The sequence below is a fragment of the Curtobacterium sp. TXMA1 genome, assembly GCF_020162095.1.
GTDB lineage: Bacteria > Actinomycetota > Actinomycetes > Actinomycetales > Microbacteriaceae > Curtobacterium.
The window spans coordinates 2,688,717-2,803,212 of sequence record NZ_CP083910.1 but is presented as its reverse complement, the minus strand read 5'-3'; the positions used below and the strand labels follow the sequence as shown (position 1 = coordinate 2,803,212).

The following is a 114,496-nucleotide window of genomic DNA, read 5'->3' as shown; positions in this document are numbered from 1 at the left end:
ACGATCGACCGCCTGAACCAGGGCGGCCGGAACCGCAAGGACTTCATGAGCGAGTTCGCGAGCCTGACCCTCGGTTCGGGTGCCGCGGCCGCCGTGCTCGGCCCGTCCGACGTCCACCCCGAGGGCCACCGCATCATCGGTGGCGTCACCCGTGCGGCGACGCAGTGGTACGACCTGTGCGTCGGCAGCGTGGACGGCATGTTCACGGACGCGAAGATGCTGCTCAAGGGCGGCATGGAGCTCGTCGTCGCCGCCTGGAACGAGGCACGCGCGCACTTCGACTGGGCCGACATGGACCGCTACGTCCTGCACCAGGTCTCCGACGTGCACACGAACGCGTTCGTCGAGGCCATCGGCATCCCGCGAACCAAGGTCCCGACCACCTACCAGCGCTACGGCAACGTCGGTCCGGCGTCGATCCCGATCACCCTGGCCGACGAGGTCGACCGCGGCGGCATCACCCGCGGCGACCGCGTCTTCCTCGGCGGCGTCGGCTCCGGCATCAACACGGCGATGATGGAACTGCGCTGGTGAGGTCCGGCCTCCCGCGCGTCGCCGCGAGCACGGCTCCGGCGACGCTCCCGCCGCCCCTGCCCGGACTCGACCCGGCCTGGTCCCGCCTGGTCACGGTCCCCGCGTCGACGGACGGTCGGCCGGGAGGCGCGGCTCGCCCCGCGCGCACCTGGCACCTCCTCGACACGGCCGGTCAGCTCGAGGACCTCGGCGTCACGCCGGTCGGCACCCTGCTCTGCGTGCACGGCAACCCCACGTGGTCCTACCTCTGGCGGTCCGTCGCCGCGCGGACGCTCGACGCCGCCCGGGCCGGGGGTCCGGCCTGGCGCGTGATCGCGGTCGACCAGCTCGACATGGGCTTCTCGGAGCGGACCGCCGACCAGCACCGTCTGGCCGACCGTGTCCGCGACCTCGGTGCCCTGACCGACGAGCTCGGGCTCACCGGACCCGTCGTCACCCTCGGGCACGACTGGGGCGGTGTCGTCTCGCTCGGCTGGGCGGTCGACCACCCCGACCTCGTGGTGGGCGTGGCGACGTGCAACACGGCCGTGCACCAGCCCGACGACGCCCCGATCCCCGCTCCGCTGCGGCTCGCCCTGCGGCCCGGCGTGCTCGGACGCGGGACGGTGCTGACCCCGGCGTTCCTCGAGACGACGCTCGCCATCGCGCACCCGGCGCTCGACCGGTCCGTCGCCGACGCCTACCGGGCGCCGTACCGCGGCGCTGCCCGTCGTGGCGGGATCGGTGGGTTCGTGGCGGACATCCCCGTCGACGCCACGCACCCGAGCGCCGCCGAGCTCGACCGCATCGCCGCCGGTGTCGCGGCGCTCGAGGTCCCGGCGCTCGTGATGTGGGGGCCGCGCGACCCGGTGTTCCTGGAGCGGTACCTCGACGACCTGGCCGACCGGGTGCCGCACGCCGACGTGCACCGCTTCGAGGGCGCCGGCCACCTGCTGCCGGACGACGCCGACGTCGCGGGGACCGTCCTCGACTGGCTGGGCGACCGCCTGCCGGAGGGCCACGCGCCCGACGGTGGCGAGCCGAGCCTCCAGGCCGGTGCCCCTGCCGACGCAGCCGCGTCTCGCGGTGCCCGACCGGTCTCGGGCGATGCGGCTCGAGACGCGTCGCTCGACCCGGGTCCCGGCCACCGCCCGCTGTGGGCCGCGCTCGACGACCTGCGCGACAGCGACGAGCCCGCGCTCGTCGAGATGGCGACCGCCGGTGGCCCCCGCACGGTCTCGTGGCGGCTGCTCGCCCGTCGGGTCCGCGAGGTCGCCGCCGGACTCGCGGACCTCGGCGTCCGCCCCGGCGACCGGGTTTCCCTGCTCGTCACGCCCGGTGCCGACCTGACGGCCGTCCTGTACGCCTGCGTGCGCATCGGAGCGGTCGTCGTCGTGGCGGATGCCGGGCTCGGTCTCCGCGGCCTGACCCGCGCCGTCCGCGGTGCCCGACCGGACTGGGTGATCGGCGCCCTGCCGGGCCTGGCCGCCGCTCGCGCGCTGGGCTGGCCGGGACGGCGGATCGCGACGGTCACGCTGCCGGCGGCCGCACGGAGGGCCCTCGGGGTGGAGCACACCCTGGTCGAGGTCGCCCGACGGGGTGCCCGTCGACTCGCGGGCGGTGCGGAGCTGCCCGCGGCGCCCTCGTCGGACGCTCCCGCCGCCGTCCTGTTCACCTCGGGCTCCACCGGGCCGGCGAAGGGCGTCGTGTACACGCACGGCCAGCTCGCCGCGGTGCGGGACGTCCTCGCGGCGCAGTACGGCGTCGGTGTCGGTACCGGACTCGTCGCGGGCTTCGCGCCGTTCGCCCTGCTCGGCCCCGCCCTCGGCGCCCGGTCGGTCGCACCGGACATGGACGTCACCGCGCCGCGCACGCTGACGGCACGGGCGGTCGCCGCCGCGGTCGCGGCGGTCGATGCGACCGTGGTGTTCCTCTCGCCCGCGGCGCTCGCGAACGTCGTGGCGACGGCCTCCGCCTTGACGACCACCGACCGGGAGTCGCTCGCGCGGGTGCGCCTGTTCCTGTCCGCGGGCGCGCCGGTGTCCGCGGCGCTCCTCGCGTCGGCGACCGACCTCATGCCGAACGCGGCGGCGCACACCCCCTACGGCATGACCGAGGGGCTGCTCGTGACCGACGTCGACCTGGACGGCGTGCGGTGGGCCGCCGCCGCTCCGGACGACGGCATCTGCGTCGGGCGACCGGCAGCCGGTGTGCGGGTGCGCATCGCGCCGCTCGACGACGACGGCCAGCCGACCGGTGCCTCGACGGACCAGGCGGGGACCACCGGCGAGGTCGTCGTCGCCGCACCGCACGTCCGCGACCGGTACGACCGGCTCTGGCGCACCGACCGGGTGTCCCGGCTCGGGGTCGACGATCCGCGTGGGCACCGCACCGGCGACGTCGGGCACCTCGACGCCGACGGACGACTGTGGATCGAGGGTCGGTTGCAGCACGTCGTGACGACCCCGGACGGCGTCGTCACCCCGGTCGGGCCCGAGCAGCGGATCGAGCGGGTCGACGGGGTCGGTCGGGCGGGCATCGCCGGGATCGGTCCGGCGGGCACCCAGCAGGTCGTCGCCGTCGTCGAGACCGTCCCCGCGGCACGACGTCCGGGGCTCGCGTCTGCCGACCTCGCCACCGCGGTCCGTTCGGCCGCAGGGGTCCCGCTCGCCGCGGTGCTCGTCGTCCCGGTCCTGCCGACGGACATCCGGCACAACTCGAAGGTCGATCGCGCACGGCTGTCGCGGTGGGCGTCGACGGTGCTCGGCGGCGGTCGGATGGTCCGCCCGTGAGGGTCCTGGTCACCGGCGCCAGCGGGTTCCTCGGCCGGGCGACCGCCGCCGCCGTGCGCGACGCCGGGCACGACGTGCGGACGTTCCAACGCCGACCCTCCGGGGTCGGCGGGGCCGAGGACGCCCTCGGCACGATGACCGACACCGCGGCGGTCGCGCGTGCGGTCGACGGCGTGGAGGCCGTGGTGCACCTGGCGGCGAAGGTGTCGCTCGCGGGTGACCCGGTCGACTTCGCCCGCGTCAACGTCGCCGGGACGAGCGCGCTGCTCGACGCCGCGCGTGCTGCCGGGGTCGGCCGCTTCGTCTTCGTGTCGTCGCCGTCCGTGGCACACACCGGGTCGTCGCTGGCGGGTGCCGCCGCCGACCCCGCCGAGCCGACCGCTGCGCGCGGGCACTACGCGCGCACGAAGGCTGCCGCCGAACTGCTGGCGCTCGCGGCGGACGAGCCGGGCTTCGCGGTCGTCGCGGTCCGCCCGCACCTGGTGTGGGGGCCGGGGGACACGCAGTTGGTCGGTCGCATCGTCGACCGCGCACGCACCGGGCGGTTGCCGCTCCTCGACTCGGGCGCGGCGCTCATCGACACCCTCTACGTCGACAATGCCGCGTCGGCGATGGTCGCCGCGCTCGAGCACGCGGCCGACGACGCCGTGCACGGCAACGCCTACGTCGTGACGAACGGCGAACCCCGGCCCGTGGGGGAGCTCCTGGCGGGGATCTGCACGGCGTCCGGGGTCCCGGCACCGCGGCTGCACGTCCCCGCGGCGCTCGCCCGGGCGGCGGGCTCGGTCGTCGAGGCGGTGTGGCGGGTGCGCCCCGGTGCGGACGAGCCGCCGATGACGCGGTTCCTCGCCGAGCAGCTGTCGACGGCGCACTGGTTCGACCAGCGGCGGACACGGGCCGACCTCCGCTGGACCCCGACGGTCTCGATCGACGAGGGGCTCCGGCGACTCCGGACCGGGTCGCGCACCGGACACTGACCAGCGCACGACCGTGTCACCCGCAGAACTCCGGCGGCGGGGTCGCCGAGTCTGCGCTCACCCAGATGTCCCTGACGGGCTCGGTCGACGTCACGGAGAAGCTGACGTGGACACCGTTGATGCTCGTGGTCCAGACACCGTAGGGGTTTCCGTCTGCGGGATCGGGGTCGTCCGTGCCGGAGACGGCGTACCGGAGATCCGGGTAGGCCGCGCGGAGCTCGTCGAGCGAGCTGCCGAGCCCGAGCCCCTCGGCGGTCGTCGGAGCCGCTCGGGAGGACGATCCCGAGATGTCCACGCCGGCGATCCGGCCCGCGTCGTCCTGCACGATGAACAGCGTCGGCTGCTCCCGTGGTGGGACGTCCGATCCGCGGAGCTTCCACACGGCGGAGCACGCGGGGTCGTGGACGAAGGCGGCGGCGAGGTCGTCGGTCTCGGCGGAGTAGTCGCCCTCGACCGCGATCGGCCCGACCTCGGTACCGGAGATCGTCCACGTCCCCGGGTCGTCGAGCGCGAAAGGACGGCGGGTGGAGGTCGGGGTCGGCGTCAGGGTCGGCCGGGGGCTGTCGACGACCGGCGCGCGGTCCGGCGTCTGGCTCGGCGACGGGTCGGCCGTGGGGGAGGTCGTCGGTACGGTCGGCTGCGTGTCCGGGCCGGGGATCAGCCCGAGCGCGACGCTGCCGCCGGCGGCGCCGAGCAGCAGTGCGACGACGACGCCGATCGCGATCCCGACCCGACGACGACGCAGCCTGCGTCGTGGGACGGCGCGGGCGAGGACGTCCTGCTTCATCGTGACCAGCAGACGCTGGAGGTCGTCCCCCCGGGGCGGCTCAGAGTCCATCACGCGTCACCGCCTCCCGCGATCCGCGGCCCGGACGGGTCGCACGGCCGGGGGCCGACGTGAGGAGTCCGAGCTCGTCGGCTGCCTGGGCGTAGGAGCGGCGGTGAACGACGCACCGCTCGCAGAGTGCACGGTCGTCGCTCGAGGCGTCGGCCAGGTCCGCGCGCACGAACCGGAGCGGATCGCCGGGCAGGGCACCGGACGCGCGCCCGGCGCACACGGCGAGCAGCCACGGCAGCAACGACGCCGACGCGAGCCGGACGTCGGCCGCGCGGTCCCAGAGCTGCAGGAAGGCGTCCTGCACGAGCGCCCGCGCGGCGTCCGGCGTCGCCGCCAGCGCCCAGGCGCCGCGGGTCAGCGCAGCAGCGTGGCGGTCGAACGCCGTCGCGAGTGCGGAGCGGTCGCCCCGGGCCATCCGCTCCACGAGCGTCCGATCGTCGTCTCCGTCCACGGTCACCCCCTTCACCACGAGGATGTCGGACGGAGCCCGATCCTGACGAACCGACCCCGTCGTCCGGCCGGCCGGGCGTGTCGGACGTGGTCGTCGCCGGGCGCACGGACGCAGGAGGGACACGACGGACCCGCGTTCGGGTCGCGGGTCCGTCGTGGGACTGTGGTGCTCTGCAGTGTGGGTCAGCCGGTGAAGCGCTGCCAGAGATCGGTGATGATCGGCCAGACGTCACCGGCACGGTCCGCCGAGGCGATGGCGATCGTCACGACGGGGTAGGCGGTGACCGCGAGGCTGACCAGGACGGCGAGGACGATCGCGAGGACCGACGTGACCGTGTGCCGCCGGGTCAGCGCCCAGAGCAGCAGTGCGAGGACGACCACCACGCCGAGCAGCGTGACGAGGGTGATCCGGATGAACGGGAACGGGACGAGTCCGGCGGTGGTGGCGGTCACCCCGCCGAGGAACCCGACCAGCGGGAGGTACGCGCCGAGGGCCACGGCGAGCACCAGCACGATGCCGATGCCCGAGGCGATCCAGACGCCGCGCGGACGGGGACGACGAGCGGTCGAGCCCCGTCGTCCCGCCCACGCGGTGGTCATCGCCGTGCCTCGGCGTCGCCCTCGCCGTCGTCGCTGCGGTGCGTGGCGGTGCCGTCGTGGTGGGCGTCGGCCTCGTCGCGGACGACGTCGGCGGCGTGCTCGATGCGGTCGGCCGCCTCGTCGAGGGCGGCGGCGACGCGCTCGTCCGTGTCGGCGGTGTCGGACGTCCCAGCGGTGTCGGACGTCCCGGCGGCCCCGGACGCGTCAGCGGCGTCGGTCGCCTCGCCGTGTGCCGAGGAGGCCGCGCCGTCCTTCGTCGCCTCCGCAGCCGCGTCGGCCGCGTCCGAGGCCGCGGCACCGGCGTCCGCTGCGGCGTCGGTCGCCGCTGCGGCGGCACTCGATGCACGGTCCCGGATCTCCTGCGAGGCGTCCTCCGCGGCCTCCTTCGCTGCGCTCACCGCTTCCTTCGCCGAGTCTCCGGCATCCGAGGACTTCTCCGCGGCGCGCTCGGCCGCGTCGGATGCGGTCTCCCGCGCTGCGTCGACGGCGTCGGCGGTCTTCTCCCGCGCGGTGTCGACGGCGTCCGCGGTCTTCTCGCGGGCGGTGTCGATCGCGTCGGACGCCCGGTCACCCAGGTCGGCGGCGGTCTCCCGGGCGCGGTCGACGGCGTCACCGGCAGCGTCCCGAGCACGGCCGGCGGCCTCCCGCGAGGCGTCGGCGGCGTCGCGCGCGGCGTCGCGTGCCCGCTCGGCGACATCGGCGGCTCCGTCGCGGACATTCTCAGCGGCGCCGGAGACGGCCTCCTTCGTGCGGTCGACGGCGTCACCGACGGCCTCCCGGGCCTTGTCGACCGGGGTCGGCTCGTCGTCGAAGGGACCGTGCACGTCGAGGACGCGCACGTCGACGGTGGTGGGCTGTCCCGCGCCGAGCTGCGACACCGCCGCGGCCACCTGACGGCGGACCTCGTCAGCGACCTCGAGCACCGGGTGCGGGTAGCTGACGACCACGGAGACGGTCACGTCGAGCGTGCCGTCGTTGTCGTCGACCTGGACGCCGGGGGCCCCGGCGGTGCGACCGAGCTGCGAACGCACGCGGTCGGCGGCTCGGGCGACGAGCCCGCCCAGGTGGTGGACGCCCGGCACGCCGAGCGCCGTCTCCGCCGCGGTGCGGGCGGCGACCACCAGGGGCCCGGCATCCTCGGGGAGCGGAGTGGTCAGCTCGGACGGCAGGTCGACCTCGGTGATCTGCGTCCGGGCGTTCGGATCGTGCTGCATGGCTTCCTCCTCGTGAACAGGACGGCCGTCGCCCCCGTCGGGGGCGACGGCCGTGGTCCGCTACTTCTTGAAGACGTCCTTGACGTCCTCGCCGGTCTGCTTGGCGCTCGCAGCGGCCTGGTCCTTCTTGCCCTCCGCGACCTTCTCGTCGTTGTTCGTCGCGTTGCCGAAGGCCTCCTTGGCCTTGCCGGTCAGGTCCTGGGCAGCGTTCTTGATCTTGTCGTCGAGTCCCATGGTGGGTTCCCTTCTCGCTCGTGGGCTGTCGCCCGGTGGTGTCGGCCGGGAGGCACTGGTCGCCTCGTCCGGCCCGCTTGCGGTGCTGGTGCTGGTGCTGTTTCCTTACTGGACGCGGGTGGTGCGTGCCAGTGCGGTGCGGGTGCCGCCGGTGAGGTGGACCAGGACCGGGATCTGCCGGCCGAGGGTGTGGTCCAGGGTGGTCAGGGCGTGGTCGACGGCGTCGAGGACGGTGACCGCGTCCCCGCCGCGGCGGACGTGGACCTTGATCCGTGCCGCGCGGGTCTTCTTCACCAGGTACGTGTCGACCTTCGAGGCGACGATGTCGTGGACACCGGTGAGTTCGTGGTCGATGACGTCCCGGACGAGGGCGACGTTCACGGTGACCTGGTCGTCGCCGGAGCGTTCCCGGACGGCGACGCTGGTGCCGCCGCCGCCGCGGGTGACGACCACGATCACCGCCAGGACGATGACCACCGCGCAGACGGCGGCGATGATCCACAGGGCGATGTCGGGGACGGTGACCTGCTCCGGCAGGGTCACGACCTGCCCGAGTGCGTCGCGGACGGGTTGCAGGACACCGGCGCCGATGACCGCACCGACGATGATGCTGATCAGGCCGATCAGGAACAGCAGGACCCGGTTGAAGCCGCGGTTGGTGGTGGTCATGCCAGGGTTCCCTTCTGTTCCACGGTGACCTTCACGGACCGGCCGTGCTTGCCGCCGAGCCGACCGAGCCGGTCCTGCACGGCCTGCTCCACCCGGGTGCGGTCGACGGGGATGCCGGACAGGGGCACCACGTGCACCTCGGTGTGGTGGCCGCGGGCGGAGGCACTGGTGTTGGACTCGGGGACGCCCGCTGCCAGGGCGGCGGCGTTCGCTGCTGTGGAGGCCAGGATGCGGGTGTCGATCACGACCGCGCCGCGGTCCCGGTCGATCCCGGACCGGGGCTGCCGGCCGGGCTTCACCGCGAGGACGATCAGGATGATGCCGAGGATCACCAGGACGACGGCGATGATCTCGGCGATGGTCGTGAACGCCGCGTCGGGCTGCAGGGCGGTGTCGGCGACGGTCTGCGGGTCCGCCAGCAGCGGGCGCTGCCCGATGGCCTGCAGGACCGCTTCGGTGCCGATCCACGCCGCGACCACCACGACGATGATCAGGGTGATGGCCAGGGCGGTGGACCGGGACCGGTGGATGCTGCGACGACGCAGCCGCTTCTCGAGCTGTTCAGTGCTCATGATGGCTCCTCCTACCGGACCCGGCCCTCGTGCTCACGCACGATCCCGGTCAGTTCGATGTGGGTCCGACCCACCCGTCGGCCGGAGAGGTCCCCGACGCGGGAGCGGATCGTGTCAGCAGCCGTCGTCGCGGCGGAGACGACGTCCCCGCCGGCGGCGATCGGGCCGGTGACCTCGAGCGCGAGCGCGCCGTCGTGGTCCTCCAACCCGACCCGGAGCCGCTTCGCCGGAGCGCCGAGACGCTCCGCTGCGACGGCCCGGGCCAGCGCCGTCAGCGCCCGGGCGGTGATCTCGACCCGGCCCGGGACCGCGCTCACCGGGAGGCTCCCCGGGCCGGCGCTCACCGGGAGCTCCGGCGTCCGGTCAGCACGTCGGTCAGGGCGCCGCGGTCGATCTTGCCCGTCGTGATCGCGGCCACGAGGGCACCGATCAGACCGAACACGATCACCAGGACGAAGCCCCAGAACCCGAACTGCAGTGCCACGACGGCGAGGATGGCGCCGATCAGTGCGCCGACGAGTGTGTTACTCAACGCGCGACTCCTTCTTGTCCTCGTTGTCGTCGTCGTCGCCCGGGATGTAGACGTCCTGAACGGTCACGTTGACCTCGGCGACCTCCATGCCGACGATCTGCTGCAGGGCGCGGGCCACCGACGAACGGACACCATCGGCGACCTGCTGCAGCGAGACCGGGTACTCCGCGACGATCGTCACGTCAGCAGCGACCTGCTTCTCGCCGACCTCGACCTTGACGCCCTGGCCGTAGTCGCGCTGGCCGATGGCGTCGCGGATCGCGCCGATGGCACGGGCAGCGCCGTTGCCGAGCGAGTGCACGCCGTTGACCTCGCGGGCGGCGATGCCGGCGACCTTCGAGACGACGGTGTCGTCGATCGTGGTCTTGCCCGAGGTCGAGCCGGACGCGTGGGTGCCGGTCGAGCTGGTCGCGGCAGAGGTGAGGTTGGTGGTGTCAGCCATTGATTGCTCCCTTCGAGTGCCCGCCGGGACTCGTTCCCAGCGGTTGCTGTTCACGGATGAGACGGGCTGCCACCGAGGTTCGTCACGCGGGTGCCGCCGGTTTCAGCGCTCTTCCAGGGAAAGCGCCAGAACGGCGGTTCTCCGTGTACCCCGGTGCGTGAAGGGGTCAGCCGACGTCGCCGGTTCCGGCTCCGGTGTTGCGCGACGCAGCGTCCCGCACGGAGCGCACGTACGCCATCGGCGACAGCCCGCACTCCTGCTGGAAGAGCTGCTGCAACCGGCGCGGTCGGATCCCCGCCGCGTCGGCGATGTCGTCGACGGTCAGGTCGCTGCCGGCGTGCTCGACGATGTGCGCGACGGCGCGCCGGACCCGCCAGGAGGTCCGGCCGGACTCCGGTCGTGCAGCGCGCGATCCCCGGAGGGTCGTGGCCGGGTCCTCGCCGAAGCGCTCCCGGTAGGCGGCGGCGAAGCGCCCGGGGTTGGTGAAGCCCCACCGCCGCGCGACGGGGGTCACGCCCTCGTCGCCGACCGCGCGGAGGAGCTCGCGACGGACACAGTCGAGCCGGTGGTCGCGCATGAAGCGGTTCGGCGTGGTGCCGAGCGTCCTCGCGAAGACGTCCTGCAGCCCGCGCTGGCTCAGCCCGCACGCAGCGGCGATGTCGGGGACGGACGGCCGGTCCTGCGCGTGGGTCTCGATGTGGCGGATCGCGTCGCGCAGGCGGTTCGCGACGGGGACGTCCTGGCCGCGGTTGCGGATCGGGAACGTGTCGAGCACGACCACCGCGAGCCGCCGGTTCAGCGCGGTCCGCATCGAGCCCACCACGCGGTCGTCGAGCAGGGCGGGTGCGAGGTCCTGCACCAGGCGACGGAGCGGCTCGCGTCGTGCGATCGCCTCGTCCTGCTGGTCGAACAGCAGCGGTCCCTCGGGCAGGCGGTAGCCGAGCTCCTCGCCGACCGAGCGGAGGAAGGGGTCGGACACGTGCAGGCCGTTGTAGACGGTGTCGGCCGACTCGAAGCGGTAGGCCTCGGACGCCGAGGCGATGTACGGGCTCCCCGGCTCGATCACCCTGGTGCGGTCCGCGAAGTGCATCTCGAGCCGGCCCTTCGTGAGCCAGAAGACCACGTGGTCGTTCCGCGGGCCGATCACCCCGCCGCGGCGTCCGCCCTCGGCCCGCATGGTGCGGAGGGTCACGTCGTCGTCGCCGACGATCGTGTACTCGTAGCGGGTGCCCTCGGTGACGTAGGTCTCGGTCCCGAGGTCCTTGCCGTTGTACTCGGCGGAGAAGATCCGCGCGTAGTCGGTGCCGTCACTCTCGGTGAACCGCAGCCTGCGGTATCCGTTCGTCGACGAGGTGCTCACCCGCGCATCATGCCAGCACTGTCCGGGATGCGCGCTTCTCGCGTCGGTGGTGAGCGGCGTCGGACGGGAGGCGCGTGGCGGCGTCGCCACGGGCCTCCCGTCCGGTGCGTCCCGGCTCGGTCCGCGTCACCGCGGCGATCGGTCGGGTCGCGCGGTCCGCCTCCCGCAGGCGCGAGCGCTCCCACCATGCACTGAAGAATTCTCAGGAAACTCTGCGCCCCGCTCCGCGTCCCAGTGCGCGGAATACCCCAGGGGGGTACCGTGTTGTCGAGGACGGAGGTCCGGATGCCGAACGCACAGCACGCACACGTCGGGTACATCGAGGACAAGGACGACCTGCTCAAGCGGCTGCGCCGCGCAGAGGGACAGGTCCGCGGGATCGCCCGCATGGTCGAGGACGAGACGTACTGCATCGACGTGCTCACCCAGATCTCGGCAGCGAACCGCGCACTCGAACGGGTCGCCCTGTCGCTGCTCGAGGACCACCTGCGCCACTGCGTCGCCGAGGCCGTGTCCGAGGGTGGCGACGCCGCCGACGCGAAGGTGCGCGAGGCGAGCGACGCCATCGCCCGGCTCGTCCGCTCCTGACCCACACCACAACCACTCCCGAGGAGGAACCATGACCACCGAGACCGTCGCCGTGACCGGGATGACCTGCGAGCACTGCGTGACGAGCGTGACCGAGGAGGTCTCGGAGCTCGCCGGGGTGACGGACGTCGCCGTCGACCTGGTGCCGGGCGGATCGTCGTCCGTCACCGTCACGTCGGACAGCCCGATCGACGACCAGGCCCTGCGCGCCGCGATCGCGGAGGCGGGGTACGAGGTCGTGACCCGGTGAGCGACGGCGTCGTCGAGCTCGACATCACGGGGATGACCTGCGCCTCGTGCGCGAACCGCGTCGAGCGGAAGCTCGGCAAGCTGCCGGGTGTCTCCGCGACGGTGAACTACGCCACGGAGCAGGCGCAGGTCACGGTCACCGATCCCGGGACGGTCGACACGGCTGCCCTGGTGGCGGCCGTCGAGGCTGCCGGGTACGGCGCGACCGTGCACGTGCGGCAGCCGGCGCCCGGGTCCGACCTCGACGCGGACGACGACGCTGCCCGGGACGACGCCGCCGCGCCCCTGCGGCAGCGGCTCGTCGTCTCCACGGTGCTCGCCGTGCCCGTGGTGCTGCTCTCGATGGTGCCGGTCCTGCAGTTCCCGAACTGGCAGTGGGCGGCCCTGGCACTGGCCGCGCCCGTCGCCGTCTGGGGCGCGCTCCCGTTCCACCGGGCGGCGTGGGTGAACGCCCGGCACGGCGCCGCGACCATGGACACGCTGGTCAGCGTCGGGGTGCTCGCCGCCTTCGGCTGGTCGCTGTACGCGCTCTTCCTCGGCGACGCCGGTCGCCCCGGGATGCACATGACGTTCTCGTGGTTCGCGTCCGACCCCGAGGCGAGCGACCTGTACCTCGAGGTCGCCGCAGCCGTGACCGTGTTCATCCTCGCCGGCCGGTACATGGAGGCCCGTGCGAAGCAGCGGTCTGGTGCGGCGCTCCGCGCGCTGCTCGAGCTCGGCGCGAAGGACGCGTCGGTCCTCCGCGACGGGCCGTCCGGTCCGGTCGAGACCCGCGTGCCCGCCGCCTCGCTCGTCGTCGGCGACGTGGTCGTGGTCCGACCGGGTGAACGGATCCCGAGCGACGGCATCGTGCGCGAGGGCTCGTCGGCCGTCGACCTCAGCATGCTCACCGGCGAGTCCGTCCCCGTCGAGGTCCGTCCGGGCGACCGTGTCACCGGCGCCACCATCGACGTCGGCGGTCGGCTCGTGGTCGAGGTCACCGCTGTCGGTGCCGACACCGAGCTCGCCCGGATGGGGCGTCTCGTGGAGGAGGCGCAGACCGGCAAGGCCGCCGTGCAGCGGCTCGCCGACCGGGTCTCGGCGGTCTTCGTGCCGGTCGTCATCGGCCTCGCCCTGATCGCCTTCGTCGGCTGGCTCGTCGCCGGCGGTTCCCTGACCGCCGCGTTCACCGCCGCCGTCGCGACGCTCATCATCGCCTGCCCGTGTGCGCTCGGGCTCGCGACGCCCACGGCCCTGCTCGTCGGGACGGGCCGCGGTTCGCAGCTCGGCATCCTGATCGGCGGCCCGCAGGCCCTCGAACGGACCCGTGCCGTCGACACGATCGTGCTCGACAAGACGGGCACGGTGACGACGGGGGAGATGCGCCTGTCGGCGGTCCTGCCGGTCGGTGCCGCGCCCGACGGCGACGCGACACTGCTCGCGCTGGCCGCCGCGGTCGAGGACGGTTCCGAGCACCCCGTGGCCCGCGCGGTCGTCCGGGCCGCCCGGGAGCGCGGTCTCGACGTCCCGGTCGCCGAGCAGTTCACCGCGACACCGGGCGCCGGCGTGCAGGGCGTGGTCGACGGCGAGGTGGTCGTCGTCGGCGCCGCCCGGTGGTTGGCCGAGGCCTGGGCCGTCCGTGTGGACGACGCCCTGTCCACGCAGGTCGGTGCTGCCGAGGCGGACGGCGGGACCGCGGTCCTCGTCGCCCGGGGTGGCGCCCTGCTCGGCGCGGTCGTCGTGGGCGACACCGTGAAGCCCGAGGCACCCGAGGCCGTCCGACGCTTCGTCGCGCTCGGCCTGCGTCCCGTGCTGCTCACCGGTGACAACGAGGGTGCCGCCCGCGCCGCCGCGGGCCGCGTCGGCATCGACGACGTGCGCGCCCGGGCAACCCCGGCGTCCAAGCTCGAGACCGTCCGGCAGCTGCAGGCCGAGGGGCGGACCGTCGCGATGGTCGGCGACGGGGTGAACGACGCTGCGGCACTCGCGGCGGCGGACCTCGGCATCGCCATGGGAGCGGGGACCGACGCGGCGATCGCGGCGAGCGACGTCACGGTCGTCAGCGGTCGGCTCACCGTGGTGGCGGATGCGGTCCGGCTGTCGCGGGCGACGCTCCGGACGATCCGCGGCAACCTCTTCTGGGCCTTCGCGTACAACGTCGCGGCGATCCCGCTCGCGATGGCGGGACTGCTGAACCCCGTGCTGGCGGGTGCGGCGATGGCGTTCTCGTCCGTGTTCGTGGTGACGAACAGCCTGCGGCTGCGACGCTTCACGCCGTCGGACTGACGGACGAGGGTCGGCTCCGGCTCCGGCTCCGGCTCCGCTCCGGCTCCGGCTCCGGGCAGGATGGGCGCATGCGATCCCTCCCGGGTGTCCTCGGTGCCGCGGCACCCGTCCACGTCGCGCCGATGGCGGGCGGGCCGAGCACGCCCGCGCTCGTGTCGGCCGCGGGCCGCGCGGGTCACCTCGCGCAGCTCGCCGGCGGGTACCTGGACGCCGACGCACTCGCCGCACAGGTCGCCGCGGTCCGGTCGAGCGGCACCGGGGCCTTCGGCGTGAACCTGTTCGTGCCGGCACCCGTGCCGATCGACGACGGCGTGTACGAGGCCTACCGCGCCGAGCTCGAGGCGGACGCCGGGCGCCCGCTGCCCCCGAAGCACGAGGACGACGACGCGTGGTCGGACAAGGTCGGACTGCTGCTCGACGACCCGGTGCCGGTCGTGTCGTTCACCTTCGGGCTCCCGGCTGCGTCGGTGGTCGGCGAGTTCCGCCGCCGGGACGTCCTGACGGTGCAGTCCGTGACGAGCGTGCCCGAGGCGCGGGCGGCCGCCGAGCGCGGTGTCGACGTGCTGCTCGTGCAGGGGGAGGCCGCGGGCGGGCACTCGGCGGTCCTGGACGCGGCTGCGACGCCCGCGCCCGAGCCGCTGCAGGACCTGGTCCGCCGGGTCACCGCTGCCGTGCGGCTGCCCGTGGTCGCGGCGGGCGGACTCGGGACGGCCGACGCGGTGCGCGACCAGCTGGACGCCGGTGCGGCCGCCGTCGCCGTCGGCACCGCCGTGCTGCGGACCGACGAGGCCGGCACCTCCGCCACCCACCGAGCCGCGCTCACTGACCGGGCCTTCGACCGGACGGTCGTGACCCGCGCCTTCACCGGACGCCCCGCGCGGAGCCTCGCCAACGCGTTCACGCGTGCGCACCCGGACGCCCCGCTCGGGTACCCGGCCCTGCACCACCTGACGCGGCCGATCCGGAGCGAGGCAGCCGCGGCCGGGGACCCGCACCGGCTCCACCTGTGGGCGGGGCGGGGCTGGCGGGCGGCGACCGACGGTCCGGTGGCCGACGCCCTCGCAGCACTCCTGCCCTAGTCACGCGGCGCGCGGCGCTCGGACGGGTGCGGCGCCGGGTCGGCCGGTGCTCGGCCGATGGGCGGCCGCCGTCGGGCTGTGCGCGGAGACACCCCGACGGCACTACGCTCGGACGTGGTCCGCGACGCAGCGCTGCGGTGACCCGCGGTCCAGTACGTCTTGAAGGTACCCAGGAGGACCGAAGTGACCGAATCCGCTCCCGTCGACCCCACATCGACCGACGGCTGGAAGACGCTCGCCGGCATCGCCGACGGCTTCACCCCGGACCTGCGCGGCTGGTTCGACAGCGACCCCGGTCGTGCCGAGCGCTACACGTTCCAGGCCGCCGACCTGACCGTCGACCTGTCGAAGGGCCTCGTCGACGACGAGATCCTCGGCGCCCTGCTCCAGGTCGCGAAGGACACCGGCGTCGCCGAGCGCTTCGAGGCGATGCTCGCCGGCGAGCACATCAACGTGACCGAGGACCGCGCGGTCCTGCACACCGCGCTCCGACGCCCGAAGGGCATCGAGCCCGCCCTCGTGGTCGACGGCCAGGACGTCGACGCCGACGTCCACGCCACGCTCGACAAGGTCTACGCCTTCGCCGAGCAGGTCCGCGACGGCTCGTGGACCGGTGTCACCGGCAAGCGCATCGAGACGGTCGTGAACATCGGCATCGGTGGCTCGGACCTCGGCCCCGTCATGGTCTACGAGGCCCTCAAGCCGTACGTGCAGGAGGGACTCGAGGCGCGCTTCGTCTCGAACATCGACCCCGCTGACATCTACGAGAAGACCGCGGACCTCGACCCCGAGACCACGCTCTTCATCGTCGCGTCGAAGACCTTCGGCACCCTCGAGACCCTGACCAACGCCCGTCTCGCCCGGCAGTGGCTCTGGGAGCGTCTCGGCCTGACCGACGCGTCCGACGACGAGAAGTCGAACGCCGTCGCGAAGCACTTCGTCGCCGTCTCGACCGCGCTCGACAAGGTCGCCGCGTTCGGCATCGACCCCGAGAACGCGTTCGGCTTCTGGGACTGGGTGGGCGGCCGCTACTCGGTCGACTCCGCGATCGGCACCTCGGTCGTCATCGCGATCGGGAAGGAGAACTGGCAGCAGTTCCTCGCCGGCTTCCACGCCGTCGACGAGCACGTCCGCACCACGCCGCTCGAGCAGAACGTCCCGGTCCTGATGGGTCTGCTCAACGTCTGGTACACGAACTTCCTCGGTGCGCAGAGCCACGCGGTCCTGCCCTACACGCAGTACCTGCACCGCTTCGCCGCGTACCTGCAGCAGCTCACGATGGAGTCGAACGGCAAGCGCGTCCGCTGGGACGGTTCGCCCGTCACGACGGACACCGGCGAGGTCTTCTGGGGTGAGCCGGGCACGAACGGCCAGCACGCGTTCTACCAGCTCATCCACCAGGGCACGCGCCTGATCCCCGCGGACTTCATCACCGTCGCGAAGCCGGCCCGTCCGCTCAAGGACGAGTCCGGCGACGGGAAGGCCGTGCAGCCGGGCCAGGACGTCCACGCGCTGTTCCTCGCCAACTTCTTCGCGCAGACGAAGGCACTCGCGTTCGGCAAGACCACCGACGAGGTCCGCGCCGAGGGCACCACCGACGAGGGCATCGTCGCGGCCCGCACCTTCACGGGCAACAAGCCGTCGACGTCCATCCTCGCGCCGGAGCTCACCCCGAGCGTCCTCGGTCAGCTGATCGCCCTCTACGAGCACATCGTGTTCACCGAGGGCACCATCTGGGGCATCGACTCGTTCGACCAGTGGGGCGTGGAGCTCGGCAAGCAGCTCGCGCTGCAGATCGCCCCGGCGGTCGACGGCGACCAGGACGCGCTCGCGTCGCAGGACTCCTCGACCAAGGCGCTCATCGCGAAGTACCTGGAGCTGCGCGGCGAGTAGCCACGCACGCCCCTGACGGACGGGAGGCGCGGTGCCAGCTGGCACCGCGCCTCCCGTCCGTCGCATGGTCGGCCCGCCCTGGTCCTCCCGTCCGCCGGAAGGTTCCGCCAGAGCGACAGGGTGCCGCGAACCGTCGACGGTGGTCTGTCGCCCTCGCGGAACTGACGGGCCCGCGCCGCGCCGTATGGGCCCGCGCCGCGCCGGCGCCGCGCGCGTCAGCGCGCGAGCGGGTCGAGGTTGAGCGTCGTGCCCTCGTAGAGGTACTGGTCGTCGCCGAACACCTGCACGTCGGCGTTGAGCCAGACGAGCGCCTTGACGCTGATGCCGAAGCGCGCCGCGACGTCACCGATCAGGTCGTCCCGGGCGACCGTGTACGACCGCGGTGCCCCGGAGGCCGTGGTCGCGGTGACCGGGCCGGCGGCGTTCGACCGAGCGCCCCCGTCGACCGGGTGCACGTTCGTCTGCCGCTGGGGCACCGACCAGCGCACAGCTGCGACCGCGAGCACCTTGCCACCCGCGATCTCGATCGGCAGGTCCGTCTGCCCGGCGTCGGCAGCCGAGGACACGACCAGGGTCACGAGCCCGGACGGATCGACGCCCGATCCGTCCAGCGGCACGTCCTCGGACACCGGCGCGGGGGTCGGACCGCCGAGGACCGCGTCGCCCACGCCGGGGTAGGTCAGCCCGTCGCCGACCTGTCGCTCCCGCTCGAAGAACCCCACACCGATCGGCACCGGGAGCGACGAGGTCACGCCGGTGTACTGCGCGGTGAAGGTGTCGTCGCCGTCCGCCACGACCCGGTAGTGGAAGTGGATGCTGCCCTTCGGCGACACGACGTCGCCCTCGGTCAGGACCGTCCCGGCCGGGATCGGAGAGAGTACGGGGTCGGGGACGGCGGCCTCGGTCGCGACCGGTGTGGGTGCGCGCGGGGTCGCCGACGCCTCGATGTGCGCGGCGTCCGTGTCCTCGGTCTCTGTGGCGGTCGGTGCCGGCGTCCGGCTCGGCGTCGGCGGGACCGAGGGCGCCGGGAGCGCTCCGTCGGACCCGCCGAGCAGCGAGCAACCGGACAGCGCGACGGCGACGACCAGAGCGGTGGCGCCGGACGCGACGGTTCGGTTCATGATTCCCCCTCGGGTCCCGATGCTACCGCGGGGTCCGGGACGCCACGGCCGCGCGGACCGGGATGTGTCCGGAGGCACACGGCCGTCGGTGCGAGCGGCTACCGTCGGAGCATGGACCGCCACGAGATCCTCGCCGCCGCAGCCGCCGCCCACGCCGCTCGCATCGCCGAGGCCGGCGGTGACGACACCGCTGCCCGGCAGCGTGCCGCCGCGGTCGAGGGGCGTGACCTCGGGGCGGACGACGCCGCGGCCGATGCCGTCCGCGCGGTCGAGCGTCGGCGTGCGGGCGAGGTCGAACGGGCCGCCGAGCGCACCGAGGGGGCGCTGTCCGACTGGCATCGGATGGGCACCCGCCGCGGGGTCACGCCGGACGAGCAGCTGCGGAGTGCCTGGACGGTGACCGGGGTCCCGGAGCCCGGTGCCGCCCGCGCACTCGCGAACGTCCTGTTGTCGACCGCGGGGCACGCGGGCCGCGTCGCCGACGCCGCGCGGCGCAACCCGGCACTGGGCGGCGCAGCGAGCGCCGCAGCCCGCCGGACCGTGCGTCGGTACACCGACCACGGGGCCGGGATGGCCTCCCTCGGCGACGTCCTCGGCGAGGGTCCGTCCGACACCGACTGAGCAGCACGGCGCTGGCCACGCGCGGTCGGGTCGGCTGTTGGACCGCTCCCTCGCTCATCAGGCGTTTCTTGGATCGGTCCAAACGTCAGGTCGTCAGAATGTCCAATTGACAGGACATGGAATCGGGATACGATCGCAGCACGCAACGCCGCGCGATCACCCGACGAAGGAGTCACGAATGGTCGACATCAAGCCGACAGCACCGAACGTCGCACTTCCACCGGTGGGAGAGGGACCCCACCGTCGCCGTCTCGGCGTCCTGGCGCTCGTCGCCACCTTCGGCGGCCTGCTCTTCGGCTACGACACCGGTGTGATCAACGGTGCGCTGCTCCCCATGAAGGAGGAGCTCGGCCTGACCGACCTGACCGAGGGTGTCGTCACGAGTTCGCTGCTCTTCGGTGCGGCGATCGGCGCGATGCTCGGTGGTCGGATCGCGGACGGCTGGGGGCGCCGGAAGACGATCATCCTGCTCGCGGTCACCTTCTTCGTCGGCACGCTCTCGTGCGTCTTCGCCCCGGCCTTCGGGGTCATGGTCGTCGGCCGTGTCCTGCTCGGTCTGGCCGTGGGCGGTGCATCGACCGTGGTGCCCGTCTTCCTCGCCGAGCTCGCGCCGTACGAGATCCGCGGATCCCTCTCCGGTCGCAACGAGCTCATGATCGTGATCGGCCAGCTCGCCGCGTTCGTCGTCAATGCGATCATCGGCAACCTGTGGGGCGAGGGCAACGGCGTCTGGCGCGTGATGCTCGCCGTCTGCGCCCTGCCCGCGATCGCGCTCTTCGTCGGCATGCTCCGCGTCCCCGAGTCGCCGCGCTGGCTCGCGTCGAAGGGCCGCTACGGCGAAGCGCTGTCGGTGCTGGGACAGATCCGGTCGGAGGAGCGTGCGACGGCCGAGCTCGACGACATCAAGCGCACGAACGAGGCCGAAGCGCGGACCCAGCGCGTCAGCGGCTGGCGGACGCTGCTCGGCAACAAGTGGCTGATCCGCATCGTGCTCATCGGCGCGGGGATCGGTGTCGCGCAGCAGCTCACCGGCATCAACTCGATCATGTACTACGGCCAGACCGTCCTCATCGAGTCCGGCTTCCAGGAGTCCGCGGCCCTGATCGCGAACATCGCTCCCGGTGTGATCGCGGTCGTGGGTGGCGTGATCGCCCTCGCCAACATGGAACGCATCAACCGCCGGACCACGCTCATCATCGGCTACTCGCTGACGACGGTGTGCCACTTCCTGATCGGCATCGCGTCGATGACCCTGGTCGAGGGCAACCCCGCGCGGCCGTGGGTGATCCTGTTCCTGGTCGTCGCGTTCGTCGGCTCGATGCAGACGTTCCTCAACATCGCGACGTGGGTGATCCTGTCCGAGATCTTCCCGACGCAGATCCGGGCGCTCGGCATGGGCATCGCGGTCTTCTGCCTCTGGATCGCGAACGCGTTCCTCGGGCTGTTCTTCCCGACGATCGTGGCGGCGACCGGCATCACGGGGACGTTCTTCGGCTTCGCCGTCGTCGGCGTGCTCGCCCTGCTCTTCATCTGGAGGTTCGTGCCGGAGAGTCGCGGCCGCACCCTCGAGGAGGTCGAGGAGGGCGTGACCACCGGCAACATCTTCACGGTGCCGCAGAAGGCGTCCCGCCGCTAGACCCGGCGGCACGACGGACGGGAGGCCCGCGGCGACACCGCCACGGGCCTCCCGTCGCGTCCCCCGTCCTGCTGGGAGGGAGCGCGCGTCCGAGCCGTAGGCTCAGCCCGTCGTTGTAGCCGTACAAGTACAGGAGGTCGGGCGTGGTCGAACTCGGCGCCGGTTCCTTCCCGGTCGCACTCACCGTCGCGTGCGCAGGACTGCTCGTGGTCGCGGTCGGCTGCGCCGTGTTCGTCGCCGTCGACGTCGTGCGGCACCCTCCGCACATGCGCGTCATGGCGCTCGTGTGGCCGCTCACGATGCTGTTCGGCAGTGTCGTCTGGCTGGTCTTCTACCTCCGGCGGGGCCGGGCCACCGCGCCGGACCACGGGCGGTGGGCCGGGACCGCGATCGACACGAGCCACTGCGGTGCCGGGTGCGCCCTCGGTGACCTCGTCGGGGAGTTCGGGCTGGCGTGGTTCCCCGCGATCGGAGCGCTGGTCGGGCTCGGCTCGCTGTACCAGGACCGCATGGTCGCCGGATGGGCCGTGGACTTCGTGCTCGCCTACCTGCTGGGCATCGGGTTCCAGTACTTCGCGATCGCCCCGATGCGCGGGCTCGGGGTCCGCGCCGGGCTGGTCGCCGCGCTCAAGGCGGACACGCTGAGCATCATCGCGTGGCAGATCGGCATGTACGGACTCATGGCGGTGTGGCAGCTCGCGGTGTTCCCGGCGGTCTTCGGTGGCCGGGCCAGCGTCTTCTCGCCCGAGTTCTGGGTCGCGATGCAGTTCGCCATGGTCGCCGGCTTCGTCTGCGCCTACCCGGTCAACGCCTGGCTCGTGCGCCGCGGCATCAAGGAGGCCATGTGACGGACTGCGAGGATGGTGGGCATGTCCGACATCGACGAGGTGCTCGCGGCGTCCCGGGGGCTGCTCGGTGTCGTCGCGCGGTCCATGACGACGGCGCTCGAGCACGTCACCGTCCCGCAGTTCCGGCTCATCGTGCTCGTCACCACGCTGGGGCCGACCCGCGCCGGTGACCTCGCCGAGCGCCTCGCGGTCGGGCCGTCGACGCTCACGCGGAACGTCGACCGGCTGGTGGCCGGCGGCTGGGTGGAGCGTCGACCTGGATCGCTGAACCGACGCGAGGTGCTCGTCGCCGCCACCGACCGTGGTCGCGCGCTCGTCGACGAGGTGAGTGCCCGTCGGAGCCGCGAGCTCGCCGACGTGCTGGACCGGGTGCCGGAGTCGGACCGACCCACCGTGGTCGCCGGCATGCGAGCGCTCCGGACGGCGATGGACGAGCCACTCCCGGAGGAGGTCTCGGGCTTCGGCGGGTAGCCCTCGACACGCCACAGTTGTACGCGTACAATCGTTGTGCCCGTACAACTGATGGAGGACCGTGTCTGCAACTGCTCCAGCCCGCGCCCACCTGCACACCGCCGGGACCCGTTTCGGTGGTGCCGCGGTCCGGCTGGCGATCCCCGCCCTGGTCGTCGGTGCCGGAGCCGGGGTGGCCGCCGTCGTCTTCCGCTGGCTCATCCAGCACGCGACCCTCGTGTTCAGTGGGCACACGGACTACTCCGCGACCACCGGCCACCCGGCGAACCCGTGGGTGCCGTGGCTCGGCAGCGGGTTCGTCGTCGTCGCGCCGGTCGTCGGCGGACTCCTGTACGGCCCGCTCATCCACCGCTTCGCGCGGGAGGCGCGCGGTCACGGCGTCCCCGAGGTGATGTTCGCGGTCGACCGGAACGGCGGGCGGATCCGGGGCAGTGTCGCGGTCGTGAAGGCGCTCGCCAGTGCGATCTGCATCGGCGCCGGGGGCTCGGTCGGGCGCGAGGGGCCGATCATCCAGATCGGCTCCGCGCTCGGCTCCACGATCGGTCGCTGGGCGCGGATGCCCGAGGTCCGGTTGAAGACCCTCGTCGCGTGCGGTGCCGCCGGTGGGATCTCGGCGACCTTCAACGCGCCGGTCGCCGGCGTCTTCTTCGCCCTCGAGCTGCTCCTCCGCGACTTCACCCCGACGTCGTTCGGCGCCGTCGCGATCGCGAGCGTGACGGCCGCGCTCGTGGGCCGCGCGGTCTTCGGCGACACCGCGTTCCTGCACCTGCCGGCCATCGGGGGCATCACCCCGCCGGAGTACCTGCTCTTCGCGCTCCTCGGGCTGCTCGCGGGTGCGGTCGGGATCGGCTTCACGCGGGTGCTCTACCTCGTCGAGGATGCCTGCGACCTGCTCTGGAGGGCGACGCGCGGCCCCGAGTGGGCTCGGCCGGTCGTCGGCGGGGTGCTCCTCGGGCTGCTGCTGCTCGCCCTGCCGCAGATGTACGGCGTCGGGTACCCCGTGCTCGAGCACGGCGTCGCCGGTCGGTACGCGCTCGGGTTCCTCGCGGTCCTCGTCGTCGGCAAGGTCCTCGCGACGTCCCTGACGCTCGGGATCGGCGGCTCCGGCGGTGTCTTCGCGCCGTCGTTGTTCATCGGGGCGATGACCGGCGCCGCCTTCGGCCAGGTCGCCGCCGCGGTCGACCCGGCCCTGCGCGGGCAGGTCGCGGCCTTCGCGGTCGTCGGGATGGGGGCGGTCTTCGCGGGGTCGACCCGTGCTCCGATCACCGCCGGGATCATGCTGTTCGAACTCACCGGCGACTATGCCCTCGTCCTGCCGGTCGTCGTCGCGGTCGTCGTCGCGACGGCGGTGTCGAAGGCGCTGTCCCGCGACACGGTGTACACGCTCAAGCTCAGTCGGCGTGGCGTGGACCTCACCGATTCCGCGGTCCCCGCCCGTCGGCTCCCGGGCGGGACGGCAGGGGTGGCGGCGCGGGACCTCGGGACGGTGGTCCCGGTGACGGCCACCGCCGCACAGGCGCTCGACGTCCTCGCGTCGTCCGGGGGAGCCGCCGTGGTCGTCGTGGACGCCGAGGGGCGCTTCGCCGGCGTCGTGTCGGCGCGGTCCGCCGGCGAGGCCGTCCTGACGGATGTGGACGTCGCGGACCGGCCGGTGCTCGACGTCGCGTCCGAGGTGCGGGCGGTCCCGGCAGCGTCCGGTCTGGCGTCCGTCGTGCAGGACGTCGTGGACGCGGCGGACTCCGGCGGGCTGCCGGTGGTCGACCGGGACGGCCGACCCGTCGGGTGGCTGGGACAGACGGAGGTGCTGCGGGCACTGGTCCCCGCCACGTGACGGACGGGAGGCACGGTGCCAGCTGGCACCGTGCCTCCCGTCCGTCTGCTGGTCGCGTGTCGCGACCGTGCCTGCGCTACGGGCGCAGGAGCACCTTGCCGACGCGGCCGGCGGTGTCGCTGGCACGCGCCGCGTCACGGGCGTCCTCGAACACGAAGGTCTCGGACACGGGGAGCGTCAGCGAGCCGTCGAGCACGCGGGTGATCAGCTCGCCGAAGAGCTGGCCCTTGGTCTCGGCCGGCATGGTCCTGCTGACGACCGCGCCCCAGAAGCCCTTGACCGTGAGCTGGCCGAAGATGACCTTGCCCGACGGGATCTCGAGCGTCGGCGACGCCATCGCGCCGAAGACCACGAGGGTGCCGTTCTCGCCCAGCACCGAGGCGATGTCGCCGGCGGCCTTCCCGCCGACGGACTCGACGCCCGCGACGATCGGCGCGCCGCCGGTGAGCTCGCGGACCTGGTCCTGCCAGCCCTCGGCGTCGGTGGCGACGATGCGGTCGATGCCCTGCTCGCGCAGCTCGTCGACGCCCTCGGCGCGACGGACCAGTCCGATCACGTTGATGCCGCGCGCCTTGCCGAGCTGCGCGACCATGCGGCCGACGGCGCCGTTGGCGGCGTTCTGGATGATCCAGTCGCCCTCGTGCAGGTCGAGCGAGTGCAGCAGGCTGATCGCGCTGAACGGCATCGACACGAGCTGTGCGGCGGACTCGTCGGGCATGGCGTCCGGCACGGGGACGAGCCCGGCCGCGTCGGCGACGTAGTACTCGGCCCAGACGCCGAAGGTGCCGCCCGCGACGCGCTGGCCGACCTGCAGGCGGTCGACGCCCTCGCCGAGGGCCTCGACGACGCCGAGCGCCTCGGTGCCGCTGGCGGCGGGGAGCTCGGGCTTGAAGCCGTAGGTGCCGCGGATCGTCCACAGGTCGTGGTTGTGGATCGGGGAGAGGACGGTCCGGACGAGCACCTGGCCGGGGCCGGGCTGCGGGACGGGCCGCTCGGCGACGGTCAGGACGTCGGCGGGCTCACCGAAGGTCTCGTGGACGACGGCGCGCATGGTGGTGGGGGTGGTGTCGGTCATGGGTCAGTCCTCCGAGACGACGATGGTGACGTCGATGTTGCCGCGGGTGGCGTTCGAGTACGGGCAGACCTGGTGCGCGGCGTCCGCGAGGGCCTGGGCGACGTCGTGCTCGACGTCGGGGATGACGACCTCGAGCATGACGGCGAGCTGGTACCCGCCCTGGCCGTTGGGGCCGATCGAGACGCGGCCGCCGACGGTCGAGTCGGTGATCTTCACCTTCTGCGCGCGGGCGACACCCTGCAGCGCGGAGTGGAAGCACGCGGCGTAGCCCGCCGCGAAGAGCTGCTCGGGGTTCGCGCCGTTGCCGGAGCCACCCATCTCCTTCGGGATGGCGAGGTCGTGCTCGACGCGACCGTCGCTGGTGGCGACGTGGCCGTTGCGGCCTTCGCCCGTGGCGAGGGCCTCGGCGGTGTAGAGGACGTCCATGGGGGTCCTTCCTTCCTTCGTGGGGTCAGTCGGCCGCGACCGCGGGGTCCGCGGCGGCGGCGTGCATGGTGGCCGTGAGGCGCTGCAGCGTGCTGATGAGCTCGAGTGCGGCGTGCTCGTCGGACAGGCCCATCCCGGCGGCGATGCGGGCCGGGACGTGGGCGAGCTCCGGGCGGATCGAGCGCCCGCGGTCGCCGAGGGTCACCGTGACGACGCGTTCGTCGGTGCTGCGGCGCTCGCGGCGGACCAGGTCGGCCTGCTCCATGCGGCGCAGGAGCGGCGACAGCGTGCCCGAGTCGAGCTGCAGGTGGTCGCCGAGCGTCGAGACGGTCTGGTCGCCCTCGATCCACAGGGTGACGAGGACGAGGTACTGGGGGTACGTGAGTCCCCAGGGCTCGAGCAGTGCGCGGTACGCCTGGGTCGTGGCCCGGGACGCCGCGTACAGCGAGAAGCACACCATCTCGTCGGTCACCGGCATGGCCCCAGTGTGGCACGCAACTCGATTGTGTACAACCATGTTGTCCGCGGCCTGCCGCCGGACGGCGACCTGTCCGGCCGGTTAGGCTGACCTGAGCCCACGATGACCCACCACGACACCGACAGCACCGCGACGCCGAGCGCAGGGAACCCCCTCCGCACCGGCACCGCGTCGTCCCACGGCAAGACGATCCTGATCGGCGAGCACGCCGTGGTGTACGGCGCACCCGCTCTCGTGCTCCCCGTGCTCGACGTCCGCGTCACCGCGACCGTCACCCCGGTGTCGTCCGACGGCGGCAGCCGGCTCGAGTCCACCGTGCACACCGGGCCGCTCGACAGCGCCCCCGCCGCGGTCCTGCCGACCGTGACCGCGGTGACCGCGACGCTCCGCCACCTCGGCGCCGAGGAGCAGCACGTGCACGTCCGGGTCGACAGCGCCGTGCCGACCGCCCGCGGCATGGGGTCGAGTGCCGCGGTGGCCGCCGCGGTCACCGCCGCCGTGGCCGACGTCTTCGGACGGACCCTCGACCCCGAGGAGCACCACGAGCTCGTGCAGGAGTGCGAGCGCGTCGCGCACGGTCGGCCGTCCGGGCTCGACGCCCGGGGGGTCGTCGCCGAGGTCCCCGTCTGGTTCGAGGGCGGTGTCGTCGAGCCCGTCCCGCTCGGCGCGGAGTTCACCTTCGTCGTCGCGGACACCGGCGTCCCCGGCCACACGCGCGAGGCCGTCGCAGCCGTCCGGGAACACCGCGACGCCGACCCCGCCTCGGTCGACGCCGTCGTCGAGGCGATCGGTGCCCTCGCGCGACGCGCACGGGGGACGCTCGAGGATGGCGATGCCCAGGCCCTCGGTGCCACGATGGACGCCGCGCACGAACTGCTCACCGAACTCGACGTGTCGAGCGCGGACCTCGACCGGCTCGTCGACGCCGCACGCCGTGCGGACGCCCTCGGCGCGAAGCTCACCGGCGGTGGGCGCGGCGGATGCGTCCTCGCGCTCGTCGCGGACGGGGAGCACGCCGACCGCGTGTCCGCCGCACTCCGTGCCGCGGGCGCGACGGAGACCTGGACCACCACGATCGGAGCCCGCGCTTGATGACCGCCACCGCCGTCGCGCACCCCAACATCGCGCTCGTGAAGTACTGGGGCAAGGCCGACGCGCAGCTCGCCCTGCCCGCGACCGGCAGCGTGTCGATGGGCCTCGACGTGTTCCCGACCACGACGACCGTCACGCTCGACGGATCGGCGGAGACCGACTCGCTCGTGCTGAACGGCGGTGCTGCGCCCGAGGGTGCCCTGCTCCGCGTGCAGCAGTTCCTCGACCTCGTGCGCGACCTCGCCGGTTCCGCCGACCGTGCCGCCGTCGTCTCGGAGAACACCGTGCCGACCGGCGCGGGGCTCGCGTCGAGCGCGTCCGGGTTCGCGGCGCTCGCGACCGCGGCCGCGGCGGCGTACGGGCTCGACCTGTCCGAGCGCGACCTGTCCCGGCTCGCCCGGCGCGGATCCGGGTCGGCCACGCGGTCGATCCCCGGCGGTGTCGCGGTGTGGCACGCGGGTGACGACCAGGGCTCCTACGCCGAGCGCGTCCCCGCCCCGCCGATGGCCATGGTCGTCGTGACGATCTCGGCCGGCGAGAAGGCGATCGGCTCACGCGAGGCGATGCGCCGAACGATCGCGACCTCGCCGTTCTACCCGGCCTGGGTCACCTCGACGACCGAGACCGTGGGCGAGATGCTCGACGCCTGCGCCGCCGGCGACTTCACCCGCATCGGCGAGCTCACCGAGAGCAACGCGCTCCGCATGCACGCCACGATCGAGGGCGCCTTCCCGCCCATCCGCTACCTGAACGCCCGCAGCGTCGCCGTGTTCGACGCCGTCGCGGAGCTCCGTGCCGCGGGCACCGAGGCGTACGCCACGGCCGACGCCGGGCCGAACGTCGTCGTGCTCACGAAGCCCGAGGACCGGGGCGCCGTCGCGACCGCCCTCGCCGGCCTGGGAGACGTCATCGAGTCGGGCACCGGACCAGGCGCGCGGGTCGTCCGCTCCGAAGGAACGGGTGCACCCGGAGTGGGTGTCGTCCGACCGGAGGAGTCCGCCGAGTGATCGAGTTCCGCGCCCACGGCAAGCTGTTCGTCGCGGGTGAGTACGCCGTCGTCGAGCCCGGGCAGCCGTCCGTGCTCATCGCCCTCGACCGCGCCATCACCGCCCGGGTGAGCGAGGGCCACGGCTCCGGGAGCGTGCACTCCGAGGAGTACGGGCACCTGCCGCTCACGTGGACCCGTGACGAGGACGGGCTGGCGCTCGACCGGGAACACCACCCCTACGACTACGTGATGGCGACGATCGACCTGGTCGAGAAGCTCCGCGCCGAGCGCGGGATCGCGCCCCGCTTCCACGACCTGCGCATCGAGAGCCAGCTCGACGACGCCAGCGGCCGGAAGTTCGGGCTCGGGTCCTCGGCCGCGGTGACCGTCGCGACCGTCGGCGCGCTCGACCGCTTCTACGGCATCGGACTCTCGCAGCGGGACCGCTTCCGCGTCGCCCTGCTCGCCACCGTCCGGGTCAACCCGCGCGCGTCCGGCGGGGACCTCGCCGCGAGCACCTTCGGCGGCTGGCTCCGCTACAGCGCGCCGGACCGCGAGCGCCTCGTGGCGATGCTCGACAGCCACGCCGTGACCGCGATCCTCGACGACACCGATGCCTGGACCGGCTTCGACGTGCAGCGCCTGCCGGCGCCGAAGGACCTGGAGCTGCTCGTCGGCTGGACGGGCTCGCCGGCGTCGACGACGAAGCTGGTCAGCGTGGTCCGGAAGCACCGCAACGGCGGCTACCAGGCGTTCCTCGACGACAGCCGCGCCTGCGTCGACGACCTGACCGCGGGCCTCCAGACCGGCGACGCGGCGACCACGCTCGACGCCCTGCGGCGCGCCCGTGTCCTCATGCAGCGACTCGGCGCGTCCGTGGGATCGCAGATCGAGACCGAGCGCCTCGCGACCCTGTGCGACGTGGTCGAGGCGGCCGGCGGGGCGGCGAAGCCGTCCGGCGCCGGCGGCGGCGACTGCGGCATCGCGCTCGTCCCGGCGGACACCGACCTCGCCGGCATCCACCGCGCCTGGGAGGCGCACGACATCAGACACCTCAGCGTCGCGGTGCAAGCGCCCGAAGGGAGCGTCGAATGACCGACCTGCTGACCCCGATCCCGACGAAGTGGGTCGGGCCGATCCGCGTGAGCGGCAACGCCGTGGAGGGCGAGCACGAGGTACCCCTCGCCACGTACGAGTCGCCGCTGTGGCCGTCCGTCGGCCGCGGTGCCCGCATCTCGCGGATGGTCGAGGGCGGCATCGTCGCGACCGTCGTCGACGAGCGGATGACCCGCTCGGTCGTCGTGAAGGCCGACAGCGCCGCCGCCGCGCACATCGCCGCCGGGCGGATCCTGGCCCGCCAGGACGAGCTCGAGCAGATCGTCGCCGGGCAGAGCCGCTTCGCGAAGCTCATCGAGGTGCACCCCGAGATCGTCGGCGACCTGCTGTTCCTGCGCTTCGCGTTCACCACGGGCGACGCCTCCGGCCACAACATGGTCACGCAGGCGGCGGACAAGCTGCTGCCCGCGATCCTCGGCTGGGAGCCGGGCCTGCGGTACGTCAGCGTCTCGGGCAACTTTTGCACGGACAAGAAGGCCACCGCAGTGAACGGCATCCGCGGACGCGGACGGAACACCATCGCCGAGATCGTGATCCCGGGCGAGATCGTCGAGAAGCGGCTGCGGTCGAGCGCCGAGCGCATCGCCGAGCTCAACGTCGCGAAGAACCTGGTCGGCTCCACCATCGCCGGGGCCCTGCGCTCCGCGAACGCGCACTACGCGAACATGCTCCTCGGCTTCTACCTGGCCACCGGGCAGGACGCCGCGAACATCGTCGAGGGCTCCCAGGGCATCACGTACGCCGAGGCCCGCGGCGACGACCTGTACTTCTCCACCGCGCTGCCGCACCTGATCGTCGGCACGGTCGGCAACGGCAAGGGCGGTGACCTGCCCGTCGTCGAGGACGCCCTCGTGCGCCTCGGCTGCCGTGAGGACCGCGAACCCGGCGCGAACGCCCGACGCCTGGCCGCCCTGTGCGCCGCGACGGTGCTCTGCGGTGAGCTGTCGCTGCTCGCCGCGCAGACCAACCCGGGGGAGCTGATGGCGGCGCACGTCGCCATGGAACGTCGCGGGTCGAAGCCCGCCGGAGGTGCAGCATGACCGCCCAGCAGCAGACCGCCCAGCAGCAGCCCGCACCGCAGCAGACCCTGCGCGTCGGGATCCACGACATCGCGATCGCGACCGGGCACCACGTGCTCGAGCTCGACGACCTGGCCGAACGGCTCGGCGTCGACCCGGCGAAGTACCACGTCGGCATCGGTCAGGACGCCTTCAGCGTGCCCGCCCCCGACGAGGACATCGTCACGATGGGCGCCGCCGCCGCGAAGGAGGTCATCGACCGTCACGGCGTCGAGGGCATCCGCACGGTGCTGTTCGCGACCGAGTCCGGCGTCGACCAGTCCAAGGCCGCCGGGGTCTTCGTGCACGGGCTGCTCGGCCTGCCGCAGAACGTCCGCGTCGTCGAGCTGAAGCAGGCCTGCTACGGCGGGACCGCTGCGGTGCAGCTCGCCCTCGGCATCATCGCGCGGGCGCCCCACGAGCGCGTCCTCGTCATCGCCGCCGACGTGGCCCGCTACGACGTGGACACCGCCGCCGAGCCCACGCAGGGTGCCGGCGCCGCCGCGATCCTGGTGTCGGCGGACCCCGACCTGATCGAGATCGAGCCAGCCGCCGGCGTCTTCACCGCCGACGTCGACGACTTCTGGCGGCCGAACGACCGCTCGACCGCGCTCGTCGACGGCCGACTGTCGGTCAGCGCCTACGTCGACGCGTTCGTCGGGGCGTGGGACGACCTGGCGTCGCAGGGCGGCCCGGCGTACGGGGACATCGCGCGGTTCGTGCACCACCAGCCGTTCACGAAGATGGCGCTCAAGGCGCACCGGAAGCTCACGCAGCACGTCGGCGCGCCCTTCGACGAGTCCGAGCTCGCGATCGGCTTCACCTACAACAAGCAGACCGGCAACACCTACACGGCCTCGCTCTGGATCGCGCTCGCGGCGCTGCTCGACCTCGACGACGACCTGGGTGGTGAGCGGATCGCGATGTTCAGCTACGGCTCGGGCAGCGTCGGCGAGCTGATGACCGGCGTCGTCCGCCCCGACCACCGGGAGCACCGTCGGCAGGGTCGCGTCCGCGCACTGCTCGAGGCGCGCGTACCGCTCACGGTGGACGCGTACCGGGAGCTGCACGCAGCCGGTGCGGCCACGAGCGAGGACGTCGAGCGCCCGCGCGTCACGTCTGCGCCGTACCGCTTCGCGGGCGTGCGCGGTGGTGCGCGGCACTACGAGGCGACCGCGCAGGACTGACGCGACCCCATGACGGACGGGAGGCGCGGTGCCAGCCGGCACCGTGCCTCCCGTCCGTCGTTGCGCGCTCCTGTGCCCCGCGGTCGCTCATGCGTGCCCGTTCCCTCCCAGAGCGCTTGCGATGCGATGCGAGAACGGGCGTACCTGGTCGATCCGATCGACCAGGTACGCCCGGTTCCGCCAGGTACGCCCGGTTCCGCCAGGTACGCCCGGGCCCGCCAGGTACGCCCGGTTCCACCAGGTACGCCCGGTTCCGCCAGGTACGCCCGGGCCCGCCAGGTAACGCGGCTCAGTACACGTCGCGCACGTAGCGCTTCGCGCGCCGCAGGTCCGCCAGGTACGCGTGCGCGTCGTCCTCGTCGCGGCCCCGCCCGGTCCGGATGACCTCCACCAGCGCCTGCTCGACGTCCTTCGCCATCCGCGACGCGTCGCCGCAGACGTACACGTGTGCGCCGTCCTCGAGCCACCGGTACAGCTCCGCCGCCTGCTCCCGCATCCGCGTCTGCACGTAGACCTTCTCGGCCTGGTCGCGCGAGAACGCCAGGTCCAGTCGGTCGAGCACGCCACGCTCCTGCAGCTCCGTCAGCTCGTCCTCGTACACGAAGTCGGTGTCGCGGTGCTGGTCGCCGAAGAACAGCCAGTTGCGCCCGGTCGCCCCCGCGGCGGCCCGCTCGTGCAGGAACCCGCGGAACGGGGCGATGCCCGTGCCCGGGCCGATCATGACCATCGGGGCGTCGCCGTCGGCGGGCACCCCGAACGCCGCGTTCGGCTGCAGGTACACACCCACCTCGCCGTCGGCCTGCACCCGGTCCGCCAGGTACGTCGAGGCGACGCCGGCGTGCGTCCGGTGCGCGTCGCCGTACCGGACGGACGCGACGGTGAGGTGCACGCGGCCCGGGTGCGCGAGCGGACTCGACGAGATCGAGTACTGCCGCGCCTGCAGGCCGCGCAGGGTCGGGAGCAGCTCCTCCATCGTCGGCGCGGCACTGCCGGCGTCGCGGAGCAGGTCGAGGACGTCACGGCCCCACAGCCACCGGTCGAGCTCGTGCTTGTCGCCGTGCGACACGACGGCCGCGAGCTCCGACGCCGGTGCCCGCTGCACCAGGTCGGCCACGAGGTCCTTCGACGGCGTCCGGATCTCCCGGTCGGTGCGGAGGACCTCGGCGAGCGGTCGACCGTCGACGTCCGCCGACCCGTCTGCGCCGAGGTGCGTGAGCAGCTGATCGACCAGCGCGGGGTTGTTGTGCGGCACCACCGCCAGCGCGTCACCGGCTGCGTACTCGATGCCCGAGTCGCCGAGGTCGAACTCGAAGTGCCGGATCTCCTTCGCGCTGCGCGGCGCGGAGAGCAGCCGGTTGACGACGAGCGGCGCGCGGTACGGGGTGCGCTTGGTCCACTGCGACCCCGGCCGGGAGGCACGACCCGCCCCGGTACCGCCGGCTGCGGCGGACGAGGGGGTCGCCCCGGCAGCGGGGCCGGACGCGGCCGGCTGGGCACCGGCCGCTGCGGCGAGCCGGTCGAGCACCGCGGCGCTCCAGAGCGCGGCGGGGTCCTCGAAGTCCACGTCGCAGTCCACGCGGTCGTGGATCCGCGTCGCACCGAGCTGCTCGAACCGGGTGTCGAGGAGCTTGCCGGCCTGGCAGAACTCGTCGTAGCTCGTGTCGCCGAGGCCGAGGACGGCGTACTGCAGGCCCTCGAGCCGGGGCACGGTGCTCGCCTGCAGTGCGTCCCAGAACAGGCCGGCGTTGTCGGGCATCTCGCCCTCGCCGTACGTCGAGGTGACGACGAGCACGTGCGACATCCCGGCGAGCTGCTCGGGCGTCACGGCGTCGAGCGGGGTCGCCCGGCCGCCGAGCCCGCGGGTCTTCGCACCGGCGACGAGCTCGTCGGCCAGGAACTCCGCGTTGCCCGTCTGGGTGCCGAAGAGCACGTCGACCGTCGTGGTCGGGGCACCGCCGGCGGCGCGCTTGCCCGCTGCTGCGATGCCGGCGATGAACCCGGCGAGCCAGGACTCCTGCGCCGCCGAGAACGGTGCGTCGACCGGGATCAGCTGCCCGGTGGGAGGGAGCGTGCTCATGCCGACACCACCTCGACGGGCGCCTGCGGGGCGCGGGCGGCGATGTCCTCGAGCGCCGCGGTCGCGAGCAGCTCGTCGAAGCGGGCCGCGCGGACCCGGCCGGCGTTCTTGGCGTTCTGGTGCATGATCCACCCCGTGGTGCCCGGCATGTCCGCGCTGCGGTTGTTCCGCTGCGCGAGTGCACGCTTCGAGTCGTCGAGCCGCTTGACGGCGATGAGGGTCGCGAGCTCGTCGTCGGCGAACCGGTCGAACGTGCTGCGGAGGTACTTCACGACGCGCTGCTTCACCTGGAAGTCCTCGGTCAGGACGAGGTTCCGCACGGCCTCGGTCACCCGGGGGTCGTTCGGCACGGCCCCCGGTACCCGCTCCTGCGCCACGTCCTGGGCGACCCCGAGCACGGTGTACGACGACAGCAGCGAGAACGTGTCGTCGCCCTGGTCACCGAGCGTCGGGGCACGGCCGTCGAGCACCGTCCGGCGGTCGCGGTAGTCGACCTTGAACGACCGGAGCCGGTCCGTCGCGACGGAGCCCGCGAGCTCGTCGAGCAGTTCGTTCCGGGTCGCGGCGGCGAGGATCTCGTCGGCGTCCTGGCTGAGCAGGAGCGCGCGCGGCATCCCGACGAACACGTGTTCGCGGGTGGTCGACCAGTCCGCGAGCAGCCGCTCGGCCAGGGCGGACCCGGTGGCTTCGAGGTGCCACTCGAGCAGGAGCTTCGCCGCGGCCTCGTGGAACGCGCCGCGCTCGGTCTCGGTCACGGGGAAGACGAGGAGCGAGTCGGTGCTCGCGCGCTCGGTCACCGTGCCCGACGGGTCGTACTGGTAGAGGAAGCCGCCGGACATGCCGTTGCCGAGCCCCTTGCCGAAGCCACCGAGGTTGAGCACGGCGCCGCCGGTCATGTACTCGCAGCCGAAGTCGCCGAGGCCCTCGACCACCGCGGTCGCGCCGGAGTTGCGGACGGCGAACCGGTCGCCGGCCTCGCCCTCGACGAACGTGCGGCCGCCGGTCGCGCCGAACAGGGCGAAGTTGCCGACGAGGACGTTGCCGCCGCGCTCGGTGCTCCCGCCGCCCGGGGCGCGGACGATGATCCGCCCGCCGGACTGGCTCTTGCCGACGCCGTCGTTCGCGGTGCCAGTGTGGTCGAGCGTGGTGCCGTCGTTCGTGAAGACACCGTAGGACTGCCCGGCCGAGCCGCTCGTGCGGATCGTCAGGGCACCGTCGACGAGCCGTCGGCGGCCGCGGTCGTCCGTCGAGATCGCCGGGTGCGCGGACAGGTCGACGCCCCGCAGCTCGTGGTCGAGGATGCGCTCGACGTCGATGCCGAGCTGCCCGCCGACCGACTTGTCGGCGTTGCCCAGCGCGATGCCGTCCACGACCAGCGAGGGGTCGTGCCCGTCGATGAGCGCCGCGCGCACCTGCTCGATGAGGGCGTCGTCGGTGCGGAAGTCCTTCTCGAGGTACTCCGGGTCGGAGACGACCTTCTCGGGGACCTGCGCGAGCAGGTTCCGCACGTCGAGCCGCCCGACGGACGCCGGGTGGTCGAGGAGCTGCAGCAGGTCGGTGCGGCCCCGGGCCTCGCGGAGCGAGTGGAGGCCGAGACGGGCGAGGATCTGCCGGACGTCGTGCGCGATGTTGAGCAGGTACTGCGCGAGCGCACGGGGGTCGCCCTCGAAGGCCTCGGCGTTCGTCGTCAGACCGGCGGGGCACTTCACGTTGCAGTTCTTCGCCATCACGCAGCCGAGCATCATCAGCGCGGTCGTGCCGAACTCGAACGAGTCCCCGCCGAGGAGTGCGCTCGTGACGACGTCCGAACCGGTCTGGTGCGCGCCGGAGCAGCGGAGCGTGACCTTCTGGCGCAGACCGTTCGCGACGAGGGCCTGGTGCACCTCGGCCACGCCGATCTCCGCGGAGCGGCCGGCGTACTTCAGGCTCGTGACGGCCGCGGCGCCGGTGCCACCGGTGTTGCCCGCGACGTTGATGACGTCCGCGCCGGCCTTCGCGACACCGACCGCGATCGTGCCGATGCCCTCGGAGGACACGAGCTTGACGACGACCCGGACCCGCGCGGCCTTGCAGTCGTGGATGAGCTGCGCGAGGTCCTCGATCGAGTACGTGTCGTGGTGCGGCGGTGGCGAGATGAGCTCGACGCCGGGCGTGCCACCACGGGCCGCGGCGATGTCCACCGTGACCTTCGGCGCGGGGAGCTGACCGCCCTCGCCGGGCTTCGCGCCCTGGCCGATCTTGATCTCGAGCTCCTCGAGCATCGGGTCGGCGAGGTAGCCCGCCCAGATGCCGAACCGGCCCGAGGCGAACTGCTTGATGCGGGACCCGCGGATCGTGCCGTAGCGGGAGTGGTGCTCGCCGCCCTCGCCGGAGTTCGACATGCCGCCGACCATGTTCGTGCCGTGTGCGACGGCCTCGTGGGCGGTCGCGACCAGGGCGCCGTGGCTCATCGCACCCGATGCCAGCGTCCGGGTGATCTCGTGCGCGGGCTGGACCGCGGTCACGTCGACGCTCGCCGGTGCCTGCTGCAGCAGACCGAGCAGCTCGGCGGCCGCACCGGAGGCGCGGAGCGTCACGTGGCCGTCGGCGACCTCGTCGACGTCGACCGTGCCGGGGTGCAGCAGGGCGAGCCCGTCCACGAGGGCACGGTGACGCTGTGCACCCGTGGGTCCCGTGGAGGTGAGCTGCAGGGTGAAGCGTGCCGTGCCTCCCGGCAGACCCTCGGCGTCGTCACGTGAGCCGGCGAGACCGCGGACCGTGATGCTGGCGTTGCCGGTCGTCGCGAAGCGACCGAGCTCGCGGGCGAAGTCCTCCGCCTCGTCGATGCCGGTGACGTCCGCGGGCAGCGCGAGCACGTCGCGCAGGGCGGCGGGCCGGCGGGACCGCTCGTCGTGCGTCGTCTGCAGGAACGTGACGTAGCCCGGGGTGATCCGGTGCGCGTCGATCTCGGCGTCGCTGAGCCGGTCGTAGCCGGTGTTCCGGTACGCGGCGTCGGAGATGCCGAAGGAGTCGTCGAGCTGCCGGAGCGTCAGCAGCCGCAGCGCGTCGGAGTCGCCGGAGCGCTCGAAGGCCGGACGCTCCTCCGTCATCCCGCCGAAGCCGCGGACGCTCGCGACGCCGAACGAGTGCCCCGCACCGTCCGAGCGCTCCTTGAAGAGTCCGAGCAGCGGCACCTGGCCCTCGGACGCGACGGTCCGGGCGCGCTCGTGCCAGTCGGTCGCGGCCTGCGCGATCCGAGCGAAGCCGACACCGCCGACCGGGGCGGCCATGTGCGGGAAGACCCGGGCGAACAGGTCGTCGCCGGTGTCGAGGTAGTTCGGCTCGAAGAACTCGCCGCCGATGTAGCTCTCGGCCGTGCACAGGCCGACGCGGCCCATCGTCTTCGCGAGGGCCTTCTCGGCGGCCTTGCGGAAGCGCTTCAGGGCCAGGTCGGTGGCCGTGTACTCGCCGGCCGGGGCGGCCTCGGCGGGGTACTGCTCCTCCGCACGGAGTCGTGCGGACAGGCTGTACACGGCCGATGCACCGAACCCCAGGGCCGTCGCCACGTGGTGCGACGACGGCAGCTGCCCGGACTCGGCGACGATCGAGACGCGGAGCCGCAGCCCGGTCTCGATGAGTCGCTGGTTGACCGCGGCGACCGCGAGGATCACGGGGAGGGGTGCGTGCGTCGAGGACATGCTGCGGTCGGTCAGGACCGCGATGCCGCCGGAGCGCTCGGCGAAGGCCACGACGGCCTCGGCGAGCTGTTCCGTCGCGGAGCGGACCGCGTCGGCGTTCGCCTGCTCGTCGCCGAGCACCGGCACGTAGAGCATGTCGAAGCGCTCGAGCGGCACGATCGTCTGGTCGCGCAGGCGCACCATGTCGAGGTGTCCGAGGACGGGCGAGTCCACGACGATCTGCCGGCTGGGCGCGCCGGTGCCGCTGCCGGTCCCGCTGCCCGTGCCGTCGGGCTTGCTGCCGAGCGCCACGCGCATCGACATGCCGTCGGCCTCGCGGATCGAGTCGAGCGGCGGGTTCGTCACCTGGGCGAAGCGCTGCGAGAAGTACTTCGCCATGCCGCCCTCGGTGTCGCTCAGCGCGTTGATGGCGGTGCCGTAGCCCATCGCCGAGATACGCTCCGAGCCGTTCGCGAGCATCGGGTCGAGCATGAACCGGAAGCTCTCCTGGTTCAGCGAGTACGCCACGTAGCGGCCCGCCAGGGACAGGTCGCCGTCGTAGCCGAGCGTGCTGGTGCCGCGGTCGTAGGCCGGCGCGGGCAGGTCGTCGAGGTGCACGCGTGCGGCGTCGAGGAGCGTGCCGTAGTCGCGCCGGGCGGCGAGCATCCGGAGGACCTCGTCGGTGCGCATCACCGAGCCGGTGCGGTGGTCGACGACGAGCATGCCGCCGGCCTCGATCCGACCGCGGTGCACGACCTCGTCGGCCGGGAAGGCCACCTGCCCGGACTCGGACGCCACCATCAGGTACTCGTCCGTCTGCACGGTGCGCAGGGGACGGAGCCCGAGACGGTCGAGCCGCGCGCCGACGACGTCGCCGTCGCTGAAGATCACCGCGGCGGGCCCGTCGTTCTTCTCCTCGTACAGCGAGAAGTACTCGAGCATGTCCCGGACGTCCGGGGTGAGCGTGCGGTCGTTCTCCCACGCCGGCGGCATGAGCGTGACCACGGCCTCGACGATCTCGAGCCCGTCGTCGAACACCCGGCTCTGCAGGGTCTGGTCGAGCCGGCTCGAGTCGGACTGCCCGGGCGGCCGGACGATGCTGCGCGTGCGGGCGGCGGCGAGGGCCTCGTCCGACAGGCGGTTCTTCCGGTCGGTGTTCAGCTCGCCGTTGTGCGCCATGAGCCGGAACGGCTGCGCCATGGTCGGGTGCGGCTCGGTGTTCGTCGAGAACCGGGTGTGGAAGTAGAGCGTCCGCACCGAGTGCCGCGGGTCCGTCAGGTCGCGGAAGTACGAGATGACCTCGCCCGAGTTCAGGCGGCCCTTGAGGATCTGCGTCCGGGCGCTGAGCGACAGCGGGTACAGGGCGGCGTGCGGGGCGTGCGCCTCGGCGGCCTGCGTGTAGGAGACGCGCTCGACGGCCAGGAGCGCGCGGTTCGCGGCGGCGTCGACCTCCGGGCGCTCCCACGACCCCGGGGAACGGAACACCCACTGCACGATCGGCAGCTGGTACTGCTCGGCCTCGGGGCGGGCCACCGAGTGGTCGACGGGGACGTCGCGGACGAGCAGGAGCTCGAAGCCCTCGTGCTCGATCGCACCCGTCACGGTCTGCACGGCGGCGGCACGCTCGACCGGGTCGGCGGGCACGAAGCAGTTCGCGACGCCGAAGTGCCCGGCGCGCAGGGCCTCGCCGGTGATCGCGCTGAAGAACTCCACCGACAGGTCGATGCTCACGCCGGCGCCGTCGCCGACGCCCTCGGCGGACTTGCCACCGCGGTGCGGGATCGAGCAGAGCGCTTCGTCGCCCTTGCGGATGACGTCGTGGCTCGGGGTGCCGTCGAGGCGGGTGATGAAGCCGACGCCGCAGTCGCTCGACTCGCGGGCAGGGTCGTACAGACCGAAGGGGGAGGGGTTCACGTGCGGGTCCAGTGGGGCTCAGCCGGCAGCGGACGGCCAGGGCTGCATCGGTGGAGCGCTCGCCGCGGGCGGACCGGTGGTGGCGGTCGTGGCCCTGTGTGGGGGTGGTGCGGTGAGGCGATGCTACGGGTTGGTATACCGCAGGTGCAACAGACCGGCCGGACGGGAGGCGCGGGGCGGACCCGCCACGCGCCTCCCGTCCGTCCCGGTGCCGGTCCCGACGCTGGTTCCGGGCCCGACGCTGGTTCCGGTGCCGCAGAACGCAACGTGGGCGGCTGCTCGCAGCGGTACTCCGTTGCGAGCAGTCGCCGACGTTGCGTTCCGCGGGGATGAGCGGTCGGGGGCGGTCAGCCGGCGCGTTCCTCGAGGACCGGGCGCTCGTCGGCGGACACGGGCGTGGAGGGGGCCGCGGGGGGTCGCTGCAGGGCGGACGAGGACCGGACGGCGCCGGGTGCGGAACACCCACGCCTTGAAGAGGACGAAGCGAACCAGCGTGGCGACGAGGTTCGCACCCGTGAGCACGAGGACCTCGGCGCCGTGCGATGCCCCGGGCGTGGTGGCGTGCAGCAGGACGAGCGACCCGGCGGTGATCGCCCACGCGATGCCGAACACGACGAGCCCCTGCACCTGGTGGACCCCGGCGCCCGCCCGTCCCCGGACCCCGAAGGTGAAGCGACGGTTCAGCGCGGTGTTGCCGATCGCGGTGACGAGGAGCGCGAGGAAGTCCGCCGTCTGCGCCCCGATCGCCGGCCGGAACAGCGCGTAGAGCACCGCGAAGGCGACCGTGGACAGCACGCCGATGGTGCCGAAGCGCAGGAGCTGCCCGACGATCCCCACGTGCGGCGTCGTGAAGGGTTGCCGTCCGATCGCGTCGTACACCGGGGCGATCGGGATCCGCCCGGTCGCGAGCCCGCGGGACACCCGCCACATCCCCTTGAGGTCCTCGGTCGCGGTCGAGGAGATGTGCACCGACGAGTCGACGTCGTCCACCCAGTCGACGGGCACCTCGTGGATGCGCAGTCCCGCGTGCTCGGCCAGCACCAGGAGCTCGGTGTCGAAGAACCACGCGTCGTCTTCGCAGAGGGGCAGCAGGTGCTCCGCCGCCTGACGGGTGATCGCCTTGAACCCGCACTGGGCGTCGGAGAACGAGACGCCCATCGTGCTGCGGAGGAGCAGGTTGTAGGAGCGGGAGATGAACTCGCGCTTGCCGCCCCGCACGACCCGGGAGGACCCGGCGAGCCGCGTGCCGATCGCCATGTCGGAATGGCCGGAGAGCAGCGGTGCCACCAGCGGTTCGAGCGCCGCGAGGTCGGTCGACAGGTCCTCGTCCACGTAGACGAGCACCGCCGCGGGGGATGCTGCCCAGACCGCCTTGAGCGCGCGTCCACGGCCCTTCAGCGGCAGGTGGACGGCGTGCACCTCCGGCAGCATCGCGGCGAGGTCGTCCGCGATGCGCCCGGTGTCGTCGGTCGAGGCGTTGTCGGCGATCGTGATGCGCCAGGTGTGCTGCAACGACGTCCGGCAGAAGTGGTGCAGACGTCGGACGTGGGCGGCGAGCGTGCCCTGCTCGTTGTGGCAGGGGACGACGATGTCGATGTCGAGCGTGGTGCTGCTGTCGCGGGGGTGGCTGCTTCCGTCATGCCGCCCAGGCTCGGCAGCGCGTCGATGGGGACCGCAGCAGCACCCTGTGGTGCCCCTAAGAAGCGGTGGGGCGGCTCAGCCGGTGGCGCCGAGGACGATCTGCACGACCGCGACGACGGCGAGCGCCGCGATGGGCACGCCCGCGATCCAGAGTCCGGCGCGCGTCTGCGTCCGCCGGATCGTCGGCGTCGCGTGCGAGGTCTGCGCGAACCGGGTCGCCGCGACGAGCTCGGGGGCGGCGGCCGGCGGTTCGGGTTCGGGTTGAGGGCGGTCGTCCTCGAACGCCGGGACCTCGACGACCAGGTCCTCGGCGCGGGCCCGCTCGGGCAGCCGGGCGAACCGCTGGCCGGTCGCTCGCGGATCGCCGCTCCGCACGTCGCCGTGTCGCTCGTCCATCGCGTTCCCCTTCCGCCGGTGCCCGCAGCGTACTCGTCGGGGCGCGCGGAAGCGCCTTCGTTCCCGGAGCGTGCGACGACCGTGCGGTGGACGCGTGCCGATCCCGGTCCGCCGACCACGGGGATCGCGCAGGGGGATCGTCAGGTGTCGGATCGGCTCGCGGTCTCCGGCAGGTCCACCGTGAACGCGGTGCGCCCGGGCTCCGACGCGACCCGGACCGTGCCGCCGTGCGCTGCCACGACCGCGTGGACGATCGCCAGGCCGAGTCCGCTCGTCCCGTGCTCCCGCGAGCGGGACGAGGAGCCCCGGGTGAAGCGGTCGAACAGGACCGGCAGCACCTCGGTCTCGATCGGCGGACCGTCGTTCGCCACGACGAGCCGCGCGATCCCGCCGGTGTCGGCCGCGCCGCCCCCGGGGTGCTCGACCCGTTGCAACGACACCACGACGGTCGTGCCCGACGGCGTGTGGGTCCGCGCGTTCGCGAGCAGGTTCGTGACGGCACGCCGCAGCTGCCCCGCGTCGCCGGACACCGTCAGGGGGCGGTCGTCGGCGAGCTGCAGCGTCCACCGGTGGTCGGGCGCGGTGGTCCGGGCGTCCATCACGGCCTCGACCACGGTGGCGGTGAGGTCCACGGCATCGTGCACCGGAGCCGGTCCGGCGGCCAGGGCGACCGCATCGAGCCGGGCGAGCAGCAGGAGCTCCTCGACCAGGTCGCCCATCCGCACCGCCTCGCGACCGATCCGCTCGGCGTTCCGGTGCAGCGCCGCGAGGTCGTCGGCACCGGCGGACAGCTCGGCGTAGGCGCGGACGGTCGCGATCGGTGTGCGCAGCTCGTGCGAGGCGTCGGCGACGAAGGTCCGCATGCTCCGCTCGGCGTCGCGCCGGACGGTCAGCGCCCGGCCGACGTGCCCGAGCAGCCGGTTGAGCGCGGTGCCGACCTGTCCGACCTCGCGGCTGACGACGAGGTCCGACGAGGGCACCCGGACGGCGATGTCGGCCTCACCGCGCTCGAGGTCGAGCGCGGTGACGCTCGACGCCACCGACGCGACGCGCTCGAGCGGCCGCAGCGACCGCCGGACTGCGAGGGTCAGCGCCCAGGCGGCGACGAGGAGCGCGAGCAGCGTCGTGCTCCCGATGACGACCACCAGGCGGACGACCGACGCACGCAGGTCGCCGAGGGGCAGGGCCGTCACGAACACGTCGCCGCCGCGGGTGACCGCCTGCGCGCGGTAGGCACCGAGCGACCCCAGCTGCACCGTCGTGGGCTCCGCACCGGGGTCGACGTCCGCGAGCACGGACTGCTGCGCCCGGCTGAGGCGGTGCTGCTCGCCCTGGCTGTCGGTGTACCCGGCGAGCACGGCGTCGCCGTCTCGCAGGATCGCCACGACGGTGTCGGCGGCCTGGCCGGGTGCCCCGATGAACCGGTTGTCGGGGTCCTGCTGTCCGCCGGACGAGTCCGGGGGCGGTCCGGACGGCGGCTGCCCGCCCGGGGTCCGTCCGGCTGCGGTCGCCAGCTCCGCGTCGAGCCGTCCGACCAGGTACTCGCGGTACGCGATCACGGTCACCGCCCCGACGACGACGTTCGTCGCGACGAGCAGCAACGCCACGGCCCCGACGATCCGCCACCGCAGCGACGGGGCGCGCTCCGGTCGGGAGGCGCGACCCACCCGGTCCGGCCGGCTCACGTCGTCGGCCGCAGCACGTAGCCGGCACCCCGGACCGTCTGCAGCATCGGCTCGCGTCCGGCGTCGAGCTTCCGCCGCAGGTACGACACGTACATGTCGACCAGGTTCGACGAGGTACCGAAGTCCATGCCCCACACGCTCGCCAGGATCTGCTCGCGGGACAGCACCCGGTTCGCGTTCCGCGCGAGGTGGCGGAGGAGCTCGTACTCCGTAGGTGTCAGGTCGATCGGCTCGCCGTCGCGCAGGACAGAGCGGTCCTCCTCGTCGAGTCGCAGGTCCCCGACGACGACCGCGGAGGACCCGGGTGCCGCGACGACCTGCGGTGCGGTCCGGGCCAGGATGCGGGCGCGGACGAGCAGCTCGTCGATGCCGAAGGGCTTCGTCAGGTAGTCGTCTCCGCCGCCGGTGAGCCCGGCGAGCCGGTCCTCGGGGGCGTCCCGCGCCGTGAGGAACAGCACGCGGACGGGGTCGCGGGCATCGCGGAGCCGCTCGAGGACCTCGAAGCCGTCGATGTCCGGCAGCATCACGTCGAGCACGACCACGTCGGGGAGGAACTCCCGCGCCGCGAAGAGGACGTCCCGTCCGCGGTGCACCGCGCGCACGGCCCAGCCGTCGCCCTCGAACGCGAGGGCGACGGCGTCGGCGAGCGCGTGCTCGTCGTCGACGACGAGGACACGGACGGGCGTGCCGTCGGTGCGCTGCAGGGGACGCTCCGTCATGGCACGGAGCCTAGCCACCGCCGTGTCCTCGTCGTGCGTCACTGCGACGCGCTCAGGTCGTAGACCGTCCGGCCGCCGACCGTGGTCGCCTCGTAGTTCGCGGCGACCCACTCCTGGATGGCGCTCGCGGTCGACGATCCGCCGCCCGGGCCGCCACCCGTCCCGCCGCCGGAACCCGACGACACGTAGTACCCGATGTCACCGGCCGCGACCCAGGCCTGGAACTCGGCGAGCGTCGGCGCCGGGTCGCTCGACCAGCCGCCGATGGCCATCACAGCCGTGTCGGTGTCGAGCTCGAGCTGCGCGGCGGACTGGGAGCCGTTCACCGCGGCCGACCACTTCGCGTCCGAGGCGGCGAGCAGCTTCGTCAGCGCGGACGAGGTCGTCGTGCCGCCGGGGCCTGTCGTACCGCCGCCGGTCCGGGTGCCGTCGCCCGAGGTCGCGTCGCCTGAGGTCGCGTCACCCGAGGTCGCGCCCCCGGAGGTCGCCTCGCCGGAGCCGTCGGGCATCGTCGGCTGCTCGCCGGTCGTGCCCTCCGGCGCCGCGCCCGTCGGCGGCTGACCGCCGCCCGGGAACCCGCCGTCCTGGGAACCGTCGGCCGATCCGCCGGGGCCTCCCGTGCCTCCCGGCTGCCCGCCGCCACCGCCGGGGAAGCCTGCTGCGCCGCCGGAGCCGCTGCCCGCCGGACCGACGCTCGGGATGGACCCGGAGTGCGCGACGGTCGTCGTGGCGAGCGCGTAGGCGGTCGTGCCGGTCAGGCCGAACAGGGTGCCGGCGAGGACGCCGACGGTGACGGCCTTGCGGAGTCCGGGGACGCTGCCGACGACGATCGCCGCAGCGGACAGGAGGCCGCCGACCAGGACCACCCAGCGGAGCCACGGCAGCCACGTCGGGTTCTCGTTCAGCAGGCACCAGCTCCAGTACGCGGTGCCGCCCACCATCGCAGCGAGGCCGAGGCGACCGGTGATGCGCTCGCGGGCGTGCCACAGCAGGGCGCCGCCGGTGCCGACCAGGCCGGCGATCGCCGGGGCGAGGGCGACCGTGTAGTACGGGTGGATCGTGCCGGACATGAACGAGAACACGAGTCCGGTGACGATCAGCCAACCGCCCCAGAGCACCAGGCCGGCGCGTGCCGGGTCGGCGAGGTGCCGACGGCCGACGACCATCAGGCCGAGCACGAGGGCGATGAGCGCGGCGGGCAGGAGCCAGGAGATCTCGAGGCCCATCTCGGAGGAGAACAGCCGGTCCAGGCCCGTGGCGCCACCGAAGGAGCCGCCCGCGGTGCCACCGCCCATGCCACCGCCTCCGCCGCCGTTGCCCGAGCCGCCGAAGATCCGGCCGAGCCCGTTGTAGCCGAACACGAGGTCGAGGACCGTGTTGTCGGTCGACCCGCCGATGTAGGGGCGGGACTCCGCGGGCCAGAGCGCCACGGCGACGACCCACCACCCGGCGGAGACGACCAGGGACACCGCGGCGATGCCGAGGCCGATCGCGCGCCGACCCCAGGTCGTGCGCGCGGCGAACAGGTACACGAGGCCGAACGCCGGCAGGACGAGCAGCCCCTGCAGCATCTTCGTCAGGAACGCGAAGCCGAGGGCGACGCCGGCGAGGGCGATCCACCGCCAGCTGCCCTTCGGGAGCGCCCGGACGGTGCCGTACGCACCCGCGGTCATGAGCAGGACGAGGAGCGCGTCCGGGTTGTCGAAGCGGAACATCAGCGCGGCGGCCGGCGTCGCGGCGACGACGAACCCGGCGAGCAGTGCGCCGACGTTCGCGGTCGTCGTGCCGAGGCGGGCGAGCGTGCGCCGGACCGTCCCCCACACCAGGGCGACGGAGCCGACGGCCATCAGTGCCTGGGGGAGCAGCAGGCTGAACGACGAGAAGCCGAACACCCGCGCCGAGAGCACCATCACCCACAGCGAGGCCGGGGGCTTGTCGACGGTGATGAAGTTCGACGAGTCGAGGGAGCCGAAGAAGAACGCCTCCCACGACTTCGTGCCGGCCTGCACGGCGGCGGCGTAGAAGCTGTTGGCGTACCCGGAGATGCTGAGGTCCCACAGGTACACGACGGCGGTGACGACGAGGAGCGCCCAGAAGGTCGGGCGGAGCCAGCGGGCGTCCTCGCGCTCGCCGAGGAACAGACGGGCGACGGCCGGGCGGCGCGTCGGCGCTCCCGGCTGCGCTCGGTCGTGACGGTCGGTCACGGGGATCGGGTACGTGGTCATGGCAGCGAGCATCGCCGTGGTGGTTCACCCGATCCGATGGACGGCCTTGGTGCTTCCTAAGACCGTGCGGTCCGTGTCCCTGCTGTGATCAGGCGTACCGGCGGGCGGCGCGCAGGGCGTGGTCGGTGTACGACCCGCCGAACAGGAACACGTGCAGCAGCAGGGGCGCGAGCTGGTGCAGCTCGACGCGCTCCTGCCACCCGTCGGCGAGCCGGGACTCGGCGTCGTAGCCCGCGAGCACGGTCTCGAGACGGGGGAGACCGAACAGCGCCAGGAGCGCCAGGTCCGTCTCCGCGTGCCCGCCGTGCGGTGTCGCGTCGATGAGCACGGCGCCGGTCGGCTCCGAGGAGTCCCTCGGCCAGAGCACGTTCCCCGCCCACAGGTCGCCGTGGATCCGTGCCGGCGCGTCCCCGACCAGGCGGGGCTGCGGCGAGCCGAGCGTGCCGTCCTCGAGCCGGTCGGCCACGCGGTCGAACACCGCGGCCTCGGCGGCGTCGAACCCGCCCCGGTCGACGATGCGGCGGACGAAGTCGCGGATGCGGTACTCCGCGAAGAACGCGCCCCAGCTCGCCGGAGCGTCGGCCGTGCTGGTGAACAACGTGCGCGAGCGGCCCATCCGCAGCCCACCGCTCGTCGGGAAGCCGGGGGAGGGCGCGCCCCAGTGCGACGCACCGGCAGCGTGGGTGTGTGCCAGCGACCGGCCGAAGCGCTCGGCCTGCGCCCGCGTCGGGGAGCCGTCCGCGATGCGCTCCAGGTGCAGGACGGTCGGCTGCGGGTGGTCGAGCACACGGGCGATCCGGGTGCCGCCGGTCTCCTCGGCCTCGGTGAGCCAGGCCAAGCCGGCTGCCTCGGCGGTGGCCTCGTCGGGGTCGCGGAAGGTCTTCACGTGGATGTCGGGCACGCGTTCCATCCTGCCGAGGGGTCGGCGTCGGCGTTCAGGCTCCTCGGCGGGCGGCGTGCACGACCAGGGCGAGCTGCACGCGGTTGTCGACGCCGAACTTCTCGTACACGTGGCCGACGTGCGTCTTGACCGTGGCCAGGCTCACGAACAGGTCCGCGGCGATCTGCGCGTTCGAGGCGCCGGCGGCCACTGCGAGGGCGACCTCCGTCTCGCGCTCGGTCAGCGCTGCCAGGAGCGCGCGCTCGGCACCGCCGTCGCTGGCGGCCGCGGAGACGGACGCGGTGCCGCTGCTGCCGCCACTGCCCGCACCACTGCTCGCCGCGAAGGCGATCACGCGGTCGAGCACGGAGGGCGACAGGATCGACCGCCCCGCAGCGACGGTGCGGACCGCCTCCACGAGCCGCTGCGGCGGGGTGTCCTTGAGCAGGAACCCGCGCGCGCCGCGCTGCAGCGCCCCGAGGACGAGGTCGTCGTCCTGGAACGTGGTCAGCACGAGCACGGCGAGCTCCGGTTGCTTCCGCAGCTCCCGCTCGGTCGCCGCCAGCCCGTCGCACCGGGGCATCCGGATGTCCATGAGCACGACGTCGGGTGCTGCGGACGCGACGACCCCCTCGGCCTCGAGTCCGTCGCCGGCCTCGCCGACGACCTCGATGCCGTCGTCGCCGCTCAGGAGCAGCCGGAGTCCGGCCCGGACGAGGTGGTCGTCGTCGACGAGTACCACCCGGATCGGTGCGCTCACGCCGTCCACGGGAGCACCGCCTCGACCACGTGGGTGCCGTCGGCGTCGCGTCCGGCCGAGAAGGTCCCGCCGACCAGTCGCGCACGTTCGGCGAGGCCGCGGAGACCGTGGCCACCCGACGGTGGAGAGTCCGGCAGGGGTGGTCCAGCCGTCGGGTTGCTGACCCGCACCCGGAGCGCGGGATCACCGAGGACGTCCACCGCGACGGTCACCGGCTGTCCGGGCGCGTGCCGACGGGCGTTCGTCAGTGCCTCCTGCACCACCCGGTAGGCGTGGCGCCCCACGGCGTCCGGTGCTCCGGCGCTCGCGTCGTCGACCGTCGCCGTCACGAGCGCACCTGATGCGCGCGCCTCCTGCAGCAGCGCGGGCAGGTCCCGCAAGGTCGGCTGCGGGGGCGCGGTCCCGCTGACGGCGGCGGTGTCACCGGGGTCCCGCAACACCCCGAGGACGTCGCGGAGTTCGGTGAGTGCTGCGTGCGCTTCAGCGCGGACCACCCCGGCGGCCTCGACCGTCTCGCCGGGCGACAGAGAACGGCCTCGGTACTCGAGGGCTCCGGCGTGGAGGGCGACGAGGGACAGCCGGTGCCCGAGCACGTCGTGCATCTCGCGGGCGAGGTGCGCGCGTTCCTGCTCCCGGGCGCGGTCCTCGCGGAGCTGCTGGTCCCGCTCGAGCAGGGCGGCCCGCTCCCGCAGCGACTGGACGAGAGCGCGGCGCTGCCCGATCGCGACGCCGATCGCGACGAGCAGGGCGGTGCCGACGGCGGCGGCGATCAACGTCTGCCACAGCGGTGTGGAGTCCTCGCTCGGGTAGAGCCCCTCACCGAACAGCGAGGACACGATGAAGAGCGCGCTGCCGATCGCGATCTCGAGTGGTCGCCGCCTCGTGACGAGGGAGACCAGCGCGAGGACCGCCGCGCCGACCGCGAGGGTGGAGACGGTGCTCCCGGCGATGACGAGCACGCCGACGAGCAGCGGGGCGCGGTGCCGGAAGGGCACCACCGCGAGTGCGGCGACGCCCACGACCACGTCGACGATCAGCGCCGCCCCGAGCCGTGCGTCGCTCCACTGCGCGCCGTCGAGCGTCGACCAGACGGCTCCGAACACGACGAGACCGGCGAGCGCCGCCACGACCAGCCTCCAGGACTGCGCCAACACGCGTCGGCCGAGGGGCACGGGCGGGAGCACGGTGGCGGTCATGTCTCCGAGCCTAGGAACCGACTGCGGCGGGCGGATCGGCCGAAGGTCGGAGAAGCCGTGCCCGGCCGCGTCACACCGCGTCGACGAGCGCCTGCGCCAACGGGTGCCACGGCCGTGACGCCGGCCCGCTCAGCACCAGCGTCCGCACGTACCGCGGTTCGACGGACAGCATCACCAGGTCGTCGGGCAGCATCACACGACCGAGCGTCGGCACGATCGACACCCCCTCGCCGCGCTGGATCATGCCGAACATCGTGCTCATCTCCCGCACGCGGTGCGCCCAGCGGAACGGCTGCCCGGCGAGCTCGTGCATCCGCTGGATCTGGTGCTCGCACCCGCCGCCACCGGCCACCAGACCGTCCTCGTGCAGGTCGTCGAGCGACAGCGCCGCGCTCGACGCGAGCGGGTGGTCCCGCCGCACGACGGCGCCCATCTCGTCACGCGCGACGACCACTCCGCCGTCGGGCACCGGCACCGGGTCGACGAGCACGGCCGCGTCCACGGTGCCGCCCTCGAGCCACTCGGGCATCTCGTCGTCGTCGCCCTCGTAGACCTGCACGTCGACGTCGGGCAGCGTCACCGCCCACAGCTCGCGGAGCCGCGGCAGCAGGCCCTGGCAGACGGTCGGCACGGCGGCGAGGCGCACGGTGCCGCGGGCCGTGGCGGGCCGCACCACGGCCTCCAGGGCGTCGACCGAGGCGAGCACGCTGCGGGCGTGCGCCAGCATTCGGTCGCCGAGCGGGGTCACGACCGCGGCGCCGCCGCGCCGGACCACGGGGCCGCCGACCTCGCGCTCGAGCCCGGCGACGGCGTGCGACACGGCGGACTGGCCGACTCCCAGCGCGGTGGCGCCGCCGGTGAAGGAGCCTGCGTCGACGGTCGCGACGAACGCGCGGAGCTGCTGGATCGAGAGGGCCATGCGTTCCCTTCATGCCGTCATGCGGTGCAGTCGTTCGACACATGCCCGCGTGGTGGTCGATGCTAGCGCTCGTGAACGCCCTCCTCTACGTCCTGGTCGCCCTCACGTGGGGCTCGAGCTTCTTCTTCGCGAAGATCGGCCTCGAGGGGCTCGGCCCGCAGCAGGTCGCCACCGTGCGCACCGTGCTCGGGGCGCTCACGCTCGTCGTCGTGCTGCTCGTTACCCGTCGGCGGTGGCCGCGGGAGCCGCGCGTGTGGGGGCACCTGCTCGTCGTCGCGGTCTTCCTGAACGCGGTGCCGTCGTCGCTCATGGCGTGGGCGGAGCAGACCGTGCCGTCCGGTCTGGCGAGCATCTACAACGCGACGACGCCGATCATGACGCTGCTGGCGCTCGCCGTGCTCGTGCCGTCCGAGCGACTGAGCCGCCGGCAGCTCGGCGGCATCGCCCTCGGGATCGTCGGGGTGCTCGTGCTCGTCGGACCCTGGGACCTGGTCGGCGACCCGGCCGTGCTCGCCACCGTCCCCGGGCAGCTCGCGCTGCTCGGCATGACCGCCTCGTACGGCATCGGCCTGGCGTGGCTCCGCCGCTTCGGCGTCGGGAGCAGGCAGGACCCGACGACCGTCGCGACCGTGCAGCTGAGCCTGGCGGCGCTGCTCATGCTGCTCGTCGCGCCCGTCATCGCCACCGGTCCGGTGCAGCTGGACTGGAGGATCGTGGCCGCGATGGTCGCGCTCGGTGCGGTGGGCACGGGGCTGGCCTACGCGTGGAACACCCGGTTGGTCGGGGCGTGGGGCGCGGGGCGGGCCTCCACGGTGACCTACCTGACGCCGGTCGTCGGGGTGGCACTCGGGGTCCTCGTGCTGGGGGAGCCGCTGCGGTGGAACAGGCCCGTGGGCGGGGTGGTCGTGTTGCTCGGGATCGCGTTGGCGTCGGGGGTGCTCGGGCGGCGGCGGCGCGGGCGATCGGCCGCGCGGGCGGCGACGGCCTGAGGGCGGCGCTGAGCGCGGCGCTGCCGGTGCTGCGCAGGCCGGTGCTGCGCTGCTGTGCTGCTGGTGTTGCGCTGCCCGTTCTTTCCCATAGCGGCTGCGATGGAAAGCGGAAACGGGCATACCTAACGAGAACGAACGACCAGGTACGCCCGGATCGACCAGGTACGCCCGAAACCGCCAGGTGCACCACCCGACACGGACGTCATCCGGTAGTCGTGCACCGTCCTTGTCGCCCTCGGGTACGCGAGGTACAGTCCGGACACCCGTCGACGGAGACGGCCCCTCGACGGGACGAGGAGCGCACCGCAGTGCTGCGCGCTCCCCGCACGTGCCGCCGCCGACCGATCGAGGAGGATCACATGGCGAGCAACCACGCAGTCGCGTACAAGGGACCCGGGAAGGTCGAGGTCATCGAGACCGACTACCCGACGTTCGAGCTCAAGGACGGACCCGGCGTGAACCCGGCGAACGTCGGACGCAAGGTGAACCACGGCGCGATCCTGCGCACCGTGGCGACGAACATCTGCGGCAGCGACCAGCACATGGTCCGCGGCCGCACCACGGCTCCGACCGACCTGGTGCTCGGGCACGAGATCACCGGCGAGGTCGTCGAGGTCGGCCCGGACGTCGAGTTCATCAAGGTGGGTGACATCGTCTCGGTGCCGTTCAACATCGCGTGCGGGCGCTGCCGGAACTGCAAGGAGCGGAAGACCGGGATCTGCCTCAACGTGAACCCGGACCGCCCGGGCAGCGCGTACGGCTACGTCGACATGGGCGGCTGGGTCGGCGGGCAGGCCGAGTACGTGCTCGTGCCGTACGCCGACTGGAACCTGCTGAAGTTCCCGGACCGCGACCAGGCCCTCGAGAAGATCCTCGACCTCGCGATGCTGTCCGACATCTTCCCCACGGGCTTCCACGGCGCCGTGACCGCCGGGGTCGAGGTCGGCTCGACCGTGTACGTCGCCGGTGCCGGACCCGTGGGTCTCGCCGCCGCCACGGGTGCGTTCCTGCTCGGCGCGAGCGTGGTGATCGTCGGCGACATGAACGCCGACCGCCTGGCGCAGGCGCGCAGCTTCGGGTGCGAGACCGTCGACCTGACGAAGGGCGACCCGGCCGACCAGATCGACCAGATCCTCGGCGAACCCCTCGTCGACTGCGGCATCGACGCCGTGGGCTTCGAGGCGAAGGGCCACGGCTCCGGCTCCGGGCACGAGGCGCCCGCGACCGTGCTCAACTCGCTGATGGACGTCACCGCCGCCGGTGGGGCCCTGGGCATCCCCGGGCTCTACGTCACGGGTGACCCGGGCGGTGTCGACGAGGCCGCGAAGAAGGGCGCCCTGTCGCTCAGCCTCGGCACCGGGTGGGCCAAGTCGCTGTCGTTCACCACGGGCCAGTGCCCGGTGATGAAGTACAACCGGCAGCTGATGATGGCGATCCTCCACGACCGCACGAGCATCGCGAAGAACGTCAACGCGAAGCCGATCGGCCTCGACGAGGCCCCGCGCGGGTACGAGGAGTTCGACAAGGGTGCCGCGACGAAGTACGTGCTGAACCCGAACGGCCTGATCCCCGCGGCCTGACCGCAGCCTGCCACGGCCCGCGTCGCCTCGACACCCGAGGTGCCGCGGGCCGTGGCCGCCGTCGCGCCCGTGCAGCCGTCGGTCCGTACGCTCGCCGGTGTGAGCGACACCCGCAGGCCCTCGACCGTCCGCCTGCTGTTCGCGTCCTCGCACCCCGGTCCGACCGTCACGGTGACGGTCCTCGCCACGGTGATCGCCGCAGCCGTCGGGCACCCCTGGTGGCTCGTCGTGCTCGTGGCGCTCGCCGTCGTGGCCGGGCAGCTGTCGATCGGCCTGGCCAACGACTGGATCGACGCCGACCGCGACCGGGCCGTCGGCCGCAGCGACAAGCCCGTCGCCCGCGGGCTCATCGCCGTCGGCACGGTCCGGACCGCGGCGTTCGCGACGGCCGCGGCCGCCGTGCTGCTGTCGATCGTCCTCGGGCCCGTCGCCGCGGTCGCGCACGTCGTCCTCGTCACGGCTGGCTGGGCCTACGACGCCGGTCTGAAGCGCACGGTCTGGTCCGTCGTGCCGTTCGTCGTGGCGTTCGGCCTGCTCCCCGTCGTGTCGGTCGCCGCCGGCGGTGCCGGTGCGTGGCCGGCGTGGTGGGCGATCGCGACCGGCGCCGTCTTCGGCGTCGCGATCCACTGCACCAACGTCCTGCCCGACCTGCTCGACGACGCGGCCACCGGAGTCCGCGGGTTCCCGCACCGGCTGGGGCTCCGGGGCGCGGGGACGTTGGCGTTCGGGTCGCTCGTGGTCGCGGCCGCGCTGGTGCTCGGCGGCCAGCTCGGCGGCGGCGACGGCGGGGGGAGCGCCGCAGCGGTCGTGCTCGCGGTCGTCGGTGCCCTCGTGGTGGTCGTGTTCGCGGTGGTCGGGATCCGACTCGTGTTCGCCGGTCGTCCCACACGGGCGCTGTTCCGCCTCGTCATCGCGTCGTCGCTCGTGCTCGTCGTCGAACTCGGCGTAGCCGGCGCACGACTGGTCGCCTGACGAGCACCAGCAGCCCGAGCGCCGGCAACAGCCCGAGCGCCGGCAACAGCCCGAGCGTCGGCAACAGCCCGGGCGCCGGCACCGGCCGCAACAGCAGCCGCAGGAACACCAGCCCTGCTCAGGCCCACCGCATCGCGTACACGCCCGCCAGGCCGTGCGCCGTGGGCAGCGCCAGCACCGTCCGGAGCAGCGCCTCGCGCCCGAACGACCCGAGCGAACCCACCGGCCCCACCGACCCGAGCGCACCGGTCGGCCGCCCGAGCGCCATGTTCAGCTCCGCCTGTCGCGCGGCTCGTCGCGCCGCAGCCTGCCGACCGACGGCGTACGCGTTCGCGGACTGCTGCCACGGACCGGACGTGCCCGACCGGACCGCCTCTGCCAGCAGTGGCGCGAGCGCAGCGGCGTCGAGCCACCCGAGGTTCATGCCCTGACCGCCGATGGGGCTGATCTCGTGGGCGGCGTCGCCGACGAGCACCACGCGACCGACGCCGACCCGCGCGGCCGCACGGCGGCGGACGCGGAACCCGCTCGTCATCGTGCAGGTCGAGGGGTCTGGTACGGCACCCGTCCGCTCCGCGACGATCGCGGCCAGCCGTGCCGCGGTCCCCGGATCCGGGGTGCCGCCGGCGGCCGCGGGCGCGACGTCCTCCGGTACGAGGGCGACGTACCGCCGCCGACCTCCGGGGAGCGGGAACGATTCGACGACGCCGTCCGGCCCGACGTCGACCAACGCCGACGACCGGGCCGTCCCGGGCTCCGGGTCGGCGAAGTCACCCATCACGTACCGGTCGCGGTAGTCCCGCCCCGAGGTCGCGATGCCGAGCAGGTCGCGCACCGCGCTCCGCGCGCCGTCCGCCCCGATGACGAAGGCTGCCTCGACGGCGACCGCGGAACCGTCGGCCCCGACGCCGTGCGCCACGACGTGCCCGTGCCGGCGGGAGAGGCCGGTCACCGTCGTTCCCGTCCGCAGCACCCCGGGCGCGAGCCGGCCGCGCAGCAGGGTCTCGGTCCGGTGCTGGTCGAGGGTGGCGACGTAGGGGTGGGTCGGCGACGCCCGCTCGAACGACAGCGTGCCCAGCACCCGACCACGGCTCCTGGCCACGCCCGTGCGGACGAGCGTCGCCTCGGCGAGGACCGCGGTGTCGAGACCGATCGCGGCGAAGGCGTCGAGCGACGGCGGGTGGATCCCGATCGCCCGAGAGCCGGTCGGGTCGCTGTCGCGTCGCTCCCAGACCGCGACCGTGACGCCCCTCCGCTCGAGGAGCGCGGCGGCGAACAGGCCGACGGGTCCGCCGCCGACGACGAGCACGTCGACGCGTTCCGTGGTCACGCCGGCGAGCCTACGGAACGGTCACGACGCCCTCACCCAGGCACCGTCGGACGGGAGGCGCGTGGCGGCCGTGCTGCGCGCCTCCCGTCCGACGGTCGGTCGCGGCACCGGACGCGGGGTGCGGTCGTCAGGAGGTGACGCGAGCGCGCTCGGCGCGGTCCTCCGCGGCGACCCGGCGTGCCTCGCGGAAGCGCTTCTGCGCCTTCTCGACGGGGACCTCGACGGCGTAGGCGGCGCCGATCGCCACGATGACGGCGACGGCGATCATGAGCACCTTGCCCCACGGTCCGACGGCGAAGGGGTCGAGGAGCGCGATGACGAGCGGGTGCCAGAGGTACGCGGCGTACGACACGCGACGGCCGAACCACGAGACGGGCGACCAGGCGAGCGCGACCGACAGCGGCGACCGCACGGACACCAGCCCGCCCATGAGCACCGCGGAGACGACGCCCGTGAGCGGCAGCACCACGCTGAACGTCCACGCGTGCTGGGCCCAGTCGTCGCCGATCCAGAGCATGACCCCGGCGAGCAGGAGGATGCCGGTCCACGTCGCGACGTGCCCGGCGATGCCCGCGGCCCAGGTGCGGATGCGCTCGTCGTCGAGCAACAGGGCGAGCAGGCAGCCCGTCGCCAGTGGGACGACCCCGAGGACGGGGGAGAAGTAGACGTCGGGGGTCGCGCCGCTGTTCGGCTTCGCGTAGACCAGGCCGGCGACGACCGAGCACGCCACGATGACCGTGCCGAGTCCGGCGATCAGCCACCGACGGCGGGCGCGGACCAGGAAGAGCAGCACCAGGACGGGCGGCCAGACCAGGTAGAACTGCTCCTCCATCGACAGGGACCACGTGTGCGCGAAGACGCCCTGCGTGGTGTCCCAGAAGGAGCGGAACAGGTTGCCCGTGTAGGTCAGCGCGATGAACGCCGCCTCGCCGGGGCCGAACGACGCGCCCTTGTAGTCGCCGACCCAGTTCCAGAGCAGCAGACCGACCACGACGAGGGCGACGAGTGCCGGGTAGAGCCGGAGCAGGCGCTTCAGCCAGAAGTTCCCGAGGCGGATCCGCCCGGTCTTCCGGTGCTCGCCGAGCAGGAGCGTCGTGATGAGGAACCCGGACAGGGCGAAGAACACGGTGACACCGACGAAGCCGCCCTCGAACTGCGGCACGTGCAGGTGGTACAGGATCACCATGGCGATGGCGATCGTGCGCAGCCCGTCGAGGGCCGGAGCCCGGCGGGTCAGCGGGGGCGGCGGCGGCGCCGGGGCAGCACCGGACCGTCGGCCGACCGTGGTGCTCTGGTCGGTCGTCCGGGCGTGCTCGGGCGCGAGAGTGTTCGTCGCCACGGTTCCTCCCTGCGAGGATCGGTCGAACGGTTGACGACGAGCTTGCCCTGCTCGGGTAAGAGGATGCTCAAGAACCGGGGTGCACGACCCGCGTCAGGGCGTCGAGACGCTCGTGCACGATCGCGGCGAAGTCGCGGTCCTCGCCGTCGGCGATCCACTGCGCGAAGGACAGGTGGAACACCGTGACCGCCGTCTCCGCGGCGATCGTGGCCGCCGGTTCGTCGATCCCGTGTGCGCGCAGTGCGTCGCCCAGGTGGACCTTCAGGGTCGCGAGCTTGCCGAGCTCCCGCTCACCCAGGGCCGGGACGGCGTCGATGACCCGCTGCCGTCCCCGCGACCAGTCGCGCCGGTCGCGGGGGAAGAACGCCGCCGCGGAGTCGAGCGACCGACGCACGAGCGAGAACGCCGGGGTGTCGTCGGGAGCGTCGGCGACCGGGCCGGTGAACATGCCGGAGAAGTCGTCCTGGCCGGCGAACAGGACCTCGCGCTTGTCGGCGAAGTGCCGGAAGAAGGTGCGCTCGGTGACCTCGGCGGCCGCGGCGATCTCGGCGACGGTCGTCTCGTCGTACCCGTGCTCGGCGAAGAGCTGCAGCGCGGTCGCCTGCAGTCGTTCCCGGGTGCCGGATCGCCATCGCGCCATGGGACGATCCTACTGATGACAGTCGCTGACATCGAGTGCTACGGTGATGTCAGTCCATGACATCGGGTCGTGGGCCCTGCGGAAGGAACGCACATGCACGTCTTCGTCACCGGGGCATCCGGCTGGATCGGCTCCCACACCGTCGACGACCTGCTCGCCGCCGGACACGACGTCACCGGTCTCGCCCGCTCCGACGCATCGGCGACGGCGCTCGCGGCCAAGGGCGTCACCGTCGTGCGCAGCGACCTCGACGACCTCGCGGTGCTCGCCCGGGGCGCGGCTGACGCCGAGGGCGTCCTGCACCTCGCGAACAAGCACGACTGGTCCGACCAGGCGACGACGAACGCCACCGAGCGTGCCGCCGTCGAGACCCTCGCGACCGCGCTCGTGGGCACCGACCGGCCGTTCGTCGTGGCCTCCGGGGTCGCCGCCCTGGCACCGGGTCGTCCGGCGGAGGAGCACGACCCCTCGCCGTTCACGGGCGTGGACAGCCCGCGCGGTGGCAGCGAGAACCGGGCGTTCGACTTCGTCGACCAGGGGGTTCGCTCGATCGCCGCGCGGTTCAGCCCGACCACCCACGGTGTCGGGGACCACGGCTTCGTCGCGTACCTGGTGGGGGTCGCACTCGAGCGCGGGGTGTCCGGCTACGTCGGCGACGGCAGCAACCGATGGGCGGCCGTGCACGTCACGGACGCCGCCCGGATGGTGCGGCTCGGGCTCGAGCAGGCTCCGGCCGGTTCCCGGTTGCACGCCGTCGCCGAGCAGGGGATCCCCACGCGGGACATCGCCGCGGCGATCGGGGACGCGCTCGGGCTGCCGGTCACCAGCGTCGACCCCGCGGACGCCGCTGCGCACTTCGGGTTCATCGGCGGGTTCTTCGGCGCGGAGATGTCGGCGTCGTCGACCGCGACGCAGGAGCTCCTCGGGTGGGAGCCGACCGGGCCGACCCTGCTCGAGGACATCGCCGCCGGGGCGTACGCGCACGTCGCCGCGCGCTGAGCAGCGGCGCGCCCGCGGCGTCCGGCGCTACTCGGCCTTCTGCATCTGCCAGGGCTCCGGCTCGCGGTCGCCGTTCGGGCGCACGGGCCGGACGTCGCCGACGATCGGGATCGAACGCTTCCGCATGAACCACAGGTAGCGGACGAAGAAGTGCGACAGCGTCGACAGCCGGTTCCCGTTGCCGAGCAGCGAGGCGATGTGCACCGCGACCCATGCCGCCCAGGCCACGGGGCCGACCATCGTGATGCCGCCGCGCAGCTGCGCCACCGCGGCGTTCGTCCCGATGGTCGCCATCGTGCCCTTGTCGAAGTACTTGAACCGCTCTGTGGACCTGCCCTCGAGGAGCCGCTTCACCTGTCGGGCGACGTGCTTGCCGCCCTGCAGCGCGGGCTGGGCGAGCTGCGCGAGGGCGTCGTCCTGCGCCGCGATGTCGCCGGCCGAGAAGATCCGCTCCACGCCCTTGACGCTCAGGTCGTCGTTCACCTGGATGCGGCCGCCGTGGGTCTGCGGCATGCCCCAGCCCGAGACCTCCTTGTGCGCCGCGACCCCGGTGGCCCAGATGACCTGCGACGCGGGGATGAACTCGCCAGAGGCGGTGACGACCCCGTCCTCCTTGACCTCGGCGACGCCGGTGTTGAGCCGGAGCACCACCCCGCGCTTCCGGAGCACCTTGGCCGCGTACCGGCGCAGGCGCGGGGCGAACGGCTTGAGGAGCTCCCCGCTGCGGTGCACGAGCGTGATCGAGATGTTGCCGCGCTCGATCTCCGGGTACGCCCCGACGAGGGCCTGGTCGCGGAGCTCGGCGAGGGCTCCGGCCATCTCCACGCCGGTCGCGCCGCCGCCGACGATCACGACGCGGATCTCGTCAGGGCCCTGCTGCGCGGCGGCCTGCTCGAGGCGGGTGAACAGCTCGTCGCGGATCCGGAGGGCCTGCGATCGGGAGTACATCGAGTACGCGTACTCGTACGCACCGGGCGTGCCGAAGTAGCTCGTGTTGACGCCGTTCGCCAGGATCAGCCAGTCGTAGTGCAGGTGCTCGCCGTCGGACATCTCGGCGATCCGGTGCTCGGTGTCGATGCCGGTGAGCAGCCCGTGCCGGAAGTCGGCGTTCGACTGCTTCGCCCGCAGGCTCCGCAGGAAGTAGGTGACGTCGCCCGCGTTGAGGCCGCCGGTGGCGACCTGGTACATGAGGGGCTGGAACATGTTGTAGACGTGCCGGTCGACCAGGGTCACCCGGACCGGAGCGTCCGCGAGCTCGCGCATGGCGGCGATCCCCGCGAAACCACCCCCGACGATGACGACGTGCGGGCGGGTGTCCTCGGACATGGTGTTCTCCAGGGTGGTGCGGTCGACGGCCACCCAGAAGGGTACGCCGGTCTCGGGTCCGGTCCGTCCACCTGCCCGTCCGGCTGCCGATGGAGCGGTCCCGCAGGACCCGGACGGGAGGCCCGTCCCGCCGCCGTCAGGCGTCGAACGGCGCGTAGGTGCTCAGCACGTTCCCCCTGCTGGTCACCACGCTCTGCACGAGGCGCAGGCGGGTGGGCGGGTCGGTCGGCTCGAAGAGCCTCCGCCCGGCGCCGGCGATCGCCGGGTGCACCATGAGCTGGAGCTCGTCGAGGAGGCCGGCGAAGAGCAGGTGCCGCACCAGGGTGACGCTGCCCGTGACCGCGATGTCGCCGTCACCGGCCTTGAGCTCGCGGACGAACTCGTCGACGTCGCCCTGGATCCGGTGGGCGTTCTGCCACGTCAGGTCGTCGCCGAGGGTGGTAGAGGCGACGTGCTTCTCGATCGGGTTGATCCACCGGCCGAAGGGGTCGTCCTCGTGCTGGGGCCACCACTCGGACCACTCCAGGTAGCTCTGCTTGCCGAGCAGCACCGTCTCGGTCCGCTCCATCCACGCCGTCATGGCGGTGCCGAGCTCGGCGTCGAACGAGTCGTACTGGTACTCGTACGGGTCCTGCACCACACCGTCGACCGATGCGAACAGCCCTGAGGTCACCTTGCGCATGCTGCGGAGCCTAGGGCCGCGTCGACCCGGCGTCGAGAGGTGCCCGCCGACCGGGCTGGTACCGCGCTGGGAACCGCCGGGTAGGTTCGCACCGTGGGTGCACGGGTGGAGTCCTTCGAGGTCGGCGGGCTGCCCGTGCGGCTCCGGACGCTCGCGCCGGCGGGACGGCTGCACGACACCCTCACGCCGACGGTCGTCCTCGTGCACGGCATCGGGATGTCGTCCCGCTCCTTCGAGCGGACGCAGCGCCACATCGCCCGCACCTACCGGACCGTGGCCGTCGACCTGCCGGGCTTCGGCGGTCTGCCCCCGGCCGGTCGGGCGCTCGACCTGCAGGAGCTCGGTGACCTCGTGGTCGCAGCCGTCCGGTCGCGCGGCGCCGGCGACCTCGTGCTCGTCGGCCAGTCGATGGGCACGCAGGTCGTCACCGAGGCCGCCCGACGGCACCCGGATGCGGTGACCGCGGTCGTCCTGATCGGTCCCGTCGTGGACCCGGCGCGGCGGACGCTGCTGCAGCAGGCGACGGACCTCGGACGCGACAGCCTCGTCGAGGACCCGCGGATGAACCTCGTCGTGCTCACGGACTACCTGCGGAGCCTGCGGCAGTACGTCCGGCAGCTGCGGCCGATGCTCCGGTACCGGCTCGAGGACACCGTCCCGGGACTCGTGCAGCCGGTGCTCGTCGTGCGCGGGGACCAGGACCCCATCGGGCGACGTGACTGGGCCGCGGCGCTCGCGACCGCGGCACGTCGTGGCGCCCTGGTCGAGCTGCCGGGTGGACACCACGTGCAGGACCGGCAGCCCGGAGCGTTCGCTGCCCTGGTCGACGAGTTCCGCCGCGTGCAGACGACGGAGGACACGGTCGGCGAGCACTCGGCGACCGACGGCCCGACGACAGGGCCGGCGCGGTGAGCGACCCGACCACCCCGGGGACGCCGGCGGCGGCGGGAACGGCGGCCGTGCCTCCAGGCCGTGTGCCGCTGCTGCGCCGTGCCTGGTGGGCCGTGCTCGACTGGTGGTACGCCGCCCGGTGGCAGCTGCGGAGCACCGGACCGACGACCGCCGAGGACTACCGGACCGGCGACGGCCAGCCGGTCGTCGTCGTGCCCGGCGTCTACGAGACCTGGCACTTCATGCGGCCGCTGATGGACGCGCTGCACGACGCGGGGCACCCGGTGCACGTGCTGCCCGTCCTGCGTCACAACCTGCGGCCCGTGCCGGAGTCGGCCCGCGAGGTCCTGGCGTACCTCGAGGAACAGGACCTGCGCGGTGTGCTGGTCGTGGCGCACAGCAAGGGCGGGCTGATCGGCAAGTACGCGATGACGCTGCCCGAGGGGGAGCGCATCGATCGGATGGTGGCGGTGTCGACCCCGTTCGGCGGGTCGGTCTACGCGCGGCTGGCGCCCGTGCCGCACCTGCGGGCCTTCCGCGCGGCGGACCCGGTGCTCGCGGCGCTCGGGCGGGACCTCGCGGTGAACGCCAGGATCACGTCCGTGTACGGGGTGTTCGACACGCTGATCCCGGGCGGCAGCGAGCTCGCCGGGGCCACGAACGTGCGGGTGTCCGTCGGCGGGCACTTCCGGATCCTCGGTGCGCAGCAGACCCGCGAGGTCGTGCTCGACGCGGCGGGTGCTTCCGCGGGACCCGCCGCGGGCTGAGCTCGCGGGTGGCGCGCGCTGGCGCGCGGCGCGTGCGCACGAGCGCGGCGCGTGCGCTCGCGCGCTCGCACAACCGGAAGCACGTCGAACTGCGTGAACGCGTGGCGCGACGGGCTTCCGGTTGTGCGGAAGCACCTCGCGCCGCGCGTTGCCGCGCCGCCGGGTGCGGTCAGGCGCCGGGCAGGAACAGGCAGAACGGGTGCCCGTCGGGGTCGAGGAGCACCCGCACGTCGTCCTGCGGCTGGAACGCCGCCTCGGTCGCACCGAGTTCCAGCGCCCGGGCGGTCGCTGCGCCGAGGTCCTCCACCTGCAGGTCGAGGTGCAGCTGCATGCCCTGCGTGCCCGGGACCGGCGGCCAGATCGGTGCCTGGTAGGCGTCGTCGTACTGCACCGAGAGCCCGACGCCGCCGTCGGCCGGGCGGACCCGCAGCCACGTCGGGCCGTCCTCGTGCGCGGTCCACCCGGTCAGGGCGCCCCAGAACCGTGCGAGGCGCACCGGGTCGGGGGACTGCAGGACGGTCGCGGTCAGCACGGGCATCGCGGGGTCGTCGGCGCTCATGCGGCGCACCGTACGCGTGCGGGACCGGGTGGCCGGTCAGCGGTCAGTGGTCAGCGGTCAGCGGTCGGAGACGCTCGCGCGCTCGACGATGCGGTGCGGTACGACGACGGTCTCCGGCGGAGCGGACGGGTCGGCGATGCGCCGGGTCAGCAGGTCGAGTGCCGCCGTCGCGAAGGCCCGCCGGTCGAACGACACCGTCGTGAGTGCCGGGATCGCGAAGGCTGCCGCGTCCACGTCGTCGAACCCGACGACGCTCACCTGCTCCGGCACGCGGACACCGCGGGCCGCCAGGACGTGCAGCACGCCGAACGCGATCGAGTCCGTGTACGCGAACACGGCGTCCGGCAGCGGGTGCGTGTCGAGCCATCCCGCGAAGCCCGACGCGGCTGCGCTCGTCGTCCACGCGGGCAGTGGCACGCGCAGGGAGGGGTCGACCTCGAGGCCGACCGCACCGAGTGCATCCGCGTGGCCCTGGTCGCGGAGCTCGCTCGTCGCCGTGGCGTCGGAGGCCCGGGCCGCTCCGACGACGGCGATCCGGCGGTGCCCGCGGTCGAGCAGGTGGGTCGTGACCTCCCGGGCGGCGCGGCGGCTGTCGACGTGCACCTGGTCGACCCGCTCGGGCTCCACCTCACCGATGACGACGGTCGGCGGCAGCCCCTCGGTCTCGGCCAGGACGCTCGCGCTGAGCGACACCGGGTTGAGCACCAGGCCGTCCACCAGGTGCGCGCGGGCCCGCGAGACGAGCTCGCGCTCACGCTCGGCATCGTTGCCCGTCTGGTCGAGCTGCACCGTCCAGCCCCGCTCGCGCGCGAGCTCCACGAACCACTGCGCGAGCTCCGCGGAGTACGCGTTGCCGAGTTCCGGCAGCGTCAGCGCGATCGCGCCGGAGCGCCCGTTGCGGAGTCCGCGGGCGGACAGGTTGGGTACGTAGCCGAGCTCCGCCACCGCACGCTCGACGCGCTCACGGGTCGCCGGCCGGACGGGCACGCCGCCGTTGACCACGTTGGAGACGGTCTTCGGGGAGACCCCGGCGAGGGCCGCCACGTCCCGCACGGTCGCGCGCACGGGTCGAGCGTAGCGCGCCGCGTTGCGGACGGGAGGCGCGGTGCTCGCCCGGCGCGTACCTCCCGACCCGACCCGGTACCGGACGGGAGGCGCGGTGCGGCGCCGCCACGCGCCTCCCGTCCGTCGCGGTGCCCGGTCCGACCCGACTACGCGTCGACCAACTCGCGCCGCGCCGCCCGCCGTGCCCGGACCCGACCCGTGACGGTGGCCGCGACCACGACCGCCAGCACGGCGTACAGCACGATCGGGATCGGTCCGGCCACCAGGACCGAGAAGTCGCCGTCGGCACTCAGTGCCGCGTCCCGCAGGCTCGTCTCGGCCAACGGACCGAGCACCATGCCGATGATGAGCGGCGCGAGCGGCACGTCGAGCGCCCGCATGAGGAACCCGACGAGCCCGATGCCGAGCAGCATGAGCAGGTCGAACACCGAACCGCTCGTCGCGTAGATCCCGAGTCCGCAGAAGACCGCGATGCCCGCGTACAGGTACGCCCGCGGGATGCGCAGCAGCTTCGCCCAGAGCATCGCGAACGGCAGGTTGATGACGAGCAGCACGACCATCGCGATGAAGAACGAGGCGAGCAGCGCCCACACCAGGTCGGGGGACCGGTCGAACAGCAGCGGCCCCGGCTGCAGGCCGTACTGGCGGAACGCGGCGAGCATGATCGCCGCGGTCGCCGACACGGGCAGGCCGAGGGAGAGCAGCGCGCCCATCGCCATGCCGGTCGTCGAGTTGCCCGCCGCCTCGGGCGCTGCGAGGCCGCGGATGGCCCCCTTGCCGAACTGCGGGTCCTTGCGGCGTGCGTCGAGTCGCTTCTCGAGCCCGAAGGCCAGGAAGGTCGGGATCTCCGACCCGCCGGCGGGGACGACGCCGAAGGGCAGCCCGATCGCCGTGCCGCGCAGCCACGCGGGCGTGGCCTCCCGGAGTTCCTTCTTCGACAGCCACGGGCGGCCGGTCGCCTGCACCATCCGGCCGTCCTTCAGGTGCCGGGCGAGGCAGGCGACGTAGATGACCTCGCCGAGCGCCAGGACCGCGACCGTCACCGTGACGAGCGAGATGCCGTCGAACAGCTCCGGGACGCCCATGGTGAAGCGCGGTGCGCCGGAGATGCCGTCGACCCCGATCACCGCGATGCCGAGCCCGAGGCAGAGCGATCCGAGGCCCTTCAGGGCGTCGTCGGTGACCACCGACGACGTCGTGACGAACGCGAAGAGCGCGAGGGCGAAGAACTCCGCCGGCCCGAAGCTCGACGAGAACGTCGCGAGGGCCGGCGCGAGGAAGACGACCAGGACCGACGCGATCATCCCGCCGACGAACGCCCCGATCGCGGCGGTCGCGAGCGCCTGGGCCGCTCGTCCGTTCAACGCCATCCTGTGGCCCTCGAACGTCGAGGCGATCGCCGAGGCCTGCCCCGGCGTGTTCATCAGGATGCCCATCGTCGAGTCGCCGAAGAGCCCGCCGAAGTAGACGCCGGCGAACATGATGAACGCCGCCGTCGGGTCGAGCGAGAACGTCACGGGCAGCAGCAGTGCCACGGCCATCGACGAGCCGAGGCCGGGGAGGACGCCGACCGCGGTACCGAGCAGGCACCCGACGACGACCCAGAGCAGGTTGGCGGGGGTCAGGGCGCCGGCGAAGCCGTCACCGAGGAGACCGAGGACGTCCACGTCAGAACTCCCATCCGACGATGCCCGAGGGCAGCGACAGGTCGAGCAGCATGTCGAAGGCGATGTAGCTGATCGCGCTCACGGTCAGCCCGACGACGAGCGGACGCAGCCAGCCCGGGGCGCCGAGCCCCTTCGCGACGCCGAGGAAGAGTAGCCCGGCACCGACGATCCACCCGAGCACGCCGAGCAGCAGCGCGAAGCCGGCGAAGGAGAGGACGACCCAGGCCAGGGAACGCCAGTCGACGCGGACGGCGCGCGGGGTCTCGGTGCCGGTGCCGGTGCCGGTGCCGTCGACGGTGTGGACGGCCTCCACGGTGTCGACGCCGGGCTCCGGCAGTGCACCGACCGCCGCGGCTCGCCGCCCGCGCGCGGTCCGGACGGACCGCACGACCAGCAGGGCGGCCAGCAGCAGGAGTGCCGCGGCGACGAGCCCGGGGAAGACCGCGGGCCCGGGGAACGCGGTACCGGCCGGGACCTCCATCGTCACGATGCCGACGACGAGGTAGACCGCGAAGGCGGTGAAGAGCGCCGGGGTGGTCAGCTCCTTCGCGACCGCGGCGACGCGACCGGGGTCGGCCCGCAGCGTGAGCCGCTGCCCGACGACCGCGGACGACGACGTGGGGTTGCTCGGACGGCTCATCGGCCCAGCTCCTCGTACAGTCCCTGGATCCGCTCGCGTTCCTCGTCGATGAACGCGTCGAGGTCCTCGCCGGTGATGATCCGCTCGGTCCAGTGGTACCGCTCCATGGCATCCGCCCACTCGGGGGTCTCGAGCGTGTCGAGCACGATGTCGGTGAGCTGTGTCCGCTGCTCGTCGTCGAGTCCTCCCGGCGCGGCGATCATGCGCCAGTTCGTCAGGGTGACGTCGTGGCCCTGCTCGACGGCCGTGGGGATGTCGATGCCCTCGACCGGGTCCGCGGCGACGAGCGCGAGGGCCCGCAGCCGGCCGGACTCGATCTGGTCGATGTTGTCCGGGTAGCCGCCCGACGCTGCGGCGGCCGTGCCGTTGAGCAGCGCCTGGATCGCCTCGCCGCCGCCGTCCGAGGGGATGTAGTTCGTCTCGGTGGGGTCGATGCCCGCCGAGACGGCGAGGTCGGTGACGACGAGCTGGTCGAACGACCCGCCACCCGTCCACGGCACCGAGCCGGGACGCTCACGCCACGCAGCGACCAGGTCGTCGAGCGTCTCGTAGGGCGAGTCCGCGGGCACGACGATGACGTCGTACTCCTCGACGGTGACCGCGAGCGGCGTGATGTCGTCGTGGGTGACCGCGGACCCGAACTGGATCTCCGCCGCGAGCAGTCCCGTCCCGCCGACGAGCAGTGTGTCGGTCTGCCCCGCGAGCCGGGCGACGTTGCCGAGCGCGATCGTGCCGCCGGCGCCGGGCATGTTCACGACCTGGACCGAGTTCACGATGCCGTTCGCGCGCTGCGCCTGCTGCATCGACCGGGCGACGCCGTCCCAGCCACCACCCGCTGCGGCGGGCGCGACGAGGGTCACGGACCTGGTGGGATCGCCCCCGGCTGCTGCCGACGTGATCGATCCGAAGGCGGCGACCGCGATGGACACCGCGGCGACGGCCGCACCGGCCCCGCGGACGACCGAGCGACGGGCACGTGGTCCGGCCGGTGTCCCCGTCGCTGACTGCTCGGGCTCTGATCGCTCGGGCACTGACTGCTCTGTCATGGATGGCTCCCTCCTGCGCACGTCGTCGTGCCGCAGGTCGAGAAGTACGATGGCAGCCGCCGACCGGACGAGCATCCGGAGGCGGAGATGTGCTCATTGACGCTCACGGCGTCGCGGCCGAAGGAGGACGCCACGGTGACGAGGGTGCACGTCGGCGGGCTCGGCCGCATCGCGGTGCTCGCACTGCCGAGCCTCATCGTGCTCGCCGCCACCGGGGTCACGACGGGGGTCGCCGCCGCCGTGCAGGAACGCAGCATCCGGACGTCCGTCGTCGAGCAGGTGTCCGGGGTCGCGTCGAGCCTGGCCGAGCTGCCGGAGGTGCGGGACGCGGTGGTGTCGGTCGTCGACGCGGGCGCTCCCGGATCCCTCGCCGACGCCGACGCCCTCGCGCCGGCCACGGCGGCGCTGCAGCCGATCGCATCGCTCGTCGAGGGCGCGTCCGGCGTCTCCTACGTGGTCGTCACCGACGACGACGGCGTGCGGATCACCCACCCGGACCCGGCCGAGCGTGGCGAGGTCGTCGAGACCACCATCGCGCCCGTGCTCGCCGGGGAGCGGTTCGTCGGCACCGAGACCGGCCCGTCCGGGGCGACGCTCCGCGCGAAGGTGCCGATCGTCGACGCCGAGGGCCGGGTCGTCGGCGTCGTCGCGGTCGGTGTGCTCGAGTCGACGATCGCGGCCGACCGTGCCCGTGCGCTCGGCACCCTGCTGCCGTGGAGTACCGGCGCCCTCGTCGCGGCGACCCTGGCGAGCGTGCTCCTGTCGCTCGTGATCGCCCGTCGGCTGCGCCGCGCCGACGCGGTCGACGCGGAGAGCCGCCAGGTCCGGTGGACCACCGACGCGCTGCGCGAGCAGGCGCACGAGTTCGGCACACGCCTGCACGTCGTGCGCGGGCTCGTCGAGCAGGGCGACGACGAGGACGCGATGGCCTACATCGACGCCGTGGCGCCCGGGTTGACCAGCGGCGGCGGTGCCGGGTCGCCGCGGCGCGGTGCCGTCGCGACGGCGTCGGTCGCTGCGGTGCGCTCCGAGCTCGCCGTCTCCGGGACCGCGCTCGACCTGCGGATCGCCGACGACGCCGTGCTCGACGACGAGGTGCTGCTCGTCGTCGCCAACCTCTGCCGGAACGCCGCCGAGGCCGGGGCGACCACGGTGCGCTGCACCATCGTGACCCGGGACGGCACGGTCACGGTCACGGTCGAGGACGACGGGCCCGGGATCGACCCGGCCGACGCACACCGCGTGCTGACCCGCGGGTGGTCGTCCAAGCCCGACGGGACCGGACTCGGACGGGGCATCGGCCTGGCGGTCGTGCGGCGGACGGCCACCGAGCGCGGGGGATCGGTCCTGGTCGGTCGCTCGGCCACGCTCGGTGGGGCACGGCTCGACGTCGAGATGGCGGTCGCCCCGTGACGTCGGGTCCGGCCGGGCCACTTCGCGTGCTCGTGGTCGACGACGACGCGGGAGCCCGGGCACTGCACACGCGCTGGGTCGCCGCGACCGAGGGGTTCACGGTCGTCGGGGCCGTCCCCTCCGGCGGCGCCGCGCTCGCCGCCGTCGAGCACGGGGTCGACCTCGTGCTGCTCGACATGCGGCTGCCCGACATCAGCGGCGTCGAGGTGCTGCACCGGATGCACGTGGCGGGCGTCGAGGACACCGACGTGCTCGTCGTCAGCTCGTCCCGCGACCAGGTCACGGTGCGGCAGGCGCTCGCCGCGCACCCGGTCGGCTACCTGCTGAAGCCGTTCGACCGCGACGCGCTGCAGGACCGGCTCCGTGCGTACGCCGCGGAGCGCCGCTTGCGCGACGGGGCGCAGCGTGACGTGCCGATGGGGCAGGGCGACGTCGACCGGCTGCTCTCCACGGGGTCGGTCCGGGTGGTCCGACCGACCGGTCCCGCGCCGACCGGCGCACAGCACGGGTTGCCGAAGGGCGTCAGCGCCACGACGCTCGAACGGGTCGTGGCGGCGCTCGACCCCGTCGACGCCCGCTCGGCGGACGAGGTCGCGGCGGCCACCGGCACCTCACGAGCCACCGCTCGCCGGTACCTCGACCACCTCGTCGCGACGGGAGCGATCGACCTCGCCCACCGGTACGGCCGTCGTGGTCGCCCGCAGGTCCTCTACCGGCTGACACCGGCACCCTGACGCCGGCTCGTCGGCTCCGGGGTCGTCAGGGTCGGACGTACCGGTGCACGTGTGCGACGTAGTCGACGGGGATCGTCGGGCACCCGGCCGTCTCGGGGTCCTCGTCGAGCACCTGCCGGACCGCGTCGAGCACCGCCCGCCGCTCGTCCTCGGGCATGAGGATGACGGAGCTCCGCGAGGCGATCATGTCGAGGAACGCGTCGCGGTCCTGCTCGTGGGTCCACCGCACCGTGTCGTGCACCCCGGCGCCGAACGGCGCTCCGACCAGCGGCTGCTCCTGCTGCACGGTGCGCGCCTCCGGCTGCGCCACGATCATGCCGACGCGCGCGGCCCACGGCCGGGTCTCGTCGCGGACGTTCCAGACGAGTCCGAGGGTCCCGCCCGGGCGCAGCACCCGTGCGACCTCGGCGGCGCCGGCGTCCCGGTCGACCCAGTGCCAGGACTGCGCGAACGTCACGACGTCCGCCGAGCCGTCCGGCAGCGGGATCGCCTCGCCCGTGCCGTCGAGCGCACGCACCGTCGGCAGCAGATCGACCAGCCGCGACCGCATGGCCGGGTCCGGTTCCACCGCCACCACCTCGTCCGCCCGGCCGAGCAGGGTCCTGGTGAACTTCCCGGTCCCCGCCCCGACGTCCACCACGAGCGGTGTGCGGTCCGGCACCAGGGCCGCCGCCACGGCGTCCGGGTAGCCGGGCCGACCGCGTTCGTAGGCGTCGACGGCGGATCCGAAGGAACGGGCGGGACGGTCGTCGGTCACGGTCCCAGCCTGGTCCGTCGCGGCGCCGGTGTCGATGCGGAACGCCTCAGGTCCGGGTGGCGGCGGTGACCGGGAGCGGAGCCGGACGGGAGGATCGTGGCGGGGCCCGCCACGATCCTCCTGTCCGGTGGTCGTCCCGCCGGGGTCAGGACGGGTGGCGGGCGGTCCACTCGCGGAACGGGGCCGTCGGGTCCTCGACCGTGCCCTGCTCCGTGGGCAGGGCGCGCTCCTCGACCGGCTTGGCGTACTCGTCGTAGAAGGTCGCGAGCGTCATCAGGCGGTTGCCGTCCTCGTAGTGCTCGCCCTCCTGCTCCCGCGTCGCGGCGAAGACCACGCGGTCGGGCTGGGCGTAGTACAGCGCACCGAGGCACATCGGGCAGGGGTACGCGGTGACGAACACGTCGTAGCCGCTCAGGTCGGTGACGCCCTGCTCCGCGGCGGCGCGGATCGCGCGGATCTCGGCGTGCGCGGTCGGGTCGCCGGTCTGGGCGACGTGGTTGACGGCCTCGACCACGACCTCGCCGTCGCGGACGATCAGGCAGGCGAAGGGCTTGCCGCCGTCGTGGACGTTGTCGAGGGCGCGGGAGACCGCGAGGGCGGTGAGTTCGTCGTCGTGCATGCCGGCCACGGTGCTCCGGGCCGGTGCCCGTGGGGTGTGCGTCCGGGGGACGGGGCCCCGGCGGCGCGGCGCGGTGTGTCGGCGGTCAGCCGAGCCAGGCCGGGTCGGCGAACAGCTCCTCGACCTCGGTGACGAAGCGCGAGGCGTGGAAGCCGTCCACCGCCGCGTGGTTGATGCGGAGCGCCATCGGCATCACGGTCCGCCCGTCCACCTGTCGGTACCGCCCGAGCGTGATCACCGGCGCCAGGTGGTCCTCGGCGCCGGTGAGGTGCAGCGCGAAGCCGGTGAAGGACGTCCGGGGGAGCGTCGAGACGTCGAACAGGTCGGTGCGCCCGGTGCCCTGCGGGAACATGCGGTGGTCGTCGCGGTACCGCTCGGTCGTCGCGACCACGGCGTCGTGGAACGCCCGGGCGTCGGGGTCGTACTCGACGACGAGCACCGAGAAGGTCTCGGTGTCGGGGTGGAAGACCGTGAAGGTCGGGTGGACCACGTCCCACACCGCGGGACGGCCGTCCTCGGTGAGCTGCATGCGGAACTCGTCGTGCCGGTTGACGACCGTCGCGAGCACCCAGATCTGCGACGGGTACGTCTTCGCGCCCGCGACTCGTGCGGCGTCCACGAAGGCCGTGACGTCGACGTCGACGGTCATCTCCCAGGCGCAGGGCTCCCGCCGGTAGTGCGCGAAGTGCTCGGCGCGCGGCCAGCGGTCGAGGTCGATCGGTCGGAGACGGGTCACCCGCACAGTCTCGTCCCCCGGACTGCCGACGAGCGTGCATCGGGCGGCGGTTCACTGGTGCATGCCTTCGACGCCGTTCTCACCAGCGCTCGCGACGTTCTTCCGCGGGCTCGCCGCGCACAACGAGAAGTCCTGGTTCGAGGAGCACCGTGACGACTGGGAACGCAACGTCCGCGACCCGATGGAGGCGCTCCTGCACGAGGCCGAGCGGCGGTACGGCCCGGGCCGGGTGCTGCGCCAGCACCGCGACCTGCGGTTCACGCCGGACAAGCGGCCCTACCGCGAGGACACCGGGCTGACTGCGGGCGGCATGTACCTCAGCGCCGGAGCCGAGGGGCTGCAGGTCGGGGGCGGGCTCTACGAACCGTCGCGCGCACAGCTGCAGGCGGGTCGAACCACCATCGACGAGCACCCGCAGGCGGCTGCGGCACTGCAGCGTGAGCTCGACGAGCTGACGGACGCCGGGTACGAGCTCGCCGGGCCGCCGCTGAAGACCGCTCCGCGCGGGTACGACGCCGACCACCCGCGGATCGACCTGCTCCGGATGCAGCACTACGCGGCGCTGGTGCACCTGCCGCTGGACAGCTCGCTCGACGACATCACCGCCGCGTGGGACCGCGTGCAGCCGCTCGTCCGGTGGACCGTGAAGTGGGCGCGGGCGGACGACCCGGAGGCCTCGGACGACCCGGCGCCGCCCGTGCCGGGAGCCCGATCGATCCACGAGCGCGCCTGACCGCTCCGCCTGCTGGTCCGATCGTCGGCTCGTCGGCTCGTCGGGTCTGCTGACCGTCCGCTCGTCGGGTGCTCCCTAGGCTCGGGGCATGCCGACGCTCGACCGTTCCCCCGCCCTCGTCGCCACCGGGTTCCTCGCGATCCCCGTCGCCCAGGCGCTCGTCGCACTGCCGAGCGACGTCCTGTCGACGATCCAGGCGGCGCCGATCGACCCGGACCTCGCCGACACCGCGGCGTTCTCCGAGGCCTACGGGTACCCGCTCGAGGGCGGCGCGAACTGCATCGTCGTCGCGGGGAAGCGCGGCGACGACGTCCGCCACGCCGCCTGCGTGGTGCTCGCGTCGACGAAGCTCGACGTCAACCGGGTCGTCAAGAAACTGCTCGACGTGCGCAAGGCCAGCTTCGCGCCCATGGACGACGCGGTCGCCCTGACCGGGATGGAGTACGGCGGGATCACACCGATCGGGCTCCCCGCGGACTGGCCGGTGTTCGTCGACGCGCGGGTGCTCGACGCCCCCGAGGTCGTGGTCGGCGCAGGGCTCCGCGGGGCGAAGGTGTTCCTGCCCGGTCGCACCCTGGCGGCGCTGCCGAACGTCACCGTCGTCGAGGGGCTTGCTACCGACGTCGGCCCGGTCGCCGACGCCGGCCCGGTCGCCGACGTCGACTGAGCCAGGTCAGCGGGCGGCGGCCAGGGTCTTCGTGATGCGCTGCAGCGAGACCGTCTCGGCGGTCCCGAGCTCCTGGGCGAACAGGCTGAGGCGGAACTCCTCGAGCATCCACCGGGCGTGCACCAGCTCGGGGTGCGAGCCGGTGGACGGCGGGAAGGTCCCCCCGGCGTCGGTGTAGCGGTCGGTCGCGACGGTGACCTCGCGCATCCACGTCGCATCGCGCCCCGGGTTCTGCAGGAGCTTCTGCACGCGGGCCTCGACCCCCTGCAGGTACACCCGGATCCGCCGGAGTCGGTCGAGTCCGGCGACGGCGACGAAGCCCGGGAAGACCAGGCGCTCCACCTGCTGCCGCATGTCCGTGAGCGCGGGTAGCAGGGCCATCGAGTTGGCTTGCTTCATCGCCTTGTCGGCCGCGCGCTGCGCCGTCAGGACCGCGGCGACCTCGGACACCGCGGTGAACATGGTGTCGACGACGGTGGCCGACACGGCGTCCCGCACGGCCTCGAACTCCGCCTTCGTGAACACGAGGCCGTCCGGGTGCGCGCGACGGATGCCGGCGTCCACGACGGCGGCCAGAACGTCGTCGAACAGCGCCGCGGTCGAGGGGTAGGGGCTCGCCGCGAGCGCGAGCTTCTCCTGCGCGGTGAGGTGCGACTGCACGTACGACACCGGCGAGGGCACCGCGTGCATGACGAGCCGACGGACGCCGGCGGGCATGCTCACCGCGCGGTCGCCGGGGGTCGCCAGGAGTCGGACGCCGACGGTCGCCTTCGGGCCGTCGCCCTCCTCGACCAGGGACGGGTACGCCCGGATCACGCCACCGGCCTGCTTCGTGTCGAGGACCTGCGGCAGGTCGTCGGACGGCCAGGCGGTGAGACCGGACCGTTCCACCTGCGTGCCGGAGGACGCCCCGGCGACGCGCGCCGCGCCTCCCGGCCGGGCCGCTGCCCTCGCCGTGGCGGAGGCGACGCTCCGCTGGGTCCGGTCCTTCAGCTTCGTCTGCAGGGCCGCGAGGTCCTTGCCGGACTCGACCCGGCGGCCGCGCTCGTCGACGACCGCCCAGGTGGGCAGCAGGTGCGCGGGCACCCGCGACAGGTCGAAGTCGCCCTCGGCCACCGGGACGTACGTCATCCGCTGGATCGCCGCCGCGAGGGTCGCGCGGAAGGACTCGGTCGGTTCGGTCGGCGCGTCGTCGGGCAGCTCGGCGACGATCTTCTCGGCCCAGTCGGCGGCCGGGACGACGTTCTTCCGGATCTGCTTCGGCAGCGACTTGATGAGGGCGGTGACGAGCTCCTTGCGCAGACCGCGGACCTGCCAGTCGAAGCCCTCCTCGCGCATGCGGGGGAGCAGTGCCAGCGGCACCTGCACGCTGACGCCGTCGTCCTGCGCGCCCGGCTCGAAGCGGTACTTGATCGCCAGGCGCTGGTCGCCGGAGCGCCACTGCGTCGGGTACTCCTGTTCGTCCTGCGCGGCCTCGGCTGCGTCCTCGTCCAGCAGGTCCTGCCGGCGCATCGTGAGCAGGTCGGGCTGCTCGCGACGGGTCGTGCGCCACCAACCCTCGAAGTCGCGCGTCGTGGCGACGTCGGCGGGGATCCTGGCGTCGTAGAACTCGTACACGCGCTCGTCGTCGAACAGGATGTCGCGGCGGCGGGTGCGCTCCTCGAGCTGCTCCAGCTCGCGGCGGAGCTTCCGGTTCGCCCGGTCGAAGGCCTGCTGTGCGTCCCACTCACCCTCGACCAGGGCGTGCCGGATGAACAGCTCACGCGAGTGCTCCGGGTCGACGCGCTTGTACTGCACGCGGCGGCGCTGGACGATCGGGACGCCGAACAGGGTGACGCGCTCGTAGGCCACGACCGCGCCCTGCTTCTTCTCCCAGTGGGGCTCGCCGTAGGTGCGCTTGAGCAGGTCCCCGGCGAGCGGCTCGACCCAGGCCGGGTCGATCCGCCCGACTGTGCGGGCGAAGAGCCGGCTCGTCTCGACGAGCTCGGCGGCCATCACGGCGTCGGGCTGCTTCTTCGCCAGGACGCTGCCCGGGAACACCACGAAGCGCACGTTGCGTGCTCCGAGGTAGTCGCGCTTCTCCTTGTCGCGCAGCCCGATCTGGCTGAGGAGCCCTGCGAGCAGTGACCGGTGCACGGCATCGCCGTCCTCGGATCGGGACTGCCCGACCCGGACGTCGACCTGCTTCGCGGCGCGGGACAGCTGGCGGTACAGGTCCTGCCACTCGCGGATGCGCAGGTGGTTGAGGAACTCGGCCTTGCACAGGCGCCGGAACGCGCTCGACGACAGCTCGTCCTGCTTGTCCTCGATGTGGTTCCAGAGGTTGAGCAGGGTGAGGAAGTCGCTCGTCGGGTCGGCGAAGCGCGCGTGCAGCTGGTCGGCGTGCGCGCGCTTCTCGAGCGGGCGCTCGCGCGGGTCCTGGATGCTCAGGGCGCTGACGATGGCGATGACCTCGCGTCCGACGCCCTGGCGGCCTGCCTCGAGCACCATGCGCCCGAGTCGGGGGTCGATCGGCAGCCGGGTGAGCTGCCGCCCGGCCTTGGTGATCCGACCGTCACCGTCGACCGCGCGGAGTTCGCGGAGCAGGTCGAGGCCGTCCTTCACACCGCGGGAGTCCGGCGGCTGGAGGAACGGGAAGCGCTCGATGTCGCCGAAGCCGAGGGAGATCATCTGCAGGATGACCGCCGCCAGGTTCGTCCGCAGGATCTCGGGGTCGGTGAACTCCGGGCGGCGCGCGAAGTCGTCCTCGGAGTAGAGCCGGATCGCGATGCCCGCGCTCGTGCGTCCCGCGCGGCCGGAACGCTGGTTCGCGCTCGCCTGACTGATCGCCTCGATCGGGAGCCGCTGCACCTTCGCCCGTGGCGAGTACCGGGAGATGCGCGCCGTGCCGGTGTCGATCACGTACTTGATGCCCGGCACGGTCAGGGACGTCTCCGCCACGTTGGTGGCGAGGACGACGCGGCGACGGATGCCCGGCGTGGTCCGGCGCTCGAACACCCGGTGCTGGTCGGCCGCGGACAGGCGTCCGTACAGGGGCAGGACCTCGGTGCCCGGGTACCGCTTGCCCTCGATCGCCTCCTGCGCATCGCGGATCTCGTTCTCGCCGGACAGGAACACGAGGACGTCGCCCGGGTCCTCGCGCGCGAGTTCGTCGAGGGCGTCGGTGATGCCCTGGAGCACGTCACGGTCGTCCGCGCTCGCACCGCCGCGGCTGCCGCTGTCGTCGGTCCGCGGGTCGGTGTCGTCGCCGTCGTCCGCGTCGGTGCCGTCGTCGGCAACGAGCGGTCGGTACCGGATCTCGACCGGGTAGGTGCGGCCGGACACCTCGATGATCGGTGCGTCGCCGAAGTGCTGCGAGAACGACTCCGGGTCGATCGTCGCGCTCGTGATGATCACCTTGAGGTCGGGTCGCCGGGGCAGCAGCCGCTTGAGGTACCCGAGCAGGAAGTCGATCGTCAGGGAGCGCTCGTGCGCCTCGTCGATGATGATCGTGTCGTAGCGCTTCAGGTCGCGGTCGAAGTGGATCTCGTTGAGCAGGATCCCGTCGGTCATCAGCTTGATCCGGGTGTTCGCACTCACCTTGTCGGTGAAGCGCACCTGGTAGCCGACGAGGTCGCCGAGTTCGCCGCCGAGCTCCTCGGACACGCGCTCGGCGATGGTCCGCGCGGCGATCCTGCGCGGCTGGGTGTGCCCGATCGACTCGCGGCCGAGTTCGAGGCAGATCTTCGGCAGCTGCGTCGTCTTGCCCGAGCCCGTGGCGCCGGCGACGATGACGACCTGGTGGTCGCGGATCGCGGCGGCGATGTCGTCCCGCCGCTGCGACACCGGCAGTTCGGGCGGGTACGTGATGACGGGCGTGGCAGACATGAGCATTCCAGGATAGCGGTCCGGGCGGGGCAGGCGTCAGCGCAGCTGGTCGGAGAGCGCAGCGACGTCCCTCGCCGGCAGCGCGCAGACGTGGTCGTGGCAGACGTACGCGGCCGGCGCCGATCCGTCCCGCCCCTCGAACAGCGAGAACCCGGCGTCGGCCCATGCCCGCGCCTGGTCCGCGGTCACGGTCGCCACCACCGTGCCGGGGCGACGGGCGGCGCGGGCGGTCCGCCGCATCGGGTCGTCGACCTCGGACACGACAACGACCTCGCACGACGGTCGCTGGAGGGCGAGGGCGACCCCGAGGGCGTCCGCGTGGCCCAGGGGCCGTTCCGTCCCGGTGTGCGCACGGTCGGCGACGAGCCGGGTCGCGGCGTCACGGAGCGACCGGTCGCCGGTGAGTGCACCCAGCGTCGCAGCCGCCCCCGCCAGCGCCACCGTGCCGGACCGCAGTGCCGTCTGCGGCTGCTCGCCGGTGGCCGTACCGGCGGCACGGAGGACCGGGTCGGTGTCGAACCGCCCTGCGACGCCGTCGTCGACGAGCGACCGCGCCGTCTCGGCGTACCGGACCGCGCCGGTGACGAGCGCGAGTTCGAGCAGCCCCTCGGCGAGCAGCCCGACGTCCTCGATCGTCGGCGGCGCGGACGACGTGCCGTGCGCGGTGCTCGACCGGACGACGACGTGCCCGTCACGGACGTGGGCGGCGAGGACCGCGTCGGCAGCGCCGCGGGCGAGATCGAGCATCTCGTCGTCGCCGTACCGCGCCCCGGCGATGGCGAGGCCCCGGATCGCGAGGCCGTTCCACCCCGTCAACACCTGGTCGTCGAGCGGTGGCGGGTCGAACCGGCCACGCTCGTCGAGCGGCAGCCGGTACCAGTCGCCCTCGACGCGTCGTCCGTCGATGGTCGACTCGCTGTCCTGCGCCGCGACGAACGCACCGTCCGGCCGCCGGAGCGTGTCCCGGAGGAAGTCGGCGATGCCCCGGGCCTGCTCCGGGCCGGCGACCGCGAGCAGTCCCGCGTTGTCGTAGAGCATCCGCTCGTAGTGCGGGACGCTCCAGTCGCGCTTGGTCGCGTACCGGAACACACCCCCGTCGGCGTCCGTCAGCTCGGTCGTGCGGATCGCGTCGAGACCGCGGCCGAGCAGCCCTCGTGCGACGTCGTCGCCGTCGGCTGCGACGTCACCGAGGAACTCGAGGAGCGGCGCACTCGGGAACTTCGGCGCGCCGCCGAAGCCCCCGTACGTGGTGTCCTCGGCCGAGACGAGCTGCGCGGTCACGGCACGGATCGCGTCGACGGACGGGAGGCCCGGTGCGGTTCCGTCGGACGGCTCGCCACCCTGCGCGGCGGCGTCCACCCCCGACCCGCGCGCGGCAGCGTCGGCCGTCGCCCCCTGCGCGATCGCCGCGGCGATCGCACCCGCGTTCGCGTCCACCTCGTGCCGCCGCTGGGTCCACGCGTCGAGCACCGCCGCCAGGACCTGCCGGAACGAACCGACCTGACCGACCTGGGCCGGCGGGTAGTAGGTCCCCGCGAAGAACACCCGCCCCTCGGGCGTCGCGAACGCGGTCAGCGGCCACCCGAGCTGCTGCGTGAACGCGCTCGCGGAGGCCATCAGGCTGGCGTCGACGTCCGGACGCTCCTCGCGGTCCACCTTGACCGCGACGAAGTCCCGACGGAGCAGCGCGCCGATCTCCGGGTCCGAGAAGCTCTCCCGCGCCATGACGTGGCACCAGTGGCACGTGGCGTACCCGACCGAGACGAGCACGGGCACGTCGCGCTCCCGTGCCTCGGCGAAGGCCTCCGGCCCCCACTCGCGCCAGTCCACCGGGTTGTCGGCGTGCAGGCGCAGGTACGGGCTGACCGCGGTTCCGAGCCGGTTGTCGTTCATGCCCCCAGCGTGCTCGGACGCCGCTGAGCACGCGGACGACGGCTCGGAGTGCGCGAGGCGGATGATGCATCGCAATCTGTACAGGAATCCTCGCAGCTGCATAGAGTTGAGGAGTCGTTCAATTCCCTGGCGACACCTCCCGCGTGGCCGCTTCCCTGGTGACGGCTGCCCGAACGAACGGACCCCAGTGACGAAGACGTCATGGAGGACACTGCTGGCCGTACCAGCCGTGGTCTCACTCGCGCTCGGAGGCGCACTCCTCTCCGCATCATCCGCCAGCGCCGCTCCGGGCGAGCTCGTGGTGACCTCGCCGACCGCCGGTCAGACGACCCCGACCCGGGACGTGACGTTCTCGGGTACGGCCGTCGCCGGTTCGACGATCATCATCCGCGAGGACGACCAGGCCGGCGCGGTCATCGCCCGGACGAACGTCCCCGCGAACGGTGCGTGGTCGGTCGACCACGAGTACGCCGACGACGCCCCGGTCCAGCAGACTGCCTTCGTCGACGGCATCGTCGGCCTGAGCGGCTTCGACGAGCCGAAGACCGTGGCCTTCACCCTGCCGGCGGCGCCCGCGCAGCTGACGGTCACGAGCCCCACCGAGGGGCAGTACCTCGCGTCGCGAACCGTCACGGTGTCCGGCACGGGCATCCCGACCGCGAACATCGCGCTCGTGCCGTCCGCTGGCTCGCCCGTGACGGGCATCCTGGTCGGCGCCGACGGCAACTGGACCGGCAACGTCACCTTCCCGGAGAACGTGGACCGCGCGCAGTCGATCACGGTCAACCAGATCGTCGGCGCTGCCGGTCGTGGCAGCGTCACGGTGAACGTCAACCTGCCGGCGACGCAGACCCTCGTGGTCGAGACGCCGCAGGACGGTTCGACCACCGCCAGCCGGACGGTCACGTTCTCGGGCACCGGCACCGCCGGGTCGCGCGTCTCGCTCACCGGCGACTTCCCGTTCGTCCAGGCCACCGTCGGTGACGACGACCGCTGGTCGGTCGACGTGCCCTTCGCGGACGACGCCGCCACCGCCCAGTCCGTCCGCCTGACCCAGGTCACCGGCGGCGTCGGCACGGGTGACGTCACCGTCGCGTTCTCGCTGCCCGCGGTCGAGACCGCGCCCACGACCCCGGTGCTCGACAAGCCGGTCATCACCGCACCGAAGGACGGCGCGACGGTCACCGGCCCGGACGTCACGTTCGAGGGCACGGGCACGCCGGGCAGCAACATCCTGCTCGTCGCGGTCCCGACCGACCAGCTGAACGCCCGCGCTGCCGCAGAGCCCGCCGATCCGACGGACCCGATCGTCGTCGGGGCGGACGGCACCTGGAGCGTCACGCTCGCCGTCGAGCCCGGGGACTACACCGCCGTCGCGCAGGGCTTCCTGCTCGACGCCGACGGTGAGCCGGTGGTCGACGCCGACGGCGAGCCGGTCGTGTCCGACCCGTCCGACCCGGTCGAGTTCACCGTGACCGCGGCCGTCGCCCCGGTCGGTACCACCCCGGCCGCTGGCTCAGGTGGGGCCGGCACGGCTTCTGTCGCCACGACACCGAACGGTCAGCTCGCCTTCACCGGTGCGGACCTGGCACCCGCCGGCATCGCCGCTGGGCTGCTCGCCCTCATCGGTACGGCCCTCATGGTGGTCATGGCTCGACGTCGGGCGCACTCGGCCTGATCCGACCAGCACGAACCGGGACGCCCCCTTCGACCACACGGTCGGCGGGGGCGTCCTCGTGTGCAGAGGTCACCGGCTCGGTCGGTCCGGGAGCCAGCCGGTGAGCGCCCCGAGCCGACGGGCGACCTGCTCCGGGGTGCGGCCGTCGGTGTCCACCCGGGCGACCGTGTCCGCGACGGCCGAGTCGAGCCTCCCGGCCGTCGCCGTGCTGTGGGCGAGCTGCGCCTGCGGGACCGGACCGCCGGCGCGGCGGGCCAGTCGCCCGGCGGTGGTGTCGTCGGATGCGCGGAGCAGGACCGCGGTGACCAGCGGGTCGTCGCCCATCGCGGCGGCGAGCCGCTCGTGCTCGAGCACCGAGACCGTGTTGGTGAACACGAGTCGATGGTGTCCGAGCTCCCGGTACCCCGCCCACATCGACCGCAGGTTCCGCTCGGCGAGCCGCACCTCCGGGTGGGCGACGTGCGGAGCCGGGTGCGCGAGGTCCAGGAGGTCGCCCTCGATCACGGCGTGCGCCACGTCCGCCGCGACGAGCAGGTCGTGCAGGGCCTCAGCCGCGGTGCTCTTGCCGACGCCGGAGCGGCCGCCGACGAAGAGCACCTCGGACCGCTGCACGGCGTCAGTCCCTGCCGAGGGAGAGCAGCGCCAGGGCGGCGTCCTCGGGGCCGTAGTCGAACATGCGGTCCCAGAACGGGTCCTCCGCCCAGGGGACGTCACCGCCGGCCGGCACGGCGTGTGCGGTCTCGAGCAGCCAGTCGACCTCGGGCCGGACCGCGTCGGCGTACCGCGGGGGCTGCCAGCCGAGCGCCCGCGCCGCAGTCGTGTCGAGGACGAACGGCGACGGCGAGCTCCACGGGGTCGTCCCGACGAAGGCGGGGGCGTCCTGGTCGAGCAGGACCTCGTCGAAGCGGTGGTCGACGAGCCCGGCCAGGGTGCGCACGATCTCGAGGACGTCGGGCGCGGTCTCGTCGGCCACGTTGAGGATGCGGCGATCGGGAGCGTCGGCGACCAGACGCACGAGGGACGCGATCCCGCTCGCGGCCGTCGTGTGGTCGACACCGCGGCCGTGGTCCGCGAGCAGGATGCGCTCCCGACCGTCGAGGGCGCGGCGGACCACGAACCACTCGCGCGGGCGGCCGATGCCGACGCCGTACACCTTCGACGGACGGAGCACGGTGACCGGGGCGCCGTGGTCGAGCAGGACCTGTTCGGCGGCGACCTTCGCGGCGCCGTAACCGTCTCGCGAGGTCGGGTCGCCGTCCCCGGCGACGACGGTGGGCTGCAGTTCGGTGACCGGTCCGCCGAAGACCGGCTTGTCGACGGCGTTCGCATGTCGCCCCTGGTCGTCGACGTACACCGCCTTCGACGACACGAACACGGTCGAACCGACGTCGTCGAGGAACGGGCGCAGCTGCAGGGCGTCGTCGCGGGTGACCCCGACGGTGTCGACGAGCAGGTCGGCACCGGGGCGCAGGAGGTCGCGGAGCACGGTCGTGTCGCGTCGGTCACCGGCGACGAAGGAGGCGCCGGCTGCGGTCAGGGCATCGGCGGCCGCACCGCCGCGACGAGCGACGACGTCGACCTGCCAGTCGTCGCCGCCCCGGCCGGAGACGTCGAGGAGGTCCCGGACCACCGCCGATCCGATGCCGCCGGTACCGCCGAGGACGACCGCGCGTCTGGTGCTCATGCGCCAACGCTAGTGCCGCGACGCTCCCCGGCGTCCGGCGGCACGGGTGTCAGGACGCGACCAGCTCCGGCTCGAGGCGCCACCACTCGGCGAGCGAACCGTCGTAGACCTTCACCTGGTCGTGTCCGAGCACGGTCAGGGCGAGCGCGTCGACGCACGCCGCACTGCCGACGCCGCAGTACGTCACGATCTCGTCGGCGTCGAGCACCGGCGCGAACACCTCGGCGAGCGCGGCACCGCGGCGCAGGGTGTTCGTGTCGGGGTCGACCACGTCGTCCGTCGTGATCGCCGTGCTGCCGGGGACCACGCCGGGGTGGTCGGCACCGAGCGCGGACGGGGGAGCCGCGAGGACCACTGCCGCCGGCTCGTCGCCGCGGACCGCGCGCAGGACACGGTCGTGGTCGGCCCACACCGGGCGTTCCTCGCCGGCCAGGAACGACTCCTCGGACGACGGCGCGACCTCGCCGCGGAGCGGTCCGACGCGGACGGGCCGTCCCTCGTCCCGCCACTTGGTGAAGCCGCCGTCGAGCACCGCGACGTCGTCGAAGCCGAACGCGCGGAAGATCCACCAGAGCCGGGCTGCCCACTCACCGACGCTGTCGTCGTAGACCACGACGGTGGAGCCGTTGGTCACGCCGAGAGCACGCGCCGCGGACTCGAAGCGCTCCGCACTCGGTCGGGTGAAGGGCACCTCGGCGTCGGGGGCGGAGAAGTCGTCGACCAGGTCGGCGTACCGGGCTCCCGGTACGTGCCCGTGCTGCTCGTACGCATCGCGGGCGGCCTGCCACTGCATCGCCGTACCGACCCCCGTGGTGTGCACCGACGCGTCGAGCACGACGAGCTCGTCGGCGCCGATGTGGTCGGCGAGCCACTGCGTCGACACGAGCGGCGAGGTCAGGACGGGGGCCATGTCGCCCACGGTAACGCGGTCCTCCGACGAGTCCCCGGATGTCCGACACACTGCGCAACGGCGATGTCCGGCGCGCGCGGCTGCCGAATCCGCTCGCATCGGGGGCGGCCTGCGTCGACCGTTCGTTCGGCTGCGGCCCTGGCATCCGCGCCGAACGCGACATCCCACGCGTCGATCGACGCGTGGGATGTCGCAGAGCCGTGGGCAGCCGGGCAGCCCGCAGCCGAGCCAGCCGGGCGGCCGGCCAGTCGGGCTAGTGCGCCGCGGCCGGGATGCTCCCCGTCGTTGCCGCCGACGCGCGCTCGAGCTTCGCGAGCCGCACCGACTGCCGGTTGATGAGCAGACCGCCGGCCAGGGCGACGAGCACGAGCACCCCGGCCGAGATGCCGAAGGCCACGTGGTACCCGTCGATCACGGCCTGGGCCTGCTGGAGCTCGGTCGGCGCTGCCGAGAGGCCCGACAGGCTGTCCTTCACGACGTCGGCGAAGATCGTCGAGAGCAGGGCCGTGCCGATCGAGCCGCCGATCTGCTGCATGGTGTTCACCGTCGCCGAGGCGACACCGGCGTCCGCGCGGGCGACCCCGGTCGTCGCCGTGTTCATGGCGGACGAGAAGATCGTGCCCATGCCGAGCCCGATCACGATCAGTGCCGGCAGGACGGTTCCCGCGTAGGTGCTGTCGACCTGGGTGCGGAGCAGCAGCAGGAGTCCGGTCGCAGCGACCAGGCCGCCGGCGAAGATCAGGACCTTCGGGCCGACGCGGGGGAGCAGGCGACCGCCGATCTGGGTCGCCGAGACCATGATCGACAGCGGCATCGGCAGGAACGCCAGGCCGGTCTGCAGCGAGCTGAAGCCGAGGGTCTGCTCGAGGTAGTAGGTCAGGAACAGGAAGATGCCGAACATGCCGATCGCCACGAGACCGATCGCGATGAAGGCACCACCGCGGTCGCGGTCGAGGACGACACGGAGCGGCAGCAGCGGGTGCGCGACGCGCGTCTCGATCACGACGAACGCGGCGACGAGCAGGACACCGGCGGCGAGCATGACGATCGTGAGCGGGGCGTCCCAGCCGTTCGACTCGGCGTTCGAGAACCCGTAGACGATGCCGACCAGGCCGGCGGTGATCGTCAGGACCCCGGCGACATCGATGCGGGGACGCTCGACCTTCGGCGGCTTCGCCATGAAGACGAGTGCGCCGACGACGCCGAGCACCGCGAACACGACGTTCACGTAGAGGCACCAGCGCCAGGACGCGTACTCGGTGAGCACGCCGCCGAGCAGCAGACCGATCGCCGCACCGGAGCCGGCGATCGACCCGAAGATGCCGAAGGCCCGGCCGCGTTCCTTCGGGTCGCGGAAGGTCGTGGTGAGCATGCCGAGTGCCGAGGGGGCGAGCAGGGCGCCGAAGACACCCTGCAGTGCGCGGGCGGCGACGAGCAGGCCGAACGAGTCCGCGAGGCCGCCGAGCACCGAGGCCAGGGCGAACCCGACCAGGCCGACGATGAAGGTGGTCTTCCGGCCGAACAGGTCACCGAGGCGACCGCCGAGCAGCAGCAGGGAGCCGAACGCCAGCGAGTAGGCGGTGACGATCCACTGCCGCTGGTCGGTGCCGAAGCCGAGGTCGGCCTGTGCCGACGGGAGGGCGATGTTCACGATGGTCGCGTCGAGCACGACCATGAGCTGGGCGAGGGCGATGACCGCCAGCGCGATCCAGCGGTGGTTGGCGCGGTCGGAGCCGGAGCCGGGCGTGGTGCCGGCAGCGCGGCCGGTCGTCGTGGGTACCGACCCGGTCGGGGCAGGCACGGTCTGTTCTGCCGTCACGGCAGCCTCCTTCTGAGAAGGGTGGAGGTGGCGGAGCACGCGCCGTCGAGCGCTTCGCGAGGAGGGGGAACCGGATGTGGTGCATCCGGTTGTGTCGAGTGTAGACCGAAACGGAGGCACCGCATCCGTTTGTTCCCAGAATCTTCAACTACGGTCGATGCCGTGAGCACCACCGACACCGCGCACGACCTCGAGCGCCCCCTGCGCGCCGATGCCGCGCGCAACCGCGAGCTGATCCTGCAGACCGCCCGCAGGTGCTTCGCCGAGCGCGGGTTGTCGGTCACGCTCAACGACATCGCGCACGAGGCCGGTGTCGGCGTCGGGACGGTCTACCGCCGGTTCGCCGACAAGGACGCCCTGATCGAGGCGCTCCTCGCCACCAAGTTCGAGGCGATGAACGCCGCCGCTGCCCGCGCCGCACAGGAGACCGATCCGCGCGAGGCACTGCGCGTCTACCTGATGGGCGTGTTCGAGTTCCGCGCCCGCGACCGCGCCCTGGCCGACGCCATCGTGCGTGCCGGGAAGGCGCGACCGTCGATCGTCAGCGAGCGTGACCGGCTCGAGCGCCAGGTCGCGACGATCATCGAGCGTGCCGCCACCGCCGGGGTCGTGCGGGCCGGGTTCAGCTACGCCGACCTCCCGATGCTCACCACGATGGTCGGCGCCGTCGCCGACACGACCCGCGCGCAGGACCCGGACGCCTGGCGCCGCTACGCCGAGGTCGTGCTCGAGGGCGTGCTGCCCGGCGGCACCACCGACCCGATGGTCGGCGCGCCGCTCGACCGCGCCGCCATCGAACGCGCGCTGCACGGCCAGCCCTGACGGATCCCGTCGCGACGGCCCACCGGACGGGAGGCGCGTGGCGGCGCCGCACCGCGCCTCCCGTCCGACAGTGGTGCACCGACACGGACCGGACCGTCGCGTCCGGACCGGACGGCTACAGCCAGCTCGGCAGCCAGTAGTGCGACCGGATGAAGTCCCAGGGCATCTGCAGCCCGGTCCACATCGGGTACCAGTACGCAGATGCCAGCACGACCACGCCGAGGTACACCCCGATCCACACCAGCGCCCTCGTGCGTCGCGGCCGCGGATCGGTCCGTGACCCGGCGACGAGCCCGATCGCCGCAGCCAGTCCCATCACGAGGAACGGCTCGAACGCCACCGTGTAGAACTGGAACACCGTTCGGTCGGTGTACAGCAGCCACGGCAGGTACCCGCCCGCGACACCGATCAGCACGAAGCCGTACTCCCACCGGCGCCGCAGCACGAAGAGCACGAGCAGGGCGACCGCCGCGATCACCGAGGCGTACCAGATGAACGGGTTCGCGATGCCGGTGATCGCCTCGCCGCAGCGGTCCGCCCAGCAGCCGTCCTGACCGCGGTTCGCGCCGACGTAGTACATCGACGTCGGTCGTTGCATGACGAGCCACAGCAGCGGGTTCGCCTGGTACGAGTGCGGGGTGTGCAGGCCGATGTTGAAGCCGTAGATCTCCGACTGGTAGTGCCACCAGTTCTGGAACGAGTCCGGCACCCAAGCCAACATGCCCGTCCAGCGCTCCCCGCCGGAGGCGATCCAGTCCCGGTCCCAGCCGCCGGAGGTCCGGAACCACCCCGTCCACGAGGCCAGGTAGGTCACGGCGGCGATCGGCACCGTGAGCAGGAACGTCACCGGTGCCTGCTGCAGGAACGCGCTCGACGACCAGAAGGTCACACCCGCGCGGCGGCGCATCACCACGTCGCTGAGCACGGAGTACAGGGCGAAGAACGCCAGGAAGTACAGTCCGGACCACTTCGTCGCGGACGCCAGGCCGAGCGCGACGCCCATCGCGAGGAGCCACGGTCGCCACAGCAGCACCGGTCCCCACAGCGTGTCCCGACCGTCGTCCGCCCGCCGTCGGACCCAGTCGTCGAGCCGCCGCTGCGCCCACCGCCGGTCGAGCAGCAGTGCGCCCGCACCGAGCACGACGAAGAACGTCAGGATGCCGTCCAGCAGCGTGACGCGCGACAGCACGATGGCCTGCCCGTCGATCGCGAGCAGGAAGCCGGCGAGCGTCCCGATCGCCGTCGAGCGGAACAGCGACCGGGCGATGACCGCGGTCAGGAACACGGTCGCGGTACCGAGCACGGCGACCGTGAACCGCCACCCGAACGAGCTGTCGGCGCCGAACAGCAGCATGCCGAGGCCGATCAGGTACTTGCCGAGCGGCGGGTGCGCGATGAACTCCGCCGCCCGCGAGTACAGGTCGGTCTCGCCGTCCGCGAAGCGCTGGTCGGTCGTCGGGGCGCCGTCGTCGGAGGGGTTCGCCGGCCAGGTGCCCTCGTACCCGAGGCGCACGATCGACCAGCCGTCCTTGACGTAGTACGTCTCGTCGAACACGAGCGAGTGCGGGTGTCCGAGCCCGACCAGTCGGAGCACGGCTGCCAGGAGGGTCACCGCGATCGGTCCCGACCACCGCCAGAGCGCGACGCGACGCGACGTCGACAGGACCCGGCTCCACCAGTCGTCGAGGCGGGAGCCGACCGGTCCGTCGACGAGGGCGGTGCGGTCGTCGGTCAGCTCGCTGGTCATCGCCTGCATCCTACGGATCGCCGCCACGGCGGACCTGGCACCACAATGGGGAGGTGATCGTCCTCGCAGCAACGCCCATCGGCAACCTCGGCGACGCGTCGCGCCGGCTCGTCGAGACCCTGTCGAACGCGAGCGTGGTCGCCGCCGAGGACACCCGGACCGCGATCCACCTGATGCGCGCGCTCGGCATCGAGAACCGGCCGCGCCTCATCGCGCTGCACGAGCACAACGAGCGTGCGAAGGCCTCCGAGGTCGTCGAGCTCGCCCGCGACGAGGACGTCGTGGTCCTCACCGACGCCGGGATGCCGGCGATCAGCGATCCGGGGTTCCCCCTGGTCGAGGCCGCTGCGGCCGCGGGGGTGACGGTCACGGCCCTGCCCGGACCGTCGGCCGTCCTCACGGCGCTCGCCGTCTCCGGTCTGCCGACGGATCGCTTCAGCTTCGAGGGCTTCCCGACCCGCAAGGCGGGGGAGCGCCGGCGACTGTTCGCGTCGCTCGCGGGGGAGCAGCGGACGATGGTCTTCTTCGAGTCGCCGCACCGGCTCGCCGACACGCTCACCGACATGGCCGCCGGGTTCGGCGACGACCGCCGCGCGGTCGTCTGCCGCGAGCTGACGAAGCTGCACGAGGAGGTCCGGCGCGACTCGCTCGCCGCGCTCGCCGCGTGGGCGGCCGACGGGGTGCGCGGCGAGATCTGCGTCGTGGTCGAGGGCTCCACCGGCGCGCTCGACGTCACGAGCATCGAGGACGGCGTCCGGCTCGTGCTCGAGCGGGTCGCCGCCGGGTCGCGCATGAAGGAGGCCGCCGCAGCGGTCGCGGACGCGACCGGGCTGTCGAAGCGCGACCTGTACGAGGGCGCGCTCGCGGCGCGGTAGACGCGATGACGGCCGGACGGGAGGCGCGGCTCGGGCCGACCCCGGTCCTCCGGTCCGGTTCTCCACAGGTGGCGCGCGGGGCGCGTCATCGGTCCGCCGCCCGCCCGTAGGATGGTCCGCATGTCCGACGGGTCCTCGTTCAGCATCACCACGCCGATCTTCTACGTGAACGACGTGCCCCACATCGGGCACGCCTACACCGAGGTCGCCGCGGACTTCATGGCGCGCTGGCACCGCCAGCGGGGTGACGACACCTGGCTGCTCACGGGGACCGACGAGCACGGCCAGAAGATCCTGCGCACCGCCAGCGCGAACGACGTCTCCCCGAAGGAGTGGGCCGACCGCCTCGTCACCGACGCGTGGAAGCCGCTGCTCGACACGGTCGACGTCGCGAACGACGACTTCATCCGCACCACCGACGAGCGCCACGAGCGCGGTGTGACGGCGTTCCTGCAGAAGCTGTACGACGACGGCTACATCTACGCCGGCGAGTTCGAGGGCTTCTACTGCGTCGGGTGCGAGGAGTACAAGCAGCCGAGCGACCTGGTGCCCGGCACCGGTGCGTACGAGGGGCAGCAGGTCTGCGCGATCCACTCGATCCCGGTCGAGGTGCTGGCCGAGCGCAACTACTTCTTCCGGATGAGCGACTTCGAGCAGCGCCTGCTCGACCTGTACGAGTCGAACCCGCAGTTCATCCAGCCCGAGAGCGTCCGCAACGAGATCGTCTCCTTCGTCAAGCAGGGCCTGCGCGACCTGTCGATCTCGCGGTCGAGCTTCGACTGGGGCATCCAGATCCCCTGGGACCACGACCACGTGCTCTACGTGTGGTTCGACGCCCTGCTCAACTACGTCACGGCGCTCGGCTACGGGTCGGACGACGACGAGGCCTTCCAGCGCCTCTGGCCGAGCGTGCACATCGTCGGCAAGGACATCGCCCGCTTCCACGCCGTGATCTGGCCCGCGATGCTCATGGCCGCAGGGCTCCCGGTGCCGGAGCGCGTCTTCGGGCACGGCTGGCTCCTCGTCGGTGGCGAGAAGATGTCCAAGTCGAAGCTGACCGGCATCGCGCCGTCGGAGATCACCGACACGTTCGGCTCCGACGCGTTCCGCTACTACTTCCTCCGTGCGATCACGTTCGGGCAGGACGGCAACTTCAGCTGGGAGGACATCTCCGCCCGGTACTCGGCCGACCTCGCGAACGGCTTCGGCAACCTGGCTTCGCGCCTCGTCGCCATGCTGCAGAAGTACTTCGACGGCGCGGTCCCCGAGCGTGCCGAGCTGACCGACTCGGACCGGGCGATCGACGCCCTGGCGGTGTCCGTCACCGAGCGCGCCGACGCCGCGATCGAGGCGTTCGCCCCGCACGAGGCGATCGCCGCCGTGTGGGGGCTCGTCGACGCACTGAACGGGTACATCACCGAGCAGGAGCCGTGGGCGCTGGCGAAGGACGAGGCGGAGCGTGAGCGCCTCGGTACCGTCCTGACGACGGCGCTCCGCGGTCTCGGCACCGTGAACGTCCTGGTGTCCCCGGTGATGCCGAAGGCGACCGAGAAGCTCTGGGCCTCGATCGGCGCCGGCGGCTCCGTGACCGAGCAGCGGGTCGACCGCGCCTGGGAGTGGCAGGGCGCCGAGACCGTCGCGCCGCTCGGGTCCGGCCTGTTCCCGCGCATCGAGCAGCAGCCCGAGCAGGGCGCAGCGTGACCGACGCGGCCGACGCCTCGCACGTCCGGGCACGGGGCGAGGGGGCGTCCGGCGGCTCGAAGCGCGACCTGAGCTACCCGCCGCTGCCGCAGGCGCTCGTCGTGCCGGTGTACGACAACCACACGCACATGGAGATCGCCGACGGTGTCGGCGAGGGCGGCGACGGTCCGCTCGACTACCGCGAGCACCTCGACCGCGCGTCGAGCGTCGGCGTCCGCGGCGTCGTGCAGGTCGGCACCGACCTGGCCACGTCGGAGTGGTCCGCGCAGATCGCCGCGCGGGAGCCCCGCGTGCTGGCAGCCGTCGCGCTGCACCCGAACGAGGCACCCGTGCTCGACGAGCAGGGGTTGCTCGACGAGCACCTCGCCGGGATCGAACGGCTCGCGGCGCTGCCCCGGGTCCGCGCGATCGGCGAGACCGGGCTCGACTTCTTCCGGACGGGTGAGGACGGCCGTGCCGCACAGGTCCGTTCGTTCGAGGAGCACATCCGGATCGCGAAGGAGCACGACCTCGCGCTGACGATCCACGACCGCGACGCGCACGACGCCGTGGTCGAGGTGCTCGACCGTGTCGGCGCTCCCGAGAAGACCGTGTTCCACTGCTTCTCCGGCGGCCCGGACCTCGCCCGGCTCTGCGCCGAACGCGGCTGGTACATGTCGTTCGCCGGCACCGTGACCTTCAAGAACGCGCAGTCGCTGCGTGACGCCCTCGAGGTCGCACCGCGCCACCTCGTCATGATCGAGACCGACGCGCCCTTCCTGACGCCGACGCCGTACCGCGGACGGCCCAACGCGCCGTACCTCATCCCGCTCACGCTCCGGTCGATGGCCGAGACCCTCGGCACCGACCCGTCGATGCTCGCGGCGCAGATCGCCTCGACGACCGAGCTCGTCTACGGGGCGTGGGACGCCGAGCCCGTCACGGTGGACCAGTAGCCGTGGGCGCGCTGCTCGGCCCGGCAGAGATCCGGGACCTCGCCGCCAAGCTCGACGTCACCCCGACGAAGAAGCTCGGCCAGAACTTCGTGCACGACGCCAACACCGTGCGCCGCATCGTCTCGGCCGGCCGGGTCACGCCGGACTCCCGCGTGCTCGAGATCGGACCGGGCCTGGGGTCGCTGACCCTCGGCCTGACCGAGACCGGCGCCTCGGTCACTGCCGTGGAGATCGACGGCCGCCTCGCGGCGCAGCTCCCGACGACCGTCTCGCTCATGCAGCCCGACGCACGTCTGCAGGTCGTCCACCAGGACGCACTCGCCGTGACCGCGGACGAACTGCCCGAGGAGCCGACGCACGTCGTCGCGAACCTGCCGTACAACGTCTCCGTCCCGGTGCTGCTGCACCTGCTCGCGACCTTCCCCACCATCGAGCGGGTGCTCGTGATGGTGCAGGCCGAGGTGGGCTACCGCATCGCGGCGGAGCCCGGGAGCAAGGTCTACGGCGCTCCCAGCGTCAAGGCGGCCTGGTACGGGTCGTGGTCGACGGCCGGGCAGATCAGCCGCCAGGTGTTCTGGCCGGTGCCGAACGTCGACAGCGTGCTCGTGGGCTTCGACCGGCGCGAGCGTCCAGGCGACGATGCCCTGCGGGCGCAGGTCTTCGCCCTCGTCGACGGGGCGTTCCAGCAGCGCCGCAAGATGCTCCGGCAGAGCCTGTCCGGTGTGCTCGGCTCCAGCGCCCGTGCAACGGAACTGCTGACCGACGCCTGTCTCGACCCGACCGCCCGGGGTGAGGCGCTGTCGCCGGACGACTTCGTGCAGCTCGGACGGACGGTCCTCGCCGCCGACTGACGGCGCGCTGCTGGAACACGAAGCGCAGGTCGAGCCACCGTCCGTCTTGCTGCCGGACTTTCCTGGCGGTTGACATGCATACGAAGTGCTGTTGCCGGGGCTCGGCTTGGCTCTACCGTCCCTCGAGACACCACCTCGAAGGAGCATCATGAGCACCGACAACGTCGACCTCAGCAAGGTCGCAGGAATGACGGCTTCGCCGCGCGAGCGCCACGTGTTCTCGAAGGACGAGATCGATTCGATCAAGGCCCGGACACCCGTGCCTCAGGGAACGCCCGAAGAGCGACGGGCACGGCTGCACCGCGCGTTGCACTCCTTCGTTTCGCGCAGGGACTTCAGTCCTGCATCTCGTCTCCTCGACCGCGGCTGATCGGCGAATGTCGTCGCTCCATGACCCGGGATCGTTCGGGATCACCGCCTACGAGCAGTTCGTCGGTACGCCCGTCAGCGTCGTCGTCGACTCGTGGTTCCTCCGGCGTGCGATGGACACCAGAGCGAGCGGGCACCCTGAGGCGGCAGCGTTCCTCCAGCGTCTCGACCTCCTCGGGACTGACTGTTACTACAGCGGTCTGACCGAACTGGAACTCATCGAGTCGGCTCACTCGATCGGCCAACCGGAGATGCTCGCCGAATGGAACGAAGTGAAGTGGTCGACGCGCGTGCACTGGGTGAGCATCGACGCGGTCACGGACGACGTCGAGGAGCTCGTCGCCGACCACGGACTGACCGCCAGCGGTGCCGTCCAGGTCGCAACCGCGATCGCGGTGGAGGCGGAAGCCCTGGTGACCGTCGACCCAGCGTTCGGCAGTGTCGACGCCGCGACCCTGCAGCTGCTCATCGACTCCGCGAGCGTCGGCCCGGCTCGACGTCGTCGCCGCTGACGCAGCGGGAGCGCGTCGAGCGGGAGAGTCCCTCCCGCTCGACCTGATCCCGGCCGATGCACGTGGCTCAGTGACCGCGGCCGGCCATCGCCTCGAGGATCTGCTGGTGGGTCCCGTCACGCTCGGCCCAGCGCAGCGGCTGCACGTTCTGCACGAGGATCTCGGGTGCGGCACCGGACTCGAGCAGACCCATCACCTCGTCGGTGAACGCGTCGAGGGGCATCCCGCCGAAGTCCGCCCCACCCATCAGGTCCGTCTGCACCGCCGGCGGCGCGAGCTCGAGCACCTCCACCGAGCTGCCGACGAGCTGCTGCCGCAGTGCCTGCGTGTAGGAGTGCACGCCGGCCTTCGTGGCGCTGTAGGTCGGGGTGGCGGTGAGCGGCACGAACGCCAGACCGGACGACACCGTGATGAGCGTGGCCGCAGGTCGGGTCAGCAGGTGCGTCAGGAACGCGTCGATCAGGCGGATCGTGCCGACCAGGTTCGTCTGCACGGTCTCGAGCGCGTCATCGATGTGCCCGGGGTCGCGCAGGTCCTCGTTCCGCATGATGCCCGACATCGTCACGACGGCGTCGAGTGCGGGGTAGCGGTCGATGACGTCGGCCGCGGCGGTGGCGATCGAGTCCGCGTCGGCGACGTCGATCACGACGGTACCGAAGCCGTGTTCGGCGGCGAGGGCGTCCAGGCGGTCCTGGCGGCGACCGCCGATCACGACGGTGCTGCCCGCGGACTGCAGGCGCTGGGCGAGGGCCAGTCCGAGGCCCGACGTCGCGCCGGAGATGAAGACGGTGCTGTTCGTGGTGTCCATGACGACCACGATGCTCCCGCGACCGGGGCGGCTCCAGGGCGCGTGCATCGGGGGACCGCCGATCCCTGGCTCGCCGAGCGCCGGGACGGCACGATGGGGGCATGGACCGATCCGCCCTCGCCGACTTCCTGCGCCGTCGCCGCGAGCTCCTGCGCCCCGAGGACGTCGGGCTCGGCAGCGGTGCACGTCGGCGGACACCGGGACTCCGTCGCGAGGAGGTCGCCGCCCTCGCCGGGATGAGCGTCGACTACTACACGCGGCTCGAGCAGCAGCGCGGCCCGCAGCCGTCCGAGCAGATGGTTGCGGCGATCGCCCGGGCGCTGCGGTGCAGCCTCGACGAACGTGACCACCTGTTCCACCTCACCGGACACACCGCCCCGGTCCGGCTGCACCGTGCGGACCACGTCGACCCGGCCATCCTGCGGGTGCTCGACCGGCTCGAGGACACGCCGGCGATCGTCGTGAGCCACCTCGGCGAGACCCTCGTCGAGAACCGGCTCGCCCGTGCGCTGCTCGGCGGTTCCGTCGACCTACCGGGCAACGAGCGTTACCAGGCGTGGCGCTGGTTCGTCTCCGGGACCGAGCAGGCGAAGTACGCGCCCGAGCAGCACGGACGACTCGGACGGGTGGTGGTCGCGTCGCTCCGTGCCGCCGTCGGGCTCGCGGGACCGAACGACCGTCGGGCGACCGAGCTCGTCGCCGAACTGCAGCGTCGCAGCCCGGCCTTCCGCGAGATCTGGGATCAGCACGAGGTCGCGACCCGGTGGTCGGACAACAAGACGATCGTGCAGCCCGAACTCGGACGGATCACCGTGGACTGCCAGGTGCTGCACACGGACGACCAGGCACAGGCGCTCCTGCTCTTCACCGCGCCGCCCGGGAGCGAGGACGCGCAGAAGCTCGAGCTCCTCGGCGTCCTCGGGACGCAGCAGTTCGACAGCGACCGCGTCGGGCGCTGATCCTCAGTCCGTCGACGCGCCCCGCGCCCGAAGTGCCTCGACGACGGCGTCCGGCTCGTTGCACCGGAACCGCAGCGACCGCGCCCCGCGGATCGTGACCTGCACCCCGGGACCACCGTCGAGCAACACCGCGGTGCCGCCCGGGACGAGCCGGATGCCGAGGCCGCCGGAGTTGCCGCCCGTCATGTGCACGACCTCGGCCGCCGTGATCTGCACGGGAGCGATCCGTCGCCGGTACCACCAGGGACGCACCCGGACCTCGAGGACCTCGTCCACCCGGACCGTCATCCGCACCAGCACCGAGCCGATGCCGAGCGCGACCGTGAGGCCGAGCGTGACCACCAGGACACCGACGTCCGACGCCGTCGGTGGCTGGTCCTGCCACCCGGCCGGCGCCGCGAGCACGAGCGCCGCGATCCCGACGGCGGTGGCGATGACGGCCCACCCGATGATCGTCATCGTCCGACCGGACCGGACGGTCTCCTCGTGCACGGGGTGGGACATGCGTTCCACCCTCGCACACCGGTGAGGAACGAGCGAGGGCGAGACCTGTGCCACGGGACGCGCGGCGCAACCCCGCGTCACACACCTGGCACCCCCAGGGACACCGTGCCTAGGGTGGCCGGGTGACAACTCCGCGCGTGTACGTCATCCACGAGAACCCCGAGTGGTTCCCGCCCTTCGCCGAGGCCTTCGCGGCCGAGGGGGTCCCGGTCGAGGAACTCCTGCTCACCGACGGCGGTGCCCTCGGCAGCATCGACCTGTCCGCCGACCCCGCTCCCGGCGTCTACTGGTCGCGGATGTCCGCGTCGAGCCACACCCGCGGCAACGAGCACAGCAAGGAGTACGCCCGCGCGCTGCTCGGCTGGCTCGAGCGCTCCGGCGCGACGGTCGTGAACGGCAGCCACGTCCTCGAGCTCGAGGTGTCGAAGGTCGCCCAGCACGGGCTGCTCCGTGACGCCGGGTTCGACGTGCCCCGCACCACCGCGGTGTTCGGGTCGTCCGCCCTGCAGGACGCCGCCCGCACGTTCACCGGCGGCGCAGACGTGCCGTTCATCACGAAGCACAACCAGGGCGGCAAGGGCCTCGGCGTCCGCCGCTTCGACACCCTCGCCGAGTTCGACGCGTACGTCGACAGCCCCGAGTTCGAGGCTCCCGTCGACGGCATCACGCTGCTCCAGGAGCTCCTGACCGCCCGCGAGCCGTTCATCACCCGCGCCGAGTTCGTCGGTGGCGAGTTCGTCTACGCCGTCCGGGTCGACACGAGCGCCGGCAGCTTCGAACTCTGCCCGGCCGACGCGTGCGAGGTCCCGCAGGTGATCGCGGGCGCCGTCTGCGACGTGCCCGGTACGGCGGCACCGGGTGCACCGGCCGCCTTCAGCATCCGCGACGAGGTCACCGCCGAGCACCCGCTCGTACAGCAGCTCCGCAGGTTCCTCGCCGACCAGCGCATCCAGGTCGCCGGCGTCGAGTTCATGGAGACCACGGACGGCCGCACCGTCGTCTACGACGTCAACACCAACACGAACTACAACCCCGCCGTCGAGGCGGTCGCGCCGGTCTCCGGGCCGCGCGCGATCGCGCGCTTCACCGGCGCGCTCCTCGAGCAGGCGTACGCCGCGTCGGCGACCACGGCCTGAGACGACACCACCCACCGGCCTGGAGGCTCGTGGCGGGCCCGCCCCGCGCCTCCAGACCGTCACGACCCACCTGAGGAACCACACGTGCGATTCGGATACTGGACCCCGCTCTTCGGCGGCTGGCTGCGCAACGTCGAGGACGAGGACATGCCCGTCACCTTCGACTACGTCAAGCGGCTCGCCCAGCGAGCCGAGCGGATCGGCTTCGACCTGACGCTCGTGCCGGAGCTCAACCTCAACGACATCAAGGGGACGGCGGCGCCGAGCCTCGAGGCGTGGGCGCTGGCGGCGGCCCTGGCGGCGACCACCGAGCGGCTCGAGATCATGGCGGCGATGCGTCCCGGGTACCACCTGCCGGCGGTGACCGCGAAGCAGGCGGCGACGATCGACGAGATCTCGTGTGGACGATTCACCTTCAACGTGGTGAGCGCCTGGTGGGCCGAGGAGGCGCGCCAGTACGGCGGCATCTTCTCGGAGCACGACGACCGGTACGCACGGACCGAGGAGTTCGTCGCGATCCTGAAGGGCCTGTGGTCGGAGACGCCGTTCTCGTTCACGGGGGAGTACTACGACGTGCAGAACACGCACCTCGAGCCGAAGCCGCGCGTCACCCCGCGCATCTACGCCGGCGGCGAGAGCGAGGCGGGGAAGAGCTCGATCACGCGCTTCGCCGACGCCTACCTGACGCACGGCGGCACGGTGGACGAGCTCCGCACGAAGATCGCCGAGATGAAGCGCCGCCGTGAGGACGCGGGTGCGGCCCCGTTCGAGGCGTTCGGCATGGCCGCGTACGTGATCGTCCGCGAGACCGAGGAGGAGGCGCAGGCCGAGCTGGCGCGCATCACCGACGTCCGCCACGGCAAGGCCTACGAGTCGTACCAGGACTTCATCTCGAAGTCGCAGCTCGAGCACGTCCCGTCGCTCGAGGACTACTCGGTGTCGAACCGTGGTCTGCGCCCCGGCTTCGTCGGGACGCCGCAGCAGGTCGCCGACCGCATCCGCGAGTTCGAGGACGCCGGCGTCGACACCCTGCTGCTGCAGTTCTCGCCGCAGGCCGAGGAGATGGAGCGCTTCGGCGAGCAGGTCATCCCGCTCGTGCGCGCGGCGGTCCCCGCAGAGCCGGTCGCCTGATGGCGGTCGAGGACGACTGGGCGTTCGAGACGCGACAGATCCGGGCGGGCTACAAGGCCGACCCGGGCTTCGGCGCGAACGTGCCCCCGATCGCGCAGAGCGCTGCCTTCGTCTACCCCTCGGGTGAGGACGCCGCGGCCCGGTTCATGCTCGACGCGCCGGGTCACACCTACTCGCGGGTGAACAACCCCTCGGCGGCGGCGCTCGAGCGACGTGTCGCGGACCTCGAGGGCGGTGTCGGCGCGCTCGCGCTGGCGTCCGGGCAGGCGGCGACCTCGCTGGCGGTGCTCGGCGTCGCACGCGCCGGTGCCCACGTCGTCTCGTCGGCGTCGCTCTACGGGGCGACCTACACGCTCTTCCACTCGACCCTGAGCGACCTCGGGATCTCGTTCACGTTCGTGCAGGACCCGACCGACCTCGACGAGTGGCGCTCCGCGGTCCGCCCGGAGACGCGGGCGTTCTACGGCGAGAGCATCCCGAACCCGCGCGGTGACGTGCTCGACTTCGCCGGGGTGGCCGGCGTCGCACACGAGGCCGGTGTGCCGCTCATCGTCGACAACACCATCGCGACGCCGTACCTCGTGCGGCCGATCGAGCACGGCGCCGACATCGTCGTGCACTCGGCGACGAAGTACCTCGCCGGCCACGGCAGCGCGATCGCCGGCGTCATCGTCGACAGCGGGAACTTCGACTGGGCGGCGCAGGCGGAGAAGTACCCGCAGCTCACGACGGTCGAGCAGTCCGGGTTCGCCGGCACGGCCTTCGCCGAGAAGTTCGGCCGCCGCGCGTTCATCCAGCGCACCCGGTCGAAGCTGTCCGCCGACCTCGGCCCGGCGATCGCGCCGTTCAACGCCTTCCTCGTGCTGCAGGGCATCCAGACGCTCTCGCTCCGGATGGACCGGCACGTGGCGAACGCGGGAGCGGTGGCCGCCTGGCTGGACGACCACGCACAGGTCGAGCACGTGCACTACGCGGGCCTGCCGTCGTCGCCGTGGCACCACCTGCAGCAGCGCTACGTGCCGAAGGGCCCGTCGGCCGTCCTGGCGTTCGACCTGGCCGGTGGGGTCGCGGCGGGTCGACGCTTCGTCGCCGCGCTCGAGCTCTTCGACCACGTGTCGAACCTCGGTGACGTGCGGTCGCTCGTCGTGCACCCGGCGTCGACGACCCACGTGCAGATGACCCCGGAGCAGCGCGCGGCCGCTGGCGTCGGCGAGGGCCTCATCCGCCTGTCGATCGGGCTCGAGCACGTGGACGACATCCTCGCCGACCTGGCACGGGGGTTCGCGGCGGCCGCAGCGGGATAGGTTGGGGGCATGACCTCGCTGGCCGCACCGACCCGCGTGCGGGTGCGCGCCCCAGGCAAGATCAACGTGTTCCTGTCCGTCGGTGCGCTGCAGGACGACGGCTACCACGACGTGGCGACGGCCTACCAGGCGGTGTCGCTGTACGAGGACGTCACCGCGGAACCCGCCGACGACTTCTCGGTCCGGTTCACGGGACCGATCGACACGAGCGCGGTCCCGACCGACGACTCGAACCTGGCGATCCGCGCCGCCCGACTCGTGGCCGAGGCCGCCGGGTACCGCGGCGGCGTGCGGCTCACCGTCGAGAAGCAGGTCCCGGTCGCCGGGGGGATGGGCGGGGGATCCGCGGACGCCGCGGCCACGCTGCTCGCCTGCGACACCCTGTGGGGCACCGCGCTCGGACGGGACGAGCTGCTGCGCCTGGCGGCCCGGCTCGGCGCCGACGTGCCGTTCGCGTTCGCCGGGGGCACCGCCGTGGGGACGGGTCGGGGCGACGAGCTCAGCCCGGCGCTGGCCAAGGGCGAGTTCCACTGGGTCCTCGCACTCAGCGACGACGGACTCTCCACCCCGGCGGTCTACCGCGCACTCGACGAGCACCGCGAGCGGTACCGCGCCGACATCCGTCCGGCACCCACCACACCCGTGGTCGAGGCGAACGTGCTGCAGGCGCTCCGGGCCGGTGATGCGGACCTGCTGGCGGACTGCCTGCACAACGACCTGCAGGCGCCCGCGATGCGGTTGCAGCCGGGGCTGGCGACGACCATCGAGGTCGGTGAGAAGGCCGGTGCGCTCGCCGGCATCGTCTCGGGGAGCGGGCCGACCGTGGCGTTCCTGGTCGCAGACCGCGATGCCGCGCTCGAGGTGCAGGTCGAGCTCAGTGCCGCCGGGCTCGTGGCGGTCCGGGCGACGGGGCCGGTGCACGGCGCCCGCGTCGTGCACTGAACGGCACGGACTGCTGGTCGGACGCCTCCCGTGGCGCCGTGGGGCTCAGTCGCGGACGAACTCGGTGATGACGACCCGTCCGGTGCGCCACTTCTGCTCGACGTGGAAGCCGTGCTCGGCGAGGACCTCGGTCGTCTCCGGCTGGATGTCCCGGGCCTTCGGGGTGCCGCCGACGAACCACACGGTGTCGATGTCGCCGAGGCGCGACGGGATCGTCGAGGCCAGGTCGCCGTTCTGGTTCCAGAGCACGCCCGTCTCCGCGCCGTCCTTCCGGATGCCGAGGTCGGTCATCCCGGTGAACGCCCACGGGTACGAGACGCGGATGATCTCCGCCGTGGCGCCCGGATGGCCGTAGACGCTGCCGAACACGACCCCCTCGTTGGCGCCGGTGTTCGCGCCCCGCTCGGCGGCGATGATCGACGCGGCGTTCGCCCACGTCGAGTCCTGCTTCGCGCGGGGCGTCTTCACGTCGATGGCGCTCGGCACGCTGATGACCAGGAAGACCGCGAGCAGCGCCGCGATGAGCGCCCTGCGTCGCAGCGCCGTGACGGCGAGGGCGATGAGGAGCGCGACGAACGGCATGCTCAGCGACGCGTACTTGGGGGAGTACAGGTGCTTGCCGAGCGCCGTCGCGGTGAGGAGCGCACCCGTCGGCAGGAGCGCCAAGGGGAGGGCGATCCGGACCGCCTGGGCACGCAGCAGGGCCCGCACGCTCGGGACCCGGCGGTGCGCGGCGACGAGTGCCGAGACGGTACCGAGGATGAGGAGCGTCCAGGCGACCGCGGCGTAGGCGCTGATGCCGCCGAACCACGCGGTGGCGAACACCTGGTCGGGAGTGCGGCCGGTGATGCCGGAGATCCACGCGACCTGCTTGGACTGGTCCACGACCTCGAGCACCAGCGGTGACGCGAGCAGTGCGGCCGCTGCTGCCGCGACCACCCACCGCACGAGGACCACCCGGCTCACGAGCGGGCCACCGGCTCCTGCGCCCCGGGTCCACGTGCGGGACCGGCGCTCGGCCAGCCAGGTCCAGCCCAGGGCGACGGCGTGGGAGACGACGGCGAGGGCGAGGTAGACGTTGAAGCAGACCGCCAGCAGGGCGAGCACGCCGTAGGCGACCCACCAACGGACGCTGGACGACGTCGACGCCCCGGAACGGGTCCGGCGGACGGCCGTGATGCCGACGAGGGTCAGGCCGACCGCGAGCGTCGTGACCGTGGCGTAGGGGCGACCTTCGCCTGCGGCCCACTGCACGCGCGGCAGCGCGAGGAACGCGAGACCGGCGACGATGCCGAGTCGTCGACCGCCGAGCCGGCGGCCCAGCGCGACGACGAGCCCGGCGGTGACGCCGATCGCGAGCGCGCTCGGGAAGCGCAGGGTGAACGGCGTGTACCCCACGAGCCAGAACCAGGCGTGGATGAGCGCGTAGTAGATGCCGTGCACCGCGTCCACGTTGTGGAGCTCGGCCCACAGCTGCGGCCAGCTGCGCGTGGCGCTGGTGACCGTCGCGGCCTCGTCGTACCAGAGCGACGGGACCCACGAGAAGAGCACCCCGCTGAGGACGCCCAGGGCGCCGACAGTGAGTTCCGGCGTGCGGACCGCGGCGATGCGCAGGGCCGTCGAGGCGGACCGCAGGCGGGTACGGACCGGCGCGACCCCGGCGGAGGCGGGGACGGTGATGGTGCCGGTCTGGGGTGCAGTCACGCACGCGACGGTAGCGGCACCGGCTGGGCAGGTGCCCCGTACCGGTGTCCCCTCCGTGAGAGTTCGCCATGCCGTAGGGTCACGGACACCATGACGACACTCCGCATCCGTGATGCTGCACGGTACCTCGGCGTCAGCGACGACACCGTCCGACGCCTCGTCGACGCCGGCACGCTGCCCCGATCAGAGGACGCCGCCGGCCGAACCGTGGTCGAGGGACGCGACCTCGCCGCCCACGTCCGCGGTCGTGACGCCGGTCTCGACGACCCCTCCGGCGTGCGCAGCTCGGCGCGGAACCGCTTCGTCGGCATCGTCACCGACCTGGTCGTCGAGGGCGTCGTCGCCCAGGTCGAACTGCAGGCCGGACCGAACCGGGTGGTGTCCCTGATGACCGCCGAGGCCGTCCGCGACCTCGGGCTCGAGGTCGGATCCGTCGCGGTCGCCTCGGTCAAGGCCACGATGGTCACCGTCGAGGTGCCGGACCAGCCGGAGCGCGCGCGGTGACCACGCCCGAGTCGGGTGTCCCCGCCACCGACCCCGCGGCGCTCGCCGCCCGACGGCGGACCACGTCGCGCACCGCTGCCCTCGACGGCGCCGGACAGCCCGCGCTCGACGCGCTCGCCGGCGCCCGCGTGCTCGTCGTCGGCGCCGGGGGCCTCGGTGCGCCCGTGCTGACCTACCTGGCCGGTGCCGGGCTCGGCCGCATCACGATCGTCGACCACGACACCGTGGACACGTCGAACCTGGCACGCCAGACCCTGTTCGCCGCGGCCGACGTCGGGCGTCCGAAGGCCGAGTGCGCCGCCGAGCGGGTCCGCGGCGTCGACCCCGTCGTCGAGGTCGTCGCGCTGGCCGAGCGGTTCCGCCCCGAGCACGTCGCCGACCACGACGTCGTGGTCGATGCAGCGGACAGCGTCGAGGTCACCCGCGCGGTGTCGGACGCGTGCGCCGCGGCGCGGGTGCCGTTCGTCTGGGGGACCGCCCTCGGCTACGACGGGCAGGTCTCCGTCTTCCACGACGCCGCCGAGGAGCCGGTCGACTTCCACGACCTGCACCCCGAGGCCCTGCCGGACGAGGGGTCCTGCGCCGCCGACGGGGTGCTGCCCGCGCTGTGCGGCGCGGTCGGGGCGGTGATGGCCGCGCAGGTCACCGCGCTCGTCGCCGGGCTCGGCGAACCGCTGCTCGGCCGGGTGCTCACCGTCGACGCCCGGCGCTGGCGCTGGACCGAGAGCCGGCTGCGTCGCGGTCCCGGATCGGTCCGTCCCGCGGCGCCGACGCTCGCGGAGCCACCGCGGATCGCCCCCGCCGAGCTGGCCCGGCGGCTGGACGACGACGCCGGCATCGTGCTGGTCGACGTCCGCACGGACGAGGAGCGCGCGACCGGGGTCATCCCGGGCTCGTTGACCCCGGACGACCTCGGCGCGTCCGCTCCGGACGCGGAGCTCGTCGTCGTGTGCGCGTCCGGGAAGCGCGCCACGGCGTGGGCGCGGCGCGTCATCGCGGACCGCCCGGACGGAGCACTGCCCGTGACCGTGCTCGACGGCGGGATCACCGCCTGGCGTCAGGAGGGGCTCCACACCACGTGCTGACCGCACGTGCGGCTAGGATCGACGTGTGAAGCCGCTCCTGCGCACCATTTCCGCGCTCGCGATCGTCGTCGCCGGGCTGACCCTGGCCGCGTGCACGGCCCAGCCCGCCACGAGCGGCGCGACGGGCACCACCGCAACGGGCACCACCGCGAGCGGGACGGCCACCGGCAGTGCGGCTCCGTCGGGGTCGATCACGGTCTTCGCGGCGGCCTCGCTGCAGCGCACCTTCACCGAGCTCGGGAAGGAGTACGAGCAGCAGCACCCGGGCACCACGATCACGTTCTCGTTCGCGGGCTCGAGCGACCTCGTCTCGCAGATCCGCAACGGCGCCCCGGCCGACGTCTTCGCCTCCGCCGACGAGGCGAACATGGCGAAGCTCGCGACGACCGACCTGGCGACCGGCTGGCCCCGCGACTTCGCCACGAACACCCTCGAGATCGCGGTCGCGCCCGGGAACCCCGAGCACGTCGCGGGCCTCCGTGACCTCGCCGCGTCCGACCTGCAGGTCGTCACCTGCGCCGCCCCCGTGCCGTGCGGCGCGGCGACGGCGAAGGTCGAGCGTGCCGCCGGTGTCCAGCTGCGCCCGGTGAGCGAGGAGCAGTCGGTCACCGACGTCCTGGGCAAGGTGGAGTCGGGGCAGGCCGACGCCGGGCTCGTCTACGTCACCGACGTCGAGGGCTCCGCGGGCAAGGTCGAGGGCGTCCCGTTCGCCGAGTCGTCGGAGGCCGTGAACACGTACCCGATCGGCGTGCTCGAGGAGTCGGCGAACCCGGGCCTCGCCGCGTCCTTCGCCGCGTACGTCCGCTCCGACGACGGCCGCACGGTGCTCGCGGACGCCGGCTTCGGCGCTCCCTGACGACGACCACGATGCGCCAGCCGGAGAACAGGATGCCCGTGCGTCACCAGCGCACCCCCGTACCGTGGTGGCTCCCGGTCCCGGCGGTCGTCGGCGGGCTGTTCGTCGTCGTGCCCGTCGCGGCGATGGTCGGTCGGGTCGACTGGTCGTCCTTCGTCGCCCTGGTGACCTCGCCCGCGTCGACCACCGCTCTCGGGCTGAGCCTCGGCACCGCGGCGGCGGCGACCGGTGTCTCGTTCGTCCTCGGCTACCCGCTCGCCGTGCTGTTCGCCCGCTCCACGTCGCGGTGGGTCGGGGTCCTCCGCGCCCTCGTCCTGCTGCCGCTCGTGCTCCCGCCGGTCGTCGGCGGTCTCGCGCTGCTCGCGGCGTTCGGGCGGCTCGGCGTGCTCGGCGCGTTCCTCGACGAGCACGGGCTCCGGATCGCCTTCACCACGACGGCGGTGGTGATGGCCCAGGTCTTCGTCGCGATGCCGTTCCTCGTCTCGTCGATCGAGGGGTCGCTCCGCACCGGGGACGGCCGGGCCGAACGGGTCGCCGCGACCCTCGGCGCCGGGCCCACGCGCACCTTCCTGACGGTCACGACGCCGCGCGTGCTCCCGGGCGTCACCTCCGGCCTGGTGCTCTGCGGCGCGCGGGCGCTCGGCGAGTTCGGTGCCACGCTCACCTTCGCCGGCAGCCTGCAGGGGGTCACGCGGACCCTCCCGCTCGAGGTCTACCTGCAGCGCGAGGTCGACCCGGACACCGCCGTCGCCCTCGCCCTCGTCCTCGTCGTCGTCGCCCTCGTCGTGATCGGGACGACGACGGTCCGCAGCCGTCCGGTGACGACGTGACGGTCGGGGGAGCGGGACTCCGCGCACACGTCGTCGTCCCGGAGCGGGACGTCGACGTCCGCCTGACCATCGACCCCGACGCGTGCGTCGCCCTGGTCGGCCCGAACGGCGCCGGCAAGTCGACGGTCGTCGAGACCCTCGCGGGTCTCCTCCGCTCCCGCGACGGGAGCGTCGTGCTCGCCGACCGCGACCTGACGGACGTGCCGACGCACCGCCGCCGGGTCGGCCTGGTCGCACAGCGTGCGGATCTCTTCGCCCACCGCACCGTGACCGGCAACGTCGCCTTCGGTCCGCGAGCCACGGGTGCGAGCGGCCGGGAGGCACGGCTCCGCGCCGCCACGGCCCTCGCCGCCGTCGGGGCGTCCGGTCTCGCCGACCGTTCACCGACCACGCTGTCCGGCGGCCAGGCGCAGCGGGTCGCGATCGCCCGAGCGCTCGCGACCGACCCCGCGCTGCTGCTGCTCGACGAGCCGACCACGGCGCTCGACGTCGACGCCCGCTCCGAGGTGCGCGCTGCCCTGCGCTCCGCGCGCAGGGGTCGTCCGACGCTCCTCGTCACGCACGACCCGCTCGAGGCCGTCGCGCTCGCCGACCGGATCGTGGTGCTGCAGGACGGCCGTGTCGTCGAGGAGGGCCCGACCGCCGTCGTGCTCCGACAGCCGCGCACGCCGTTCGCGGCGTCGTTCTCGGGACTGGTGCTGGTCACGGGGACGGCCACCGCGACCGGGATCGCACCCGACGGCGGGGGTGCGCTGGTGTCGGCGAGGCACGCCGTGCCTCCCGGCCGACCCGCGGTGGCGGCACTGCACCCGACCGCCGTGTGCGTCCGGCGTGACGGACCCGGTCTCGCGCGGACGGTGACCGCGGTGGAGCCGCGGGACGGTCTCGTGCGGCTGCGCGCCGGCGACCTGGTGGCGGACGTGACCGTGGCGACGGCCGCGGCACTCGACCTCGCGCCGGGCACCGACGTCCGGATGACCGTCGAGCCCGACGAGGTCAGCGTCTACGCGCCCCGGTGAGGGGTCCCTAGCCGCCGGCGAACGGCGGCATGACGTCGACGGTCGCGACGCCGTCGAGCGACGTCGACCGGTCGCGCGTGGTGACGCCGTCGACCAGGTAGGAGCACCGCTCCTGCAGCGCCGTCCACCGCTCCGGGTCGGCCGCCGTGACGCTCCGCAGGGCCGCGTCGAGCGTGGGCTCGTCGAGCGTGGTGTCCACCGTGGTCTCGTCCTGTCCGACGGCCGCGCGGGCCGCGGCGAAGAACCGCATCGTCGTCACCGGTCAGCCTCCGATCGCACTCATGCCGCGGGACGGGTGCACGATCCCGTCGGCGTCGTCGCCGTGGTCGCGCGGCTTCGCCCACATCGCCCGCCGCCAGGTCTCGAGCAGGACGGCGTCGTCGGCGCCGGCGCGCAGGGGGCCGAGCAGGTCGACCTCGTCGTCCGAGAACAGGCAGGAGCGCACGTGCCCCTCGGCGGTCAGGCGCGTGCGGGTGCAGTCGGCGCAGAACGACTCGGTGATGCTCGCGATCACACCGACGGTGCCGAGCGGCGCGCCGTCGAGCGTGGACACCCGGTAGCGCTCGGCGGGGGCGCCGTCGCGGGGGCCTCGTCCGGTTCGAGTCGGTAGTGCTCGCCGAGCAGGGCGCGGGTCTCCTCGGCCGTGACCATGGTCGCGCCGTCCCACGCGTGCCCCGGGTCGAGGGGCATCTGCTCGATGAACCGCAGCTCGTGGCCGCGCTCGAGGCACCAGGCGAGCAGGTCGACCGCCAGGTGGTCGTTCACCCCGCGGAGCAGCACGGCGTTGACCTTGACCCCGAGGCCGGCGTCCGCCGCGGCGGCGATGCCCTCGAGCACGCGGTCGAGGAACGGACGCCGGGTGACCTCGGCGAAGACGTCCGGGTCGACGGTGTCGAGCGAGACGTTCACGCGACGCAGTCCGGCGTCCGCCAGGGCCTGTGCACGGTTCGCCAGGCCGATCGCGTTCGTGGTGATCGACAGTTCGACGTCGTGCGCGGAGCACCGGCGGACGATGTCGACGAGGTCGGCGCGCAGGAGCGGCTCACCGCCGGTGAACCGGACCTTGCGGACGCCGAGCGTGCCGGCGGCCAGGCCGACCAGGCGGTCGATCTCCGCCGCCGTCATCAGGGCGTCGGACGGGATCACCGGCAGGCCCTCCGCCGGCATGCAGTACGTGCAGCGGAGGTTGCACCGCTCGGTGAGCGAGACCCGCAGGTCGACGGCGCGTCGGGCGAACCGGTCGACCAGGCCGGGGTCGTCGTCCGGTCGAGGGGGGAGGGCCGGCGACTCGCTGCGCACCCGGCGCAGCAGGCCGGTCGAGGGCAGGATCCGCGCCGTCACCCGGCCGATGCTACCGCGCCCCGCCGACGGGGCGTCTGCGCGGCTGGCCGGCGCTGACCGCGGCTCGGCGGCGCGGCTACCCCGCGCTGACCCCGGCTCGTCTGCGCGGGTCGAGGCGACGGCCCCAGCGCACCCAGTCCTCGCGCCGGGTGCGGACGAGCGTCACGACCAGGATCACGAGCACCGCGGCGAGGAGCCACCACCGGAACGCCGGCGCCGAGGGCCACACCCCGCGCAGGGCGATGGCGAGGTTCAGGGCCATCCACTCCCACCGGCCGGAGAGCACCACGAACGGGATGAGGAGCAGCGCGTACCAGGGGTAGCGCGGGGTCACGGCCAGGAAGGTCACACCGATCATGAACACCTCGGCCGACCAGGGCCGGGCGGGGTCGGCGAGGCGCCAGGAGACCACCGCGGCCAGCAACACCACGAGTCCGACGACGACCGTGGCGGCATCGCCCGGGACGACGAAGGACACCAGGGCGAAACGGGAGCCGTCCTCGTAGCCCTCCTCGGACAGGTACCCGGGCAGGTACCCGAGGACCTTGACGCCGGTGCTGATCACGTAGGGGACGTACAGGAGCGCGAACACCGCGACGCCGACCGGGACCGCCCACCAGTGCCGCCACCGGCTCAGCAGCGGCGGGTACACGATCGCCGGGATGAGCTTCGTGGCCGTCGCCGCGCCGAGGGCGATCCCGCCCCAGACCGGCCGGCCGAAGGCGACGAGCACGACGCCTGCGGTGGCCAGTGCGGCGCCGACGACGTCGACGTGCGAGTTCGTCACCGCCTCGGACGCGACGAGCGGCGACCACGCCCAGAGCGCCGCCCACCAGGTCGGTCGACCGATCCGGCGGAGCACCGCGACCAGACCGATCGTGACGCCGAGCGAGACGAGCAGACCGGCGACCTGGAACGGCATGTACTGCGCCGTCGCCGGCACGAACGCGCGCACCCCGGCGAACCACAGCTGCGCCATCGGCGGGTAGATCGTGACGACGTCCGGTCGGTTGATCGCGACACAGTGGCCGTCCGCACCGTCGCCCAGTCCGCGCATCCGCGGTTCGAGCGGCGTGCACGTGCCGTCGATCTTGTCCGGGAAGAGCCAGTCGGGACGCAGGTCGGCCAGGGCGTTCGACTGCGGTGTGTGCGCGTACGGGGAGATCCCGGCGTGCTGCACGATGCCGTCCCAGGCGTACCGGGCAGAGTCGGTACTGGTGTTCGGCGGACCGACGAGCGCCGCGACCCCGACCACGACCGCACCGCCGAGGACGATCCGGGTCATCCACTCGCGGGGCACGAAGCGCAGCGCGAGGGCCGCTCCGGCGAAGACCGTCCAAGCGATGAGCGTCCAGGCGACGAATGGTGCACGATGACCGGCACGGAGGAACCCCAGATGCGTGATGCCGAAGGCGATGACACCCGCCAGCGCCAGCACGCCCACGACGGACAGGACCGTCGAGACGATCGCGGACGTCGGGACGGAGGCGGCGCGCGGTCGTCTGCTCATGGTTCCCCGAGGCTACCGATCGTCCGACGGCTCCTGCTGGACGCCCGGGCACTCATGGCCTCCCCCAACCGGAACGCCCGCTCGGCGGTGGTCTGGGGTCGCCTGCTCGGCATCGCGTTCGTGGTGTGCTTCGGCACCGGCGTCTACAGCCACCTGCTGCAGGACCCGCTGCCCTGGATGCGCTTCCCGACCCGGCCGACGCAGCTCTACCAGTTCACGCAGGGCCTGCACATCACGGCGGGCATCGCGATCATCCCGCTGCTCCTCGCGAAGCTGAACGTCGTCATGCCCGCGCTGGCGCAGGTGCCCCCCGTGCGTGGTGTGCTGCACCTGCTCGAGCGGCTGTCGATCGCCGTGCTCGTGTCGGCGTCGATCGTCCAGGTCGGCACCGGCCTGCTCAACACGTACCAGTGGTACCCGTGGCCGTTCCCGTTCCGCCAGGTGCACGACGCGATGGCGTACGTGATCATCGGGTCGCTGATCGTGCACATCGCGTCGAAGCTCCCGGTCATCGCGCGGTACTGGCGGGCGCGGGACGCCTACGACGCGGACGGCCGGTTCGTCGCGGACCCATCGGTGGGCAGCGAGCTGCTGCCGGACGGCCGGGAGGCCCGTCCCGCCGTGGGCGAGCGCGCTGCGGACGAGCAGACGGTCGGCTCGTACCCCCGTGGCCTGACCGGCCGCCTGCTGCGGTGGGTGGACGGCCCGGCTGCGCCGGTCGTGTCGACGACATCACGGGCTGAGCGACACCTCACGGAGCGCGCGGGCCGTGAGGTGTCGCTGGGCGCGAAGAACGGTGCGCCAGCAGCGGGCGCAGGCGACGGGGCGGGGGCGGGTCGCGCCTCCCGGGCGGAGCAGGACGACGACGCGCCCGCCGGGTCGCGCCAGCGCATCGCACGCCGTGGGTTCGTCGCGGGCGTCACCGCGGCGACCGTCGGGGTCGTCGCGCTCACCGCGGGCCAGTCGAACCGGCTGCTCGAACCGCTCAACGTCTTCGGCGCCCGCCAGCGGTACATCGGGCCGGACGACCTGCCGGTGAACCGGACCGCGCGGGCGGCCGGGGTGCTGGCGACCGCGACCGCGGCGGACTGGGCGCTGACCGTGGTCGGCCCGGACGTCACGCGGACGTTCTCCCGCGCGGAGCTCGTCGCCCTCGGCACCGCCACGGCGGACCTGCCGATCTCGTGCGTCGAGGGCTGGAGCCAGATGGCGTCGTGGCGCGGGGTGCGGATGCGCGACCTGCTCGCCTCGGTGCAGGCGGAGCCGGAGTCGGCGCTGCGGATCACGAGCCTCGAGCGGAGCGGCGGCTACCGGGTGACCGAGATGGGCCCGGAGTACGCGTCCGACCCGACCACGCTCCTGGCGCTCGAGGTGAACGGGAAGACGCTCGACCTCGACCACGGGTTCCCCGCCCGGGTCATCGCGCCGGGCCGACCCGGTGTGCTGCAGACGAAGTGGATCGGGAAGATCGAGGTGATCCGATGAAGGCCGCGAGGATCGTGCTCGTCGTCGTTGGCGTGCTGGTGATGGCGTTCGGTGCGTACGTGCTCGTGACGACCGTCCGGCCGAACCGCATCTGGGGCCTGGCGACCTGGTTGCTCGGCGCGGTCGTGCTGCACGACGCGGTGCTCTCGCCGTTCGTCGTGGGCGCCGGGCTCCTGCTCCGTCGCACGGGTCGGAGGCTCGGCGCCGGGGTGCTCGTCGTCGTGCAGACCGCGGTCGTGCTCGGGTGCGTGCTCGCCCTCGTGGTACTGCCGGAGATCGCCGCGAAGCACCACGGGCAGAAGAACCCGACCGTGCTGCCGTTCGACTACACGACGCGGCTGCTCGTGGTCGAGGTGGTCCTGCTCGCAGTGGTGGTCGTCGCCCTCGCGGTCGGGATCGTCCGAGCCCGCCGGCGGACGGCACCACTGGTTGCATCGACAACCAATGGCTAGCATGGCGGCATGACGGACGAGACGCCCTGGCTCACGCGCGACCAGCTCCGCGCGTGGATGAAGCTCGTCGCCGTCATGGAGCTCCTGCCGGCCGCGCTCGACCAGCAGCTGCAGCGGGACGCGGACCTGACGCACTTCGACTACATGGTGGTCGCGATGCTGTCCGAGACGGAGTCGCGCACGCTCCGGATGTCGGCGCTCGCCGCGGCGACGAACGCGTCGCTGCCGCGGCTGTCGCACGTGGTGTCGCGGCTCGAGAAGCGTGGACTGGTCAGCCGCTGCCCCTCCACCGACGACCGTCGCGCGACCGACGTACGACTGACCGACGACGGGTTCGCCGCGATCGTCGCGGCGGCGCCCGACCACGTCCGGACCGCCCGTCGCTTCGTCATCGACGCGTTGAGCGACGAGCAGGTCCGCGAGCTCGACGGCATCACGCGGGCGCTGCTCGGGCGCCTCGACCCCGAGGGGCGCTTCGCGGCGCTGACGTACCCGCGCGACGAGGACGAGGTGCTCTGTGAGGAGCGCCTCACCGGTGGAGCGCGGGCCGGTGCGTCCGCTCCGACGGCGCCGGCCGGCGTGCTGTTCCGGGACGCGACCGCCGACGACGGTGCACTGCTGCGGCACGCGACGCTCGCGGCGATGAACTGGCAGACCGCGTCCTTCGTCGACGCCGACCTTGACCGTCCCGAGTTCGCGCACTACGTCGTCGGCTTCGACCCGGCCCGCGACCACGGCGTCGCCGCGGTGGACGGCGACGGGCCGGTCGGGGTCGCCTGGGTGCGGTTCCTGCCGGCGGACGACCCCGGGTACGGGTTCGTGGCCGAGGACGTCCCGGAGCTCACGATGGCCGTCGACGAGCGCGGGCGTGGCCGGGGTATCGGCACGGCGCTGCTCGCCCGGCTGCTCGACGCCGGACGGGCCGCGGGGTGGCCGGGGGTCAGCCTGAGCGTCGAGGACGGGAACACCGGGGCCCGGATCACCTACGAACGGGCCGGGTTCCGGACCGTCGGGCGGAACGGCGACTCGGACACGATGCTCGTCCGCTTCTGACGTCCCGCGCCGGCAGGGCCGCGGGCCACTGGTACACCAGTAGGATCTGGCGCATGACCGACCGTGCCACGCCGTCCGACACGTACTCCTACCTCGGACCCGCCGGCACCTTCACCGAGGCGGCGCTGAAGCTCGTCGAGGCCGCGGCCGGCAAGCCGTGGCGGAGCGTGAACAACGTGGGCGAGGCCCTCGACGACGTCGTCACCGGACGCTCGGTGGGCGCGGTCATCGCGATCGAGAACAGCGTCGACGGCGGGGTCAGCGCCACGCAGGACGCCCTCGCCCGCATCCCCGGCGTGCGGATCGTGGGGGAGTACCTGGTCCCCGTCGACTTCGTGCTCGTCGCCCGGCACGGCACCGCCCTCGCCGACGTCCGCACCGTGAACGCCCACCCGGTGGCGTACGCGCAGACGCACGAGTGGCTCGAGGCGAACATCCGTGGGCACGGGCACATCCCGGCGTCGTCGAACGTCGCCGCCGCGACCGCGCTGCTCGACGAGCACCCCGTCGCCGACGCCGCCGTCGCACCGCCCGGCATCACCGACCACCACGACCTCGCGGTGCTCGCCACGTCGATCGGGGACAACGCCTCGGCGGTCACCCGGTTCGTGCTCGTCTCGCGCACGCTCGCGATCCCGGAGCGCACCGGGGCGGACAAGACGAGCGTCATCGTGGAGCTGCCGAGCGAGCACCCCGGCGCCCTGGTCGACATGCTCGAGCAGTTCGCGACGCGGGGCATCAACATGGGGCTGCTGTCCTCGCGCCCGATCGGCGACGAGCTCGGCCGCTACCGGTTCGTGATCGACCTCGACGGGCACGTGCACGACGAGCGAGTGGCCGACGCCCTGCTGGGCCTGCGGCGGTTCAGTCCCCGCGTGACGTTCCTCGGGTCGTACCCGCGGGCGGACGGCTTCCGCCCGGAGATCTCCGCGCGCTACTCGGACGAGGCGTTCGTCGAGGCCCGGGACTGGCTCCGCGCGATCGTCTCCGGCGAGCCCGACGCCGACTGACGCCGCGAGCCCGACGCCGACTGACGCCGCGCGTCGGGCACCGGCGGCCGGCGGCGCGGTCGGGTCCTGCGGCGCGGTCGGGTCCTGCGGCGCGGCCGCAGCCTTCTGCCCCGCGACGCCGGCCGGGCCCGCGTCCTTCGGCGGCGCGACGTGCCGCGGAACAACCGAAGGCACGTCGCGCCACGCTCTTCCGTGGTTCGTCGTGCCTTCAGTTGTGCGGGCTGCGAGCAGCTCAGCCGGCGCGGGCGCAGCGGGCGCCGCCCCGAGTCAGCTGTGGGCGTTCTCGACCCGACGGGTGTTGCGGGTCTGGTCCTGCGGACCGGCGACCCGCACCCGGAGCCCGCCCGCGTCGATCTTCGCCTTGAACGCGACGACCTCGCCGACCGGGTCGCCGTCGATCTCGAACTCGTCCGGACGCTCGAGCCGCGCGACGAACTCCTCGCCGCGGATGTACCGCAGGGGGCGTTCCTCGCGAGCGGCGGTGGCGATGCGCTTCCCGACCTGGGTCTGCCCGATCTTCGAGCGGCGGAACGAGCGCAGGATCGCGTTCTCCCAGAACACCCGCGCGCCGATCCGGACCCACCCGAAGAACCCACGCGGGCGCATGACGACGATGTCGAACACGCCGTCGTCGATCTCGGCGTCGGGCAGGAGCGTCGCGCCGGCCTGCAGCATGCCGCAGTTGCCGACGATGAGCGAGTGCGCGCGCACCGACTGGTTGCTGTCGCCGTCGAGCTTGTAGCGGAACTCGAAGGCGTCGGCGTCGCGGACCGAGCGGAACAGCGAGTCGACGTAGGCGAGCCAGCCGACCTTCTTCTTCAGGTCGTCGTTCGTGTTGGCGAGCATGCGGGCGTCGAGCCCGAGCCCCGCCATGACGACGAAGCCGAACTGCTCGCGCTCGCCGCCCTCGCGCTCGACCTCGAGCTGCCCGAAGTCGATGGGCCGGTCCTCGCCGCGGAAGATCGTCCGCACGCTCGCGCCGAGGTCGTCGATCGGTGCCGGGATGTTCCGGGCGAGCAGGTTGCCGGTGCCGCTCGGCAGCAGCGCGAGAGCGGCGGAGGACCCGTGCACGACCTCGGCCACCGCACGGACGGTGCCGTCACCGCCGGCCGCGGCGACGACGTCGGCCCCGGCCTCGAGCGCGGCCTTCGCCATGCCGCCGCCCGGGTCCTCCTCCGAGGTCTCGAACCACAGGGTCTCGGCCCAGCCGGCCTCCTGCTGGTGCTTCGCGACGGTGCTCTTGAGCGTCTCCAGGTGCACCTTGACCGGGTTGTAGACGACCGCGGCCGTCTTCTGCTCGGTCGGGAGGGCGTCCTGGCCCGCGGGCGCGGTCTCCGATGGTGTCGACATGCTGCCGACGTTACCGACGGACACCTGCGAGCGATCGGCCCCACCGGCGGGCGGCCGGCGGCGGGCGGCGCTGCGCCGCGGCCGACCCCCGCTCGTCGCGGATCAGCGCTGGTCGTGCAGCGTGATCGCGTACCCGTCCGGGTCCGCGAACGTGAACGTCCGTCCGAACGGTCCGTCGAACGGCGGGGTGACGATGGTGTGCCCGTCGGCCACGAGTGCATCGTGGACCGCCTGCACGTCCGTCGCGTGGAACCACAGCGCGACGCCGAGCGCGGGCTGCCCGCTGGACAGGTCGGTCCCGGGCACGAGGTCGCGCAGCGCGAAGGCGATCGGCTCGGTCCGGAACACCACGGCATGCGGCGGCCCGGCGGGCGAGCGGACGAGTCCGAGGTACCGCTCGTAGAACGCCTGCGAGGCGTCGAGGTCACGGACCTGCAGCGAGGTGAAGTCGATCCCGGTGGCGGGCATGGCGTGCTCCTTCGTCTGTGTCAGATGCCTGACACGGGCAGTATGTGTCAGACTCCTGACATGCGTCAAGCCGGCATCGACCTCGACAGCTCGGTCGGCTACGTCCTCAAGGAGGCAGCCAGCGCCCTCCGCGCCGCCATGGAGGACGCGCTCCGCCCGCTCGGCATGACCGTCACGCACTACTCGTGCCTCGAACTGCTCGCCCAGCGCCCCGGCATGTCGAACTCCGAGCTCGCGCGCGGCACCTTCGTCACGCGGCAGTCGATGAACACGCTCCTGCAGCAGCTCGAACGCGACGGCATCGTCACCCGGCCGTCCACCCCCACGTCGGGCAAGGTGCTCCCCACCACGCTCACCGAGGTCGGACGCCGACAGCGCGAGGCCGCGAGTGCCGCGGTCCGACAGGTCGAGTTCCGGATGACCCGGGACCTCGACGACGAGGGCCGGGCAGCGGCCTTCCGCCTGCTGCGCGGGATGGTCGCCGCCCTGCGCGACGAGCGTCCGACGGACGCGACCGGGTGACGGACGGGAGGCCCGTGGCGGGGCCGCCACGGGCCTCCCGTCCGGCGGTCACACGCTCCCTCTAGGATGATCCGGTGATCGATCTGCAGCTCCTGCGCGACAACCCTGACCTCATCAAGGCCTCGCAGGAGGCGCGCGGCGCCTCCGTCTCCGTCGTCGACGACGCGGTGTCCGCCGACACCGCCCGGCGCGCTGCGATCACGTCGTTCGAGGCGCTCCGCGCCGAGCAGAACGCGTTCGGCAAGACCGTCGCGAAGGCCCCGAAGGACGAGAAGGCCGCGCTCGTGCAGCAGGCCCAGGCCCTCGCCGCGAAGGTGAAGGAGGCCCAGGCCGAGGTCACCGCGGCCGAGGAGACCTTCGACCGCGTCGTCCGAGCGATCCCGAACGTCGTGCTGCCGGACGTGCCGAAGGGCGGCGAGGACGACTTCGTGACGCTCCGCACCGTCGGCACGAAGCCGTCGTTCGACTTCGAGCCGAAGGACCACGCCGACCTCGGCGAGCACCTCGGCATCATCGACATCCCGCGCGGCGTCAAGGTTTCCGGCTCGCGCTTCTACTTCCTCCGCGGCCTCGGTGCCCGGCTCGAGATCGCGCTCATGAACCTCGGGCTCGACCGCGCCGTCGAGCACGGGTTCGAGCCGCTCATCACGCCGACGCTCGTGCGTCCCGAGACCATGGCGGGCACCGGGTTCCTCGGCGAGCACGCGGCAGAGGTCTACCGGCTCGAGGCCGACGACCTGTACCTGACCGGCACGAGCGAGGTCGCCCTCGCCGGGTTCCACGCCGACGAGATCCTGTCGTTCGACGAGTCCGGCGATCCCGTCCGCTACGCCGGCTGGTCGACCTGCTACCGGCGCGAGGCCGGGTCGGCGGGTAAGGACAACCGCGGCATCCTCCGTGTGCACCAGTTCAACAAGCTCGAGATGTTCTCGTACGTGCTCCCGGAGCAGGCCGAGGCGGAGCACCAGCGCCTGGTCGCGATGCAGGAGTCGATGATGCAGGACCTCGGGCTGCACTACCGCGTGATCGACGTCGCCGGCGGTGACCTCGGCACGAGCGCCGCGCGGAAGTACGACATCGAGGCGTGGGTCCCGACGCAGGGCACCTTCCGCGAGCTCACGTCGACCTCGAACTGCACGACCTTCCAGGCCCGCCGCCTCGACGTCCGCTACCGCACCGAGAGCGGGAAGACCGCTCCGGTCGCGACCCTCAACGGCACGCTCGCGACCACCCGGTGGATCGTCGCGATCCTCGAGACCCACCAGCAGGCCGACGGGTCGGTGGTCGTGCCCGAGGTGCTGCGTCCGTACCTGGGCGGCGTCGAGGTCATCGAGCCCCGATGAGCACCCACGAGCGGTTCGTCGACGGGTCGGCGCAGGGTGGCGGGTCCGCGACCGGTGCTGCGGCCGATGCGGCTGCGGGTGCT

At 73.1% G+C, this 114,496-nt stretch carries 106 protein-coding genes and 1 pseudogene (2 of these 107 only partly in view); 53 read left to right on the top strand and 54 right to left on the bottom strand.

What is annotated here, in order from left to right; translation table 11 throughout:
• The 3 genes in view from LCG91_RS13215 to LCG91_RS13205 are tightly spaced (each overlapping or abutting the next) and all read left to right on the top strand, a layout consistent with a single transcriptional unit that may run on beyond the window.
• Positions 1-534: the end of a 3-oxoacyl-ACP synthase III gene (locus LCG91_RS13215; protein ID WP_058727342.1), read on the top strand. Its footprint begins 540 nt before the window's first position; the window shows 534 of its 1,074 coding nt (coding positions 541-1,074); the start codon falls outside the window, past its left edge; its stop codon occupies positions 532-534.
• Complete coding sequence (locus tag LCG91_RS13210; RefSeq protein ID WP_224441659.1) at positions 531-3,305, top strand: alpha/beta fold hydrolase; 2,775 nt, start codon at positions 531-533, stop codon at positions 3,303-3,305. Before LCG91_RS13215 ends, LCG91_RS13210 begins: the two co-directional genes overlap by 4 nt.
• Positions 3,302-4,282 (top strand): NAD-dependent epimerase/dehydratase family protein, encoded by a 981-nt coding sequence (locus tag LCG91_RS13205; protein WP_224441658.1) that lies wholly within the window; start codon positions 3,302-3,304, stop codon positions 4,280-4,282. The genes LCG91_RS13210 and LCG91_RS13205 overlap by 4 nt, the downstream gene beginning before the upstream one ends.
• 16 nt (positions 4,283-4,298) lie before the next feature.
• Here the strand turns inward: LCG91_RS13205 and LCG91_RS13200 are convergent, their stop codons facing one another.
• From LCG91_RS13200 to LCG91_RS13150, 11 genes are all read right to left on the bottom strand, one after another.
• Positions 4,299-5,069 carry a hypothetical protein gene (locus LCG91_RS13200; protein ID WP_224441657.1) on the bottom strand — a complete coding sequence of 257 codons (771 nt, stop codon included), beginning with the start codon at positions 5,067-5,069 and terminating at the stop codon, positions 4,299-4,301.
• Between the two features lie 40 nt (positions 5,070-5,109).
• Positions 5,110-5,571, bottom strand: a complete 462-nt coding sequence (locus tag LCG91_RS13195; RefSeq protein ID WP_224441656.1) for an RNA polymerase sigma factor — start codon at positions 5,569-5,571, stop codon at positions 5,110-5,112.
• 182 nt (positions 5,572-5,753) lie between these two features.
• Positions 5,754-6,170 carry an MFS transporter permease gene (locus LCG91_RS13190; protein WP_224441655.1) on the bottom strand — a complete coding sequence of 139 codons (417 nt, stop codon included), beginning with the start codon at positions 6,168-6,170 and terminating at the stop codon, positions 5,754-5,756.
• Complete coding sequence (locus LCG91_RS13185) at positions 6,167-7,384, bottom strand: Asp23/Gls24 family envelope stress response protein (RefSeq protein ID WP_224441654.1); 1,218 nt, start codon at positions 7,382-7,384, stop codon at positions 6,167-6,169. The genes LCG91_RS13190 and LCG91_RS13185 overlap by 4 nt, the downstream gene beginning before the upstream one ends.
• A 60-nt stretch (positions 7,385-7,444) precedes the next feature.
• Positions 7,445-7,618 (bottom strand): CsbD family protein, encoded by a 174-nt coding sequence (locus LCG91_RS13180; protein ID WP_224441653.1) that lies wholly within the window; start codon positions 7,616-7,618, stop codon positions 7,445-7,447.
• A 105-nt stretch (positions 7,619-7,723) separates the two neighbouring features.
• Complete coding sequence (locus tag LCG91_RS13175; protein WP_224441652.1) at positions 7,724-8,287, bottom strand: hypothetical protein; 564 nt, start codon at positions 8,285-8,287, stop codon at positions 7,724-7,726.
• Positions 8,284-8,859, bottom strand: coding sequence for a DUF6286 domain-containing protein (locus LCG91_RS13170; protein WP_224441651.1), 576 nt, complete (start codon positions 8,857-8,859; stop codon positions 8,284-8,286). The genes LCG91_RS13175 and LCG91_RS13170 overlap by 4 nt, the downstream gene beginning before the upstream one ends.
• Positions 8,860-8,870: 11 nt before the next feature.
• Positions 8,871-9,176, bottom strand: a complete 306-nt coding sequence (locus LCG91_RS13165; protein WP_152998895.1) for a hypothetical protein — start codon at positions 9,174-9,176, stop codon at positions 8,871-8,873.
• Between the two features lie 23 nt (positions 9,177-9,199).
• Positions 9,200-9,391 (bottom strand): DUF2273 domain-containing protein, encoded by a 192-nt coding sequence (locus LCG91_RS13160; protein ID WP_058728059.1) that lies wholly within the window; start codon positions 9,389-9,391, stop codon positions 9,200-9,202.
• Positions 9,384-9,833, bottom strand: a complete 450-nt coding sequence (locus LCG91_RS13155) for an Asp23/Gls24 family envelope stress response protein (protein ID WP_058750404.1) — start codon at positions 9,831-9,833, stop codon at positions 9,384-9,386. Before LCG91_RS13155 ends, LCG91_RS13160 begins: the two co-directional genes overlap by 8 nt.
• A gap of 166 nt (positions 9,834-9,999) precedes the next feature.
• A complete protein-coding gene (locus LCG91_RS13150; protein ID WP_224441650.1) occupies positions 10,000-11,193 on the bottom strand; it encodes a helix-turn-helix domain-containing protein in 1,194 nt (397 codons plus the stop codon).
• 285 nt (positions 11,194-11,478) lie between these two features.
• Between LCG91_RS13150 and LCG91_RS13145 the strand changes: the two genes are divergently transcribed.
• From LCG91_RS13145 to pgi, 5 genes are all read left to right on the top strand, one after another.
• Positions 11,479-11,781 (top strand): metal-sensitive transcriptional regulator, encoded by a 303-nt coding sequence (locus tag LCG91_RS13145; protein WP_058750402.1) that lies wholly within the window; start codon positions 11,479-11,481, stop codon positions 11,779-11,781.
• Between the two features lie 31 nt (positions 11,782-11,812).
• On the top strand, positions 11,813-12,031 hold the full coding sequence (locus LCG91_RS13140) for a heavy-metal-associated domain-containing protein (protein WP_058750401.1): 219 nt from the start codon (positions 11,813-11,815) through the stop codon (positions 12,029-12,031).
• Positions 12,028-14,295 carry a heavy metal translocating P-type ATPase gene (locus LCG91_RS13135; RefSeq protein WP_224441649.1) on the top strand — a complete coding sequence of 756 codons (2,268 nt, stop codon included), beginning with the start codon at positions 12,028-12,030 and terminating at the stop codon, positions 14,293-14,295. The genes LCG91_RS13140 and LCG91_RS13135 overlap by 4 nt, the downstream gene beginning before the upstream one ends.
• A gap of 68 nt (positions 14,296-14,363) precedes the next feature.
• Positions 14,364-15,374, top strand: a complete 1,011-nt coding sequence (locus tag LCG91_RS13130; RefSeq protein ID WP_224441648.1) for a nitronate monooxygenase — start codon at positions 14,364-14,366, stop codon at positions 15,372-15,374.
• Between the two features lie 183 nt (positions 15,375-15,557).
• A complete protein-coding gene (gene pgi, locus LCG91_RS13125; protein ID WP_224441647.1) occupies positions 15,558-17,267 on the top strand; it encodes a glucose-6-phosphate isomerase in 1,710 nt (569 codons plus the stop codon).
• Between the two features lie 215 nt (positions 17,268-17,482).
• Here the strand turns inward: pgi and LCG91_RS13120 are convergent, their stop codons facing one another.
• On the bottom strand, positions 17,483-18,388 hold the full coding sequence (locus LCG91_RS13120) for a LysM domain-containing protein (RefSeq protein WP_224441646.1): 906 nt from the start codon (positions 18,386-18,388) through the stop codon (positions 17,483-17,485).
• 111 nt (positions 18,389-18,499) lie between these two features.
• Between LCG91_RS13120 and LCG91_RS13115 the strand changes: the two genes are divergently transcribed.
• The 5 genes from LCG91_RS13115 to LCG91_RS13095 all read left to right on the top strand — a co-directional run bounded on the left by LCG91_RS13115 (position 18,500) and on the right by LCG91_RS13095 (position 23,795).
• Positions 18,500-19,009: a hypothetical protein gene (locus LCG91_RS13115; protein ID WP_224441645.1), complete on the top strand. Its 510-nt coding sequence runs from the start codon at positions 18,500-18,502 to the stop codon at positions 19,007-19,009.
• A gap of 178 nt (positions 19,010-19,187) precedes the next feature.
• Positions 19,188-20,645, top strand: a complete 1,458-nt coding sequence (locus tag LCG91_RS13110; RefSeq protein WP_224441644.1) for a sugar porter family MFS transporter — start codon at positions 19,188-19,190, stop codon at positions 20,643-20,645.
• A gap of 143 nt (positions 20,646-20,788) precedes the next feature.
• Complete coding sequence (locus tag LCG91_RS13105; protein ID WP_058750396.1) at positions 20,789-21,493, top strand: DUF4396 domain-containing protein; 705 nt, start codon at positions 20,789-20,791, stop codon at positions 21,491-21,493.
• Between the two features lie 21 nt (positions 21,494-21,514).
• On the top strand, positions 21,515-21,964 hold the full coding sequence (locus tag LCG91_RS13100) for a MarR family winged helix-turn-helix transcriptional regulator (RefSeq protein WP_224441643.1): 450 nt from the start codon (positions 21,515-21,517) through the stop codon (positions 21,962-21,964).
• 61 nt (positions 21,965-22,025) lie between these two features.
• On the top strand, positions 22,026-23,795 hold the full coding sequence (locus tag LCG91_RS13095; RefSeq protein WP_224441642.1) for a chloride channel protein: 1,770 nt from the start codon (positions 22,026-22,028) through the stop codon (positions 23,793-23,795).
• 76 nt (positions 23,796-23,871) lie between these two features.
• Here the strand turns inward: LCG91_RS13095 and LCG91_RS13090 are convergent, their stop codons facing one another.
• The 3 genes from LCG91_RS13090 to LCG91_RS13080 are packed head-to-tail and all read right to left on the bottom strand — an operon-like array spanning position 23,872 to position 25,774.
• The gene (locus tag LCG91_RS13090) at positions 23,872-24,846 is read right to left on the bottom strand and encodes a zinc-binding dehydrogenase (RefSeq protein WP_224443156.1); all 975 of its coding nucleotides are present in this window, start codon (positions 24,844-24,846) and stop codon (positions 23,872-23,874) included.
• Positions 24,847-24,873: 27 nt separating this feature from the next.
• Positions 24,874-25,296 carry an organic hydroperoxide resistance protein gene (locus tag LCG91_RS13085; RefSeq protein ID WP_058729284.1) on the bottom strand — a complete coding sequence of 141 codons (423 nt, stop codon included), beginning with the start codon at positions 25,294-25,296 and terminating at the stop codon, positions 24,874-24,876.
• A gap of 25 nt (positions 25,297-25,321) precedes the next feature.
• Complete coding sequence (locus LCG91_RS13080; protein ID WP_209442900.1) at positions 25,322-25,774, bottom strand: MarR family winged helix-turn-helix transcriptional regulator; 453 nt, start codon at positions 25,772-25,774, stop codon at positions 25,322-25,324.
• Positions 25,775-25,876: 102 nt separating this feature from the next.
• Here LCG91_RS13080 and mvk point away from each other — a divergent pair, with 102 nt between their 5' ends.
• The 5 genes from mvk to LCG91_RS13055 are packed head-to-tail and all read left to right on the top strand — an operon-like array spanning position 25,877 to position 31,215.
• Positions 25,877-26,866, top strand: coding sequence for a mevalonate kinase (gene mvk, locus LCG91_RS13075; RefSeq protein ID WP_224441641.1), 990 nt, complete (start codon positions 25,877-25,879; stop codon positions 26,864-26,866).
• Entirely contained in the window at positions 26,866-27,873 is a 1,008-nt protein-coding gene (mvaD, locus tag LCG91_RS13070; protein WP_224441640.1) for a diphosphomevalonate decarboxylase, read from the top strand. The genes mvk and mvaD overlap by 1 nt, the downstream gene beginning before the upstream one ends.
• Positions 27,870-28,949 (top strand): phosphomevalonate kinase, encoded by a 1,080-nt coding sequence (locus LCG91_RS13065; RefSeq protein ID WP_058749400.1) that lies wholly within the window; start codon positions 27,870-27,872, stop codon positions 28,947-28,949. The genes mvaD and LCG91_RS13065 overlap by 4 nt, the downstream gene beginning before the upstream one ends.
• Positions 28,946-30,010 carry a hydroxymethylglutaryl-CoA reductase gene (locus LCG91_RS13060; RefSeq protein ID WP_058729280.1) on the top strand — a complete coding sequence of 355 codons (1,065 nt, stop codon included), beginning with the start codon at positions 28,946-28,948 and terminating at the stop codon, positions 30,008-30,010. The genes LCG91_RS13065 and LCG91_RS13060 overlap by 4 nt, the downstream gene beginning before the upstream one ends.
• Entirely contained in the window at positions 30,007-31,215 is a 1,209-nt protein-coding gene (locus LCG91_RS13055) for a hydroxymethylglutaryl-CoA synthase (RefSeq protein ID WP_224441639.1), read from the top strand. Before LCG91_RS13060 ends, LCG91_RS13055 begins: the two co-directional genes overlap by 4 nt.
• Positions 31,216-31,504: 289 nt before the next feature.
• Here the strand turns inward: LCG91_RS13055 and LCG91_RS13050 are convergent, their stop codons facing one another.
• From LCG91_RS13050 to LCG91_RS13000, 11 genes are all read right to left on the bottom strand, one after another.
• Positions 31,505-33,292, bottom strand: a complete 1,788-nt coding sequence (locus LCG91_RS13050; RefSeq protein ID WP_224441638.1) for a sulfite reductase subunit alpha — start codon at positions 33,290-33,292, stop codon at positions 31,505-31,507.
• Complete coding sequence (locus tag LCG91_RS13045) at positions 33,289-38,862, bottom strand: glutamate synthase-related protein (RefSeq protein WP_224441637.1); 5,574 nt, start codon at positions 38,860-38,862, stop codon at positions 33,289-33,291. The genes LCG91_RS13050 and LCG91_RS13045 overlap by 4 nt, the downstream gene beginning before the upstream one ends.
• 123 nt (positions 38,863-38,985) lie before the next feature.
• On the bottom strand, positions 38,986-40,452 hold the full coding sequence (locus tag LCG91_RS13040) for a glycosyltransferase (protein ID WP_263480186.1): 1,467 nt from the start codon (positions 40,450-40,452) through the stop codon (positions 38,986-38,988).
• Positions 40,453-40,578: 126 nt separating this feature from the next.
• A complete protein-coding gene (locus LCG91_RS13035) occupies positions 40,579-40,899 on the bottom strand; it encodes a hypothetical protein (protein ID WP_058729275.1) in 321 nt (106 codons plus the stop codon).
• Between the two features lie 140 nt (positions 40,900-41,039).
• Positions 41,040-42,506 carry a sensor histidine kinase gene (locus LCG91_RS13030; protein ID WP_161968401.1) on the bottom strand — a complete coding sequence of 489 codons (1,467 nt, stop codon included), beginning with the start codon at positions 42,504-42,506 and terminating at the stop codon, positions 41,040-41,042.
• A 74-nt stretch (positions 42,507-42,580) separates the two neighbouring features.
• Complete coding sequence (locus tag LCG91_RS13025) at positions 42,581-43,303, bottom strand: response regulator transcription factor (RefSeq protein WP_058749406.1); 723 nt, start codon at positions 43,301-43,303, stop codon at positions 42,581-42,583.
• Positions 43,304-43,341: 38 nt separating this feature from the next.
• Positions 43,342-45,528, bottom strand: a complete 2,187-nt coding sequence (locus tag LCG91_RS13020) for an ArnT family glycosyltransferase (protein ID WP_224441636.1) — start codon at positions 45,526-45,528, stop codon at positions 43,342-43,344.
• Positions 45,529-45,616: 88 nt separating this feature from the next.
• The gene (locus tag LCG91_RS13015) at positions 45,617-46,429 is read right to left on the bottom strand and encodes a fructosamine kinase family protein (RefSeq protein WP_224441635.1); all 813 of its coding nucleotides are present in this window, start codon (positions 46,427-46,429) and stop codon (positions 45,617-45,619) included.
• A gap of 34 nt (positions 46,430-46,463) precedes the next feature.
• Positions 46,464-47,177: a response regulator transcription factor gene (locus LCG91_RS13010; RefSeq protein ID WP_224441634.1), complete on the bottom strand. Its 714-nt coding sequence runs from the start codon at positions 47,175-47,177 to the stop codon at positions 46,464-46,466.
• A complete protein-coding gene (locus tag LCG91_RS13005; protein ID WP_058749409.1) occupies positions 47,165-48,364 on the bottom strand; it encodes a sensor histidine kinase in 1,200 nt (399 codons plus the stop codon). The genes LCG91_RS13010 and LCG91_RS13005 overlap by 13 nt, the downstream gene beginning before the upstream one ends.
• 70 nt (positions 48,365-48,434) lie before the next feature.
• Positions 48,435-49,283, bottom strand: a complete 849-nt coding sequence (locus LCG91_RS13000; RefSeq protein WP_224441633.1) for a LysR family transcriptional regulator — start codon at positions 49,281-49,283, stop codon at positions 48,435-48,437.
• Between the two features lie 71 nt (positions 49,284-49,354).
• Here LCG91_RS13000 and LCG91_RS12995 point away from each other — a divergent pair, with 71 nt between their 5' ends.
• The 3 genes from LCG91_RS12995 to LCG91_RS12985 all read left to right on the top strand — a co-directional run bounded on the left by LCG91_RS12995 (position 49,355) and on the right by LCG91_RS12985 (position 52,824).
• Positions 49,355-50,272, top strand: coding sequence for a DMT family transporter (locus LCG91_RS12995; protein WP_224441632.1), 918 nt, complete (start codon positions 49,355-49,357; stop codon positions 50,270-50,272).
• 359 nt (positions 50,273-50,631) lie between these two features.
• Positions 50,632-51,852, top strand: coding sequence for a formaldehyde dehydrogenase, glutathione-independent (gene fdhA / locus LCG91_RS12990; protein WP_058727957.1), 1,221 nt, complete (start codon positions 50,632-50,634; stop codon positions 51,850-51,852).
• A gap of 99 nt (positions 51,853-51,951) precedes the next feature.
• Positions 51,952-52,824: a UbiA family prenyltransferase gene (locus tag LCG91_RS12985; RefSeq protein ID WP_224441631.1), complete on the top strand. Its 873-nt coding sequence runs from the start codon at positions 51,952-51,954 to the stop codon at positions 52,822-52,824.
• Positions 52,825-52,942: 118 nt separating this feature from the next.
• Here the strand turns inward: LCG91_RS12985 and LCG91_RS12980 are convergent, their stop codons facing one another.
• The 3 genes from LCG91_RS12980 to LCG91_RS12970 form a co-directional block, all read right to left on the bottom strand.
• Positions 52,943-54,154, bottom strand: a complete 1,212-nt coding sequence (locus LCG91_RS12980; protein WP_224441630.1) for an FAD-dependent oxidoreductase — start codon at positions 54,152-54,154, stop codon at positions 52,943-52,945.
• A 127-nt stretch (positions 54,155-54,281) separates the two neighbouring features.
• The gene (locus tag LCG91_RS12975) at positions 54,282-55,493 is read right to left on the bottom strand and encodes an acyltransferase family protein (protein ID WP_224441629.1); all 1,212 of its coding nucleotides are present in this window, start codon (positions 55,491-55,493) and stop codon (positions 54,282-54,284) included.
• 67 nt (positions 55,494-55,560) lie between these two features.
• The gene (locus LCG91_RS12970) at positions 55,561-56,133 is read right to left on the bottom strand and encodes a TetR/AcrR family transcriptional regulator (RefSeq protein WP_224441628.1); all 573 of its coding nucleotides are present in this window, start codon (positions 56,131-56,133) and stop codon (positions 55,561-55,563) included.
• 93 nt (positions 56,134-56,226) lie between these two features.
• Here LCG91_RS12970 and LCG91_RS12965 point away from each other — a divergent pair, with 93 nt between their 5' ends.
• Complete coding sequence (locus LCG91_RS12965; protein ID WP_224441627.1) at positions 56,227-57,132, top strand: SDR family oxidoreductase; 906 nt, start codon at positions 56,227-56,229, stop codon at positions 57,130-57,132.
• Positions 57,133-57,159: 27 nt separating this feature from the next.
• Here LCG91_RS12965 and LCG91_RS12960 read toward each other — a convergent pair whose 3' ends face one another.
• Both LCG91_RS12960 and LCG91_RS12955 read right to left on the bottom strand, forming a co-directional pair.
• On the bottom strand, positions 57,160-58,491 hold the full coding sequence (locus LCG91_RS12960; protein WP_224441626.1) for an NAD(P)/FAD-dependent oxidoreductase: 1,332 nt from the start codon (positions 58,489-58,491) through the stop codon (positions 57,160-57,162).
• A gap of 103 nt (positions 58,492-58,594) precedes the next feature.
• Positions 58,595-59,140, bottom strand: a complete 546-nt coding sequence (locus LCG91_RS12955) for a dihydrofolate reductase family protein (RefSeq protein ID WP_224441625.1) — start codon at positions 59,138-59,140, stop codon at positions 58,595-58,597.
• A 93-nt stretch (positions 59,141-59,233) separates the two neighbouring features.
• Here LCG91_RS12955 and LCG91_RS12950 point away from each other — a divergent pair, with 93 nt between their 5' ends.
• Entirely contained in the window at positions 59,234-60,052 is an 819-nt protein-coding gene (locus LCG91_RS12950) for an alpha/beta fold hydrolase (RefSeq protein WP_224441624.1), read from the top strand.
• A complete protein-coding gene (locus tag LCG91_RS12945) occupies positions 60,049-60,798 on the top strand; it encodes an alpha/beta hydrolase (RefSeq protein ID WP_318010438.1) in 750 nt (249 codons plus the stop codon). The genes LCG91_RS12950 and LCG91_RS12945 overlap by 4 nt, the downstream gene beginning before the upstream one ends.
• Before the next feature lie 169 nt (positions 60,799-60,967).
• Here LCG91_RS12945 and LCG91_RS12940 read toward each other — a convergent pair whose 3' ends face one another.
• The 5 genes from LCG91_RS12940 to LCG91_RS12920 form a co-directional block, all read right to left on the bottom strand.
• Complete coding sequence (locus LCG91_RS12940) at positions 60,968-61,357, bottom strand: VOC family protein (protein WP_224441623.1); 390 nt, start codon at positions 61,355-61,357, stop codon at positions 60,968-60,970.
• 57 nt (positions 61,358-61,414) lie between these two features.
• A complete protein-coding gene (locus LCG91_RS12935) occupies positions 61,415-62,422 on the bottom strand; it encodes a LacI family DNA-binding transcriptional regulator (protein ID WP_058727965.1) in 1,008 nt (335 codons plus the stop codon).
• A gap of 146 nt (positions 62,423-62,568) precedes the next feature.
• Complete coding sequence (locus tag LCG91_RS12930; RefSeq protein WP_058749623.1) at positions 62,569-64,089, bottom strand: tripartite tricarboxylate transporter permease; 1,521 nt, start codon at positions 64,087-64,089, stop codon at positions 62,569-62,571.
• 1 nt (position 64,090) lies between these two features.
• The gene (locus LCG91_RS12925) at positions 64,091-64,729 is read right to left on the bottom strand and encodes a tripartite tricarboxylate transporter TctB family protein (RefSeq protein WP_111227681.1); all 639 of its coding nucleotides are present in this window, start codon (positions 64,727-64,729) and stop codon (positions 64,091-64,093) included.
• Positions 64,726-65,775, bottom strand: coding sequence for a tripartite tricarboxylate transporter substrate binding protein (locus tag LCG91_RS12920; RefSeq protein ID WP_224441622.1), 1,050 nt, complete (start codon positions 65,773-65,775; stop codon positions 64,726-64,728). Before LCG91_RS12920 ends, LCG91_RS12925 begins: the two co-directional genes overlap by 4 nt.
• A 135-nt stretch (positions 65,776-65,910) precedes the next feature.
• On the opposite strand from LCG91_RS12920, the gene LCG91_RS12915 reads away from it, so the two are divergent.
• Positions 65,911-67,188, top strand: coding sequence for an ATP-binding protein (locus LCG91_RS12915; protein ID WP_224441621.1), 1,278 nt, complete (start codon positions 65,911-65,913; stop codon positions 67,186-67,188).
• The gene (locus tag LCG91_RS12910; RefSeq protein WP_224441620.1) at positions 67,185-67,922 is read left to right on the top strand and encodes a response regulator; all 738 of its coding nucleotides are present in this window, start codon (positions 67,185-67,187) and stop codon (positions 67,920-67,922) included. The genes LCG91_RS12915 and LCG91_RS12910 overlap by 4 nt, the downstream gene beginning before the upstream one ends.
• A gap of 25 nt (positions 67,923-67,947) precedes the next feature.
• Here the strand turns inward: LCG91_RS12910 and LCG91_RS12905 are convergent, their stop codons facing one another.
• From LCG91_RS12905 to LCG91_RS12895, 3 genes are all read right to left on the bottom strand, one after another.
• Positions 67,948-68,679 carry a class I SAM-dependent methyltransferase gene (locus tag LCG91_RS12905; protein ID WP_224441619.1) on the bottom strand — a complete coding sequence of 244 codons (732 nt, stop codon included), beginning with the start codon at positions 68,677-68,679 and terminating at the stop codon, positions 67,948-67,950.
• Between the two features lie 145 nt (positions 68,680-68,824).
• The gene (locus tag LCG91_RS12900) at positions 68,825-69,298 is read right to left on the bottom strand and encodes a nucleoside deaminase (RefSeq protein ID WP_058749703.1); all 474 of its coding nucleotides are present in this window, start codon (positions 69,296-69,298) and stop codon (positions 68,825-68,827) included.
• Positions 69,299-69,383: 85 nt separating this feature from the next.
• A complete protein-coding gene (locus tag LCG91_RS12895; RefSeq protein WP_224441618.1) occupies positions 69,384-70,034 on the bottom strand; it encodes a CatA-like O-acetyltransferase in 651 nt (216 codons plus the stop codon).
• A gap of 61 nt (positions 70,035-70,095) precedes the next feature.
• On the opposite strand from LCG91_RS12895, the gene LCG91_RS12890 reads away from it, so the two are divergent.
• Both LCG91_RS12890 and LCG91_RS12885 read left to right on the top strand, forming a co-directional pair.
• A complete protein-coding gene (locus LCG91_RS12890) occupies positions 70,096-70,767 on the top strand; it encodes a DUF2461 domain-containing protein (RefSeq protein WP_224441617.1) in 672 nt (223 codons plus the stop codon).
• 88 nt (positions 70,768-70,855) lie between these two features.
• The gene (locus LCG91_RS12885; RefSeq protein WP_224441616.1) at positions 70,856-71,434 is read left to right on the top strand and encodes a YbaK/EbsC family protein; all 579 of its coding nucleotides are present in this window, start codon (positions 70,856-70,858) and stop codon (positions 71,432-71,434) included.
• Positions 71,435-71,440: 6 nt separating this feature from the next.
• Here LCG91_RS12885 and hrpA read toward each other — a convergent pair whose 3' ends face one another.
• Positions 71,441-75,301 (bottom strand): ATP-dependent RNA helicase HrpA, encoded by a 3,861-nt coding sequence (gene hrpA / locus LCG91_RS12880; protein ID WP_224441615.1) that lies wholly within the window; start codon positions 75,299-75,301, stop codon positions 71,441-71,443.
• Between the two features lie 36 nt (positions 75,302-75,337).
• A complete protein-coding gene (locus tag LCG91_RS12875; RefSeq protein ID WP_224441614.1) occupies positions 75,338-77,194 on the bottom strand; it encodes a thioredoxin domain-containing protein in 1,857 nt (618 codons plus the stop codon).
• A gap of 187 nt (positions 77,195-77,381) precedes the next feature.
• Between LCG91_RS12875 and LCG91_RS12870 the strand changes: the two genes are divergently transcribed.
• A complete protein-coding gene (locus LCG91_RS12870; RefSeq protein ID WP_224441613.1) occupies positions 77,382-78,872 on the top strand; it encodes a hypothetical protein in 1,491 nt (496 codons plus the stop codon).
• Between the two features lie 69 nt (positions 78,873-78,941).
• On the opposite strand, the gene LCG91_RS12865 is transcribed toward LCG91_RS12870, so the two are convergent.
• The 4 genes from LCG91_RS12865 to LCG91_RS12850 all read right to left on the bottom strand — a co-directional run bounded on the left by LCG91_RS12865 (position 78,942) and on the right by LCG91_RS12850 (position 83,285).
• Positions 78,942-79,484, bottom strand: a complete 543-nt coding sequence (locus tag LCG91_RS12865) for an AAA family ATPase (RefSeq protein ID WP_224441612.1) — start codon at positions 79,482-79,484, stop codon at positions 78,942-78,944.
• 4 nt (positions 79,485-79,488) lie between these two features.
• On the bottom strand, positions 79,489-80,556 hold the full coding sequence (locus LCG91_RS12860) for an NAD-dependent epimerase/dehydratase family protein (RefSeq protein WP_224441611.1): 1,068 nt from the start codon (positions 80,554-80,556) through the stop codon (positions 79,489-79,491).
• A 49-nt stretch (positions 80,557-80,605) separates the two neighbouring features.
• Positions 80,606-81,466, bottom strand: coding sequence for a sulfurtransferase (locus LCG91_RS12855; protein ID WP_224441610.1), 861 nt, complete (start codon positions 81,464-81,466; stop codon positions 80,606-80,608).
• Positions 81,467-81,719: 253 nt separating this feature from the next.
• Positions 81,720-83,285: an MFS transporter gene (locus tag LCG91_RS12850; RefSeq protein ID WP_224441609.1), complete on the bottom strand. Its 1,566-nt coding sequence runs from the start codon at positions 83,283-83,285 to the stop codon at positions 81,720-81,722.
• Between the two features lie 162 nt (positions 83,286-83,447).
• Between LCG91_RS12850 and LCG91_RS12845 the strand changes: the two genes are divergently transcribed.
• A complete protein-coding gene (locus tag LCG91_RS12845; RefSeq protein ID WP_058727979.1) occupies positions 83,448-84,107 on the top strand; it encodes a TetR/AcrR family transcriptional regulator in 660 nt (219 codons plus the stop codon).
• 115 nt (positions 84,108-84,222) lie between these two features.
• Here LCG91_RS12845 and LCG91_RS12840 read toward each other — a convergent pair whose 3' ends face one another.
• A complete protein-coding gene (locus LCG91_RS12840) occupies positions 84,223-85,854 on the bottom strand; it encodes a dolichyl-phosphate-mannose--protein mannosyltransferase (RefSeq protein WP_224441608.1) in 1,632 nt (543 codons plus the stop codon).
• Positions 85,855-85,907: 53 nt separating this feature from the next.
• Here LCG91_RS12840 and rsmI point away from each other — a divergent pair, with 53 nt between their 5' ends.
• The 6 genes from rsmI (at position 85,908) to LCG91_RS12810 (ending at position 91,097) form a co-directional block, all read left to right on the top strand.
• Positions 85,908-86,729 carry a 16S rRNA (cytidine(1402)-2'-O)-methyltransferase gene (gene rsmI / locus LCG91_RS12835; RefSeq protein WP_058727980.1) on the top strand — a complete coding sequence of 274 codons (822 nt, stop codon included), beginning with the start codon at positions 85,908-85,910 and terminating at the stop codon, positions 86,727-86,729.
• 120 nt (positions 86,730-86,849) lie between these two features.
• Positions 86,850-88,430, top strand: a complete 1,581-nt coding sequence (metG, locus tag LCG91_RS12830) for a methionine--tRNA ligase (protein ID WP_224441607.1) — start codon at positions 86,850-86,852, stop codon at positions 88,428-88,430.
• On the top strand, positions 88,427-89,365 hold the full coding sequence (locus LCG91_RS12825) for a TatD family hydrolase (RefSeq protein ID WP_175416024.1): 939 nt from the start codon (positions 88,427-88,429) through the stop codon (positions 89,363-89,365). Before metG ends, LCG91_RS12825 begins: the two co-directional genes overlap by 4 nt.
• Positions 89,366-89,367: 2 nt before the next feature.
• Positions 89,368-90,216 (top strand): 16S rRNA (adenine(1518)-N(6)/adenine(1519)-N(6))-dimethyltransferase RsmA, encoded by an 849-nt coding sequence (gene rsmA, locus LCG91_RS12820; RefSeq protein ID WP_224441606.1) that lies wholly within the window; start codon positions 89,368-89,370, stop codon positions 90,214-90,216.
• Between the two features lie 148 nt (positions 90,217-90,364).
• Positions 90,365-90,586: a hypothetical protein gene (locus LCG91_RS12815; RefSeq protein WP_137768070.1), complete on the top strand. Its 222-nt coding sequence runs from the start codon at positions 90,365-90,367 to the stop codon at positions 90,584-90,586.
• Between the two features lie 7 nt (positions 90,587-90,593).
• Positions 90,594-91,097 (top strand): type II toxin-antitoxin system VapC family toxin, encoded by a 504-nt coding sequence (locus tag LCG91_RS12810; protein WP_224441605.1) that lies wholly within the window; start codon positions 90,594-90,596, stop codon positions 91,095-91,097.
• Between the two features lie 67 nt (positions 91,098-91,164).
• On the opposite strand, the gene LCG91_RS12805 is transcribed toward LCG91_RS12810, so the two are convergent.
• Positions 91,165-91,905: an SDR family oxidoreductase gene (locus tag LCG91_RS12805; protein WP_224441604.1), complete on the bottom strand. Its 741-nt coding sequence runs from the start codon at positions 91,903-91,905 to the stop codon at positions 91,165-91,167.
• 101 nt (positions 91,906-92,006) lie between these two features.
• Between LCG91_RS12805 and LCG91_RS12800 the strand changes: the two genes are divergently transcribed.
• Entirely contained in the window at positions 92,007-92,864 is an 858-nt protein-coding gene (locus LCG91_RS12800; protein WP_058749642.1) for a helix-turn-helix transcriptional regulator, read from the top strand.
• A gap of 3 nt (positions 92,865-92,867) precedes the next feature.
• On the opposite strand, the gene LCG91_RS12795 is transcribed toward LCG91_RS12800, so the two are convergent.
• On the bottom strand, positions 92,868-93,368 hold the full coding sequence (locus LCG91_RS12795; protein WP_224441603.1) for a hypothetical protein: 501 nt from the start codon (positions 93,366-93,368) through the stop codon (positions 92,868-92,870).
• A gap of 122 nt (positions 93,369-93,490) precedes the next feature.
• Here LCG91_RS12795 and LCG91_RS12790 point away from each other — a divergent pair, with 122 nt between their 5' ends.
• The 4 genes from LCG91_RS12790 to LCG91_RS12775 all read left to right on the top strand — a co-directional run bounded on the left by LCG91_RS12790 (position 93,491) and on the right by LCG91_RS12775 (position 97,881).
• Positions 93,491-94,504, top strand: a complete 1,014-nt coding sequence (locus LCG91_RS12790; protein ID WP_058727987.1) for a RimK family alpha-L-glutamate ligase — start codon at positions 93,491-93,493, stop codon at positions 94,502-94,504.
• An 84-nt stretch (positions 94,505-94,588) separates the two neighbouring features.
• The gene (locus tag LCG91_RS12785) at positions 94,589-95,635 is read left to right on the top strand and encodes an LLM class flavin-dependent oxidoreductase (protein WP_058727988.1); all 1,047 of its coding nucleotides are present in this window, start codon (positions 94,589-94,591) and stop codon (positions 95,633-95,635) included.
• Complete coding sequence (locus LCG91_RS12780) at positions 95,635-96,939, top strand: O-acetylhomoserine aminocarboxypropyltransferase/cysteine synthase family protein (RefSeq protein WP_224441602.1); 1,305 nt, start codon at positions 95,635-95,637, stop codon at positions 96,937-96,939. The genes LCG91_RS12785 and LCG91_RS12780 overlap by 1 nt, the downstream gene beginning before the upstream one ends.
• Before the next feature lie 9 nt (positions 96,940-96,948).
• Positions 96,949-97,881 carry a 4-(cytidine 5'-diphospho)-2-C-methyl-D-erythritol kinase gene (locus LCG91_RS12775; protein ID WP_224441601.1) on the top strand — a complete coding sequence of 311 codons (933 nt, stop codon included), beginning with the start codon at positions 96,949-96,951 and terminating at the stop codon, positions 97,879-97,881.
• Between the two features lie 45 nt (positions 97,882-97,926).
• Here the strand turns inward: LCG91_RS12775 and LCG91_RS12770 are convergent, their stop codons facing one another.
• Positions 97,927-99,585, bottom strand: coding sequence for a glycosyltransferase family 39 protein (locus LCG91_RS12770; RefSeq protein WP_224441600.1), 1,659 nt, complete (start codon positions 99,583-99,585; stop codon positions 97,927-97,929).
• 90 nt (positions 99,586-99,675) lie between these two features.
• On the opposite strand from LCG91_RS12770, the gene LCG91_RS12765 reads away from it, so the two are divergent.
• The 5 genes from LCG91_RS12765 to LCG91_RS12745 are packed head-to-tail and all read left to right on the top strand — an operon-like array spanning position 99,676 to position 103,879.
• Positions 99,676-100,089, top strand: coding sequence for a molybdopterin-binding protein (locus LCG91_RS12765; RefSeq protein ID WP_058727992.1), 414 nt, complete (start codon positions 99,676-99,678; stop codon positions 100,087-100,089).
• Positions 100,086-101,174 (top strand): HesA/MoeB/ThiF family protein, encoded by a 1,089-nt coding sequence (locus LCG91_RS12760; RefSeq protein WP_224441599.1) that lies wholly within the window; start codon positions 100,086-100,088, stop codon positions 101,172-101,174. The genes LCG91_RS12765 and LCG91_RS12760 overlap by 4 nt, the downstream gene beginning before the upstream one ends.
• A 25-nt stretch (positions 101,175-101,199) precedes the next feature.
• Positions 101,200-102,030 (top strand): molybdate ABC transporter substrate-binding protein, encoded by an 831-nt coding sequence (gene modA, locus LCG91_RS12755; RefSeq protein ID WP_224441598.1) that lies wholly within the window; start codon positions 101,200-101,202, stop codon positions 102,028-102,030.
• Positions 102,031-102,062: 32 nt separating this feature from the next.
• Positions 102,063-102,860, top strand: coding sequence for an ABC transporter permease (locus LCG91_RS12750; protein ID WP_411955807.1), 798 nt, complete (start codon positions 102,063-102,065; stop codon positions 102,858-102,860).
• Positions 102,857-103,879 (top strand): ABC transporter ATP-binding protein, encoded by a 1,023-nt coding sequence (locus LCG91_RS12745; protein WP_224441596.1) that lies wholly within the window; start codon positions 102,857-102,859, stop codon positions 103,877-103,879. Before LCG91_RS12750 ends, LCG91_RS12745 begins: the two co-directional genes overlap by 4 nt.
• A gap of 7 nt (positions 103,880-103,886) precedes the next feature.
• Here LCG91_RS12745 and LCG91_RS12740 read toward each other — a convergent pair whose 3' ends face one another.
• The 3 genes and pseudogenes from LCG91_RS12740 to LCG91_RS12730 form a co-directional block, all read right to left on the bottom strand.
• Entirely contained in the window at positions 103,887-104,129 is a 243-nt protein-coding gene (locus LCG91_RS12740; protein ID WP_152998966.1) for a MoaD/ThiS family protein, read from the bottom strand.
• A 12-nt stretch (positions 104,130-104,141) separates the two neighbouring features.
• Positions 104,142-105,187 (bottom strand): annotated as a pseudogene (moaA, locus tag LCG91_RS12735) (GTP 3',8-cyclase MoaA).
• Positions 105,188-105,296: 109 nt separating this feature from the next.
• Positions 105,297-106,730 carry a glycosyltransferase family 87 protein gene (locus LCG91_RS12730; protein ID WP_224441595.1) on the bottom strand — a complete coding sequence of 478 codons (1,434 nt, stop codon included), beginning with the start codon at positions 106,728-106,730 and terminating at the stop codon, positions 105,297-105,299.
• Positions 106,731-106,784: 54 nt separating this feature from the next.
• Here LCG91_RS12730 and LCG91_RS12725 point away from each other — a divergent pair, with 54 nt between their 5' ends.
• The 4 genes from LCG91_RS12725 to pheA are packed head-to-tail and all read left to right on the top strand — an operon-like array spanning position 106,785 to position 110,730.
• On the top strand, positions 106,785-108,215 hold the full coding sequence (locus LCG91_RS12725; RefSeq protein ID WP_224441594.1) for a molybdopterin-dependent oxidoreductase: 1,431 nt from the start codon (positions 106,785-106,787) through the stop codon (positions 108,213-108,215).
• Positions 108,212-108,667 carry a hypothetical protein gene (locus tag LCG91_RS12720; RefSeq protein ID WP_058749649.1) on the top strand — a complete coding sequence of 152 codons (456 nt, stop codon included), beginning with the start codon at positions 108,212-108,214 and terminating at the stop codon, positions 108,665-108,667. Before LCG91_RS12725 ends, LCG91_RS12720 begins: the two co-directional genes overlap by 4 nt.
• A gap of 9 nt (positions 108,668-108,676) precedes the next feature.
• Positions 108,677-109,720, top strand: a complete 1,044-nt coding sequence (locus LCG91_RS16475) for a bifunctional helix-turn-helix transcriptional regulator/GNAT family N-acetyltransferase (protein ID WP_318010437.1) — start codon at positions 108,677-108,679, stop codon at positions 109,718-109,720.
• A 53-nt stretch (positions 109,721-109,773) separates the two neighbouring features.
• A complete protein-coding gene (pheA, locus tag LCG91_RS12705) occupies positions 109,774-110,730 on the top strand; it encodes a prephenate dehydratase (protein WP_224441593.1) in 957 nt (318 codons plus the stop codon).
• Between the two features lie 267 nt (positions 110,731-110,997).
• On the opposite strand, the gene LCG91_RS12700 is transcribed toward pheA, so the two are convergent.
• Entirely contained in the window at positions 110,998-112,080 is a 1,083-nt protein-coding gene (locus tag LCG91_RS12700) for a diacylglycerol/lipid kinase family protein (RefSeq protein WP_224441592.1), read from the bottom strand.
• Between the two features lie 102 nt (positions 112,081-112,182).
• Entirely contained in the window at positions 112,183-112,548 is a 366-nt protein-coding gene (locus LCG91_RS12695; RefSeq protein ID WP_224441591.1) for a VOC family protein, read from the bottom strand.
• Positions 112,549-112,608: 60 nt separating this feature from the next.
• On the opposite strand from LCG91_RS12695, the gene LCG91_RS12690 reads away from it, so the two are divergent.
• The 3 genes from LCG91_RS12690 to LCG91_RS12680 form a co-directional block, all read left to right on the top strand.
• Complete coding sequence (locus tag LCG91_RS12690) at positions 112,609-113,070, top strand: MarR family winged helix-turn-helix transcriptional regulator (protein WP_224441590.1); 462 nt, start codon at positions 112,609-112,611, stop codon at positions 113,068-113,070.
• 74 nt (positions 113,071-113,144) lie between these two features.
• Positions 113,145-114,413, top strand: coding sequence for a serine--tRNA ligase (serS, locus tag LCG91_RS12685; RefSeq protein ID WP_224441589.1), 1,269 nt, complete (start codon positions 113,145-113,147; stop codon positions 114,411-114,413).
• Positions 114,410-114,496: the 5' portion of an HAD family hydrolase gene (locus LCG91_RS12680; RefSeq protein ID WP_224441588.1), read on the top strand. The gene runs 852 nt beyond the window's last position; the window shows 87 of its 939 coding nt (coding positions 1-87); the start codon lies at positions 114,410-114,412; the stop codon falls past the right edge of the window. Before serS ends, LCG91_RS12680 begins: the two co-directional genes overlap by 4 nt.

Coding starts and splice junctions, on each gene's coding strand:
- LCG91_RS13200 (WP_224441657.1), bottom strand. CDS start 5,069: ATGAAGCAGGACGTCCTCGCCCGCGCCGTCCCACGACGCAGGCTGCGT.
- LCG91_RS13190 (WP_224441655.1), bottom strand. CDS start 6,170: ATGACCACCGCGTGGGCGGGACGACGGGGCTCGACCGCTCGTCGTCCC.
- LCG91_RS13185 (WP_224441654.1), bottom strand. CDS start 7,384: ATGCAGCACGATCCGAACGCCCGGACGCAGATCACCGAGGTCGACCTG.
- LCG91_RS13180 (WP_224441653.1), bottom strand. CDS start 7,618: ATGGGACTCGACGACAAGATCAAGAACGCTGCCCAGGACCTGACCGGC.
- LCG91_RS13175 (WP_224441652.1), bottom strand. CDS start 8,287: ATGACCACCACCAACCGCGGCTTCAACCGGGTCCTGCTGTTCCTGATC.
- LCG91_RS13170 (WP_224441651.1), bottom strand. CDS start 8,859: ATGAGCACTGAACAGCTCGAGAAGCGGCTGCGTCGTCGCAGCATCCAC.
- LCG91_RS13155 (WP_058750404.1), bottom strand. CDS start 9,833: ATGGCTGACACCACCAACCTCACCTCTGCCGCGACCAGCTCGACCGGC.
- LCG91_RS13145 (WP_058750402.1), top strand. CDS start 11,479: ATGCCGAACGCACAGCACGCACACGTCGGGTACATCGAGGACAAGGAC.
- LCG91_RS13140 (WP_058750401.1), top strand. CDS start 11,813: ATGACCACCGAGACCGTCGCCGTGACCGGGATGACCTGCGAGCACTGC.
- LCG91_RS13130 (WP_224441648.1), top strand. CDS start 14,364: ATGCGATCCCTCCCGGGTGTCCTCGGTGCCGCGGCACCCGTCCACGTC.
- LCG91_RS13120 (WP_224441646.1), bottom strand. CDS start 18,388: ATGAACCGAACCGTCGCGTCCGGCGCCACCGCTCTGGTCGTCGCCGTC.
- LCG91_RS13115 (WP_224441645.1), top strand. CDS start 18,500: ATGGACCGCCACGAGATCCTCGCCGCCGCAGCCGCCGCCCACGCCGCT.
- LCG91_RS13110 (WP_224441644.1), top strand. CDS start 19,188: ATGGTCGACATCAAGCCGACAGCACCGAACGTCGCACTTCCACCGGTG.
- LCG91_RS13100 (WP_224441643.1), top strand. CDS start 21,515: ATGTCCGACATCGACGAGGTGCTCGCGGCGTCCCGGGGGCTGCTCGGT.
- LCG91_RS13090 (WP_224443156.1), bottom strand. CDS start 24,846: ATGCGCGCCGTCGTCCACGAGACCTTCGGTGAGCCCGCCGACGTCCTG.
- LCG91_RS13085 (WP_058729284.1), bottom strand. CDS start 25,296: ATGGACGTCCTCTACACCGCCGAGGCCCTCGCCACGGGCGAAGGCCGC.
- LCG91_RS13080 (WP_209442900.1), bottom strand. CDS start 25,774: ATGCCGGTGACCGACGAGATGGTGTGCTTCTCGCTGTACGCGGCGTCC.
- mvk (WP_224441641.1), top strand. CDS start 25,877: ATGACCCACCACGACACCGACAGCACCGCGACGCCGAGCGCAGGGAAC.
- mvaD (WP_224441640.1), top strand. CDS start 26,866: ATGACCGCCACCGCCGTCGCGCACCCCAACATCGCGCTCGTGAAGTAC.
- LCG91_RS13060 (WP_058729280.1), top strand. CDS start 28,946: ATGACCGACCTGCTGACCCCGATCCCGACGAAGTGGGTCGGGCCGATC.
- LCG91_RS13055 (WP_224441639.1), top strand. CDS start 30,007: ATGACCGCCCAGCAGCAGACCGCCCAGCAGCAGCCCGCACCGCAGCAG.
- LCG91_RS13050 (WP_224441638.1), bottom strand. CDS start 33,292: ATGAGCACGCTCCCTCCCACCGGGCAGCTGATCCCGGTCGACGCACCG.
- LCG91_RS13035 (WP_058729275.1), bottom strand. CDS start 40,899: ATGGACGAGCGACACGGCGACGTGCGGAGCGGCGATCCGCGAGCGACC.
- LCG91_RS13025 (WP_058749406.1), bottom strand. CDS start 43,303: ATGACGGAGCGTCCCCTGCAGCGCACCGACGGCACGCCCGTCCGTGTC.
- LCG91_RS13020 (WP_224441636.1), bottom strand. CDS start 45,528: ATGACCACGTACCCGATCCCCGTGACCGACCGTCACGACCGAGCGCAG.
- LCG91_RS13005 (WP_058749409.1), bottom strand. CDS start 48,364: ATGACCGCCACCGTGCTCCCGCCCGTGCCCCTCGGCCGACGCGTGTTG.
- LCG91_RS13000 (WP_224441633.1), bottom strand. CDS start 49,283: ATGGCCCTCTCGATCCAGCAGCTCCGCGCGTTCGTCGCGACCGTCGAC.
- fdhA (WP_058727957.1), top strand. CDS start 50,632: ATGGCGAGCAACCACGCAGTCGCGTACAAGGGACCCGGGAAGGTCGAG.
- LCG91_RS12970 (WP_224441628.1), bottom strand. CDS start 56,133: ATGGCGCGATGGCGATCCGGCACCCGGGAACGACTGCAGGCGACCGCG.
- LCG91_RS12965 (WP_224441627.1), top strand. CDS start 56,227: ATGCACGTCTTCGTCACCGGGGCATCCGGCTGGATCGGCTCCCACACC.
- LCG91_RS12955 (WP_224441625.1), bottom strand. CDS start 59,140: ATGCGCAAGGTGACCTCAGGGCTGTTCGCATCGGTCGACGGTGTGGTG.
- LCG91_RS12940 (WP_224441623.1), bottom strand. CDS start 61,357: ATGAGCGCCGACGACCCCGCGATGCCCGTGCTGACCGCGACCGTCCTG.
- LCG91_RS12925 (WP_111227681.1), bottom strand. CDS start 64,729: ATGAGCCGTCCGAGCAACCCCACGTCGTCGTCCGCGGTCGTCGGGCAG.
- LCG91_RS12920 (WP_224441622.1), bottom strand. CDS start 65,775: ATGACAGAGCAGTCAGTGCCCGAGCGATCAGAGCCCGAGCAGTCAGCG.
- LCG91_RS12900 (WP_058749703.1), bottom strand. CDS start 69,298: ATGCACGACGACGAACTCACCGCCCTCGCGGTCTCCCGCGCCCTCGAC.
- LCG91_RS12890 (WP_224441617.1), top strand. CDS start 70,096: ATGCCTTCGACGCCGTTCTCACCAGCGCTCGCGACGTTCTTCCGCGGG.
- LCG91_RS12885 (WP_224441616.1), top strand. CDS start 70,856: ATGCCGACGCTCGACCGTTCCCCCGCCCTCGTCGCCACCGGGTTCCTC.
- hrpA (WP_224441615.1), bottom strand. CDS start 75,301: ATGTCTGCCACGCCCGTCATCACGTACCCGCCCGAACTGCCGGTGTCG.
- LCG91_RS12875 (WP_224441614.1), bottom strand. CDS start 77,194: ATGAACGACAACCGGCTCGGAACCGCGGTCAGCCCGTACCTGCGCCTG.
- LCG91_RS12860 (WP_224441611.1), bottom strand. CDS start 80,556: ATGAGCACCAGACGCGCGGTCGTCCTCGGCGGTACCGGCGGCATCGGA.
- LCG91_RS12855 (WP_224441610.1), bottom strand. CDS start 81,466: ATGGCCCCCGTCCTGACCTCGCCGCTCGTGTCGACGCAGTGGCTCGCC.
- LCG91_RS12840 (WP_224441608.1), bottom strand. CDS start 85,854: ATGACCAGCGAGCTGACCGACGACCGCACCGCCCTCGTCGACGGACCG.
- metG (WP_224441607.1), top strand. CDS start 86,850: ATGTCCGACGGGTCCTCGTTCAGCATCACCACGCCGATCTTCTACGTG.
- LCG91_RS12815 (WP_137768070.1), top strand. CDS start 90,365: ATGAGCACCGACAACGTCGACCTCAGCAAGGTCGCAGGAATGACGGCT.
- LCG91_RS12810 (WP_224441605.1), top strand. CDS start 90,594: ATGTCGTCGCTCCATGACCCGGGATCGTTCGGGATCACCGCCTACGAG.
- LCG91_RS12805 (WP_224441604.1), bottom strand. CDS start 91,905: ATGGACACCACGAACAGCACCGTCTTCATCTCCGGCGCGACGTCGGGC.
- LCG91_RS12800 (WP_058749642.1), top strand. CDS start 92,007: ATGGACCGATCCGCCCTCGCCGACTTCCTGCGCCGTCGCCGCGAGCTC.
- LCG91_RS12795 (WP_224441603.1), bottom strand. CDS start 93,368: ATGTCCCACCCCGTGCACGAGGAGACCGTCCGGTCCGGTCGGACGATG.
- LCG91_RS12780 (WP_224441602.1), top strand. CDS start 95,635: ATGGCGGTCGAGGACGACTGGGCGTTCGAGACGCGACAGATCCGGGCG.
- LCG91_RS12775 (WP_224441601.1), top strand. CDS start 96,949: ATGACCTCGCTGGCCGCACCGACCCGCGTGCGGGTGCGCGCCCCAGGC.
- LCG91_RS12765 (WP_058727992.1), top strand. CDS start 99,676: ATGACGACACTCCGCATCCGTGATGCTGCACGGTACCTCGGCGTCAGC.
- LCG91_RS12750 (WP_411955807.1), top strand. CDS start 102,063: ATGCCCGTGCGTCACCAGCGCACCCCCGTACCGTGGTGGCTCCCGGTC.
- LCG91_RS12740 (WP_152998966.1), bottom strand. CDS start 104,129: ATGCGGTTCTTCGCCGCGGCCCGCGCGGCCGTCGGACAGGACGAGACC.
- LCG91_RS12730 (WP_224441595.1), bottom strand. CDS start 106,730: ATGAGCAGACGACCGCGCGCCGCCTCCGTCCCGACGTCCGCGATCGTC.
- LCG91_RS12725 (WP_224441594.1), top strand. CDS start 106,785: ATGGCCTCCCCCAACCGGAACGCCCGCTCGGCGGTGGTCTGGGGTCGC.
- LCG91_RS12720 (WP_058749649.1), top strand. CDS start 108,212: ATGAAGGCCGCGAGGATCGTGCTCGTCGTCGTTGGCGTGCTGGTGATG.
- LCG91_RS16475 (WP_318010437.1), top strand. CDS start 108,677: ATGACGGACGAGACGCCCTGGCTCACGCGCGACCAGCTCCGCGCGTGG.
- pheA (WP_224441593.1), top strand. CDS start 109,774: ATGACCGACCGTGCCACGCCGTCCGACACGTACTCCTACCTCGGACCC.
- LCG91_RS12700 (WP_224441592.1), bottom strand. CDS start 112,080: ATGTCGACACCATCGGAGACCGCGCCCGCGGGCCAGGACGCCCTCCCG.
- LCG91_RS12695 (WP_224441591.1), bottom strand. CDS start 112,548: ATGCCCGCCACCGGGATCGACTTCACCTCGCTGCAGGTCCGTGACCTC.
- LCG91_RS12690 (WP_224441590.1), top strand. CDS start 112,609: ATGCGTCAAGCCGGCATCGACCTCGACAGCTCGGTCGGCTACGTCCTC.